Here is a 110136-nt window from a genome sequence, read left to right as displayed (position 1 = left end):
GGCCGATTTCCGGGCGCCGTGAGGTGCGCTTTCTCGCCCGGCCTGTTTCGGGATTGCGCGGTGGGACAGCCGCTAGCCGCGCGCGGTCTTCTGGCCCGAGCTGCCGACGACGTCGAAGTCGCGCGCCTTGCCGGTCGTGTTGAGGTGCGCGATGTCGGCCTGCTCGAAGTCGACGTCCAGGACCGGCGAATCCTTCTCGAGGTCGCGCCGGTGCTCGCTCGGGATGCCCCAGTCGTACCGCTTCTGGATTTCGACGTGGTAGTCGATCTGGTCGCCGTGCTTTTCGCCGACCAGCCGGTACTGGAAGTGGTTGAACGAGTAGTACCAGTCCTGGCCGCCCTTGCCGTCGCGGGCGAGGTCCGGCGCGGTCGTCGTCCAGCCGGTCGTGAACGGGCCGTCCGGGCCCTTTCCCGCCTCGGCGACGGACTTGTCGACCTGCTCCCGGAAGGACGGCATGTCGTCGAGCATGTCCTGCACCGGCGCTTCGACCGTCTTGCCGTCGCCGTCGAGGTAGTGCTGAAGCAGCCAGGCCGCGTGGTCGTTGCCCTGTTTCACCAAACCCAGCAGGACGACGTTGTGCAGCTGGTTCCAGACCCGGCGGTCGTGTTCGGTGGGCGGGAGGACGCCGTACCGGCGGTCCTCGGTCTCGAAGTTGTCCTGCGTGCCGAAGACGACCTTGAGGTTGCGGGCGAGCTCCTCGTCGATTTCCGTGGCCTGCTTCAAGTGCGCCTGGATCTGTTTTTCCAAGCCGTCGGCGATGGCGGCCTGCTCGCCGAGGGCGTCGAAGTACCCCGGCGACACGCCCGGCGTGTCGTCCCAGGTGACCTTGCCCGCGGCGGTGACCGTCATGCCCTGTTCGCGCGCCTGCCGCTGCAGGTCGAGGACGGCTCGCTGGTGGCCTTCGAGGCCCTTGAGCCCCGCGGTGCCCTCGCTGCCGTCGGCTTCGACGTCGATGTACTTCCGCAGTGCCTTGACTTCGGCGTCGACGGCGTCGAAGTCCCAGCGGATCCGGGCGCAGTACCGGGTCGCCGCGTCGCCGCCTTTACCGGCCCAGCCGCCGTCTTCCAGCGGGGTCACGACGGCGGATTCGTAGGCGTCGCGGATCCGGTGGAGCTTCTCGTGGACCTGCGCCCACTGCCCGGCGAACGTCTCCAGCCCGGCGACGTCGAGCTCCGTCAGCTGCTTGAAGTCAACCACCGATCCGCTCCCCGCCCGCCGCGTCGGTCTTGGTGTAGGCATCGGCGCTCAGCCGGAAGTTCTCCGCGCCGTCGGTGAGCCGGCGGTGCAGGAGGTCGTTGAGGCCGTCCCAGCGGGACTGCATGTCGTCGATGCTGCCGACGAAGTCCCAGCCCGGCGCGGCGTGCGCCAGCGGGCCGAAGGTGTCGTCGGCGGCGCCACGCAAGGCGTTCACGGCGACGGCGGTCTCGTCACAGGCATCGGCGCGCTGCCGCAGCCAGGACGGCGTCACGCCGATGTCCGGCTCTCCCCACGGCGGCGCGGGCTTCGGCGACGGTCCGGGGGAGGGCGACGGAGTGGGCTCGGGTTTCGCGTCGTGCTCACCCGGCGACGGCGGTGGCGGGGTCACCCCGGGGCTGGGTTCGGACACCACTCGCCATTCCGCCACCACAGGACTCCCTCCGAAGATCTTTCGCCACGTTACGAGATCCGACAATCCGATGGCCGCGGGCGTTCCCCGCCGCCTATCGTTTCGCCGTCAGCCGAAACGAGGAGGAAAGCGATGCGGCTCGCCGGGGTGCGGTGGCGCGCGACGGTCGGCACGGCCCGGCTCGACGGCGTCGGCTACCGGGTGGTCCGTCCGTTACGTCCGCTCCGGAACGCGGCCCTGGAGGAGCACCGCTTCGGGGCGGAACTGGCGATCGGCAAGGCCGAGGCCGTCGACCTCGCCGTCGCGTGGTGGCTGGCCGCGCGTTCGCCGCACAGCCTCATCCACCTCCCGCTGCGCGCGGGCGGGCCGCTCGACCTGGTCCTGCTGCACCACAGCCTCGGGTTCCGGGTGTCGAGCTGGAAGCGGCTCCGGTCACGGCTGTCCCTGCCGGCGATGAGCACCGTGACCCTGCCGCCCCGGCCGTTCCCCGCCTTCGGGCGTGCCGACCACGAGCGGTTCCACCACGAGGACTTCCGGGACCACCTGCGGTACGCCTTCGCCGCGGACACCCTGTTCCTCATCGGCAGCCGGCGCGCCTACGAACTCGCCGCCGAAGACGTGCGGGCCCTGGCCGAAGACGGCCCGGCACACCTGGTCGCGGGAACCCACCGCTGCGCGGAAATCGGGCTGGGGCCGTGGAAGCCGCACCACCGGCGGAACCCGTCCGCCATGCTGCACGTGTACCTCCGCGACGCCGTCACCGCCGGCGGTCCCGCAGCAGAGCCAGGGCGATCGGGGCCAGGCCGATGAGCGCCACCAGCGCGTTGGCGACCGTCAAGAACACCTTCTGCCCGGGGCTCGCCGCTTCCATGTTAAACAAGTGGAAGAAGAAGTGCGGCACGGACCACACCGAATACGCCAGCGACGCCGGCACGACGTAGTGCGTTTTCGGCTTCACCAAAGCGATGCCGAGCAGCAGGGCGATGCCGAGGGTCGCGCTGCCGAAGTCGTGGGCGAAGTGGTCGCTGAACGGCGGGTTCAGGTCCACCGTCGGGAAGTCGTCGTAGAAGCTGCGCGGGAACAGCTGGTTCCAGCCGCCCACCACCAGCTGCTCGCCGAACGGGATCACCAGGGCCAGGCGGATCGCGAGAGTGTTCATCGCGTCACCTGGCGGAGGTATTCGGCGAACGTGCGAGTGCCTTCGACGTGGTCGTCCGGCGGCAGCAACCCGCCGCCCGCCATCGCCTTGCCGACCGCGCCGGGCACCCGCACCGGGACGACGATCTTGCGCTCCCCGCGGGCCTTGACCAGCTGCCGCGCCATGTCCACCATCCGCAGCCGCTCGGGCCCGGCCAGCGGGGGCAGGTAGCCGGCCGGCGCCTGCCCGACCCGAGCCGTCAGTGCGCGGGCCACGTCGATCGCGGCTACCGGCTGGGACAGCTGGCGCGGCACCGCCACGAAGGGACCGCGCGCGCCGTCGAGCAGCGGCTCGGGGAACTCCTGGAACTGCGTCGCCCGCAGGATCGTCCACGGCGCCGGGCCTTCCCGGGCGACGCGCTCCTGCTCGCGTTTGCCGAGGTAGTACCCGAGGTCGATGTCGTCGATCCCGACGATCGACAGCGTGACGACCTGGCGCACGTCGGCGCCGGCGAGGTGGCGCGCCACCCGGCCGAAGAAGTCGATCGCCCGCTTCTTCCGGAGCGTGACGACGTTCGTCACGTCGATGATCTCCGCGCAGCCGGCCAGCGCGTCGGCCAGCCCTTCGCCGGTGCTGAGGTCGACCCCGCGCGAGCGCGCCAGGACGACCGGTTCGTGCCCGGCTCCGGCCAGCTCCCGGACCACCAGCCTGCCGATCATGCCGGTCCCGCCGGCGACGGCCACTCGCATCGTTGTCCCCTTCCGGTGTCAGTCACCCACCAGACCGGGTGGCCTCCCCGGAACGTGACACCGTGAGTCGCCCGTCACACTCACGGGCGGGCGGCCGCCCACAACGCCGCGAGCTTTTCGGGGTTGACCAGCAGGCTGACCTGGTCGATACCGTCGGCGGAGGCGTCCACCCAGCAGGCCGCGAGCGGCGTGTCCCCGCGGAAGATCAGCGCCACGGACTGCCCGTTCGCCTCGACGATCTCGGCTTCGGCGTCCTGGCCGTAGATCGCGACGGTGCGCAGCAGGAACTGAGCCACGCGCTCCCGGCCCACGACGGGCTTCCGCGCCGCCGTCACGACGCCGCCACCGTCCGAAGAGGACACCGCGTCGGCGGCCAGCATGGTCCGCAGGGCATCGAGGTCCCCGCGCCGGGCCGCGGCGAGGAACGCCGTGAGCAGCCGGTCACGCTCCGCCGGAGCGACGCGTCCCGCGCGCTCGCGGGCGACGTGCGTCCGCGCCCGGTGTCCCTTCTGGCGCGCGAGCTCCTCGCTGATGCCGAGGAAGCCGGCGATCTCGCGGTACGGGTAGTCGAAGGCCTCGCGCAGCACGTAGACGGCGCGCTCCGCCGGCTCGAGCCGTTCGAGCAGCAGGAGGATCGCCAGCTCGAGGGCTTCGCCCCGGTCGAGCGCGCCCGGGGTGTCGTCCCCGGACGGGACCGGCTCCGGCAGCCACGGGCCGGCGTAGAGCTCGCGGCGCGCCCGCGCTGTCCCGGCCGCGGTCAGCGCCAGGCGGCTCGCCGTGGTGACCAGGAACGCTTCGGGGTTCCGGACCTCGGAGCGATCGGTGCCCTGCCAGCGGATCCAGGTGTCCTGGACGACGTCTTCGGCGTCGGCGGCGGTGCCCAGCACCCGGTAGGCGATGCCGAACAGCTTGGGACGCGCCGCTTCGAAGGCCGCGACCGCCCCGTCGAGGTCGCCGGTCGTCACGTCGTGCTCCTCATCCCGGGCATGCTACGGCGGCGAACCGGTCCACCGCACCGGGCCGGAAGTGGACCAGCCGGCGGCGGCGCGCGCTGCCTAGCGTGGAACCATGACCGACGCACAACCGAGGACGAACTCCGTCCTCACGATGCTGGCTTCGCAGACTCCGTCCATTCCGGACGGTGCGCACGTCATGACGGCCACGATCGAACTCCCGCCGGGCGACGCGGGCACGCCGCCGCACCGGCACTCCGGGCCCGTCTTCGGGTACATGCTCGAGGGCGAGATGATCTTCGAGCTCGAAGGCGAACCCGAACGGGTGATCAAGGCCGGCGAGGCGTTCTGGGAGCCCGGCGGCGACGTGATCCACTACCAGGCGGCCAACAACCTGGCCGGAGCGTGGAGCCGGTTCGTCGTCGTGATGATCTGCGCGCCCGGGCAGGAGATGCTGACGTTCGTCGGCCCGGAAGAGCTGGCCGCGCGCGCCGGCCGCCGTGTCGGGAGGGAGTGACCATGCGGATCTTCCTCGCCGGCGCGTCCGGCGCCGTCGGCCGCCGGGTGGTCCCGGCGCTGGTGGCTCAAGGGCACGACGTGGTCGGCCTGACCCGGAGCCCGGCCTCGGCGGTCCGTATCGAGGAGCAGGGAGCGACAGCGGTGCTCGGTGACGTGTACGACGCCGCCGCGCTCGCGGAGGCGGTGTCGGCGGCGCGGCCGGACGTGGTCATGCACCAGCTCACCGACCTCGGCACCGGCGACCGGGCGGCCAACGCGAAGGTCCGCGTGGTGGGGACGCGCAACCTGGTCGACGCGGCGAAGGCGGCCGGGGTGCGCCGGATCGTCGCCCAGAGCATTGCGTGGGCGTACGAGCCGGGCGTCTCACCGGCGCGGGAGGACACCCCACTGGACCTGCACGGCGCGCCCGACCGGGTGGCGACGGTAGGGGGGATCGAGGCGCTGGAGACGGCGGTGGCGGAGCTGCCGGAGTGGGTGGTGCTGCGTTACGGAACGTTGTACGGCCCGGGGACGTGGTACGACCGCGACGCTTTGATGGCGCGGCTGGCCCAGGCGGGAAACCTGCCGGCGAACGCGGACGTGACGAGCTTCGTCCACGTCGATGATGCGGCCTCGGCGGCGGTTGGGGCGTTGGAGTGGCGGTCGGGAGCGGTCAATATCTGCGACGACGAGCCCGCGGCGGGGTACGAGTGGGTGCCGGAGTTTTGCACCGCGGTCGGGGTGCCGGGCCCGGCCCGGGTGGAGGGTGAGCGCACGGGCTGGGCCCGCGGCGCGGACAACAGCCTGGCGCGTGGGGAGTTGGGCTGGGTGCCGGGTTTCGTGTCGTGGCGGGAGGGTTTCGTGGGCTTGTGACGGCCGCCGCGCGCGGATGACGGTCGCGCGGGCGCGGACCCCGGCTGGGCGCGGGAGTTGGCTGGGCGTGTGGGGCGGACAGCGCCCGGGTGCGTGAGGAGCTGGGTCGGGTGCCGAGCCGGGGTCGTGGCGGGCGCGCTTCGCCGGGTCGCGCCGGCGCCCCGCGCGCGGATGACGGTCGCGCCGCGGGTGCGTGGGGAGTTGGGCTGGGTGCCGGGTTTCGTGTCGTGGCGGGAGGGTTTCGCGGGCTTGTGACGGCCGCCCCGCGCGGATGACGGTCGCGCCGAGGCACGGACCCGGCGGGGTGCGGGAAAGTTGCTGCGCCCGCGGCGCGGACAGCGCCCGGGTGCGCGAGGAGCCGGTGTCGTGGCGGGTGCGCTTCGTCGGGTCGCGCCGGGGTGGTTCCGCTGTCCGCGCCGCGGCGCGGATCCCCGCTGGGCGCGGGAAGTTGGCAGCGCGCAGCGTCACCAAGGCTCGATCGCCGCCCCGCGCAATACCTCGGCCAGCGCATCCAACGCCGGGTGCCAAGCGTGCTGCGGTGGCGTCCCATACCCGATGATCAGCCCCGCCTTCGCCGCCTCCGCGCCGTGCCAATACCCCGCCGCGTGCAGGCCCGCGAGCTGGAGGCCGGCCGCCAACCCCGTCTCGACGAGCCGGCGCTCCTCCTTCGCCGACGCCAACGGCAAGAGCGCGTGCAACCCGGCCGGGACGCCATCCAGAGGTACCTCGGTCAACGAAGCCAACCTGCCGGCCAGCTCGGTGCGTCGCCGACGGTAGATCTGCCGGGCTCGGCGGACGTGGCGGTCGTAGTCGCCTCGGTCGAGGAGGTCGGCCAGGGCCAGCTGGCCCGGCACACCCACCGTCGCGCCCGTTGCCGCCAGTGCGTCCAAGACCGGGATGCGCAACCGGGGCGGCAGGATCAGCCAGCCGAGACGCAGCCCGGGCGCCAGCGCCTTGCTCGTGCTGCCCGCGAAGACCACCCGGTCGGGGTCCAGGGCCTGCAGCGCGCCGACCGTGTGCCGGTCGTAGCGGAACTCGCCGTCGTAGTCGTCCTCGATGACGTACCCGTCGCGTTCGCGCGCCCACGCGACGAAACCGGCACGCGCCTCGCGGCTCAGCACGACGCCACGCGGGTGCTGGTGGGCGGGGGTCAGCAGCACCGCGTCCGCCCGCTCGGGGATGTCCGCCGGGTCGGCGCCGGCCGGGCCGACGCGCAACGGTGCCGTCGCCAGCCCGGCTCCGTGGATCAGCCGGCGGTGGTGCGCCAGCCCGGGGTCCTCCGTGGCGATCGCCTTCGCCCCCGGCAGCGCCCGGGCCAGCACCGCGAGGCCGTGGGTGAAGCCGCTCGTGATCACCACGGCCCCCGCTTCGGCACGCACGCCGCGCGCCCGGGAGACGTACGTCGCGACCGCCTCGCGCAGCGCCCGCGTGCCCGCCGGGTCGCCGTAGTCCATGCTCGCGGTGCCCGCCGCCGCCAGTGACCGCTTGACCGCGGCCGCCCACCGGCCGTGCGGGAACAGGCTCAGGTCCGGGCGGCCGGGGCGCAGGTCGATGACCCCGCGCACCGGGGCGTCGCGCGGGCCGCCGGCGGGCGGGAGCGTGACGTCGGCGACCCGCGTGCCCGACCCGGTCGCGCTGACCAGCCATCCCTCGGCGACCAGCTGGGCGTACGCCGCGACGACGGTGCCCCGGGCGATCCCGAGGTCGTCGGCGAGGCCGCGGGTGCCGGGCAGGCGGGTCCCGGCCGGCAGCCGGCCCGTCGTCACCGCCTCGCGCAACGCCGATTCGATCGCCCGCGCCCGCGGTTCGCCGACGTCGAGGTGCAGGTCGATGCCCAGCTTGTCCACGGGGTCCATTCTGCGGCATCCGGCCCTCCGCGGTGCGCGGTACCGGAAAGAAGCCGCTTTCCCCTCCGATGTGGACTGTCCGGAAAGGACTCTCCGAGGTGCGCGGCCCCGCGCGGACGGGTCTCGTGCACATTCCGCGAGGGAGTGGTGTACGCTGAGTGGTGTCCGAGAGCATTTCGAGCGCGAGTGATCAAAAGTCCGCGCCGTCCTCGGCCCCCATCCGGCTGGTCTTCACAGCCTGATCACGTACTCGTGACAAACCCGAAGCACGCCACACCACGTGGCGCCCACGAAAGGATCACCCGATCACTTCTTCCACAGTGGACAGTTCGCTGTTCAGTCACCCCGTCGCCGAAGAACCCCGCTCCGACGCGTTCACCGCGCCCCAGGACGACCGGTACGGGAACCTCTTCCGGCAGCCGGTGTACACCCCGGCGGCGCCCTCCGACGACGCGCCCGAACCCGCCCCGCGCCAGCGCGGCCGGGCGGCCCACGACCCGTCCGGACGCCGCGGCCGCCACTGAGGCCGGCCGCCGGGCTGTTGCGTCCTCCGCACCGGTCCGGACCATCCCCTAAGGACACCCCTAGGGTTGCGCGGAAGCGCCGGGCGGCGGAGGTACGATCTGCCGGTTCCCAGCTCCTCCGAAGGGTTTGTCCGTTGACCGAATCGACAGTGCAGCGGGTCAAGTCGATCCGCATCGTCAACGGCCTGCGCCATCCGCTGCTGGCGGTCGTGGCCCGGTATCCGGCGGAGTTCCTGGTCCGGCCGGGTGGTGAGCTCGAGATCCGCGAGACGGCTCCGCGCGGCGGATACGTCGAGCTCACGGTCGACAGCGAGGAACGCACGGGCCTGCGGATCGACACGGGCGAGTCCGGCAAGATGGAGGTCTTCCTCGACGGGGAGCCGCAGCCGCTGCCGTCCCTCGTCCTCGACGGCGGTCCCCGCCAGGCGACCTGGCCGGACCTCGAGGCGTCCTTCGGCAGCCTGCAGGTGTTCGACACCCGGACGGGCCCCCGCACGGTCCGGCTCGAAGAGAAGAACGGCACCACCACGCTCGTCGGCGCCGGTCGCGAGCCGATCCGGTTCGCGGGTGTCGGGGTCAACGGCTACCCGCCCGAGCTGATCATCGAGTCCGACGGGCTGCGCATCCGCGGCTCGCACGGTTCCGCTCGCTGAGAGCGCACTAGCCTGGGGTCATGAGCGAACTGCCGGTTCGGACCGAGCGGCTGGTCGTGCGGCGGTTCGCCGCGGGGGACGTGGCCGCGTTCGCCGCCTACCGCTCCGATCCCGAGGTGGCCCGCTACCAGGGGTGGGACGCGCCGGTGCCGGAAAAGGCCGCCCGGCGGCTCGTCACCGAGTTCGCGGCCGCCCGAGAGGGCACGCCCGGGTGGTTCCAGTACGCCGTCGAGTGCGACGGCGTCCTGATCGGTGACGTCGGGATCTGCCTCGACGGCAACCGGATGCAAGCCGAGGTGGGCTTCACGATCGCCCGGGCGCACCAGGGCAACGGCTACGCGGCCGAGGCCGTGCGGTGCGTCCTGGACCGGGTGTTCGCCGCCGGCGTGCGCCGGGTGTCCGCGGAGTGCGACGCGCGGAACACCGCGTCGGCGCGGCTGCTGGAGCGGCTGGGGTTCGGCCTGGAGGGCCATCGCCGCCGGCACACCTGGCTCAAGGGGGAGTGGACCGACGACCTCCTGTTCGGCCTGCTGGCGGAGCACCGGCCGGCCACCGCGCCGGCCATCTTCGCCTGCCGGCCCAACCTCCTGGTCAACGACCTCGCCGCGACGCTCGACTTCTACGCCGGCTCGCTGGGGTTCCGGATCGGCTGGCGCTGGTCCGACCGGCAAGGCCGGTTCCTGACCGACGACGAGCCGCACGAGCCCGGAACGGCGCTGGTCGGGCGCGACGCCGTCCAGCTCATGCTGACCCAGGTCCCCGGCCCGCACTCGACCCGCCTGCACCTCGACGTCCATTCGGCGGCGCAGGTCGACCGGCTGTTCCGGGAGTGGCGCGGGCGTGGGGTGGACTTCGCCGAGCCGCCGTTCGTCCGGCCGTGGGGGATGTACGAGATGCGCCTGCTCGATCCCGACGGCACCGTGCTGCGCGTGAGCTCGCCCGCTCCCTAGTCGGCGCCCGATCGGAGCCTTGACACTCGCGCCCACTCATTCATACATTCGTCGTCACTTTGTATGATTCGACGTGGGGAGTTGATCCGCATGCGGCTCGGCAAGACCGCCGTCGTCCTCGGGGGCAGCGCCGCCGGCCTGTGTTCCGCCGGTGCGCTCGCCCGGTACTTCGACCAGGTCGTCGTGCTGGAACGCGACGAGCTCCCCGCCGAGGCCGAGCACCGGCGGGGCGTTCCGCAGAGCAAGCACCCGCACTTCCTCCTCAACTCCGGCCGGCGCGCGATCGGGGCGCTGTTCGACGGCTTCGAGGACGACCTCCTCGCCGCCGGCGGGCTGCACCTGATGCCGTCCATGGACGCCGCCTACCTCGACGGCGAAGGCTGGTCGGCCCGCAAGCGCAGCGCGATGACGATGATCTACAGCTCGCGGATCCTCATCGAGCGCGTCCTGCGCGACAAGGTGCGCGAGCTGCCGAACGTCGTCATCCGTGAAGGCACCGCCGTCAGCGGCCTGACCACGCGGGACGGCGCGATCACCGGCGTCGACACCCAGGGCGGGCACGTCGACGCCGACCTCGTCGTGGACGCGATGGGCCGCGGCTCGTCCGTCGGCGGCTGGCTGGTGGCGGCGGGCTGGCCCGAGCCCGAGGTCAAGACGCTCGACGCCAAGGTCACCTACACCTCGCGCTGGTACGACCTTCCCGCGTCGCGGCCGGCGACCTGGTGGTGGCGGCACCTGGTGATCATGCCGACGCCGGACAAGGGCGAGCACCCCGACGAACACGACTACCTGGTCAACTTCTTCCCGGTCGAGGGCAACCGGGTCATCGCCTGCATGGGTTCGTGGGGCCTGGAGATGCCGCGCACGACCGACGCGTTCGTCGAGACGGCCCGCCGCGTCCGGACGCCGATGTTCGCGGCCGCGATGGACCACTGCGAACCCACCTCGGAAGTCCACCTGACCCGCTCGACCGGCAACAAGTGGCGCCGCTACGACCGCCTGCGCACCCCGCCGGAGCGGCTGGTCTTCGTCGGCGACGCGATCTGCGCGTTCAACCCGTTCTACGCCCAGGGCATCAGCTCCGCGGCCGGTTCGGCCCTGCTGCTGCGCGACCACCTCGCCCGCGCGAAGCAGCTCGACGCGCGGTTCTCCGCGAAGTTCCTTGCCGCGCAACGCAAGCTGCTCGCCGTGCCGTGGAGCCTGGCGATGGCCCGCGACCAGGGCTACGAGTGCGCGGAAGGCACCGAGAAGCCGCGCGAGTGGAAACGCCGGCTCCTCGCGGCCGTCTCCGCACCCGCGTTCAGCCTCATCGTCGGGGCCGCCCGGGAGGACGAGGTCGTCGACGAGCACTTCGCCAAGGTGTTCAACCTCGACGAGTCGCTGGGCGACATGCTGCGCAACCCCCGGGTCATCGCGGGGATCGTGCGCTACCGCGTCCGCGCGGCGCTCGGCCGGCACCGGGTGCCCTTCGGGTTCGACGCCCAGGCCGAACCGCCCGCCACGGACTATTCGACGGCGACCGCGCGATGAGCGTGGCGTGCGGGCCGGAGGCCGACGCTCTCACCCGCGGGCTCGGCTTCGACTGCCACGACGTCGCCCCGGTCGTCTCGGTGCGCTTCCCCTGGACGCTCGCGCACTGGACCATGCCGCTGCTCGAACTGCTCATCGTCGGCGGGGCCGTCTTCGCGCTGGTGCACGCCGTGAAGCGGTACCGCGCGGGCGATCCGGTCAACCTGGCGCTGTGGTGGGCGTCGCTGGTCTACCTCTTCGTCACCGAGCCGCCGCTGTACTTCCCGGAGTGGTTCGGGCTCGACCGCGTCTACGGGTTCATCTTCGCCCACAACCAGTTCACGGTGCAGTTCATGGCGGATCGGCTGCCGCTCTACATCGTGGCGTTCTACCCGGCGTTCAGCCAGCTCGCCTACGAGGTCGTGCGGTCGCTCGGGATCTTCCGGGGGAGGGGCCCGTTCGCCGGTTCGGTGGCCGTCGCCTTCGTCTGCCAGGTGTTCTACGAGGTCTTCGACCAGCTCGGCCCGCGGCTGACGTGGTGGGCGTGGAACCCGGGCAACCGGATCGTCAACCACCCGGCGCTGGCGTCGGTGCCGATGACGAGCATGCTGCTGTTCGCGTCCGTCTCGTTCGGGGCGCTGACCTACCTGGTGGTGCGGCTCGCGCACGGTCCGCGCCGCGGGTGGTCGCTGACCTGGCGGACGCTGGTCGCCGGGGTGCTCACCCCGCCGGCGATGGCGGTCGCCGGCATCCCGTCGAGCCTCTTCGACGGCAACACCGCCGTCCAAGCGTGGATCCTCGGCGTCGAACTGGCCCTGGTCTGGGTGGCGGGCGCGTGGATCATCGGGACGAACCGGGCGGACCGGCCGCCGCCGTCGGCCTTCGCGCGGATCTACCCGGCCGGCTACCTGGGGGCGCTGGCGGTGTTCTGGCTCGCCGCGGACGGCGACGGCCCGCCCGGGAGCGTGCCTTACACGCTCGCCTGCTTCGCCGCGGCCGGCCTGGTGCTCGTCGCGCTGTACCGGAAGGCGCGGGCACCTGCTCCGGTCTGAGCCGGCCCGGTCGGGGAAGATGGGGCGCATGGGGCACCACGGATGGCGGGGCAACCCGCCCGGCACGGAAGACGAGGCCCGCCGCCGGATCGTCGACGCGGCGACGGCGTGCCTCGACCGGGCCGGGCTCGCGAAGACCAGCCTGTCCGACGTCGCCGCCGAGGCCGGGGTGACGCGGCAGACCGTCTACCGCTACTTCCCGAGCCTGAACGACATCCTGCGCGCGGTCGCCCTGGCCGGCGTCGAAGAGTTCGCCGGGCGGATGGAACGCCACCTCGCGACGTTCGGCAGCGCCACCGAGGTCGCGGTGGAGTCCGTGGTGTTCGCGGCCCGGACGTTGCCCGGCGAACCGCACCTGGGCCTGCTCCTGCAGGCGGGCGAAGCCGACTTCTTCACGGTCGGCGTCATCTCGCCGCTGGCTTTCTCCTACGGCGCGAGGATTCTCCGCAACGTCCCGGTGGACTGGGCCGCCGTCGGCGTCACCACCGACGACGACCTCCAGGGCCTCGCGGAGCTCCTGATGCGCCTGTTCCTGTCCTTCCTGCAGTACCCCTCGACCCCACCGCTCACCGACGACGGGATCCGGGCCCTCGTCCGCCGCTGGATCGGGCCCGCCCTGCGCGGGTGATCACCCGACGAGGTGACCGAGGGCCCGCAGGGAGTTCGGGTGGTCCGCCGGGACGACGCCCGAGTACACCGCCGTCCAGCAGGACGGGCAGCAGTACTGCCGGAACACCACCGCCGCGTCCACGTAGTCGGCCGCCGTCGCGATGATCTGGGGGCCCGCCTCCGTGGGCGGTCCCTCGTACACCGCCACCGCCGGCTCGCCGTCCGCCGTGCGGAGGTGCTCGCCGCAGTGGCCGCAGGCGAGACCGCCGTCCGCGGGCTCGACCAGGTTGTCGTCGAGCCGGCGGGCGCCGGACAGGCTCGTCTTGCCGAGGGATGGCCCTGACAACGCCGAGCGTGAGTGCCGTACTGAACGCTGCCGCGCACGTTCGGCTTCGGTCGCGGCCGCGTCCACCACGCCGTCGCGGACGACGACGCCGTAGACGTCGGTGGCCGCCGACGGGGTGATCTTGGCTTCACGCAGGTCGCGGGCCACGGCGGCGGGGTCGCGCAGCAACGGGTCGCCGTAGCCGCCGCCACCCTGCCACGTCATCGCGAACACCTCCCCGGGCGCGAGGTAGCTCGACGCGTAGTTCTGCCCCGGCTCCAGCGCGTCGCCGAGCTCGTCCATAGTGGACGGAATCCGGCCGGACGCCAGCAGGGAAGCGACCGGGCTTTGCCTCGCCACGACGTCCAGGCCGCTGTTGCCCGGGTGCCCGCCGGCGAGCCCACCGTTCTGCGCGATCGCCTTGCCCGCCGACGCCAGCACGAGTCCCATCGGGACGCTCGTGCCGTGCGGGGTCATCGCGATCGACGCGCCGAGCCCGCCGCGGTGCCGTCCCGGCCCGCCGGAGTCGGGGACCTCGCGCCGCCACAACGTCAGTACGGGGTAGAGGAACTCGGTCATCTCGACGTCGGGAACGCGGCCCATCGGGATGCAGAACAGGCCGCCGGTGTCGATGCCGTCGGCGTCCGGGCGCGCGCCGTAGCCGCCGGCCATCGGCTCCATGATGATGCTGAGGAACGGCGCGGGCGCCTCGCCGCGTTCGTCCAGCCCCGCGATCACGGCCGTGTCCCAGGTGCCGCAGCACGTCGCCTGGACGCTCTTGCCGAGCTCGAGATCGCGGTCGAGCATCTGCGCGAGGCACTCGGCGATGAGGTTGCCGGTGAGCCAGGCCGGGCCGATCGGGCCGCGGCCGACCGCCGCCGGGAACGTCGCGTTGTTGAGCGTCCCTTCCTCGGTCACGAGGTCGAAGCAGCGCATCAGCCCGCCCGCCGACCACGGGATGTCGCCGGCCAGGATCGGCAGCAGCGCGAGCATCACACCGCCGCGCATGCCGGCGTACGTGCAGTTGATGACGCCGGCCTGCGGGTCGGTGCCGGTGAAGTCGAACGTGAGGTGGTCGCCGGTCTTGGTGGTCTTGACCGTGATCTTGTGCAGGCCGCGGTCGCCCTCGTGCGACTGGTCCTGGTAGCCGGTCGCCGACCAGCTGCCGTCCGGGAGCGCGGAAAGCTTGTCCCGCAACCGGCTTTCGGCGTCGGACATCATCCGCTTCATGACGGCCTTGACGGTGTCGGGGCCGTACTGCTCGATCAGCGCGTGCAGGCGTTCGGCGCCGACGTTGTTCGCGCCGATCTTCGCGCGCAGGTCGAGCCCGACGAGCATCGGGACGCGCGAGCGGCGCACCCACAGGTCGGCGACGTCGCGCTGCAGCCGGCCGTCGCGGACCACCTTCACCGGCGGCGTCGGCAGGGACTCGGAGAAGACGTCCTCGGCGGCGGGGGAGAAGGAGCCGAGCCCGACGCCGCCGAGGTCCGGCTGGTGGGCGATGGCGCTGGTCCAGGCGAACAGCTTGCCGTCGTGGAACACCGGCTGGTAGACGATGACGTCGTTCTGGTGCAGCCCGCCGCCGACCCACGGGTCGTTGCACAGGAACATGTCGCCGGCTTCGATGCCGGGGTTCGCGGCGCGGTTGCGCAGCGTCCAGTAGATGGCGAGGTCGACCGCGCCGACGAGCATCGTGTTGTAGAGGCCGACCTGCACCTCCTGGCCGAGCTCGTCGGAGATGGCGAAGTCGAAGTCGTTGGCGTCGGTGACGATCGGCGAGCCGGACATGCGCTTGAGTGCCTCGCCCATCTCGTCGGTGACCGACCACAGCCGGTGCCGGATGACCTCGTAGGTCAGCGGGTCGAGGGCGTCGACCTGGTCCTGGGTGACACTGTGGACGTCCAAAGAGGACGGCAGCGAGCGCCGCAGCTCGCCGAGGTCGACGGGACGGCTGGAGAACTGCTCCGAACCCGGGATGGGCATGCTCATGCGGCGCTCCTGATCGTGAGGTTGCCGAGGTGGTCGACGGTTCCGGTGGAGCCGGCGGGGACCACGACCGTCGTCGTCGGGACCTCGACGATGGCCGGGCCGGTCAGCACGTGGCCGCTGCGCAGCTCGCGGTAGTCGTAGACGGCGGTGTCGACGTAGCCCGAGGCGGCGTCGAGGCACACGGGCCGGGTGCCGGCCGGCGCGGCGGCCGAGTCCGCGGCCGGCACGTCGGGCAGCCGCGGGCTGAACGGCAGGACGCCGACCCCGCGGACCCGGAACGTGATGGCCTGGATCCCGGCTTCGCGGAACCCGGCGTCCTTGCCGTACAGCGTGGCGTACCGCTCTTCGAACCCGGTGGCGGCTTCCTCGATCGCCGCCATGTCCAGCGGTCCCTCGACGACGGGCGTCGTGACCTCGGCCAGCTGCATCGAGTACCGCATGTCGATTTCCCGGTACAGCTCGACCTTTTCGAACTTCAGGCCCTGCCGGTCGAGGCCTTCGCGGACCCGCTGTTCCAGTCGGGTGAAGTTGCGTTCGGCCCGCTGTGGGTCGAAGGGGACGTTCAGCGGGTCGGACAGCTCGGCCGCCAGCACGATGTCCGACGACGCGAGCCCGAACGCGGAGAACGCCGACGCGACCGGCCCGAGCGGGACGACGACCTCGGTGCACCCGACTTCGGCCGCGTAGCCCGCGCAGTGCGCCGGGCCGGCGCCGCCGAACGCGTAGAGCACGAACCCGCGCGGGTCGTGCCCGGCTTCGACGACGGTCTTGCGCAGCAGGTCGCCGGTCTGCGCGTTCTGCACGGTGTAGATCGCGGCCGCGGCCTCCTCGACGGTGAGGCCGAGCGGCTTGGCGATGTGCGTGTCGATCGCTTCGCGCGCCAGTTCCAGCGACAGCGGCTTGCGGCCGCCGAGCAGCCCGCGCTCGGGCAGGATGCCGAGCACCAGGTTGGCGTCGGTGTTGGTCGGCTCGGTGCCGCCGTTGCCGTAGCACGCGGGACCGGGCACGGCCTGGGCGCTGTGCGGGCCGATCCGCAGGTTGCCGCCGGCGTCGAGCCAGGCGATCGCGCCGCCGCCGGAGCCGATCGCGTCGACCCGCAGGGTGGGGACGTTGATCGGGTGGTGGTTGATGACGGTCGTGGTGTCGCGCACCGGTTCGCCGTCGACCACCAGGCCGGCCAGGAACGTCGTGCCGCCGACGTCGGTCGAGATGATGTTCCGGTGGCCGAGCTGGCGGCCCAGTGCGACCGAGCCGATCACGCCGCCGGTGAGGACGGACCCGACGGTGCTGATCGCCGCGGCCGGCGCCTCCTGGGCGGCCACCGCGCCGCCGTTGCTCTGCATCACCAGCAGCGGCCCGGAAAGCCGGTTCTCGCGCAGCGTGTCTTCGAGCGTGGTGAGGTAGTCGCGCAGGCCGGGGCCGATCTGCGTGCTCATGATCGTGGTGGCGTTGCGGGCGAACTCGCGGATGCGCGGGCTCACTTCGGACGACAGCGCGACGAAGACGTCCGGGTCCTCCTCGGCGATCAGCTCGCGGATCCGCTGTTCGTGCGCCGGGTTGCGGAACGACCACAGCAGCGAGACGGCGATCGCGCGGACGCCGGTGGCCAGCAGCTCGCGGATCTTCGCGCGGGTTTCGTCCTCGTCGAGCCGGACGACGACCGCGCCGTCGCGGTCGATCCGCTCGGTCACTTCGAGGGCGAGCCGCTTCGGCAGCAGGCCGTGGTCCTTCTTCTGCCGCAGCACGTTCTGCAGCTCGTGCGGCGAGCGTCCCAGGTAGCGGCCCTCGACGTTCATGATGAAGATCGAGTCGCGGTGGCCCTTCGTGGTGAGGAAGCCGACCGGCGGCACATTCCCGGTCACCAGCGCGTTGAGCGACGACGTCGTCCCGTGGGCGATGTGGTGGGTGTCGGCCAGCATCTCCGGCAGCGACCGGCCGAGCTGCTCGGCCAGCAGCCCGAGCACGTCGAGCACGCCCTGGGAGTAGTCGGGCGGGGTCGAGGGGGACTTCGCGGCGAGCACGGTCCCGGCGTCGTCGTCGAGAACGGCGTCGGTGAACGTGCCGCCCACGTCCACGCCGATGACATAGGCCATGACTCACGCTCCTTTGCGCGGAGAAGATCTGCTAACTGAGGCGTAGACTATTCAACGCATATGACAAGAGTCAACCCTCTTGACGAGCTATGGTCCTTGACGTCAAATAGTCGACGTAATCGTCAAACAAGGAGGTCGGGATGCAGCCACGTCGAGTCGCGGTGCTGGGTGGAGGGCCCGGGGGGCTCTACGCCGCGCGACTGCTCAAGCTCGCGTTTCCGTCCTGCGAAGTCGCCGTGCACGAGCAGGGGGAGCCGGACACGACCTTCGGGTTCGGCGTCGGGCTGGCCGCCGGCACCCAGCGCAAGCTGGCCGCCGCCGACCCCGACACGCTGCGCGACCTGGTCGCCGCGGGCTGCCGGCACGACATGACCCTGCGCGTCGGCGGCCGGGTCGCCCGGGTCCGCAACGACCGCCTGGTCGGCGTCGCCCGCACCGAGCTCCTGGCCATCCTGCAGCGCCACGCGGAGAAGGCCGGGGTCGAGCTGAACTTCGGGACCCGCCGGTCGGCCGCGGACCTCGACGCCGACCTGGTGGTCGCCGCCGACGGCGTCGGCAGCGTGACCCGCGAGCAGGGGGACTTCGGGGCGCGGATCGGCACCGGGCGGGGCCTGTACCTGTGGTGCGGAGCCGACTTCGCGCTGGACGACGCCCTGTTCGAGCCGGTGCGGACCGAGCACGGCGTCTTCGTCACGCACGCCTACCCGTACGGCACGGGTAACAGCACGTTCCTCATCGAGACCGACGAGGCCACCTGGCGGCGAGCCCGTTTTGACCACGTCGTCGACGACGGGGATTCCGACGAGGTCTCCCTGCGCTACCTGCAAGACGCGTTCGCCGAGCCGCTGCGGGGGCACCGGCTGATCGGCAACCGCACGCGCTGGCTGCGGTTCCGGACCGTCCACTGTGCCCGGTGGTCGGCGGGGAACACCGTCCTGCTGGGCGACGCCGCGCACACCGCGCACTTCTCCATCGGCTCCGGCACGAAACTGGCCATGGAGGACGCGATCGGCCTGGTCGACGCCCTTCGGGACGCGGACGACACCGCCGAAGCCTTCGCCCGGTACGAGGCGGACCGGCGGCCGGCCGTCGAACGGCTGCAGGAACTGGCCCGCCGGAGCCGCCTGTGGTGGGAGTCGTTCCCGTCCCGGCTGGACCTGCCGGTGGAACGGCTGATGGTCGCCTACATGACCCGCGCCGGGAACGTCCCCCTCGACCGCTTCGCGGCCACCAGCCCGGACCTCGTCGCCGCGGCGCTGACCCAGTACGCCGGGACGGCACCCCCGGCGGACGGGCTCGTCGACTGGGTGCTCGACCAGCCGCCGGCCCCGCCCGACGGTCTCGTCACGGTCGACGACGTCGTCACCGACCCGTGGGATCCCGCCGGTGACGCCGTGGTGGCGCGCGCTCGGGAAGCCCGGGAGCGCGGCGCGACGGGATTCCGGTTCACCGGACCGGGTGATCGCGGCGCCCTGCTCACCCGGCTGGACCTCGCCGAGCGCGTCCGGCTCGAAGCCGGTGGGATCGTGCTGGTGGAAGGACCGGCGGCGTTGCGGGACGACCTGGCCGCCGGCCTGGTCAGCGCCCGCACCGACCTGATCGAGGAGACGGTATGAGCTGGGGTGACAAGGTCGTCGCGTACCCGGCGGACGCCGTGCGCGTCTACCGCGACGGCGGCCTGTGGGGCACCCGCACGATCGCCGACCAGCTGCACCGGATCGCGCTGGCCCACCCGGACCGCGACGCCGTCGTCGCGCTCGACGGCCGCGTCACCTACCGCGAGCTGGACGAGCGCACCGACCTGCTGGCCGCGGGGCTCGCCGGGCTCGGCCTCGAACCCGGCGACCCCGTGCTCCTCCAGGTCGGCAACCGGCTGGCCACGGTGCTCGCCTGGTACGGCGTGCTGAAGGCGGGCCTGGTGCCGGTGTGCACCCTGGCGGCCCACCGCGGGCACGAGATCGGCGAGATCAGCCGCCGGGTGGGCGCGGTCGCGCACCTCGTCGAGACCGGCGGGTTCGACCTCGTCGGCTTCGCGCTCGAGCAAGGTCGCGACCACCCGACCCTGCGGCACGTCCTGGTGCTCGGCGATGATCCGCGCGGCACCGCCGTCTCCCGGCTCGGGCAGGACGTCGACGCGGGGGCCGCGCGCAAGACCGTCGAGGAGATCCAGGCGGGCATCGGCCCGGACGACGTCGCGGTGTTCCAGCTCTCCGGCGGCACCACCGGTGTGCCCAAGGTGATCCCGCGGCTGCACGCCGAGTACTGGTACAACGCCCTCGCCTACGCGCAATCCTGGGGCTGGACCCCGGAAACCCGCGTCGCCCACCTGATCCCGATCGTGCACAACGCCGGGATCGTCTGCGCGCTGCACGCCTCGCACAGCGTCGGCGCTTCGCTGATCCTCGGCACCGCCGACCTGGACGCGTCGCTTCCGTTGCTGGCGCGCGAGGCGGCCACGCACGTCTTGCTGGGGCACGGCCACTTCCGGGCCGTCGGGCACCCGGAGTTCGCCGCCGCGGCGGCCGCGCTGACCCAGGTCGTCCTGTCGGGCAGCAAGGTCCCGCCCGCGCTGTTCGACGACCTCGAGCGGCGCGGGCTGTGGTCGGCGCAGCTGTTCGGCATGGGGGAGGGCCTGTTCTTGACGACGCGGCCGGGCGCACCCCGGGCCGCGCGGGCCACGACCGTCGGTACGCCACTGTCCGAAATGGACGAAGTGCGCGTCCTCGAACCCGGGACGGACGAAGAAGTCCCGGACGGCGAGATCGGCGAACTCTGCTGCCGCGGCCCGTACACGCTGCGCGGCTACTTCGACGCCGAGGAGCACAACGCGCGCGCGTTCACCGCCGACGGCTTCTACCGCACCGGCGACCTCGCCGCGGTGCGCGTCTTCGACGGCGTGCGGTACGTCTCGATCGAGGGCCGGATCAAGGACGTCATCAACCGCGGCGGCGAGAAGATCAACGCCGAAGAGGTCGAGCTGCTCCTGCTGCGCCACCCGCTCGTCACCGCGGCCGCCGTGGTGGCCATGCCCGACCCGCGGCTGGGCGAGCGCACCTGCGCGTTCGTCACCGGCGGGCCGCTGGACCTGCCCGAAGTCCGGCGGCACTTCGCCGAGCAGGGCGTGGCGAAGTTCAAGTGGCCCGAACGCGTCGAAGTCGTCGCCGAAATCCCGCGCACCCTCGTCGGAAAACTGGACAAGAAGCGGCTGCAGGCGGAGATCGCCGCGAAGCTCGCCACCGAACAAGGAGAAACCCCGTGACCCCGCACCGCATCGGCTTGGTCGTCCCCAGCTCGAACGTCACCGTCGAGACGGAGATCCCGGCGCTGCTCGCGCGTCACCCCGCCGCGTTTTCCTTCCACAGCAGCCGGATGCGCATGCACCAGGTGTCGCCGGAGGAGCTGCGTGCGATGAACGCCCAGCGCGAACGCTGCGTCGACGAGCTGGCCGACGCGGGTGTCGACGCGCTGCTCTACGCGTGTCTCGTCGCGGTGATGGCACAAGGCCCGGGCGAGCACGAGCGCACCGAGAAGGCCGTCACCGGGCAGCTCGCGGCCCGTGACGCGCACCCGGCCGTGCTGTCGAGTGCCGGAGCGCTCGTCGAAGGGCTGCGCGCGCTCGGCGCCCGGCGCATCGCCCTCGTGACGCCGTACCTGCGGCCGCTGGCCGAAGAAGTGGTGGCCTATCTGCGAGCCGAAGGCTTCGACGTCGTGGACTGGGTCGCGCTCGAAGTCGCGGACAACGCCGAAGTCGGGTGCATCCCCGGCGACCGGGTCCTCGCCGCCGCGCGGGGGCTGGACCTGGCCGAGGCCGACGCGCTGGTCATCTCCGCCTGCGTCCAGATGCCCTCGCTGGACCTGGTCGAGCCCGCGGAAACCGAGTTCGGGCTGCCGGTGCTGTCGGCCGCCACCGCCGGCGCGTACGCGCTCCTGCGGGGCTTGAACCTCGCGCCGCGGCTGCCGGGAGCCGGTCGGCTGCTCGCGGGACCTCTACCATCACAGGGATGAGCGGCAGCACACCGCGGGGCGGGTCCCGCGAAAAGGGGACCACCGCGCGGCGGGAACTGGTGGAGAACGAGCTCTACGAGCACGCCACCCGGCTCTTCGCCGAGCGCGGCTTCGCCGGCACGAGCCTGCAGGACATCGCGGACGCTTTGGGGATCACGCGGCCGGCGCTCTACTACTACGTCAAAAGCAAGGAAGAGCTGCTGGCCAAGCTCGTCACCGAGGTCACCAACGGGCCTTTGGAGGAGCTGACCGAGCTGGTGGCGCGCGACCTCGACCCGGTGGCGAAGCTGCGCGGCATCGTGGAGATCATCGTCGGCCGCCGCGTCCGGCAGCCCGAGCGGTTCCGGCTGCTCATCCGGTCGGAGGCCGAGCTGCCCGCCGCGCTGACCGAGGCCTACGACGAGGGCCGCCGTGCGGTGCTCAAGACGATCGCCGGGGTCATCGACGAGGGCGTGCGCGCGGGCCGGTTCCGGCCGGTCGACGGCCGCGTCGCGGCGCTGGGCGTCCTCGGCATGTGCAACTGGGTGGCGTGGTGGTTCCACCCCGGCGGGCGGGATACGGCCGACGCGGTCGTCGAGCAGCTCGCGGACATGGCCGTGGGCGCCTTGCAGCGGGCTGACCAGCACGTTCTCGACGGCGAAGGCCCCGCTGCGGCGTTGAAGATGCTGCGTCAGGACCTCGACCACCTGGAGCGCATCCTCGACGTCTGACACCGTGCCGTTCTCGAACGGCTGCCGGGCCTGAGCGCGGGTCCGGTTCAGCGCTGGGTGGGATCGCCGTCGGGCCGGCCGAGGGCGTTCCGGGTAATCGGGATCATGCTCTTGAGCCTGGTCTCCACCTGCTGACAGGGCCTGTCGAAAGCTTGCCGGTCGCGGCCGTAGAAGGTTGCCACTGACCGGTCGGCGGAGATCACGCCAGAGATGTAGAAGGCTTTCACGTCGCCGTTCACGACTACGCCGAGGTCCTGGTGGCGGCCGAACTCCCGGACCTCGAAACCGGCGGCTTCGACGTTCTTGCGGACCACTTCCACTGAGCGTGCTTCCCCTTGAACAAGGCCGACGTCGTTCTTGCGGCCCTCGTTCGCCGACCAAATCTGAAGCTGGGCGCATCGGCGAAGCCGCTCGACTTTGTCCGGTGTCAGCGACCAGCTCGACAGCGCTGCGGCTTCCAGCAGAGACCGGGCTACGGGGAAGGTCGACAGGCCCGGCCATCCGTCCGGATCGAGGCCGGTGTCGGTCATCGCCTCGGGTGGATACGCCAGCGCCGGCAGCCGCAGGTGGTGCAGAACGGATTTGGCCGCGTTGCCCGCCTCGATCTCGGCGACGCGCAGAAGGCGGTGGGGAAGTCCAGCGTGGACGGTACGCGTTCGGCGGTCGTCATCCTGGCAGCGAACACGAGTAGGCATCGTGACGCCTGCACATCCTCGACGTCTGAGTGGTATTCAGCACAGGCGTCAGAATATTGACTCGACCGTTGACTCGCGCGTACCGTGAACTTCACGAGACCACGCGGGAGGCAGTCATGACCGAGCTGGACCACCGGGTGCGGGGCGTCGACCACGTCGCGTTCCCCACCTTCGACCCCGCCGCCACGGTGCGCTTCTACCGGGACGTGCTCGGGTTCCCGGTCGTGCACTCGATCTGCGCGGCGGGCTGGGGCCCGGAGGACCACCCCGACTTCATCCACTTCTTCTTCGACATCGGCAACGACGACCGGATCGCGTTCTTCTACTACTTCGGCACCGAGCCGGCGGTCGGCGGCGCCCCCGGCGTCCAAGGCGACGTCTACGCGCGGTTCGGGGCCGACGTCCCGGAGTACTTCGTGCGGTCGCGGCACCTGGCGATCCACGTGAACGACGAGGCGGACCTGCTGGAGTACCGGCGCCGGCTCGACGCGAGCGCGTGGCCGGTCGAGATGCAGATCCAGCACGAGACCATCGAGTCGATCTACACCCACGACCCGAACGGCTACATGTTCGAGATCACCCGCGCGATGCGGCCGGTGACGCCCCAGGAGGACCTGGACGCGAACCTGACCATCGACGCGCTGCTCGACGTCGTCGGCGAGCCGGAGCCGACGTTCGGGAAGCTGCTGGCGCGCAAGGCTGAGCTGATCGTCGAGCGGGCGGCGGACTGGGAGCCCGCGCGATGACGACGTTGTACGTCCTCGACGTCCCGGAGAACACGGCGGTGGCCAAGATCGCCGACGAGGACCCCGCCGTCACGGTCGGCCGGATCGGGCCGTACTTCGAGATCAGCGCACCGGGTCCGATCGTCGTCGACCGGCGCGCGACCGGCTGCCGCCACGCGGTCTGGTACTCGTGCATCGCCGGGGTGGCCCGCGACAGCCGGATCACCCAGCACGACAAGAACGCGCTGCGCGTGGAGCCGGTGTGAGCGAGCGGCTCGGCGCCGGCCGGTACCTCGCGGCGGGGGAGCGGCCGGCGTCCACGCTGCACGAACTGACCACCGCCGACGGCGCGACCGTGCGCGGCATACTGTCCACTGTGGCCGGTGCGCGGACGGTCGTGACCCTGATGCACCCGCGTCAGGACCTGACGCACCACCCGCTCGTCCCCCTGCTGCTGCGGGCCGGCGTCGCGGTGTGGACCCAGCACACCCGCTCGGTGAACAACGACCTCAACCTGGTCCACGAGCAGGCACTGCACGACGTCGCCGCCGGCCAGGTCTTCTTGCTGCAGCGGGGTTTCGACTCGCGGGTGCTGCTGGGTCATTCGGGCGGCGGCACGCTCTTCGCGTACTACTGCGAGCAGGCCGCCTCTTCCGATCGCGTCGCGACGACTCCGGGCGGACGGCCGACCCGGCTGGCCGAAGCGGAGATGCCGGTGCCGGACGGCGTCGTCTTCCTGGCGCCGCACCCCGGTCAGGGGAAGCTGCTGCTCGCCTGCATCGACCCGTCGGTGGCCGACGAGACGGACCCGCTGTCCGTCGTCCCGGAGCTCGACCCGTTCTCCCCGGCCAACGGCTTCGCCGAGCCGCCCGGAAAATCTTCCTACAGCACGGAATTCCTCGATCGCTACCGCGCGGCGCAACGCGACCGGGTCGCCCGCATCGACGCGGTCGCCCGCTCGTACCTTGCCGGCACCGCGGCCGCGCGCACGGCGTTCAAGGCCGGCGGCCGGGCCGAAGACCGCCGCCGTGCGCTGGCACCGCGGGTCATCACGGTGTTCCGCACCGACGCCGACCCGCGCACGGTCGACCTCACGCTGGACCCCAGCGAGCGCCCGTACGGCTCGTTGTTCGGCAAACGCCCCGACCTGATCGACTACGGCCTGGTCGGCTTCGGCCGGCTCGCCACGCCCGAAGCGTGGCTGTCGACGTGGTCCGGCCTGAGCTCCCGCGCCGACTTCGTCCGCTGCGCACCGGGTGTCACGGTCCCGACGCTGTTCATCGAGCTGGCCGGCGACCAGGCGGCGTTCCCGGCGGACTCCCGGCGCATGATCAACGCCCTCGGCGCTTCGGACCTGACGACGGCGACGGTCCGCGGCCTCCACTTCGGCGGCGCCATCGCCGAGGGCGAGCCCACGGGCAACGAGCTGGCCGCCGCCGAGATCACCGAGTGGCTGGGTAAGCGCTTCGGCTCACTTCCGCACTGAGGTCGTCTCGCTGGTCAGGGGTGAGCCGTCCGGGCCCGTGGGAACCACCGGCGGGACGACGGCGCCGTGCTCGTCGACCAGGACCGAATGCGGCTCGCCGTCGTCGAAGGCGTGCCGCTCACCCCATTGCCGCAGGGTGACGATCACGGCGAAGAGATCCTTGCCGGCCGCGGTGAGCGCGTACTGGAGGCGTTTCCCGGACGGTGCCTCGACTTGCTCGACGAGGCCGTGGGCGACCAGTTTGCGTAGCCGGTCGGCGAGGATGTTGCGGGCGATGCCCGTGCGCTGCTGGAAGTCGGTGAACGAGCGGGCGCCGTCCATCGCGTCCCGGACGATCAGCAGGCTCCACCGATCGCCGATCAGGTCCACCGTCCGCGCGACCGGGCAGGTCGGGTCCGTCCACATTGCTGCTCCACTGAGTTGCGTAATGAAACCATTCTGACCTACTCTCCGAAGAGTTGCAAATCGCAACCAATCGGGGAGGTGTGGTGGGACGCGGGACGAGACTGCTGCTGGCGGTCGTGTGCGGGGTCGCGGTCGCCGGTGTCTACGCTGGCCAGCCGGTCCTCGGCCCGATGGGCGACGAGCTGGGGGTTCCCCGCGAGTCCGTCGGGTGGTTCGTGGCAGTGGGCCAGCTGGGTTACCTGGCCGGGCTGGTGCTGCTGGTGCCGCTGGGCGACCGGCTCGACCGCCGCCGGCTGATCGCCGCGCACCTGGGTCTGGTGGCGGCGGGCCTGGCGGTGACGGCGGCCGCGCCGACCGCCGGGATCGCGTTCGGCGGCCTCGCGGTCGCGGGGGTGTTCGCTGTGGTGGTGCAGACGACGGTCGCGTACACGGCGTCGCTCTCGCCGCCTCCCGAAAGGGGACGCGACCTCGGCATCGTGACGTCCGGCGTGGTGATCGGCATCCTCGGCGCCCGGGCCGGCACGGGCGCGCTGTCGGACCTGTGGGGCTGGCGCGGCAGCTACTTCGCCTTGGCCGCGCTGGCTTCGGTGCTGTGCGTGCTGTGTCTCGTCGCGCTGCCGGCCGACGTCCGGACCGGCACCGAGCCGTACGGGCAGATCCTCCGGTCGTTCGCCGGGATGTTCGCCCGGCCGCTGGTGCTCGGCCGCGGCCTGATCACGTTCTTCCTGTTCGCGTCCTTTGGCACGCTGTGGAGCGGCCTGGCGCTCCCGCTGGGCGGCGAGCCGTGGCACCTGAGCGAGACGCAGATCGGGCTGTTCGGCATCGCCGGCCTCGCGGGCGCCCTGGGGGCGGCGGGATCCGGCCGCTGGGGCGACGCCGGTCATCAGCGGCGGGCCACCGGCATCGCGCTGGCACTGCTGCTCGGGTCGTGGGCGCTGATCGGGCAGCTGGGCTGGTCGCTGGTGTTCTTGGCTGCCGGCGTGCTGGTGCTGGACTTCGCGGTCCAGGTCGTGCACGTGGGCAACCAGCACATCCTGACGACCGCGTCCGCCCGCCGCACCAGTACGACGATCGGCGCGTACATGGTGTTCTACTCGCTGGGCTCGGCGTTCGGAGCCACGGCGACCACGACGGTGTTCGCCGCGGCGGGCTGGGCGGGCTCGGCGATCCTAGGCGCGGCGCTGGCTTTCGGCGCCCTGGCCGTCTGGTTCACGACGCGAACCCGCGTTCTCGGACCGGACGGCGTATCACCGTGCTCTCCCGCGGCTCTGAACGCCGAGGAGGTACCGCGATGACCTTGTTCCGCACCAGCAGTCTCGTCCTTGTCGCCGTGCTCGCCGCCGGCTGCGCCGACCCGGCCGTTCCCGGCGACACCGGCTCCACCACCACGGAGTCGTCGATGCCGGCTCCGGGCACCGAGCCGACCGGCCCGCAGACCGCGAGATCCGCCGACGACGGTGTCGCGATCTCGATCGCGCAGCTGCCGATCGGTGGTGGCTCCGACGATTCGACCGCCGAAGAGCAGTGCGTCACCGTCAGCTGGCTGCAGGCCGGCGACCTGCCCGGCCAGGGCGTGAAGGTGACCGGAATCCGGCTCTCGCCCGCGGGTGCGTTCAGCGTGGGCGGCGGCTGCGGCGGGACGGACGCCTGCTCGTCGTTCACCTTCCACGCGAACGGCGACAGCTGTTCGGTCGCGGTGAAAGCGCGCGGGACCGGCGGCAGCGCCCGGCTGACCATCGGCGGCAAGGCGACCTGCGCGTCGGCGAGCGCGTGCCGGGACCTGCGGGACCGGGTGCGCCCGGGCTCCATCGGCCTGACCCAGCCGGACGAGCTCCCCGGGCCGTCGACGCCCGAAACCACCGCCACGACCGGGTGACACCGGTGGCGGAGGAGGGGCCCGGCCGGTTCGAGCGCTTCGTCGAGGCGGGCAAGGCCGTCATCCCGCCGCTGACCCTGCTCAGCGCGCTGTTGTTCTACTTCGGTTACGTCTCCGCGCGGGCGCAGTACGAGTACTTCGGCGTCGACGTCGACACGATCGGGCTGGGGACGCAGGACTACATCATGCGCAGCCCGCAGCCGTTGCTCACGCCGCTGCTGGTGTTCGCCGCGGTCGGTGCCGGCTCGGTCGCGGTGCACGCCGTCGTCCGGCGGCGGACCCGTGCCGCGGCCCGGCTGGGCCGCTGCGGCCAGGTGCTGGGCCTGGCCGCACTGGCCGCCGGGCTCCTGCTGCTGTCCGGGTACGCGTTCCTGCGTGACTGGCGGCTGTACGGGCTCGTGACCCCGCTGCTGATCGCCGTCGGCGGCACGCTGTTCCGGTATGGCTCTTTCGTCCGGCGGCAGGCCCTCCCGTTGGAGGACCCGACGCCGCCGCGCCGGATCTCGGCGGTCCTCGGCTACGTCGCGATCGCCGTCAGCGCGTTCTGGCTGACCGCGACCGTGGCGCAGTGGTCCGGCCGCGGGCTCGCGATGTACGAGGCGAGCCGCCTGGACAAGCTGCCCAGCGTCATCCTCGACACCAAGGAAAGCCTGTTCCTCCGGAGCCCCGGCATCCAGGAGACCCTGCTGCCGCCGGCCTCCGACGGACAGGCCTTCCACTACCGCTACCGGAACCTGCGCCTGCTGATCCACGGCAAGGACCGGATGTTCCTGGTGGCCGACCGGTGGTCGGCGAGCGGCGCGACGGTCGTCGTCCCGCTCGACGGCTCGGTGCGCGTGCAGTTCCAGTTCCAGAACCAGCACCCGTGAACTCCGGTGTATCAAGCGGCCCGCTGCCCGCTCCGGAGACCATGACCACCGGAGTGCGGCTCGTCGGCCAGCAGCGCCGCGATCGCCGGCGTGCGCCGCACCCGGTCCAGGCACCGCGCCCGCGACGGGCCGATCGAGCCGACCGGGATGCCGAGCGTCGCGCTGATCTCCTGGTAGGACTTGGGCGGGTCGCAGAACAGCAGCGCGAGCAGCTCCCGGTCCCGCTCGGGCAGCCGGGCGCACGCGCGGCGGGCGGCGGCCCGGCGTTCGGCACCGATCAGCCCGGCGTCGAACGCCGGCTCGGTCAGCTCGCCGAGCAGCGGGTCGTCGGTCGGGATCTGCCGGTTGCGGTGGCGCAGCAGCCGGAGGCATTCGTGCCGGGTCGTGGTGCGCAGCCAGCCGGGCAGCGCTTCGGGTTCCCGGAGCTTCGGCAGGTTCACCAGCAGCCGCAGCCACACCGCGCCACTGATGTCCTGGGTGTCGGCATTGCCGATCCGGTACTGCGCGCACACCGACGAGATCAGCGAAGAATATCGTTCGACGATATCCCGCCAAGCCCATTCGGCACCTCGAGCGGCATTTTCCAGCAATGTCACCGGCGAGTCGTGCATGGCCCCTCCTCGGACTGGGATGTTCCCGGGTTCACGATTTCGCCACGCCCTGCTCGCCGACCTTGCAGAGACCTTGCGGGGCGAGCAGCATCGACGGGGCCGGTCGGGGCGCGTCGAGCACGGGGAGTCCGCCGCATGGAGTTCCTGCTGTTCGGGGAGGTGCAGCTCCGCGTCGCGGGAGAGCCGCTGGACGTCGGGACGCCGCGGCGGCAGGCCGTCCTGGCGGCGCTCGTGATCGACGCCGGACGCCCGGTGCCGATCGAGACGCTCATCGACCGCGTCTGGGGTGACGACCCGCCGGGTGAAGCGCGCAATGTGGTGTATTCCCACCTGAGCCGAATTCGGCAGCTGCTCACCGAGGTCACCGAGCTGACCGGGACAAAGACCGAGGTCGCCCGGCGCCACGCGGGATACGTGCTGGAAATCGATCCCGGCGCGGTTGACCTGAACCGGTTCGCACATTTGGTCGAACGCGGAAATGACGTCTCCGAAACCGAGGAGAACCGGGCCGCCGCGGTGCGCGAAGCGCTGCTCCTCTGGCGGGGCGCGCCGCTGGCCGGCCTGCGGGGCGACTGGGCCGACGGGGTCCGCGCGACGTGGCACCGGCGACGGCTCGACGCGGCCGTGCGCTGGGGCGAGCTCGAGCTCCGGCTGCACCGGCCCGACGCCGTGATCGCCGCGATGGCCGACCTCGCCGCGGAGTACCCGCTCACGGAGCCTCTCGAAGTCCTGCTCATGCGCGCCTTGCACGAGGCCGGGCGCGACGCCGAAGCCGTCGACCGCTACGCCGTCGTGCGGCAGCGGCTCGCCGAGGCGCTCGGCACCGACCCGGGCCCCGAGCTGCGCGCGCTGCACGAAGCGATCCTGCGGGGCGAGCTGCCGGCGGCGGCTCCAGCGGCTCCCGTGGCGCCGGTCGTGTCGCCGTCTTCGCCGGCCCAGCTGCCGCCGGACACCCCGGGGTTCGCGGGCCGCGAGAACGCGTTGCGCCGGCTCGGCGAGGTGACCGGCGGACCGGCGCCGGCCGCGCGGACCGTCGTCCTCTCGGGGACCGCCGGGGTCGGCAAGACCACGCTGGCCGTCCACTGGGCACACTCGGTCGCCGGTGACTTCCCCGGCGGCCAGCTGTACGTCAACCTGCGCGGCTTCGACCCCGCCGGGTCGCCGATGACGCCGGCCGCGGCGGTGCGCGGGTTCCTCGAAGCGCTCGAAGTGCCGGCGGAGCGGATCCCGTCCACGTTGGACGCGCAGGTCGGCCTGTACCGGACGCTGCTGGCGAACCGGCGGGTCCTGATCGTGCTGGACAACGCCCGCGACGCCGGGCAGGTGCGGCCGCTGCTGCCCGGCGCGCGGGCCTGCGTGGTCGTGGTGACCAGCCGCGACCAGCTCGCCGGCCTGGTCACGGAGGGAGCGCACCCGTTCGTCGTCGACCTCCTCGACGACGCCGAGGCGCACGCCGTGCTGCGCCGCCGGATCGGCGCCGAGCGGCTGGCGGCCGACGCGGGCGCGGCCGAGGAGATCATCGGCCTGTGCGCGCACCTCCCGCTGGCGCTGGCCGTGGTGGCGGCGCGCGCGGCGACGTACCCCGCGTTCAGCCTGGCCGCGCTGGCCGGCCAGCTGCGCGACGCGCGCGGCGGCCTCGACGAGTTCGCCGGCGCCGACCCGGCGACCGACCCCCGCGCGGTGTTCTCCTGGTCGTACCGGTGGCTGGACCCCGCGGCCGCCCGGCTGTTCCGGTTCCTGGGTCTCCACCGCGGCCCGGACATCGGCACCCGCGCGGCGGCGAGCCTGGCTGGCCTGCCCGCCGCCCGGGTGCGGCCGCTGCTGGCCGAGCTCGCGAACGCGCACCTGGTCGCGGAGCACGCACCCGGCCGCTACACGATGCACGACCTGCTGCGCGCGTACGCCGACGAGCTGGTCCAGGAGTCCGACACTTCCCTCGAGCGGACGTCGGCGGTCCACCGGCTGCTCGGCCACTACGCCCACACGGCTTACCACGCGGACGGGTTCCTCGACCCCCGCCTGGAGGTCCCGCCCGCGTTGACTCCGTTGCCGGAGGGGGCGGAGGCCGAGCGGATCGTCGACCACCGGCGGGCGCTGGCGTGGTTCGAGACGGAGCACCGGGTGCTGCTGCAGGCGGTCGACGTCGATGCCGCGTTCGACGCGCGGGTGTGGGAGCTGGCCTGGGCACTGCGCAGATTCCTCGCAATGCGCGGCCATTGGCACGACGAAAGTGATGTCCTGACCGCGGCCCTGGCCGCGGCACGACGGCTGGGTGACGAACGGAAGCAGGCGTTCGCGCACCTGCACCTGGGCTGCAACCACGTGTGGTTCGGCCGGTACGCCGACGCCCGAGCGGATCTCGAAGCGGCCTTGGGACTGTCCACGGCGGTCGGTGATGTCGTCGGCCAGGCGTATGCGCACCGCCAGTTCGCCTGGATGCTGGATCGGCAGGGCGCCGTCGCCGATGCGCTGGCCCACGCCGAGCAGGCCCTGGACATGTTCCGCACGGCGGAGCACCGCGCCGGCGAGGGCGCATCGCTCAACGCGGTCGGCTGGTTCCGCGCGCTGCTGGGCGAGCACTCGGTGGCCATCGGCTACTGCCGGCAGGCGATCGACCTGCAGCAACAGCTCGGCGACCACATGGGCGCGGCGCAGAGCTGGCACAGCCTCGGCTATGCCCACCACCAGCTCGGCGACCACGGCCAGGCGATCACCTGTTACGAAACCGCCGTGGATCTGCTGCACCGCAACGGATACCCCGTCACCGAGGCGAGAGTGCTCATCGAGCTCGCGAACCTGCATCGCGACCTCGGCGACCTCGACACGGCACGGTCCGGTTGGCAGCAGGCCCACGACATCCTGGCGGGGCTCGCCCATCCCGAAGCCAGCGAAGTCCGGGCCAGGTTGACCCAAGCCCACAGTGAAGAGCCGAACACCCAGGAGGAGTCCCATGTCTGAGATGGAGCCGAACGAACTCGAAGGTTTCCACACCGAGGTCGCCCGATTGCAAGGGTTGCCTGGAAAGCAGGGCGAACTGCTGCACCAGATCTTCAAACTCGCCTGGATGGCGACCAGCCCCGAAGAGGAACTCGAGAGCGGGTTCCAGGGCTGTTTCAGTCCGGACCAGGCCGACTTGCTACTCGCGTACAACCCTGCCGCCGCCGAGTCGGTGACCGACAGCGCGGCGTCCGTCGTGATCCCCCGGATGATCAAACAGAGTCTGATCAAGTGAGCCGACAGTGACCGCGCCGCCGGTGGTGCTCGTTTCCATGCCGTTCCTCGAAGCCGATCGGCCGTCCATTCAGCTCGGCCTGCTCAAGGCGATCGCGGGGCAGCACGGCTTCTCCGTGCGCACCCTGCACGCCAACCTCGACTTCGCCGTGCGGATCGGGCTCGACCACTACCGGCGGCTCGCCGATCACCGGGGCCGGCAGATCGGGGACTGGCTGTTCTCCGTCGAGGCGTTCGGCGACGCCGCGCCGGACCCGGACGGGAAGCTGCTCGACGAGCTCGGCGCCGAACTGTCCTACCTGGACGGTCCGGAGCGGCTGCTCGCGATCCGCGAGCAGGACGTTCCCGCGTACCTCGACGCCGTCGCCGACGAACTCGCCGGTGTTCCGGTGGTCTGCTTCAGCTCGACGTTCCAGCAGAACGCGGCGTCGTTCGCGCTCGCCCGGCGGCTCAAGGAGCGCGATCCGGACGTCGTCACCGTGTTCGGCGGGGCCAACTTCGAAGGGGAGATGGGCCGGGAACTGGTGCGGTCCGTGGGCTGCATCGACTTCGCCGTGCTCGGCGAGGGCGATGTCGCCTTCCCCCGGCTGCTCGACGCACTGGCGAACGGCGGCGATCCGGGTGCGATCCCCGGGGTCGCCCGGCGGGTCGGTGACGACGTCGTCGCCACCCCCGCCGAGCCGCCGCACGAGCGGCTCGACGAGCTGCCCGTGCCGGACTACGGCGAGTACTTCGAGCGGGCGGCTCGGCTCGGCCTGCCGACCGAGCACATCGCGCTCCCGTTCGAGTCGGCGCGCGGGTGCTGGTGGGGCGCCAAGCACCACTGCACCTTCTGCGGCCTCAACGGCACGACCATGCGCTTCCGGGCCAAGTCGGCGTCCCGGGTGCTCGACGAGCTGGACGAGCAGGCGCGCCGCTACCGCACCTTCCGGTTCGACGCCGTCGACAACATCCTCGAACCGGGCTACCTCAAAGAGCTGCTGCCTGCGCTCAGCGAGGCGGGCCGCGAGTACCAGATCTTCTACGAGGTCAAGGCGAACCTCACGCGCGCGCAGCTGAAGCTCCTCGCCGCGGCCGGCGTCACGCAGCTGCAGCCCGGCCTGGAATCGCTGAGCTCCGCGGTGCTCCGGCTGATGGACAAGGGCGTCCGCGCCGCGCAGAACGTCAACTTCCTGCGCTGGGCCCGCTACTACGGCATCGGGGTCGCCTGGAACATCCTGTGCGGGTTCCCGGGCGAGCCGGCCGAGGAGTACGCGGCACAGACGGCGGCCGTCCCGCACCTCGTCCACCTCCAGCCGCCGTCCGGGGCGAACCGGCTGTGGCTGGAGCGGTTCAGCCCGCTGTTCACCCAGCCGGACCGGTTCCCGCTGCGGGCGCGGGAGCCCGAGTCCAGCTACCGCCACGTCTATCCGTCCACTGTGGACGTCGTCCGGGTCGCCTACTTCTTCGACTACGCCCCGGAAGACGAGCTGCCACCCGAGGTCTACGCACCCCTGAAGGACGCGGTGTCGGCGTGGACCGCCGCCTGGGAAGCGAAGCAGCCGCCGGTGCTGGTGTACCGCTGCGCCCCTGGTTTCCTGCAGATCTACGACGGCCGGCACCCCGAGACCCACGGCACGTTCACCTTCCGCGACACGCTCGCCGACGTCTACCTGGCCTGTGTGGACCGGCCGCGGACCGCTCAAGCCGTGCAGCGCGAACTCGGCCTCACGATGCCGGTTTCGGCCGTGGAAAAGGCTTTCCGGAGTTTCGGCGAGCGCGGGCTGATGTTCCTCGACGGCACCCTCGCCCTGTCCCTCGCGTTGCCCGCGACACCCGGCCGCTGAGGCGTATCAGGGCCGTCGCCGGAGTCTCTGTCCTTCGCCAAGGCCGAGTTCGACGAGAGGCTGTGACATGGATCCGTCGGTCATCGTGGCGACGGCGAACGCCGCGGCGGAGCGGCTCGCCGGCTGGACGCCGTGGGCCTTCACCTGGGGCCCGCTCCGGCGGGGGTGCCGCACGGTCTTCGAGGGCGCCCGGTGGACGCTCTTCCCCGACGGGACCGCCGCCTTCGACGGCACCGTGGCCGGCGAACCCGGCCCCGCCTGGGTGATCTGGCACGTCGACCTGCTCGACGCGCGCGGCACCATCCTGGGCTCGCTGGCCACCGAGCACCCGGTCGAGGGCGACTGGCGCAAGTTCGTCGGGACCACGCCGAGCGGCGCGGACCACCGCCGGTTCCGCGCCTGGGCGAACTTCGACGCCGGCCTGTGGGACGACATCGCCTCCTTGCGGATGCACTGGAGCTGTTAGTCCGGAATGCCCTGGTAAGAGACGTGTCCGAGCGACGAAGATCACTCCGCGGCGGTCCCGTGCCGAGCGGTTCGCCGCCGTCGCGCATGATGGTCGGACATGGTCGAAGAGTTCCGCTTGCGCTCGGTCGCCGCGGCGGCGTACGGGCCGGCCGCCCTGTTCGGGGTGTCCGAGGGAGCCGTGCTGCCGGTCATCGCGCTGAGCGCGATCGACCGCGGGGCGACCACGTCGACGGCCGCGCTGATCGCCGCGTTGCTCGGGGTCGGCTCGCTGGCCGCGAACATCCCGGCCGGCATGCTCGCGACCCGGGTCGGTGAACGCAGGTCGATGCTGGTGGCGGCGGCCGTCATGGTCGTGGGCCTGCTGGTCTGCCTGGTCGACGCGGGGCACGGACCGTGGTCGCTGCTGCTCTACGGCAGCGGGGTCACGCTGATCGGAGCGGCCGCCGCGGTCTACAGCCTGGCCCGCCAGACGTACCTGACCGAGATCGTCCCGGCGCACATGCGGGCCCGGGCGCTGTCGACGCTGGGCGGGAGCATGCGGATCGGCGTGTTCCTCGGGCCGTTCGCCGGCGCCGCGGTGATGCAGTTCGCCGGACTGCCCGGCGCGTACTACGTGAGCCTGGCCGCGATCTTCGCGGCGGGTGCCCTGGTGCTGCGGGTGCCCGACCTGGAGGTCACGGCCGACGACCGGGCGGCCGCGTCCGCGGTCACGACCCGGGGCATGCTCAAGCAGCAGTGGCGGGTGTACGCGACGCTCGGCGTCGGAATCCTCCTGTTGTCGGCGATCCGCCAGACCCGCCAGACGGTGGTGCCGCTGTGGGCGGCGCACATCGGCCTGTCGCCGACGACCAGTTCGATCATCTACGGCATCGCCGGAGCCGTCGACGCGCTGACGTTCTACCCGGCCGGCAAGGTGATGGATCGCTACGGCCGGCGCTGGGTCGCGGTGCCGGCGACGCTCGTGCTGGGCGTGTCGTTCCTGGTGATGCCCCTCGCGAGCGGCGCGGCGCTGCTGACGGTGGTGGCGATGCTGATGGGCTTCGGCAACGGAATCGGCTCGGGCATCGTGATGACCCTCGGCGCCGACGTCTCCCCGAAGGTCGGCCGGCCGACGCACATCGGAATCTGGAACGAGCTGGCGGACATCGGCACGGGGGTGGGTCCGCTGATCCTGTCGGCGGTGACGGCACTGGCGGGCCTCGGCGCGGGAATCGTGGCGAGCGGCCTGGTCGGTTTCGCGGCGGCGGGGGCGCTGTGGAGATGGATCCCGAGACCCCACCGAGCCGACGCCGACTGCTCGGCTCGCTGATCCCGCCGATGCGGTGTGCGCCCGGGATCAGGTGATCGGCACCCGGACGACCGCCGGCGTCGTCGGCTGCGGCGACCCCGTCGCGGGCTCTGTCGTGATGCCGACGCGGTCGACGTCTGCCGGCAAGGCCGCGATGACCGTGCCGGATCCGGTGTGCAGCAGTCCGGCGGACTGCGCGCCGCGGCGCCCGATGAGCCAGACCTGATACGCGTGACCCGCGTCGAGCCCGGGCAGCGACTGCGCCGTGACGACAGCTTCGCCGTGTTGCCGCGAGAAGCTCACGGTCGCCGCGCCGCCCGCGGTGGCGCTCGCGCGGATCGTGATCGCGTCCGGGGCGGGCTCGGCGACCTGAGCCGTCGGGGACGACGACTGGAGCGCACCGATGCCGATCCCGCCGAGGAGGACCGCGGCCGCGGCGGCGACCGCGGCCAGCGCGACCGTCGCGCGCTTGCGCCTGGCGGGGACCGACGGCGGGACTTGCCGCGTCGTGGCGACCGCGGTCAGGACCCGGCTGCGCAGCCGGGACGTGGGGGACGCCGTCACCGCCAGTCCGAGCTTCGCGGCCGTCGCGCGGAACTCGGCCACCTCGCCCGCGCAGACCGGGCACTCGGCCAGGTGCCGGGTGAACGCGGCCCGCTCGACGTCGGTGACCGCGTCGAGGGCGTACGCGCCGGTCAGGGTGTGGACGTCGGCCGTGGTCATCGGGTCGCTCCCAACGCGTCCCGCAGGCGGATCATGCCGTCGCGCACGCGGGTCTTGACGGTGCCGAGCGCGACGCCGAGCTTTTCGGCGACCTCGCGGCACGTGAGTCCGTGGTAATAGGCGAGCAGCAGGGATTCCCGCTGCAGCTCGGTCAGCGCGGACAGGGCGTCGCGGACCTGCTGGTGTTCCTCTGTGGACAGTGCGGTCTCGACGACGTCGTCGTAGGGCTGGCGCACGTCGAGCAGTTCGACACGGTCCTCGCGGTCGCGCGCCGACTGCTCGGAGCGGACCCGGTCCACGGCCCGGCGGTGCGCGATGGTCAGCGCCCACGTTGTGACCTTCGCGCGAGCCGGGTCGAACCGCGCGGCCTTGTGCCAGATCTCGAGCAGCACCTCCTGCGTCACCTCCTCCGCGTACGGCCGGGAGCGCAGCACCTGCAGCACGGTCCCGAAGACCGGACCGGCGAGCCGGTCGTAGAGAACGGAGAACGCGTGCTCGTCACCGAGTGCCACGCGTCCGAGGAGTTCCTCGGACGTCGCCGGCGCGTCGGGTAGTGGGCGGAGAGCGGTCAACGTGGCGCGCGCGGCGGCCATGGCGAATCCTTCCCGGCCGGAGCCGAGCCGCGCCCACGGCGAACGGAGTGCGCCGTGGACGACCTGTCGCCGTTGATTCGTCGGTCGAGGCCCCGCGTATTGGTCCGGATATCCGGACCGGCCCGGCCGTCACCTGTTCGGGCGTGTTCCAGGTGTCGTCGCGGTCACAGACCCATACCGCGCCGCCTCAGGCCCGAACAACGGGTATGGCCGCTACCGAAGTGACTCACCCGCCGGACACCCCCGCTCCGCCGACGCCGACGCGGCTGCGCTTCTTCGCGGCGGCGTTCACCGGAGTCCTCGCGCTCGCCGCCGCGTTGGCGGCCGGGCACCTGGTGGCGGGCTTCATCAGCATCAACGCCTCGCCGTACCTCGCCGTGGGCAACGGCGCCATCGACCTCACCCCGGTCGAGCTGAAGGACTTCGCCGTCCGCACCTTCGGCACCTACGACAAGCTGGTGCTCCTGGGCAGCATGGCGCTGGTGATGCTGGGCGTCGCCGCGCTCGCGGGAGTCCTGTCGCGACGGTCGCCCGTCCCGGGCACCGTGCTCATCGCGCTGTTCGGCCTGGTCGGTGCCTTCGCCGTGTTCGAGCGTCCCGACCTGACCGCGGTGGCGCTGCTCGCGCCGATCGCGAGCCTGGTCGTGGGAATCGCGGTTTTTCTTCTCTTGCACCGGATCGCGCCTCGCGTGTGGCGGGAGTCCGGCTCCGACGAGAAGACCGGCACGTCACGGCGGGCGTTCCTGCTCGGCGGCGCGGGGGTCGTCGTCGGGGCCGGGGCGGCCGGGCTCGGTGGTCAGCTGATCAGCTCATCGAGGGATGCGACGGCGTCGCGGGAGGCGGTCGGCAAGCTGGTCCCGGCACGCACGGCGCCGGCCATCCCGGCCGACGCGGACTTCGCGAAGCTGGGCACGCCGCCGTTCTTGACCCCCAACGACAAGTTCTACCGCGTCGACACCGCGTTGTCGGTGCCGCAGGTGCGCACCGAGGACTGGAGCCTGCGCCTGCACGGCATGGTCGACCGCGAAGTCCGCTTCAGCTACAACGACATCCGCAACCGGCCCCTGGTCGAACGCACCGTCACGATGACCTGCGTGTCCAACGAGGTCGGCGGCGACTACGTGTCGACGTCGAACTTCATCGGCGTCGACCTGGCCGACCTGCTCGCCGAAGCCGGGGTGAAACCCGGCGCCGAGCAGCTGTTCTGCACCAGTGTCGACGGCTGGACGTCGGGCACGCCGGTCGCCGCGGGGCAGGACCGCGCCCGCGGCGCGATGCTCGCGATCGGGATGAACGGCGAGCCGCTGCCGCTGGAGCACGGGTTCCCGGCCCGGCTGGTCACGCCCGGCCTCTACGGCTACGTGTCGGCGACGAAGTGGGTCGTCGACATCGAGGTCACGACGTGGGACGCGCGCCAGGCGTACTGGCTCAAGCGCAGCTGGGCCCGCGAGGCGCCGATCAAGACGGAGTCGCGGATCGACTCCCACCGCGGCTTCGCGAACGTCCAAAAGGGAAAGGTGCGCGTCGCCGGGGTCGCGTGGGCGCAGCACACCGGGATCGAGAAGGTCGAAGTGCGCATGGACCAGGGTCCGTGGCAGGAGACGACGCTGTCGAAGGAGGTCAACCTGAACACCTGGCGGATGTGGTGGACCGAAATCGACATCCCCTCGGGTGTCCACCAGGTGTTCTGCCGCGCCACCGACAAGACCGGCTACACCCAGACCGACATGCGCGCGGGCACCGTGCCCGACGGCGCGACCGGCTGGCACAACGTCACGTTCACGGCCGCCTGAAATTTCTTTTCCGATCCACCAATCCGGTCGACTCGGAGCCACGAATACCCAGTAACAGAGGCGGATACCGAAACCGGTCGCCTCAGCCGCGTAATCAATTGGAGTGAATTCTCGTGCGTAACCTTCGTATTGCCGGCATCGGCCTGACCGCGGCCGCCGCGCTCACCCTCACCGCGTGCAGCGGCAGCGACACCGCTTCCTCGGGCAGCTCCAGCGCCCCGGCGCCGTCGTCGTCGATGGCCGCGCCGTCGTCTTCCGCCGACTCCGCCGCGTCCAACGGCGTGACCACCAACGCCGACGTCTTCGGTCCGGCCTGTTCGCAGCTGCCGCAGGGCTCCGCGCCCGGTTCGCTCGACTCGATGGGCCCGCAGCCGGTCGCGTCGGCGGCGTCGACGAACCCGCTGCTGACCAAGCTGGTCGCGGCGGTCAAGGCCACCAACCTGGTCGACACGCTCAACAGCGCCCCGGCGATCACCGTGTTCGCGCCGGCCGACCCGGCGTTCGCCGCGCTGGGTGACGCGAAGTTCGCAGAGCTGGCGGGCAAGCCGGCCGAGCTGTCGCCGATCCTGCAGTACCACGTCGTCGGCAAGCGTTACGACGCCAAGGGTCTCGAGTCGGCCGGCATGCTCGACTCGCTGAACGCCGCCGGTGGCCAGCTGAAGATCGAGGGCTCGGGCGAGAACATGACCGTCAACGGCGCGAAGATCCTGTGCGGCAACATCCCCACGAAGAACGCCACGGTCTTCGTGATCGACAAGGTGCTGACCCCCGGCACCAACAAGTAACACCGGCTCCCGGGCTGTCAGCCTTCCCTTGCGGGTGGCCCGGTGAACGAACGGCCGTCGCAGTTCCTCGATCCCGGGGAGCTGCGACGGCCGTGTTTCCGCTTCCCGGACGGGTCTCGGGAGGCGGTCCGGTCTGACGGCGGGGTGCAGGGGATCCGCCGTCGGGGGACGCCGAACAGCGGCGGCGTCCCGCCGGTCGCCGTCACCGCCGGATCACTCCAGGGTCGTGGCGGCGGCCGGCCCTTCGAGAGGCGCGGGGAAGAGCCTGATCGGCACGAGTGCCCAGACCACCTTGCCGTCGCCGTCGGCGCGTACGCCCCAGTCGAGGGAAAGCTGGCTCACCAGCCGCAGGCCGAACCGGCCCGATCCCGGGCCGAGAGCCCGCACCGAGGTGACGTCCCGATCGCGGTCGCTCACTTCGACCAGCAGGTTCCCGGAGGCGCGGGTGACGTGCAGTTCGCGCGCCGCGGTGGTGTGCCGGTAGGCGTTGCCGACCAGCTCGTCGATCACGAGCAGGACCCCGCCGAACCGGTCGCCGGGGCATGCACCGAACATCAGCGCGTCGGCGACGAGGTTCCGCACCTGACGCAGGTCCGGAAGCTCACCCAGCCCGACGGTGGTTTCGGCCGCCCCGGCGACCCGGCGGGTGAGCCGCGCCAGCTCGTTGTCGAAATCCATCGCTGAAACCGACCTTCCCTCGACACCGGCCCGGTTCATGGTTCGGGCCGGCCCGGCGATCGGATTGGTCGATCGCCGAGCCGGCCGGGTTCGAGCGCCGGGTCAGTTGGCGGCGCTGGTGTTCACTTCGCCGTTGACGCCCTTCGGGAAGAACCCGCCGGACTTGGCGGCCTTGTTCGTCAGGTACACGATGTTGAGGACCTGACCGGGGGAGCGGCTGTAGGCGATGCCGTTGGCGTCGGTGGGGACGATGTTGGCGTTGCCGTGGCTGTCGATGACGCCCTGGTCGTCGTCGCTCGAGCCGTCGAGGCTGTCGCGGGCGTTCGAGAGCTTGACGGTCGCCTTGCCGTCGCCACGCTGGTAGAGCGCGCTGCGGATGTTGGCCGCGTGGTACGCCTCCACCGCGAGGATGCCCGCCGCGGCTTCGAGGTAGGTCTTGTTGGTGATCAGCGGGGCGGCGCCCTTGTAGGCGGTGACGCCGACGTCTTCGAAGAGGAACGCGGCGAGCAGGAAGTTCTCCTCGCAGGAGAACGCGTCGAAGGTCTGGCCGGGTTTGACCAGGCCGGCGGCCTGGGCGGCGGCGGTGAAGCTGGACTGCAGGTCGATCGCGGGGCGGCTGACCGCGGCCGAGCCGAGGGCGGTGCGCAGGAACTGGACGTGGGCCTTCTCGTCCCCGGCGATCTCCTGCGCGTACTGGCGGGCGGCCTTGGTCTGGAACCGGACGGCGCGGCCGCCGGTGACGCCGCCGCGGGTGCCGGTGCCGGTGGTCATCGCGTCGGCCAAGCCCTTGCCGGTCGTGGCGTGCAGGTAGAACTCGGCTTCGAGGTACTCGAGGTTGAGGGCGAAGTTCAGGACGGCGCCGTCGCTCACCCCGCTCGGGGCGGCTGCCGCGGCGGCGGGCCGGGCGCCGGCGGACGCGGTCCCGGCGGTGAGGCCGCCGAGGGCGCCCGCTCCGACGACCCCGAGGCCGGTCATGCCGGCCGCCTTGAGGAAGCGGCGGCGGTCCTGGTCGTTTTCGGCACTGCGGTTGATCATCGACGCGGCATAGCGCTTGCCAAACACGGGTGATCTCCTAACCCGCCCGCACGGACGGCGGACGTTGCCCGCCGCCGGACCCCGGCGGCGGGACGGATCCTTCGTGGACAGTGCGCGTTCGGCGCCGGGCGCGCGGCGGATGGGTCGATTTCCCGAGTGGGTGAAGTGTCCGGACGGGACACCCGAAAACGGACGCAGTTACCCGCTACTCAGAGGTAGTAAACACGTTGGGGCGAAAGAAAAAATAGTGATTTAGACCCAATCCGGTGATCGGTGTCGCGCCGAAACACGACTGACGGTGAAGTCCAGACTCGAAAGGGGGTGAAATGGATGGATACTTCCCAGACGGACGACACGCTGGTCCGGCATCCGGTGCTGCTGCGGGTGCTCGTGGTGGCCGGTGCGTTGGTCGGGTTCACCCTGCTGGCCTTGGCCGTGTCGCAGGCCGCGGACGCTTCTCCGGGAGCGCCGCCGCCGGACCGGCCGAGCCTGCTCGATCGGGCCGGTGACGCCGCGCACGGCGTGGTGAAGCCGGTCGAGCCGGTGGTGGGCGGGGTGCATGTGGTGACGTCGCAGGTGGCTCCGGTGGTCGAGCCGATGGCGGGCGCGGTGCATTCGGTGACAACGAGCCTGGCTCCGGCGGTGAAGCCGGTGGCGGGCACGGTGCACGCGGTGGCATCGCGCGTGGCTCCAGTGGTCGAGCCGGTGGCGGGCACGCTGCACGCCGTGACGTCGCGCTTGGCTCCGGTGGTGAAGCCGGTGACGGATGGGCTCGAGCCCGTCGTCGCGCCGGTGTCGCGCGCGGTGGAGCCGGTGCTGCACGCGCTGTCGCCGGTGACCGAGCCGGTGCTGGCCGCGACGGCTCCGCTGACCGCACCCGTGGTGCGGCCGATCGGGACCGACCGTGTGCTGTCGCCGGTGACCGGGCAGCCAGTACCGTCGTCGGCGCCCGGTGAGACAGGTTCTCCGGCCCAGGTGACGGGCCTTCCGGCCGTTGCCGGGCACGGGCACGGGGACGCGCACCATCGCCACGTCACCCGGGAGACGATTTCCGGGGTGGCCGGTCCGTGGTCCGGTTCGGGCGGCGGGCTACCCGCCGATGTCTCCGGTACGAGCGGGGCGATGTCGGCGAGTCCGGGTGGTCAGCACGGCGGCGAGTACGCCGTGACCACGGCCGGGAGCGCCGTTCCCGGTACCGATCGCACGTGGCGGGCACCACCCGCCGGGGCGTGGTCGTTGCACTGGCTCGAGTACTACGGCAACGACCATCCGAGCTGACAAACCCTTTCCACCCTCAAAATCCACAATGGACAGAGAGTAGGAAAGGGAAGTCATGCACAAGTACGTGCGACGCGGCCTGACCGCCGCGTTCATCTCCGGCGGGTTCGTCCTGCTGGGGTCAGCGGTGGCCAGTGCGGACACCGGGAACCAGGGCCCGCTCGGCGGGCTCGGCACCACGCTGCACTCGGTCGTCTCCGGCACCGCGAACGGCGGTAACGGCGGCGACTCGGGCTCCGGCGGGAACGCGACCAGCGGCAACAACGCTGTCAGCGGGAACTCCGGCAACTCGGGCAACTCCGGTTCGACCGGCGGCAACAGCGCTTACGGCGTCTGCGTGCTGGCCCAGTGCAGCACCTCGGTGTCCTCGGGCGACTCCGGGAACACGGGCGCGACCGGGTCGACCGGGAACGCCTCGAACACCAGCACCACCACCGGCGGCAACTCCGGGACCGCCGGCCACGGCGGCTCCGGGACCGCGGCGGCGACCGGAAAGAACACCGCGGACTCGCGGGGCGCCCGCGGCGTCCTCGGCTCGGTGACCGGGACCGCGAAGGGCGGCAACGGTGGCGACTCCGGCGACGCCGGCAACGCCACCAGCGGCAACTCCGCGGTGTCGGGGAACTCGGGCGACTCCGGGAACTCCGGCTCCACCGGCGGCAACAGCGCCTACGGCCTGTGCGTGCTGGCGCAGTGCAGCACCACCGTGTCCTCGGGTGACTCCGGGAACACCGGCGCCACCGGCTCGACCGGCGACGCCGGGAACACCAGCACCACCACCGGCGGGAACTCCGGCACCGCGGGCAACGGTGGCGACGCCACCACGGCCGCGTCCGGGAAGAACTCCGGTGGCAGCAGCTGGAAGCGTCACGACCAGGGCGGCAAGACGGGCGTCCTGGGCTCGGTCACCGGCACCGCCACCGGCGGCAACGGTGGCAATTCCGGCGACGCCGGTAACGCGGACAGCCACAACAGCGCGGTGACCGGGAACTCCGGCGACTCGGGCGACTCCGGTTCCACCGGCGGCAACACCGCCGTCGTCTGGACTCTGGGTGGCCAGGGCAACCGCTGGCACCACGAGAGCGGCTCGAAGTCGGCCACCACGGTGACGTCGGGTAACTCGGGTGACACCGGCGCCACCGGTTCGACCGGTGACGCGGGCAACTGGAGCACCACGACCGGCGGGAACTCCGGCAACGCGGGCAACGGTGGCGACGCCACCACGGCCGCGTCCGGGACGAACGCCGGTGGTAGCAGCTGGAACCGGCACGAGCAGGGCGTCCTGGGTTTCGTGTCCGGCACCGCCAAGGGCGGCAACGGTGGCAACTCCGGCGACGCCGGGAACGCCACCAGCCACAACAACGCGGTGAGCGGCACGTCCGGCAACTCGGGTGACTCGGGCTCGACCGGCGGCAACACCGCCGTCACGTCGGCCCGCGGGCACGAGCAGCAGGGCCGCCACCACTGCGGTGGCTGGCACCAGGGTGGCACGAAGTCGCACACCGCGGTGACCTCGGGCGACTCGGGCACCACGGGTGCCACCGGCTGGACCGGTGACGCCGGGAACGACAGCACCACCACCGGCGGGAACTCCGGCTGGGCGGGCAACGGCGGCGACGCCGGCGTCCACGCCTCGGGCTGGAACACCGTCGCGCACAGCCCGCACACCGTTTGACGGTTCGCGGGAGACACGGGAGCGGGGGCACCGGAAATCCGGTGCCTCCGCTCTTCGTCGCGGGGTCCGGGCCCGGAAGGGACTGCTGCGCGCCGCACTGGCGCACGACCGCGCCGCCGAGCGCGACGAGCGAGCCGCCCGGCTCGGCGGCGCGTCCGGTCATCGGCAGCAGGCCGGAGCCCATCGAGGGCGAGGGACGGCCGTCGGCGCGCGGCGGAGATCGGGACGGCCCGTAGCTCGAGCGAGCCGGTGGGTAGGGTCGCCTGATGGGGTTCGGAGAGCGGGCGCGGAGGGTGCGTGACGGACGGCTCGCGCACGGTCGGCGGGTCGCGGCGCTGTGTTCGTGCGTGAGCCTGTACCACCCGATCGGCCACCGGGCGACGTTGAGCTTTCTCGAGGAGCTGGCCGGGCCGTACCAGCGGCACGAGCGGGCGCTGGTGCGTGCGCTGGAGGAGCTGGAGGCCAGCCGCGCGGTGTGGCGCGCGGAGGCGACTCAGTACACGAACGCGCGCGTGCGGCAGAAGCGGCTCGGCCGGCGTGTGCCGCCGACCGGCCACGCGCCGCAGAGCAGAATGGGCGGACACTGGTACGCGGAGACTCCGGACGTCTCGCGACGCGCGGCGCTGCACGCGCTGAAAATCTGGGAGCACGACCTTCAGCCGGGGTTCGCGAATGACGAGCTGCTTTCCCTGGTTCGAAACTGCCTCGCCACCGGCGGCCGGCTCGCCGGTTCGCACCGGAACGGGGTGTCGATTCTCCAGGAAACGACCGAAGATATCCGCTGGCCGATGACCCTCATCGCGTCCGCCACCGGGGCGACGACCGGCCGGTGACCGATTCGCCCCCGGTCGGGTGAATGCGCGGACACGATCGGACGCCGCGTATCCGGGGCGGCACCAGGTAATCTCATCGCTCGCTGTCGAAGCGCAGGAGTGGCACAGATGCGGTTCTCGGACGGTTTTCGCAGGGTGGTCATCGTCGGCGCGGGCTTGGGCGGCACCGCCACCGCGGTCAGGCTCCTCCAATTCGCGCGAGAACCCCTGCAGGTTCTGCTGATCGAGCGGCATCCCGAATACCGCAGCGCCGGCGTGGCCTACCACCGGGCGGGCAACCACTGGCACCACGTCTTCAACATCCAGGCCGGCCGGATGTCGATGTTCCGTGAGGACGTCGACGATTTCCTGTCCTGGGCGAACACCGAGGCCGACCGCACCGGCTGGCCCGCGCAGTGGAGCGGCTTCACGTTCACCGAGTCCGGGCCCGCGCCGCGCCGGATCTACGCCGACTACCTCGCGGACCGCCTCGCCGAAGCCGCGCGCGAAGCGGCGGACGGCGTGACCCTGGTCGAAGCCGACGGTGAAGTCGTCGACGTGGCGATCGGCGCAGGCGACGCGCACGTCGTCGTCGACCGGTTCTCCCTGCCGCACAACGGTACCGAGCCCGATCGCGTGACTCTCCGCGCCGACCACGTCGTCGTCGCGACGGGCCTCGAAGAACGGGACCTTCCGTTCGCGACCGACGTGACGAACCACCCGTCCTTCGTTCGGCACCCGTATTCCGAAGCGGGAACCGCGCGCATTCTCGGCATCCGGAAAGACGCCACGGTCGCCATCATCGGCACGCTGCTCACCGCGTACGACTCGGCCGCGCTGCTGCTGCGGCGTGGCCACACGGGAAAGATCGCGATGATCTCCCGGTCCGGCCGGATGCTGCGGACCTACCCGCCGGACCACCGGCACCGCGTTCTCGATCTGCCCGCGCCGCGGCTGCACAGCGACAGCTACGAGGGCCGCGAAGCCCTGCTTCGGCGCGTCACGGCCGAATGGGAACGGGCGTGCGCAAGCGTCGTCCGCGAACACCCGGAGGTGGCGCCGATGGTCGTGGCGGAACGGGTCTCGAAAGCGTGGGAACCCCACCTGCCCGCGGTGCTGGCCCGGATCCCCGCCGCCGACCTGCGGTCCCTGCTCGACCAGTACGGGACGCTGCTGGCCACGCTGCGGGTCGGCGCGGTCGCGTACACGACCGAGATCGTCGACGCGGCCATCGACGGCGGCGGGCCGATCACCCTCGTCACCGGCAAGGTGGACCGGATCGTCGGCGCCGAGGCGGGCACGCTGAGGGTGTCGGTGGCCGGATCGCCGGCGCGGACGCTCGAAGCGGACCTCGTGATCTCGAACTTCGGGCGGGAGCCGGACTACGGCCGGACCGGGTCGGCGCTCTGGGCGGCGCTCCTGCGCAAGGAGATCGCCGTGCGGCACCGGCGGACCGGGCGCGGTGTGGAGGTCGACGCGTCGGGTGCCCTCCTCGGACCGTCCGGGGCCGCGTCCGGCCCGATCTCCGTGATCGGCGGTCCGCGCGAGGGTGACGAGATCGTCCGGTACGGCCGGATCGGCGCGTTCACGTTCAACCTCGCCGCGATCAAGAACCATTCGGTCGGCGTCGCCGCGACCGTGCTGCGCCGGCTCGAATCGTGCTACGGCGAGCGTGCCGAGGATCTCGGCCTGGGGGAGGCGTTCTCCCGTTCGGTCATGCTCGAGGTGCGTCGGCTGACCGCGCGCCGCAAGAGCGACCGGGACGCACTGACGACCCGGCTCGAGGCGAGCCTCGGGGGCGACACCTCCGGCGGGACCGATCGCGCCCGGCGATCCGCCGTCAACACGGCCGCCATGACGAAGCTCAACGACCTGTCCGTCACCCCGCGCGAACTCCGTGGCCTGCTAGCGCTCGACGAGCCGGTGGAGTCGCTCGGCTGAGCGTCCACAGTGGACTACCGGGAGCCGCAAGGGGGAAGACGCGCCGGCGGCGGGAGGTCGGTCAGCCTGGTGTGATGCCTCGGCCGGGCTTGCGTGAGATACCGGGTTCCCTGCTCGTCGGCTCGCCACGAGCGAGCGTTCGCGGTGTCTGCAACCCCACCGGGAAACCGGTCGCGGGCGCCATTCTGGTGGTCGAGACGCTGAGCCCCGACTGCTACGACGCCATCGTCGTCTCGTCCGCCGTGATCTGCGCCCGAGGCGGCCGGACCGGCCACATGCAGTCGCTGTGCCGCTCGCGGGGAATCCCCGTTTTGCGCGTCGACGAGTTCGACGCGGCCGTGTTCGCCGGCGAGGTCACCATCCGGGTCGACCGCGAGTCGGTCGTCCTCGGCGGTGTCGACGTCGCGCCGCGGCCGGCGCGAGTCCCGGGTATCGGCGTCGACGACCTGGAGTCGATCTGCGTGGTCATCGCCGACGCCGCCGACATCCGGTCCACGAACGACCTCGTGCCGCGCGTCGAGCAGGCGAGCTGCTTCTTCGTCCGCGAGGAGTTCGTCTGCTTCGCCGCCGATCTGAGCCCGGTCGACGCGCTCCGGGCCGGGGATCGCGAGGCCGAGCGGTACGGCGAAGCGATCGCCTCGGAGCTGTGCTCGATGGTGAAGGAGCTCCTCCCCGGCCAGCGCCTGGTCATGAGGCTGCTCGACCTCCGTTCGGACGATGCCGCCCGGATCACGACCGGGGTGACGGTGGCGGAGGAACCCAACCCGGAGCTCGGCCTCCACGGCGCCCGGTGGCTACTGGCGGACGAGCGTTATCCGCGCGCGTTCCGGGCACTGCGCGCGTACCTGCAGGACCGCCTCGGCTGGGACGCGGATCGCGTCGGCTTCGCGTTGCCGTTCATCAACGACGAGGACGAGTTCCTGAGGCTGCGGCAGCACCTCGGCCTGACCGGCGACACACCTCTCGGCGTCTTCCTCGAAACACCGGCCGCCGTGCACTCGACGGCCGGGTTCCGCGCCGCGGGAGCCAGCGAGCTGTTCATCGGCACCAAGGACCTGATCCAGTTCTACCTTGCCGCGGACCGCGGCAACCACCTCGTCGCGTCGTCGTACCGGACCCGGCACCCGGCGGTGCTGGCCGCGGTGCGCCAGGCCGTCGAGTCGTGTCACGAAAGCGGGTTGCCGCTGCACGTGTTCGTGCTGGGTGCCGATGTGGACCACTACCTCCGGCACCTGCCGACCCGCATGCTCATGATGTGCACCGCCGAACTGGCGGACCTCACCCGGCGGTCAGGGTGAGCAGCTCGTCGAGCGTCGCCTCGGGACCGCCGTTCGTGAGGTGGGCGATGGCGAACATCGGCGCGATCACGCGGCTCCAGGCGAACAGCCGGTCCCCGTCGAGCCCGCATGCGGTCGCGACCCGCCGGCAACGCACCTCGACACCCTCGTGCCCGGCACCGGCGACGACGTAGTCGACGGCGTCGAAGCACGGATCACCCAGACACGCCTTCGGATCGATCGCGACCAGGCCCCGCGACGGGCCGCCGTCGAGGACGTTGCCGAGGTGCAGATCGCCGTGCAGCAGGACGATTCTGTGCTGAGTGTCCAGCAATGCGTCACAGCGTCGGATCGTCCGCTGCCAGTCGGCCCGGCTGATCCGCGCGCCGATGGCGGGTTCGGCCAGTCGCCGGCCGACCCGGGCGAAAGCCTCGTCGCACCGGCCCCGCAGATCCCACGGCCATCGCGCGGGCGGGGTGACCGTGTGCAGGTCCGCGAGCAGTTCGCCCCATAGCTGCGGCAGCGATGCCGGTGACAGGTCTTCGGCTTCGGTGCCGGGGAGGACCTCCTCCATGACCATCGCCCCGGCGTCCGCGTCGGCGCACAACACGGCCGGCACCCGCCCCGACGGCGCGAACAGGCGTGCCATTTCTTCTTGCCTGGCCAGCAATGTCCGGTCGGGACTGAGCTTGAGAACGGCCGGCGTGCCGTCCGGCCGCCGACAGCGGAAGACGACCGAGGACGCCCCACTGCCGAACATGTCACCGAGCATGAGTCCCCATCGGGAGGCCAGCCGCGCGGCGAGGGCCGGGACGTCGGCGAGCCAGGCTTCGGCCTCGGGACCGAATCGACGCACCAGCCGCGTGGTCAGGTCTTGCATGCGTCGGCTAGTGCCCGCGAGCGGGTTGGGTCGAGCGCAGCGGTCGCGCGAGTGCCTCGACGACGGCGGCGGGCAGTCGCAGCGTCGGCGACCGTTGCAGTTCCGCCTCGAGGTCGAAGTCGGGCTGGGCGCAGCCGCAGTCCAGGTACTCTTCCGCGGCGAAGCATCGGCTGGCCAGGTCCGAGGCGAAGTCCGGGGGCGCGAGCCGGGCCAGCGCGCGGATCATCGGTGCGGTGACCGCGGCCGGCCGGGCGCGGAGGTCGTCGGCCAGCAGGCGGGCCAGGAGAGCGGCCGCCTCGTCCGTGCCGAGGGGCGAGATCCCGCGCCGCTCGCAGATGGCGGCCACCAGCGGTTCGGTGTCCCACCCGTTCACCCGGCGGCTCAGGCCGGCCAGTTCGGCGATCTCCGGATCGTCGTTGCCTTCCAGCAGCAGGCTGACCGCGACGTCCGGCCAGTCGGCGGGCGCGAAGCAACCGCGGTGTTCGGCAGCTCTCGCGATCGAGAGCGCCATTCGCGTCGAAGCGTCGTCCACCCGTCGAGGGTAAAGGCCGCGGGCCGGGTAGTAGTTTTCATTTACGATCGAGGGGAGGTGACGCCGGTGGGACGTCTGCACGTCGGCTGCGCGATGTGGACCCACAAGGCGTGGCCCGGGCGGTTCCTGCCGCAGCCGCTGCCGGCCAAGGAACGGCTGCGGGCCTACGCCGGCTGGTGCAACGCAGTCGAGGGCAACACCACCTTCTACGCGACTCCCGCCCGGAACACCGTCGAGACGTGGGCGGAGCAGACCGACCCCGGCTTCCGGTTCGTGGTCAAGGTGCCCAAGGTCGTCACGCACGAGCGCCGGTTCGCCGGGGTCGAGACGGAGATGCGGGCGTTCCTGGACGCGATCGAACCGCTCGGCGAACGCGCGGTCCTGTGGACGCAGCTGCCCGGCTCGTTCGGCCCCGCGGACGTCGACGCCCTCGTCCGCTTCCTGCGTCGGCTCCCCGCCGACCGCCGGCGCGCCGTGGAGGTGCGTCACCCCGAGTTCTTCACCGACGCCGCCTCGACGTCGCTGCTGGAGGGGGCGCTCGCCGGCGCGGACGCCGAGTGGGTGCCGTTCGACACGACGGTCTTCTTCCGGACCCCGCCGACCAGCGAGGCCGAGCAGGAGGCGTGGGGCAAGAAACCGCGGCTCCCCCGGCGGACGCGGGCACTGACCGACCAGCCGATCGTCCGCTACCTGGGCCGGGATTCGGTCGAGGAGACGGTCGAGGGCTGGCGGCCGTGGACGGAGGAGGTGGCCGGCTGGCTGCGCGAGGGCCGATCGCCGACGGTGTTCGTCCACACCCCCGACAACAACGACGCCCCGGCGCTCGCCCGCCGCTTCCACGCGGACGTGCGAGCGCTGGTGCCGGGCCTCGATGCACTGCCCGAGCCGGAGCCGATCGAGCCGGCGACGCTGTTCTGAGCTGGTCAGAGGCCGAACATCGGCAGGCAGGCCGTCACGCCTTCCACCTTGGTCCCGGTTCGCGCCTGCCGGGTCCACGTTTCCCGCGTGAGCCGTAGCCGGTCGGAGACGAGGGCTTCGTCGCCGCGGGCGTCGACGGAGATGCCGTCGGGCTCGTAGCCGAGCCGGCGGGACACTCCCTGCGACGCGTGGTTGTCCTGGAACACCTCGGTGAGCGCGGCCCGCGCGCGGAGGTGGTCGAAGGCGAGCGTCAGCAGCCCGGCGCGGGCCTCGGTGCCGTAGCCCTTGCGCTGGTGGGCCACTCCGAGCCACGCGGAGGTCGTGACCTCCCGGACGACCGTGAAGTCACGCGCCCGCAGCGTGACGACGCCGAGCGGGTCGCCGTCGCGAAAGACGCCCAGGCCCAGTTGCCAGGCTTCGACGGTCCAGTTTGCGAGCCGGCTCCAGTGGCCCTGGAGCACGAACCGTGCGCGTTCGTCGGGGCCGCCGTCGGTCCAGGGCGTCAGGAACGGACGTTCACCCGGCGCGTGCACCCCGATGGCGGCGAGGTGGGCGAGGTCGGCCAGTTCTTCCTCGCGAGGGAGCCGAAGCTCGAGCCGCGGCGTGAGGATGGTGAGGCCGTACTGGGGCCACAGATCGGAGAGCACGGGGGTTGATCCTGCTCAATGGGGCTTTTCCGCGCTACTGGTTTGTCCGGCGTGAGTGATGTGCGGCACACCGCGACGCAGTACCGCGATGCAGTTCTTGCCGCCCGGCTGACTTGGACGTCGACGAAGCCTTCATCGCCTGCACCGTGCAAGCAGACCGCCGCGGGCGACGACGGGTGCATACCGAGTTGCCCACCCGACGAAGACCTGCAGCTGACGTTCTATCGCGGGCCGAGCGCTCACTTCTCGGTCGCAACGGCCGACGCGGACACCAGCGTCGCAGCGGCAAGACTTCCCCAGAGAACAACCGAACCCTGAGACGCAAGACCGGTGATCACCGCCGGCGACACAGCCAGACCAAAGCCCGTGGAAAGCTGAAACCGCGCCAGAGCGCGACCCAAAACCGGAGCCGGAACAAGAGAAGTGACAAGCGCAGTCGCACTGCCCGCGTAGACGATCTCGCCAAGAGTGCACACCACGGACACCGTCGCCACCGCCGCGGCACCCCACGACGTGGCCGCCAGAAAACCCAGATACGACGCAGCGATCACCACCCCGGCCAGCGACAGCACCGTCCGCCGGGCAAAGCGGGACAGCAGGACCGTGACCGGCACCTGCAGGGTCACCACCACCACCGTGTTCGCCACGAAGATCGCCGCCGCCCACACCGGGGACGCGTGCAGCTCGGTCAGCAGGACCAGCGGCAGTGCGATTTCGGGGACGTTGAGGCAGAACACGTAGATCACGTTGGCCGCCAGCAGCGCGCGCATCCGGGGTGCGGGTCCGGCGTCCTCGGGCCGGGTCGTGCTCGGGTGGGCCTGGAGGTGGACCGACCACGCCAACGTCGCCGCGGCCAGGTACGCCAGCCCGGTGCAGGCCGCCAGCACCTGCAACGCCGTGGTGCCGCCCGCCAGGCACGCCGTCGCGATCAGCGCGCCCACACCCAAGCCGGCGTTGCGCAGCGCTCGCCCGCCCGCGAGGGCCGCGTCGCGTTCGCGGCCGTGGGCGACCGTGGCCACCAGGGCCGCGTGGGCGGCCGGCCACGCCTGGTTGCCGATGCCCAGGAAGAGCGCCGCCGTCGTGAACAGCCAGACGTGCCCCGGCGGCGCGGCCAGCAGCAGCGCCACGCCGAGCACCCGCACCAGCATCGATGCCGCCACGACCGTGCTGCGCGCGCCCCGGTCCAGCCACCGGCCGACCGCCGGCATGCACACCAGGCCCGTCACGACGCCGGCCGTCATGGCGATGCCCGTCACCGATGGGGACAGCCTCAGCACCGTCACCCCGTAGAGCAGCAGGAACGGCCGCAGCATGCCGGTGCCGAGCGCGTCCACGACCAGCGCGACGGCATAGCGGGGACCGCCGGAGGCCCGGACCAGGGCACGAGGGCGGATCTTGGTGGGGGTTGCCATGGCGTCCACGGTGCGGCCGGCCGCCGTCCTGGCCGCGTCGATTGACGGACACCGTCAACCGGCGCGGTCATCGGCCGTCCGACCCGCGAGAATGACGGGGTGACGTTGAGGATCGACATCGGCGGCCTGCCGCCGGGGCGGCTGCGGTTCGCCGCCTCCCCGCTGGCCGAGCTGACCGCGATGCTGCACGTGCTGGCCGAACCCGGGCACCACCCGCAGCTCGCCGGCTGGGCCGGGGACGTCTGGGCCGGGCTGCGGCCGGAGCTGGCCGAGCGGCTCAAGGAGGCGGAGTTCCTCTGGCGTTCCTCGCGAGCCGACTTCCTGGTCCCCGCGCGTCCCCGGCCGACCCTCGTCGAGGAGCTGGACGACGTCGACCGGATCGACGACGAAACCTACGTGACCGCCGCGCTCATCACCACGTGCGGCAGCAACCGGGTCCACTTCGCCGGGCCGTCACCGCTCGCCGACGCGACGGTGCGCGAGCGAGCCCTGGACCTCGCCCAAGCCCGCGGCGTGCTCCAGGAGGCCTTCGCGGAACGGCTGCTCGCGGACCCTGCGGCCGTGCGGGCGCGGGTGCGCGACACCCTCGAACAGTGCGCCGAGGCCTTCTTCGACGCCGCTTGGACGGGCATCGCCGGGCAGCTCGCGACCGACCTGCGGCTCAAGAACGACCTGCTGAAGCGCCAGGGCATCGGGGCGGCCCTCGCGTCGGTCTCCGGCGCCGTGACCCTGGCGCCCGATGGCACCAGCATCGTCGTCGACAAGCTGCAGGACAACGCGACGGCCGGCCGCGGCGTCACCTTCGTGCCCAGCGTCTTCGGCCGCCCGCACCTGGTGGCGGTCCACGCACGCGGGTGGCAGCCGGTGCTGCAGTACCCCGTCGCCGAGGCGAGCCCGCCGAAGCCGGTTTCGCTGGAGACGGTCACGCTGCGGCTGGAGGCGCTCGCGCACCCGGTCCGGCTGCGGCTGCTGCGCACCCTGGCCCGCGGCTCGCACACCACCAGCGAACTGGCCCACGCCTGGGAACTCTCGCCGCCGGAGGTTTCCCGCCACCTGGCCGTCCTGCGCCGCGCGGGCCTGCTCACGACCCGCCGGCACGGCCGGTTCGTCCGCTACACCCTCAACGTGCCCGACGTGACGGCGCTGGGGGCCGACCTGCTGGCGGCCGTCCTGCGCTGAGACCCGCCGTCAGTCCTCCGAAGGGGTGTGCCGGGCTGTGAGCTCCGTTCGCGAGCGGACCGCTCCGAGCCGGGCCCGGGCCGAGACGTGGTCGCGTCTGGCGGCCAGTTTCTCGTGCGGGGCGAGGAAGTCGCCGGCTTCGTCGAGGCGGCCGAGCACGACGAGGGCCTGGGCGTACATGTCCGGCCACGGCCAGTGGCCGGGCTCGTCGGTGCCGGCACCCGGCGCCGGCCGGGCAGCGGGTACAGCGCGCGCAGCACGCCGGCGGAGTCGGCGCGGGCCTCGGCGACGTGGGCCCGTGCCAGCAGGCCCGGCACGCGCATCAGCGCGTAGTCGCCCGCGCCGATGGTGGTCCGCAGGAGCACTTCGGTGCGCCCGTCGAAGGTCGCGGGCTGAGCCCGGCGCGGCCGTCAGACCGTCGCGGCGTCGAGGGCGAGCAGGCTCTCCGCGGTCTCGGCGATGGTGTCTCCGATCGGCCGCGGTGACCAGCCCAGCATCCGCTGGGCCTTCTCCGAAGTGGCGTCGTAGTCGCGGCCGAGCTGAGGGCCGAGGATGCGCATTCCGGGGTTGATGCGCGCGAGCGCTCGTGCCGTCCACACCGGCAGTTCGCGCGTGGGTACCTTCGATGCCCGGTCGCCGAGGCGGTCGCGCAGGATCGCCGCGATCTCGCGCACCCACAGGCTGTGGCCGGAGATCGCGAGGAACCGCTCGCCCGCCGCGGCGGGGTCGGTCATCGCCCGCAGGTGCAGGTCCGCGACGTCGCGGACGTCCACGTACCCCATGCCGAACTTCGGCAGCGCGGGCATCTCCCCGGTCAGCATCCGCCGGATCAGGCCCAGCGACGGCGAGTAGTCGGAGCCCAGCACCGGCCCGAACACGCCGACGGGGTTCACGACGGCCAGCTCGATCCCGCCGTGCTCGGCGATGAACTGCCACGCGGCTTTCTCGGCCAGGGTCTTGGACTTCTGGTACGGCGGGATCCCGGCGTCCACATCGGACCAGTCGGCTTCGGTGAACACCCGTGACTTCTCGGGGTGCCCCATGCCGATCGCCCCGAACGCCGAGGTCAGCACGACCCGCTTCACCCCGGCCTCGCGCGCGGCCCGCAGCACGCGCAGGACGCCGTCGCGGGCGGGCACGACCATCTCGTCGTCGTTCTTGGGCACGCTGGTGAGCGTCGGGGATGCGACGTGCAGCACGTAGTCGCAGCCTTCCACCGCCTCGCGCCAGCCGGCGTCCTGCTGCAGGTCCGCCCGCAGGACGGTGAGCTTCGCGTCCTCGGGCGCCCCGCCGGCGCTCAGCATCGCCCGCACCTCGGGCTCCTTCTTCAGGTCGCGCACCGTGGTGCGGACCGTGTGCCCGTCGGCCAGCAGTGCGAGCACGCACCAGCTGCCGATGTAGCCCGAGCCGCCGGTGACCAGTACTTCAGCCATGGTTGAACCTCACAAGGATGGGAGTGGGAGTTGGCGTCGCGTGCGCCGCTCGTCTAAGCTTCCGGAGAGCTCTCCACATACGTTAGTGGAGACTTCTCCGGATAGCAAGGACGGCACATGGTTCGCTCGGACGCGCGGGAAAACCGGGCTCGCATCCTGGAGGTCGCGCGCGAGGCCTTCGCCGAGGGCAGCGACGTCTCGATGAACCGGATCGCGCAGCTCGCCGGCGTCGGGCCCGGCACGCTGTACCGCAACTTCCCGACCCGTGAGGCCCTCGTGCTGGCCATCTACCAGAACGAAGTCGACCGGCTCATCGCGTCCGTCCCGGACCTGCTCGCCGAGCTGGCCCCGCTGGAGGCGCTGCGGCAGTGGACGGTCGACCTGGTGGCCGCCATGCGGAAGAAGCACGGCCTCGGCGACGCGCTCAGCCCCGGCGCGCACCAGGCGATCAGCGAGCAGACCTACGGCCCGGTCATCGCCGCCATCACGCGGCTGCTCGACGCCGGCAAGGGCGACGGCACCATCCGCGCCGACGCCGACCCCCGCGACTTCCTGCAGCTCACCGGCGCGCTCTGGCGGGCCGCGTCGGGGCCGGAGGACCGGTCGCCGTCGATGCTGGCCCTCATCCTCGACGGCCTGAGCGCGCGCCGGTGAGCCCGCTCACTCGAAGAACTTGAGGCTCCAGCCGGTGTCGGTGTTCGCGCCGGGGACGTTGGCGCGGCGGTACGTCGTCGAACCCCACCAGCAGAACGTCCCCGTGTACCAGTAGCGGTTGGCCCACGAGTACGGCGTGCCCTTGGGGACGGCGTGGAACATCAGCGGGAACTTCGGCCCGGCGGGCGGGCTGGTCGCGATGTCGCCGTTCAGCAGGACGAAGCTGTGGCTGCCCGGCCCGTCGACGTACAGCGTCGGGTCCCAGCCGGCCATCATCGTCTCGCGGTGCGAGCCGAACAGGCAGCCGTTCGACTTGTACCAGTCCCAGACGTACGTCGGGTCGCCGCCGGCGCGCAGCCGGACCTCGGCGAGGCAGTACTGGTCGCTCCAGCTGCCGTTGGCCGAGTAGACGATGTGCAGCTGCCCGCCGGGGTCCTTGATCACCGAGGGAGCCTCGTTGATGAACGGGTTGCCCACCACGCGTTCCCAGCTCTCGCGCGGCTGGGAGATGACGTACCGCGCGCCGGTCGGGGTCGTCGGGCTGCTCATCCGCGCGAGGTAGAGGTTCTGCTCGACGTTGGTGTCGCCGGCCCAGCCCGACCAGACGAACCACCGCTGCCCGCCGAAGGTGAACAGCGTGCCGTCGATGGCCCACTTGCCGTCGGGCAGCGCGAGCTGGGTCTCGGCCGTGTAGCCGCTGTCGGCGACGGCGGAGCTGATCACGTACATCCGGTGCGCCGCACCGGTTCCGGCCGAGAAGTAGACGTAGAACCGGCCGCCGTCGGTGACGATCTCCGGCGCCCACACCTCGCCGCGGCCGCGGCTGTCCGACCAGATCCGCCGGGCGGGCGCACCGGCCAGGCCGTCGGGTGACGTGGCCTGCCGCGCCACGATCCCACCCCCGGACGACTGCACGGCGACGTAGGTGGAGCCGACCCGCAGCACGCTGGGATCGGCCGCACGCAACGCGGTCTGCCCCGCTTCGGCGGCCGGTGCGACGAGTGCGGTCAGGAGCGCGAAAACGGTGGCGAGGCAGAGGAACCGGGAGACCTTCATGGCCACATCCCTCGGTCGATCCGGGGCGGGGAACCGACAGGATCACCCGTGATCGGGTCGGTCCGGTAGCGCCGCGGGATCTTGCTCGATCAAGCTCGGGTGAAATTGGTCTGAACCGGTGAGGTCCCGGTCAGCGGGTCCGGTGGTTCGGCGGCGTGCGATCATCTCCGCGGCCGAGCACCCCTGGAGGACATCGATGACCACACCGGCTCGCGACGCGCTCGTGGCGGTGGCCACCCTGCTGGCGCCCGACGCCCCGCGGGTGCCCGCCCGTGCGGCGGCCGCCCACGACGACCCCGCCGCCTACCTGGTGGAGCACGCCGACCGGCTCGACGACCGCGGCATCGACGAGCCCTTCCCAGGGCTGCCGTGGATCGCGCTGGTGGACGCGCTCGCCGACCACGGCCTGCTGGCCGAAGTCGACTGGAAGGAAGCGCCCGACGAGATCGCGGGTCAGCTGCGGGCGTTGCGCTCCGCGCCGGGCGCGGACGAGCTGTGGGTGTCACTGGGGGAGAGCGACCTGCCGACGTACGAGTTCCTCGAGTTGGCGGGGGAGCGGCTGCGCGGCACCGGCACCGCGCTCGCCGTCCTCGACATCGAGTCCGACTGCTACCCGCTCGTGCTCCTGCCGGCCGCCCGGGCCGGCGACCTCGTCGCGCTCGCCGAGGCCGCCGGGTTCGCGGCCGCGGTGCTCGGTCGCCCGTGACCTATTGAAACGTAGAAATCAGCGCGTTGACTTGTCCGACGAGCACGTAGTAGCGTCGCCGCACGCAATGTTGAAACGTTTCGATCCGGAGGGCACGCATGAAGGTCGCCGTGCTCGTCACCTGCATCAACGACTCGCTCTTCCCGGACACGGGCAAGGCGGTGTTCCGGTTGCTGCGCCGCCTCGGCGTGGACGCGGACTTCCCCGAGGCGCAGACGTGCTGCGGCCAGCCGATGGTCAACACCGGCTACCTCGACGAGGCCGTGCCCGTGGCCGCGCCTTCGCGCGGGCGTTCGCCGGCTACGACTACATCGTCACGCCGTCCGGTTCCTGCGCGGGCTCGGCGCGTCACCAGCACGGCCTGGTCGCGCGCCGAGCCGGTGATCCCCGGCTGGCCGAGAGCGGGCCGAAGGTCTACGAGCTGAGCGAGTTCCTCGTCGACGTCCTCGGCGTGACCGACGTGGACGCCTACTTCCCGCACCGCGTCACCTACCACCCGACCTGCCATTCGCTGCGCATGCTCGGCGTCGGCGACAAGCCGTTGAAGCTGCTGCGCAAAGTGCGCGGGCTGGACCTGGTCGAGCTGCCCCGGGCCGACGAGTGCTGCGGCTTCGGCGGCACCTTCGCGCTCAAGAACGCCGAGACGTCGACCGCGATGGGCTCGGACAAGGCGCGGCACGTCCAGGACACCGGCGCCGAGGTGCTCGTCGCTGGCGACAACTCGTGCCTGCTGCACATCGGCGGCCTGCTGTCGCGGCAGCGCTCCGGCGTCCGCGTGCTGCACCTGGCCGACGTGCTGGCTTCGACCGAGGGGGACGCGTGAGCGCCACGTTCGTCGGCATGCCCGCGTTCCCATCGGCGGCCCGGGAAGCGCTTGCCGACACGCAGCTGCGTCGCAACCTCGCCCACGCCACCGGCACGATCCGCGCCAAGCGCGCGGCCGTCGTCGGCGAGGTGGCCGAGTGGGAAGAGCTGCGCCTGGCGGGCGCGGCGATCAAGGACAACACCCTGCGCCGCCTCGACGAGCACCTGCTGACGCTCGAAGCCGCCCTGCGGGCCGGGGGAGCGACCGTCCACTGGGCCCGCGACGCCCGGGAGGCCTGCGACATCGTCGCCCGCATCGCGCGCGACCACGGCGTCGACGAGGTCGTCAAGGTCAAGTCCATGGCGACGCAGGAGATCGGGCTCAACGAGGCCCTCGCCGAACACGGCGTCACCGCGTGGGAAACCGACCTCGCCGAGCTCATCGTGCAGCTGGGCGACGACCTGCCCAGCCACATCCTCGTGCCGGCGATCCACCGCAACCGCGCGGAGATCCGGGAGATCTTCCGCCGCGAGATGGCCGCGGCGGGCCGTCCGGCGCCCGACGGGCTCACCGACGACCCGGCCGAGCTCGCCGGCGCGGCCCGGCTGCACCTGCGGGAGAAGTTCCTGCGGGCGAAGATGGCCTTCTCCGGCGCGAACTTCGCCGTCGCCGAGAGCGGCACGCTCGTGGTCGTCGAGTCCGAGGGCAACGGCCGCATGTGCCTGACGCTGCCCGAGGTGCTCGTTTCGGTGGTGGGCATCGAAAAGGTCGTGCCCACGTGGTCCGACCTGGACGTGTTCCTCCAGCTCCTGCCGCGCTCCAGCACGGGGGAGCGGATGAACCCGTACACCTCGACGTGGTCGGGTGTCACGCCCGGCGACGGGCCGCGGGAGACGCACGTCGTGCTGCTCGACAACGGCCGCACGCGCGCGCTCGCCGACGAGGTCGGCCGGCAGGCGCTGCGCTGCATCCGCTGCTCGGCGTGCCTCAACGTCTGCCCGGTGTACGAGCGGACCGGCGGGCACGCCTACGGCTCGGTCTACCCCGGTCCGATCGGCGCGATCCTCAACCCGCTGCTCAAGGGCGTCGGCGTCGACGAACAGACCGACTCCCTGCCGTACGCGTCCAGCCTCTGCGGCGCCTGCTTCGAGGCGTGCCCGGTACGCATCGACATCCCCGAGGTCCTGGTGCACCTGCGGTCCCAGGTGGTCGACGCGCATCGCGGCGGAGCACCGAAACCCGAGGCGGTGGCGATGAAATCGGCGTCGTGGGTGCTGTCCGACGCCCGGCGGCTGGGGCTCGCCGAACGCGGCCTCGGCCTCGCGCACCGCTTCGGCCGCCGCGTGCTGCCGGGTGGCCGTCGCGGACTGTCCCGCCTGCCGTGGCCCGGTTCGCTGTGGACGACCGCCCGCGACCTCCCGGCCCCGCCGCGGGAGTCGTTCCGCGCCTGGTGGCGGCGGCGATGACGGCACGCGAGGACATCCTGGCGGCGGTCCGCGGCGCGCTGCGGGACGCGGACCGGACGGAAGCGGCGGTCCCGCGCGGCTACCGGTCCGGCGCCGCCGCGGACGTCGAGCTCTTCGCCGAGCGCGTGGTCGACTACCGCGCGGCGCTCACCCGCTGCACTTTCGCCGAGGTGCCGGACGCCATCCGCTCGGCCTTGGGGCCGGCGCGGGAAGTGCTGGTGCCGGAAGGCTTTCCGTTCGACATCGGCGTGGCCGCCTCGCCGGCCGGGCTGACCAAGGCCGACGCGGTTGTCACCACGGCCGCGCTGGGCATCGCGACGACCGGGACCATCGTGCTCGACCACGGCCCCGGCCAGGGCCGGCGGGCGCTGAGCCTGGTGCCGGACGTGCACGTCTGCGTGCTGCCGGAAGACCGGATCGTGGCCGGGGTGTCGGAAGCGGTGGCCGCGCTGGACCCGGCGCGGCCGCAGACGTGGATCAGCGGTCCGAGCGCGACCAGCGACATCGAGCTGACCCGGGTGGAGGGCGTGCACGGGCCGCGGACCCTGCACGTCATCGTGGTCGCGGGCAACCTCCCCGTCGGCTGAACCGTCCACCGTTCATGATCTTCACGAAGCGGCGTCTCGTTCTGGCCCTGCTGGTCGCCATCGGCGCCACGGCGGTGGCCGCGCCGGCGGACGCGGCCGGCGACCAGGTGGTGACTCGGGTGAGCGCGGCGGACCGCGCCGCCGCGCTGGCCCACTGGACGCCGGAGCGGATGCGGCAGTGGGTCGGCGCCGACTGGCTGCCGCCGGCCGAGAAGATCGGCCGGGAATGGCCGGGGGCGGTGCCGGCGGGCGTCGGGCGGCTGTTCTTCACCGCCGTACCCGGCGTCGACGAGTCCTGCACCGCGACCGTGGTTCCCAGCGCCACCAAGGACGTCGCGCTGACCGCCGGGCACTGCGTCAACGGCGGCCTGGACCGGTTCGACCACCCGATCAAGATCGTCAACGTCGTGTTCGTCCCGGGCTACGACCACGGGAAGGCGCCGCACGGGGTGTTCCCGGTCCGGGCTTTCGCCTGGTCGAGCACCTATTCGGGCCCGACGAGCGGGACCGACGACGACGCCGTGCTCGCCCTGGACCCGGTCGACGGGCACCACGCCGCCGACGTCGCGGGCACCCAGGACGTCTCGTTCGAGCGGCCACCGTCCCCTGTGGACACCACCATGCTCGGCTACCCGGTCTCGAAGGCGGCCGGCGGCGAGGCGTTGTTCTCCTGCGCCCGGCCCGCCACGCTCGAGTCCAACTCGGTCACGACGACGTGGAACACCGGCTGCGACCTCGCCGGCGGCTCCAGCGGCGGCCCGTGGCTGCGGGACTTCGACCCCGCCACGGGCCGGGGGACGATCTTCAGCGTCACGAGCCGGGGAACGATGACCGAGGACGGCGTGACCACGGACCTCAGCGGCGCCGCGTTCACCGACCCCGTGCGGGCGCTGTACGAGCGCGCGGGGGAGCTCTGAGCTAGGCGGTCGTGAGGTCTTCCGGCGGGACCCACAGCGGAGCGGTGTCCGCGTGCTCGGGGTGGAGCCAGCCGCGCTGCCCGGCGGTCTCCCGCGCGATCCGCAGGTAGGCCCGGACGGTCTCCGGTGGCTCGCCGTCCCGCCAGGCCAGCGACCACGGGTAGACCGGCTGCAGCTCGCGGGGCCGGTGGACCGGGAGGCCGCGGTCGGCGTAGCGGCGGGCGTAGCTGTCGAACTCGAGCAGGTAAGCGCTGTCCCGCGCGCGGCTGACGGCGGCGTGGCAGTTGTCGAACGTGCCGGGGTTGCCCAGCCAGCGCAGGGCGACGCCGGTGTGCTGCTCCCAGGAGCTCAGGTACCGGCCGTGCACGTTGTACAGCGCCGTGCCCGGGCCGTCCGCGAAGACCTCGAGGGACCGCTCGTGCAGCGACGCGGCCGGCCGGCTCGGGTCGCCGGGCCTGCCGACCAGCCAGAACGGCTCGAGCCGCAGCAGGGCGTGCCGCCACCCGGCCGGGTATTCGGCCTTGAGGCCGCTGGTGACGCGGATGATCGCGACGTCGAGGTGGTCCTCGAGCAGCGCGGTGAGCTGGCGGGCGCTGTCCATCTGGCTCTGCACGAGCCGGACCCCGGGGTGGGCGGCGAGGAAGGCGTCGGCGACCACCCGGCTGGTGTCCAGCTCGAAGATGTGGGCGACCCGCAGGTGGTCCGGCGCGGGTTCGCGCAGCATCTGGTCGGCGGTGGCCAGCAGCTGCCGGGCGAGCTGCAGGAACCGCTCGCCGCGCGGGGTCAGCGCGACGTGGCGGCTGTCGCGCACCAGCAGGGGCGCGCCGACGTCGGCTTCGAGCCGGCGGATCTGCTTGGACAGCGTCGGCTGGCTGATGAACAGCCTGGTGGCGGCCCGCCCGAAGTGCAGCTCGTCGGCGACGGTGACGAAGTACCGCACCAGCCTGAGGTCGAGGTCCATGCGGGCCTTCCGGCGCGAAGGGAGTGAGGCAGTGCGTCAACGATGCCACCACGGCTATCGATGCGGACCCGACAGGTCTTGGACGCGGGGGCCGCGGGTCGTGTTGGCTTGGGGGAAAGCCCCCGCGAACTGGAGGATCCGATGGCCGAGCCGGGCCGCACCCCTGTCGTGTTCATCCACGGACTGTGGCTGCACGCCACCTCGTGGACGCCCTGGATCGAGCACTTCCGGGCGGCCGGGTACGAGCCGGTCGCCCCGGGCTGGCCGCACGAGCCCGAAACCGTCGAACAGGCCAGGGACAACCCCGACGCCGTCGCGGACATCGGGATCGACGACGCCACCGGCCACTACGCCTCGATCATCGCCGGCCTCGGCCGGCCGCCGGTGATCATCGGCCACTCGTTCGGTGGCCTGATCACCGAGAAGCTGCTGGGCCGGGGCATCGGCCTGGCCGGCGTCGCCATCGACCCAGCCCAGATCAAGGGCGTCCTGCCGCTGCCGCTGGCGCAGCTGCGCGCCGGGCTGCCGGCGCTGGGCAACCCCGCCAACCTGCACCGGGCCGTTTCGCTGACCGAGAAGGAGTTCCGGTTCGGCTTCGGCAACGCGCTGTCGGACGAGGAGTCCTCGGAGCTCTTCCGGCGCTGGACGATCCCGTCGCCGGCCCGGCCGCTGTTCCAGGCCGCGGCCGCCAACTTCGTGATGCACTCCGAGGCGAAGGTCGACACCCACCGCGAGGACCGCGGCCCGCTCCTGCTGATCTCCGGCACCGCGGACCACACCGTCCCGGACGTCGTCACCCGCTCGACGCTCAAGCAGTACCGGGACTCCACCGCCGTCACCGAACTGAAGCAGTTCGAGGGCCGCGGCCACTCACTCACCATCGACAGCGGCTGGCGCGAGGTCGCCGACGCCGTGCTCGGCTGGCTGCGCGAGCACGGGATCTAGGCGGGTGGATCTCGGACTGGACGGCGCGGTCGCCGTCGTCACCGGCGCGAGCCGGGGGATCGGCCTGGCCGTCGCCGAAACCCTGGCCGCCGAGGGGGCCCACGTCGTCGCCGGCGCCCGCGACCCGGGGCCGGATCTGGAGGCCCTCGCCCGGGCCGGGAAGGCGCACACCCTGGCCGTCGACCTCGGCACCGCCGAGGGGCCGGGGCGGCTCGCGGAGCTGGCGCTGACGGAGTTCGGCCGGATCGACGTCCTGGTCAACAACGTCGGCGCGGTCACGCCGAGGCCGAACGGCTTCCTGCTGGTCACCGACGACGAGTGGACCCGGTCGCTGACGTTGAACCTCCTCAGCGCGATCCGGGCCACGCGGGCGGTGCTGCCGGCGATGGTGACGGCCGGCCGCGGCAGCGTCGTCACGATCGCCTCGATCAACGCGAGCCTGCCCGACCCCGGCGTCATCGACTACAGCGCGGCGAAGGCGGCGCTGGTCAACTTCACGAAGTCGGTGTCGAAGGAGTTCGGCCCGCACGGCATCCGCGCCAACGCGATCAACCCGGGCCCGGTGGCGACCCGGCTGTGGCTCGGCAGCGGCGGCGTCGCCGAAACGATCGCGGCGAGCACGGGCGCGAACCCCGAGGCGGTCGCGGAGGAAGCGGCCTCGCACGCGGTCACGGGCCGTTTCACGCAACCGTCGGAGGTCGCGAACCTGGCGGCGTTCCTGGCGAGCGACCGGGTGGCCGGCAACATCACGGGTGCGACGTTCGCGATCGACGGCGGGTATTCCACGGAGACGCACTAGGGTCGGACGCTGTGCGATCGGCGCCACGACGGGAGTTGGAGCGAATCCGCGCGGGCGGTGGTCCGGGCACGGAGGAGGCCGCCGTGGCGCTGACCGCGGGGAGCGCCGCGGACCGGCTGCGGGCGGCGGTGCTGGCCCTGGCCACGGGGCGCGGCGCGGAGAGCAGCACGTGCCCGTCGGACGCGGCGCGAGCGGTGGCTGAGGAGTGGCGTCCCCTGCTGCCGGAGGCGCGGGAGGTGGCTCGCGAGCTGGCCCGCGCGGGCCGGGTGCAGCTGACCCAGCGCGGCCGGCCACTCGACCCGGACGGCGAGTGGCGAGGTCCGATCAGAATCCGGCTGCCTCGCCCCGCGGAGAGCTAGTGGTGGCCCAGCGGTGGATCAGCCGTCAGGCTCGCCGAACCAGCGAGCCAGCTGGCCGTTCAGCCCCTCTTGATCCTCGCCGATCCAGGCGACGTAGCCGTCAGGGCGGACCAACACCGCCGGGACGTCCAACGCCGCCGTCGGGTCCGCGATGAGGTCCACCCGGTCCGACCAGCCCTTGACCGCCAGCCGCTCCGTACGGTCCAGCACCAGTCCGCGGCCCTCGCGCAGCTGGTCGTAGAGCCGACCCTGTTTCAGGTCGAGGTCGCGCAGGCGGCGGCCGAGCAGGTCGGGCCCCGGGCCGAAGTCGTAACGGATGCCCAGCGCGGTGATCTTCTCGATCAGGTGCCGGTTCACCTCGTCGATGTCCATCAGCTCGGTCAGGAGCCTGCGCACAGCCCGCGGGCCCGGCCCGGCAGCACTCAGCTCCACCTGGGCCCGCGTGTTGTTCAGGACGTCTTCGGCGACCGGATGACGTTCGGCGTGGTACGTGTCCAGCAAGTCTTCCGGTGCCCGGCCGCTGATGTGCGCGGCCAGCTTCCAGCCCAGGTTGACCGCGTCCTGGACGCCCAGGTTCAACCCCTGGCCGCCGGCGGGCGGGTGGATGTGGGCCGCGTCGCCGGCCAGCAGGACCCGCCCGGTCCGGTACCGCTCGGCCAGCCGGGTGGCGTCGCCGAAGCGGGACAGCCAGCGCGGGGAGTGCACGCCGAAGTCGGTGCCGGCAGTGGCGCGCAGCTGCTGCTTGAAGTCCTCGATCGTGGGCGGCTCCTTGCTGACTCCCTCGGCGCGGACGACCACGCGGTAGACCCTTTCGCCGAAAGGCCGGAGGCTGAACATCTTGTCGGTCTCGTGGACTTCGGCCGTCTTGGCCGCGATCTCCGCCGGCGACGCCCCCACTTCCAGCTCGCCCATCAGTGTGTCGGTCCGCGAAGGCTCACCGGGGAAGCCGACGCCGAGGAGCTTGCGCACCGCACTGCGCGCGCCGTCGCAGCCGACGAGGTACCGCGCGCGCAGCCGCTCGCCGTCGGCCAGCTCGACGGTCACTCCCTCGGCGTCCTGCTCGAACCCGGTCACCGCGCTGCCGCGCCGGATCTGCGCGCCCAGGTCGAGCGCGTGCTCACCGAGCAGACGGTCGACGACCGGCTGCGGGATGCCCAGCTGGTAGGCGGAATCCAAGCCCTCGGGCGCGGGTCTCGGGATGGCCGCGAAGACACCGCCGACCGGACGCTGTCTTCCGTGTGCGAGCAGGCGATCCAGCAGTCCGCGCATCGCCATCAGCTCGAGGCTGCGCACGTGCAGGCTCACCACGCGGACGAACGACGAAACCGGCTCGGGCTCCTTCTCCACGACGAGGACCCGCACGTCGTGCAGCCGCAGTTCCGCGGCCAGCATGGCACCGGTCGGTCCGCAACCGGCAATGATCACATCGAGCATGAACCACCACCCATTCGCTCAGCGGCCGCCCAGTCTGCGGTACCCCGGGTCCACCGGCAAGCGATATATGGTGCACGAAAGAGTACCGGCCGGGAAGAACGGAAACCCCGCTATGCCAGCGATCCACCACGTGGCGGTCGTCGTCGACGACCTCGACCAGGCCGTCGGCTTCTACACCCGCGCGCTGGGCTTCCGGCTCTCCACCGGCCGCCCCGGCAACCTCCGCCCCGGTGCCTGGCTGGACGTCGGGGGCCAGCAGGTCCACCTCGTCGTCGGGGAACCGGGTCCCGCGCGGGGGCAGCACTTCGCCGTGCTCGTCGACGACCTCGACGCGGAGGTCCGGCGGCTGCGGGGCGAGGGGTTCGACGTCAGCGATCCCGTCCCCGTCGGCGCCGCGCGCCAGTCCTTCCTCGCCGACCCCGCGGGGAACGCGATCGAGCTCCACGAGAAGTAGCGGTCACGGCAGGTCGAGGTGCTCCCGCAGGGTCGTGCCCTCGTACTCCGTCCGGTAGACGCCGCGGTCCTGCAGCTCCGGCACCAGCCGGTCGACGACGTCGTCCAGCGCGGCCGGCACCAGGTGCGGGCTGAGGTTGAACCCGTCCACCGCCCGGGTGCGCACGTACCGCGCCCATGCGTCGGCGACCTGCCCCGGCGTCCCGACGAAGCCGTGCTGACGGGGTTGCACCTCGAGGACGAGCTGGTGGATCGACAGGTTCTTCGCCTCGGCCAGCTCCCGCCACCGCCGGATCCGGTCGGACTTGCCCGTCCGGTCCTCGATCGAGACCGTCCCGCGTGACGGGTCGAGCTCCCCGTCGGCCGGCTCGACGTCCGGCAGCGGGCCGTGCGGGTCGTACGCCGAGAGGTCCTGGCCCCAGTACTGCTCGAGGAACGCCAGCGCGCGCTGGGGCGTGATCTGGCGGCGCCGGATGTCCTCGGCCCGCTCGGCCGCGTCGGCCGGGGTGTCGCCCAGGACGACGGTCGCGCCGGGCAGGATCCGCACCGCGTCGGCGGGCCGGCCGTGGCGCGCGAGCCGGGCGCGCAGGTCCTCGGCGTAGGCGACGGCCTTGTCGTAGGCGGTGTTCGCGGAGAAGACGACGTCCGCGTACTTCGCCGCCAGTTCGCGGCCGCCGGGGGAGTCCCCGGCCTGGAACAGCACCGGCCGGCCCTGGGGACTCGGCGGCACCGTCGGCGTCGCGCGCAGGTTCACCAGGTCGGTGTGCCGCGCGACCGGCCCGCGGTCGGACCACAGCGCCAGCGCGGCCTCGACGAACTGCTCGGCGCGCTCGTAGCGGCGTTCGTGCGCCAGCCAGCCGCCGCGCCGGAAGTTGGCGCCCGTCCAGGCGTTGTCGGTGGTGACGATGTTCCAGCCCGCCCGCCCGCCGGAAAGATAGTCCAAAGAGGACAGCCGGCGGGCGAGGTCGGCGGGGAAGTTGTACGTCGTGTTCTGCGTGGCGACCAGCCCGATCCGGGTCGTCGCGCCGGCCAGCGCGCTCAGCTGGGTGATCGCGTCCGGGCGGCCGGCGACGTCGAGGGCGTGCACGCGGCCGCGGTTCTCCCGCACCCGCAGCCCTTCGCCGAGGAAGAAGGCGTCGAACAGGCCGCGTTCGAGCGTCCGCGCGACGGAGACGTAGGTCTCGATCTCGGTGTGCGCCGCGTTCGACGGGTCGTCCCACAGGTAGTGCGGGCCGACGCCGGTGTAGAACACGCCCAGGTGCAGCCGCGCGCTCATGCGGCACCGCCGGTCGCGAACAGGCTCACCGGACGGGCGAGGCCGAGCGAAGCGCGCAAGGTGGCGCCCGGTTCCGGCGAGCCGAGCAGACCTTCGGTGCGCAGCGCGGGCAGCACCTCGCCGGTCAGCACCGGCAGGTCGGCGGCGAGATCCGCGGGGTGCAGCCGGACGCCGTCGACGCTGGTGGCCAGCCAGCCCAGCAGCTCGGTCAGGCCGGGTGCGGATCCGGTGTAGCGCAGGCGATCCCCGGGTGGCCGGCGCTCGGCGGCGCCGAGAACGACCTCGACCTCCGCGAAGACGAGCGGAGTGCCGGTCTCGCGGGCCTGCCGGGCGCGGGTGCGGACGTCGTCGAGGCCGGTGCCGCCGACGAGGACGATGTCCGGGCGGGCGGCTTCGGCCAGCGAGCCGTCGGCCAGCACGACGGGCCTGCCCTGCGGCGGCCGGGGCGTGATCAGCGGGCCCTTGACCGAGAACCGCGTGCCGGTGAAGTCGACGTGGTGCACCTTGTCCGGGTCGAGGTAGCGCCCGGTGGCGACGTCCTTGATGACGGCGTCGTCGTCCCAGGAGTCCCACAGCCGCCGCACGACCTCGACGACTTCGGCGACTTCGTGGTGCAGTGCGTCCGGGTCGAGCCGCGACCCGCCGACGGTGGCCAGCGCTTCGGCCGAGCTGTCGGCGCCGACGACCCAGGCGGCGCGCCCGTGCGAAGCGTGGTCGAGGCTCGCCAGCTGGGCGGCCAGGTGGAACGGCTCGGCGGTGGTGACGTTCGCGGCCGGCGCGAGCCCGATCCGGTCGGTCAGCGTCGAGACGTAGGCGGCGCGGGTGGTCGCCTCGGCCCGCCGGCCACCGGCGGGGGAGTCGTCGAAGGTGACGAACGTGAAGCCACCGCGTTCGGCGGCGGTGACGACGTCGGCGAGCGGGTCGGCGCCGTCGATCTCCACCGCGACGTGCAGGCTGCGAGAAGTCATGGCTCCACAGCTATCCGGTGCCCGGGCCGCCGCGCACCTGCTTTCAGGATGTGGACGCACTGGGCCGGCGGGCCCGCGGGGCCGACAATGTCCGGACGGCGGAAGGGGTGCACGATGAAGCGGATGATCGACGCGCTGACCCGGGCGTTCACCGGCTTCGGGTGGGTGCTGGTGCCGCCGGTCCCGCCGTTCGAGCCCGGCGTGGCCGTGCCGGTCCCGCGGCCGGCGGACGTGCCGAGAGTGCCGTTGTCGCGCCGGGAACGGGAAGCGTTCTGGCGGATCGTCGGCTGAGTCCACAAAGGACGGTCGGGTCGGCGTGACCGGCGCCGAACCTTCGAAGCGGTGAACGATCCCGTCGAGCGCGGCGTCGCGGGCCTCCGCCCGGCGGGTGGAACGGCTTGACGCGGTGCGCCGGGATTCCCGGGAACCGATGGCCGGGTCCAGCCGACCTTCTACTGGAGCGGTACGCCGCTCGAGGAGAAGGGAGCTCGATGTCGATCGACCAGAGCGACGAGCGCACGGCCGAGCCGGCGGCACCACCGCGGGTCACCTGGGCGGCGATCCGGCCGCTGGTGCTGCGCCTGCACTTCTACGCCGGGGTGTTCATCGGGCCGTTCCTGCTGGTCGCCGCCGTGACGGGGCTGGCCTACGTCTGGACGCCGCAGCTGGAGCAGTCCGTCTACGACCACGAACTGCACGTCCCGGCCGCGCCCGGCGTCGTTCCGCTGGAGCGGCAGGCCGCCGTCGCGCGGGCCGCCGTGCCCGACGGGACCGTGACCGGCATCCGGCCCGGGCCCACGCCGACCGACGCGACGCAGGTGATCTTCAGTCGGCCCGGGCTCGAGGCCAGCTACCACTGGACGGTCTTCGTCGACCCGCACACCGCGGAGGTGCGCGGACAGCTGGAAACCTACGGTTCGGGCCAGGCGATGCCGGTGCGCGGCTGGGTCGACACCCTGCACCGCAGCCTGCACCTGGGCGACGTCGGCCGGTGGTACAGCGAGCTCGCGGCCAGCTGGCTGTGGGTGGTCGTGCTGGCCGGGCTGGTGCTGTGGCTGGGGAAGCGCAAGTCGTCACGGAGTGCGCGAGGGCGGCTGCTGTCGTGGCATCGCACGACCGGCCTGGTGATCGCGGCCGGGCTCCTGGTCCTGTCGGCCACCGGGCTGACGTGGTCCGAGCACGCGGGCGCGAGCATCAGTGAGCTGCGCTCGCAGCTGGACTGGACGACGCCGTCGGTGTCCACGGCGCTTCCGGCGTCCCCGGGTCAGGACGTCGGCGTGGACGCGGTGCGCGCGGCGACGGTGCGGGCCGGGCTGGCGGACCCCGTGGAGATCCGCCCGCCGTCCGCGCCGGGCAAGGCTTATGTGGTGCAACAGGTCGGCCGGGACTGGCCGACGAAGGCGGACTCGATGGCCGTCGACCCGGCGACCGGGCGGATCACCGACACGCTGCCGTTCGCCGACTACTCGCCGGCGGCGAAGCTGGCGCGGTGGGGGATCGACGCGCACATGGGCCTGCTGTTCGGCGTCGCCAACCAGATCGTGCTGACGGCGCTGGCGCTCGGGCTGATCGCGGTGATCGTCTGGGGCTACCGGATGTGGTGGCTGCGCCGCCCGACCCGAGGCGACGCGCGCGCCGGGCGTCCGCCGTCGCGCGGGACCTGGCGGCGGATCCCGGGCCGGGTGCTCGCGCCCGTGCTGGTCGTGACCGCGGTCGTCGGCTACTACCTGCCGGTGTTCGGCTTGTCCCTGCTGGGTTTCCTCGTCGTGGACCTGATCGTCGCGGCTCGTCGTCAGGAGGTGGCGTCGTGATCGAAGCGACGGGGTTGCGGTGGATCCTGACGATTGTCTTTGTCGCGACGGGGTTTTTCTGCGTGTACCGGTGTTTCCGGCAGGGGCCGGCGACGAGCCGCTTCGGCGACGTGCTGCACGCGGCGATGTGCGCGGGCATGGTCGCGATGGTGTGGCCGGCCACGATGAGCTTCGCCCGGCTGCCGCAGCTGGCGTTGTTCGGCGTCGCCGCGGCGTGGTTCGCGGTGGCCGTCTTCCGGGGCACCGCCCACGGCGACCGGTGGCACCCGGGCTACCACGCGGTGATGATGGCGGCGATGGCGTGGATGGTGCTCGCGATGCCCCGCGCGATGGTGGGCAGCGGCGCGGCGACGACGATGGACATGCCGGGGATGGAAGGCATGGCGATGGCGCTGCCGTCGGCCGGGGGTGGGGTGCCGGTCGACGTCGTGGTGGTCGCGGTGGTGCTCGCGATCGCGTTCTGCGTGGCGGGAGTGGCGTTCCTGGCCCGGGCGATCGACGGGGTGCGCGTCGCGTTGCCGCCGGTCCGGACGGCCGGGTGGGGTGCCGACGCCCTGATGGGCCTCGGCACCACGGTGATGCTGCTGGCGATGGTGTAGGTCGTGAGTGAGAAACAGTGTTCTAACCCTGTTTCTCACTCACGACCGGCCGCGGCGGAAGCTGGCGGCGTCAGGCCGCGCGGTGGCGGCTCGCCGGCCTGCGGGGGAACCGGCTGCGGACCGGAGCGAGCGGCGCCGGCGCGTCCTGCGACGGAAGCCGCACCTCCTCCTCGGTCCCCAGCGCGTCGGCGTTCAACGGCGCGGGCGCCGGCTGCCGGCGGTGTTCGCGGTGGACCACGAACATCAGCACCAGCCCCACGACCAGCAAACTGTGCGTCAGCAGGCGCCCGGCACCGACCTGGCCGTCGGACACGTCGATCGCCGACGCCACCCCCAGCACCAGCGCGAAACCGGCGACCAGCGGCAACTGCGCCCCCGCGGTCCGGGGTCGCAGGGCCGCCCACAGCAGACCGATGCCCAGGGCCAGGTTCCACGCCGCGCTCTCGTTGCTCAGGTGGATCGCCCCCGCGTGTGCCGCGTGCGCGTCCGCGGGGACCAGGAACTCGGCGAACCCGAGGCCGGACTGGACGAGCCCGACCAGTCCCAGCGCGACCCGCGCCGCCCACTTCTCGCGGGACGGCAGCGGTGCTCGCTCGAGGATCGCGGCCGTCAGGTCCGGCACCGCGGGCGCCTGGCGCACCATCGAACGGCGCAACCGCTGGGCCTGGTCCCGCCAGGCCTGGCACGCGCCGCAGCTCCGCAGGTGGCGGTCGACTTCGGCCTCGGGCAGGGGGCCGGTCTCGCCGTCCATCGCGGCCGACAGCGATTCCCGGAAAAGTGCGCAGTCCACGCCTAGATAGTCGCTCATGAGCCCGGCCCGGTTCCCGCGGATCAGACGACGGCGCTGCGCCGGGAGGGCGCGTCGGCCATCGCGGCGAGGAGGTCGTCGCGGGCCCGGGCGACGCGCGAGCGGATCGTGCCGATCGGGCACCCGCACACCTGGGCGGCGTCCGCGTACGACAGCCCGAGGGCCTGGGTGAGCACGAACGCGTCCCGCCGCTCGGGGTCCAGCGCCCCGACCAGCTGGTCCAGGACCACCTGCTCCTCCAGCAGCGACCGCGTCGACGGCTCGTCGCGCTCGGACAGCGTCTGCCAGTCGGCCGCGGACGCCGAGCGCGGGCGGCAGCGAGCCGCGCGGATGTGGTCGGCGACCGCGCGGCGGGCGATCGACAGCAGCCACGTGCGGGCCGACGACTCGCCCTTGAAGCGGCTCAACGAGCCCAGCGCCCGCAGGTAGGTCTCCTGGACCAGGTCGTCCGCCGTCTGCGCGTCGCCCAGGCTCGCCACGAACCGCCGGACGTGCGGCTGGGTCGCGCGCACGAAGTGCTCCAGCGCGACCTGGTCGCCGCGGCCGGCGAGCCGGGCCCAGGACGTGATTTCGTCGTCATCCGCACGCAGTGGCCTCACACCCGCTGATACGGCTGCCGGGCCGGAACGGTTGAAGATGATCTTGGGCGAAATTCGCGGGAACCATCCGAGCCCACCGGCCGACCTTGTTACGGCAAGGCCACTGCCCGATCTCGGGAAGGCCACGGCCGGAAGGCGCGATGATGACTCAGAGTACGTACGCGGTGACGGGGATGACCTGCGGGCACTGCGCCGCTTCGGTCCGCGAAGAGCTCGGCGAGCTGCCCGGCGTCCGGGCGGTCGACGTCGACGTGCCGGCCGGCCGCGTCGTCGTCACCAGCGAATCGGCCCTGGTCCTCGAGCACGTCGAGAGCGCCGTCCGGGTCGCGGGCTACCAGCTCGTCCGATGACCAGCGGGTACCTGCGCGACCCGGTCACCGCGCCCATCGCCGCGCTGCGGCCGCCGCGCGACGTGGAGCTGGTGGTGGGCGGCATGACGTGCGGCTCGTGCGCCGCGCGGATCGAACGCAAGCTCAACCGCGTCGACGGCGTCCGCGCGACCGTCAACTACGCCACCGCGAAGGCCGTCGTCTCGGTTCCGGCGTCGCTCACGGTCGAGGACGTCGTCGCGACGATCGAGGCCGCCGGCTACACCGCCCACCCGCCGGAACCGGCGGCGGTTCCCATTCCGGCGCACGATCCCGTGCGGCGGCGGCTGCTCGTGTCGGCCGTCCTCGCGGTGCCGGTCATCGTGCTCGCGATGGTGCCCGTGCTGCAGTTCCCGGCCTGGCAATGGGTGTCGCTGGTGCTCGCGACGCCGGTCGTGGTCTGGGGCGCGGGGCCGCTGCACCGGGCGGCGTGGGCGAACCTGAAGCACCGGACGGCGACGATGGACACCCTGGTCTCGATCGGGGTCGCCGCGGCCTACCTCTGGTCGCTGTACGCGCTGCTGCTCGGCGGCGCGGGCGAAATCGGGATGCGCCACGCGTTCGACTTCACCCTCGCCGCCGACCACGACGTCGACGGGATCTACCTCGAGGTCGCCACCGGCGTCACGCTGTTCATCCTGGCCGGCCGGTTCTTCGAAGCCCGCTCACGCCGGCGCGCCGGAGCCGCGTTGCGGGCGTTGCTCGACCTCGGCACGAAGTCCGTCTGCGTGCTGCGCGACGGCCGCGAAGAGCGGATCCCGATCGACGAGCTGCGCGTCGGCGATCGGTTCGTCGTGCGCCCGGGTGAGAAGATCGCCACCGACGGCGTCATCGAAGACGGGACGTCGGCGGTCGACCTGAGCCTGGTGACCGGGGAAGCGGTGCCCGTCGAAGTCGCGGCGGGCGCCGAGGTCGTCGGCGCGACGGTGAACATGAGCGGACGGCTGGTCGTGCGCGCCACCCGCGTCGGCGGCGACACGCGGCTGGCGCGGATCGCCGCCATGGTGGAGCGGGCCCAGAGCGGCAAGGCGGACGTGCAGCGGCTCGCCGACCGCGTGTCGGCGGTGTTCGTGCCGGTGGTGATGGCGCTTTCGCTGGCCACGCTGGTGTTCTGGCTCGTTTCCGGCGCGGAGACCGCGGCCGCGTTCACCGCCGCCGTCGCCGTGCTGATCATCGCGTGCCCGTGCGCACTGGGGCTGGCGACGCCGACCGCGCTGCTCGTGGGCACCGGCCGCGGCGCCCAGCTCGGCGTGCTGGTGAAGGGCCCGGAGATGCTCGAGTCGACGCGGCGGGTCGACACCGTCGTGCTCGACAAGACGGGCACGGTCACCACCGGCAAGATGAGCCTCGCCGCCGTCCGGACCGACGACGGCACGCCGCGCGACCTCGCGCTCCAGCTGGCCGGAGCGCTGGAAAACGCGTCCGAGCACCCGATCGCGGTCGCCGTCACGGCCGCGGCGGTCAAGCGGTTCGGCTGGGTGGGCCAAGTGCGGGAGTTCCGCACGGTGGCCGGGTTCGGCGTGCTGGGCCGGGTCGAGGGCCACCGCGTCGTCATCGGCCGGCCGGAGTTGTTGCGGCGGTTGAACGTCCGGCTGCCGCAGTCGCTGCTGCGCGCGAAGGAACGGGCCGAGCAGGAGGGGAACACCGCGGTGATCCTCGCCTGGGACGGGCTGGCGCACGCGGTGCTGGTGGTGGCGGACAGCGTCAAGCCGACGTCGGCGCCCGCGGTGTTCCAGCTGCGCCGGCTCGGCCTGAACCCGGTGCTGCTGACCGGCGACAACGAGACGGTCGCCCGCGCGATCGGCCGCGAAGCCGGGATCACCGACGTGATCGCGGGCGTGTCCCCGGAGCAGAAGGTCGAAGTGATCCAGGGGATGCAGGCCGAGGGCCGGGTGGTCGCGATGATCGGCGACGGCGTCAACGACGCGGCGGCGCTCGCGACGGCGGACCTGGGCCTGGCGATCGGCACGGGCACGGACGCGGCGATCGAGGCGAGCGACCTGACCCTGGTCCGCGGCGACCTCCTGGCGGCGGTGGACGCGATCCGCCTGAGCCGCCGCACGCTGGCGACGATCAAGGCGAACCTGTTCTGGGCACTGGCGTACAACGTGGCGGCGCTGCCACTGGCCGCGGCGGGCTTGCTCAACCCGATGATCGCGGGCGCGGCGATGGCGATGTCGAGCTGTCTGGTGGTGTCGAACAGCCTGCGGTTGACCCGGTTCCGGGGGAGCGCGTCCGGTCGGCCGGAAGTCTCCGCGTGATCTGGCGCCCGCCGGTTCAGCACCGACGTGGCGACCGGGTACCGGTTCGCCGGTCCGGGCCGGCACTCGAGCGGTGCCCGGACTCCCCGTCGCCACTGCCGGCGCTGACCTCGTACGCGGAGTGCGTCCGCATCCTGACCGAAAACCGGGGCGAACAAGACAAAACCTCACACCCGTGAGGGACTTGCCGTCCACATGGTGAGACGGTGGATCGATCACGGAAAAACTCCTTAAGGTCCCGATCGTCACTCGATCGGCTGAACTTGAGGTGCTGTGTCCGCCCCCTCCCTCCCGCCACTCGCGGCGCGCTCGCTGCCCGCTGCCGTGTGGCGTGCCGTCCGGTCCGGGCGGTGGACGTCCGCCTGTGCGGTGCTGGCCGTCCTGATCGTGCTCGTCGCCGCCGGTGCCGACCTGTTCGTCCTGGTCGAAGGCCAGAGCCTCACCCCGGACATCGCCACGCTCGGCCCCACCGGGCTGCCCGCCGGCACGCTCGGCGGGGTCAGCGGCGCGCACTGGTTCGGCGTCGAGCCGCTCACCGGCGTCGACCTCTTCGCGCTCGTCGCCCACGGTGCCCGGACGTCGCTGCTGGTCGGGCTCGGCGCGACCGTGCTGGCCACCGCGCTCGGCGTCGTGGTCGGGGTGAGCGCCGGCTACCTCGGCGGCTGGTGGGACCGGGCGGTCACCTGGACCGCCGACGTCATCCTCGGCTTCCCCTACCTGATCTTCATGATCGCGCTCGGGGCGGTCCTGCCGGTGGACTTCCCGCGCCAGATCACGCTCGTCGTGGTCCTCGGGCTCTTCGGCTGGCCGCGCATCGCCCGCATCGTGCGGGCCCAGGCCCTGACGCTGGCCAAGCGCGACTTCGTCGCCGCCGCACGAGCCGTCGGCGGCGGTCCGTGGCACGTGCTCACGAAGGAGCTGCTGCCCAACCTCTGGGCGCCGATCATCGTCGTCGCCAGCCTGTCCATCCCGTCGATGATCGGCAGCGAGGCGGCTCTCTCGTTCCTCGGCGTCGGTGTCCTGCCGCCCACCCCGAGCTGGGGCCGCACGATCAGCGCGGCCATCGACTTCTTCGAGACGGACCCGATGTACCTCGTCTTCCCCGGGCTGATGCTGTTCCTCGTCACCCTGGCCTTCAACGTCGTCGGCGACGCGATCCGCGACACCCTCGACCCGCGGTCGGGGGGTACCGCCTGATGCGCACCGCCCGCTTCGTCGCGACCCGCTTCGCCGGGATGCTGCTGGTCCTGCTCGTCGTCGCCTTCGTGACGTTCGTGGTCTTCTACGTCCTGCCCGCCGACCCGGCACGGATGGCCTGCGGCCGCCCGTGCTCGCCGGAGAGCCTCGCCATGGCGCGGGAGTTCATGGGCTACAACAGCCCGTGGTACCAGCAGTTCTTCGACTTCCTCGGCGGCATCTTCGGCGGCCGCGCGTTCGGCACCGGCGCCGCCGCGATCCACTGCGCCGCGCCGTGCTTCGGCTACGACTTCCAGAACAACGTCGACGTCCTCGGCGAGATCGGCAGCCGGGTCGGGGTCAGCTTCTCGGTCGCGCTGGGCGCGGCCGTGATCTGGGTCGTCCTCGGGGTCGGGCTCGGCGTGCTTTCCGCGCTGCGCCGGGGATCCGCCGTCGACCGGGTCACCATGGCCGCCGCGATGGCCGGCGTGTCGATGCCCGCCTACCTGGCCGGGATGATCGGGATCACGATCTTCGCGTTCGCCCTCGACGTCGTCCCGAAGAACGGGTACGTGCCGCTGACCGAGGATCCCGTGCAGTGGGCGTGGCACCTCGTGCTGCCGTGGTTCGTGCTGGCCTTCCTGCACGCGGCGATCTACGCGCGGCTCACGCGCGGCCAGATGCTCGAAACCCTCGGCGAAGACTACATCCGCACCGCGCGGGCCAAGGGGCTCACCGAGCGGAAGGTGGTGGGGCGCCACGCCTTGCGCAACGTCCTGCTGCCGGTGATCACCGTGTTCGGCGTCGACCTCGGCGCGCTGCTGGCCGGCACCGTGATCACCGAGCGGATCTTCGGCATGGCCGGGGTCGGGCGGCTGCTCGTCGACGCGATCTCGTCGCTCAACCTGCCGGTGCTGCTGGGCGTGACCCTGTTCTCCGCGCTGCTGGTCACGCTCCTGAACTTCCTGGTCGATCTCTGCTACGGCGCGCTCGATCCGCGAGCCCGCCTCGTCTGAAGGGGACACGATGAAACAGCTGCGGTTCGCCGCGGGGGTGCTGGCCGCCGTCACGCTGCTGACGGCGTGCGGGGCCAACGACACGCCGGCCGCCCAGGGCGGTGCCGTCAAGCCGGGTGGGAACCTCGTCCTGCTCAACGACGCGCCGTCGATCACCTGGGACCCGGCGAAGAGCTCCAACCTCGTCGTCACCACGCTCGGGCTGATCCACCGGCGCCTGACGTCGTGGGACGTCGCGCCGGGCAAGGACACCACGATCGTGCCCGACCTGGCCACCGACACCGGGAAGCCGAGCGACGGCGGCAAGACCTGGACGTTCACCCTGAAGGACAACCTCAAGTACGCCGACGGCACGCCGATCAAGAGCGAAGACGTCAAGTGGGGCCTGGAGCGCTCGTTCGCGCCTGCCTTCTCCGGCGGTCTGGCCTACCACAAGGACCTGCTCTCGCCGGGCCTCGCCTACAAGGGCCCGTTCGACGGCGGCAAGGAGCTCGACACCATCCAGACGCCGGACGCGAAGACGATCGTCTTCCACCTCGCCCGCGCGTACGGCGACTTCAACTGGGTCGCCAGCACGCCGGCGTTCTCGCCGGTGCCGAAGGGCAAGGGCGCCGAAGCGAACTACAACGACCACCCGGTCGCGTCGGGGCCGTACCAGCTGCAGAGCTACGAGCGCGGCAAGGCGGCGAAGCTGGTCCGCAACCCGAACTGGAGCCGGGACGAGGACACCACGCGCAAGGCGTACCCGGACACCATCGACTTCGAGCTCGGCCAGGACACCAGCGTCATCTCGAAGCGGCTCATCGACGACACCGGCAAGGACCGGAACGCCTTCGGGATGTCGTTCGCCTCGCCCGCCCAGCTGGCCCAGATCCAGGGCAACGCATCGGCGAAGTCCCGGCTCGTGACGTCGGAATCCGGTGCGCTGGCCTACCTTTCGCTCAACACCCAGCGCGGGAACCTGACCAACCCGAAGGTGCGCGAGGCGTTCCAGTACGCGGTGGACAAGGCCGCCTACCAGGTCGCGAGCGCGGGCAGCGCGCAGCTGGCCGGCGACGTCGCCACGACGCTGATCACGCCCGGCCTGCAGGGCCGCGAGCAGTACGACCTCTTCCCGGCGCCGCCGTCCGGTGACCCGGCGAAGGCGAAGCAGCTGCTCGCCGAGGCGGGCTTCCCGAACGGGATCGACGGCCTGGTCCTGGCCACGCACAACGAAAACGGCTACCCGGAGAAGGCCGCGGCGATCCAGGCGTCCCTGGCGCGGGCGAACATCAAGGTGACGATCAAGCCGCTCGACACGGACACCTACACGTCCGAAGTGGACACCAAGGGCCTGTCGGACTACGACCTGACGCTCACCTCGTGGCAGCCCGACATCCCGTCGGCCAACGCGAACATCCAGCCGCTGTTCCAGTCGACCGAGATCGGCAACGGCGGGTACAACGAGTCCCGCTACAGCAACCCCGAGGTCGACAAGCTGATCGCCGAAGCACAGGCCACCGTCGACCCGGCCGAGGCCGGCAAGAAGTGGGCGGCGTTGGACAAGAAGATCCTGGCCGACTCGCCGGTCGTACCGCTGATCTACACCCGCAACTCGTTCCTGCACGGGTCGCAGGTGGGGGACGTCCAGATCGGGCGCTTCCCGGCCTACGTCGACTACCGCAAGTTCGGGATCGCCCAGTGACCGGAGCCGGGCTCCTGCGGCTGCACGACGTGGCGGTCTCGTTCGGGGACGTCGAAGCCGTCCGCGGGGTCGGCTACGAGGTCCACGCGGGCGAGGTCGTCGCGGTGGTCGGGGAGTCCGGCTCCGGCAAGACGGTCACCGCGATGTCCCTGCTCGGCCTGCTCCCGCCCACGGCCCGCGTGACGGGCCGCGCGGAGCTGGCCGGGCGGGACCTCTACGCCATGACCCCGGCCGAGCTGCGCGCGGTCCGCGGCGGCGACGTCGGCATGGTGTTCCAGGAGCCGATGAGCGCGCTGAACCCGGTGTTCACGGTCGGCGACCAGCTCGTCGAGGCGATCCGGACGCACCGGGAGCTGACCGCCGCCGCGGCCCGGGACCGCGCCATCGAGCTGCTCGGCCTGGTCGGGCTGCCGGACCCGCGCGAGCGCTTCCGGTCGTACCCGCACGAGCTGTCGGGCGGGCAGCTGCAGCGGGTCGTGATCGCGATGGCGGTGGCGAACGAGCCGAAGCTGCTGATCGCCGACGAGCCGACCACCGCGCTGGACGTCACGGTGCAGGCGGAGATCCTCGAGCTGCTGCGGGACCTGCGCTCGCGGCTGGGCACGGCGATCCTGCTCATCACGCACGACATGGGCGTCGTCGCCGACCTGGCCGACCGCGTGGTGGTGATGCACGACGGCCGGGTCGTCGAGCAGGGCACCGCCGCCGCGATCTTCTCGGCGCCCACCGAGGACTACACGCGGCAGCTGCTCGGCTCGGTCGTCTCGCTGTCGAGCACGGCGACGACCGGGCTCGAACGCGCGCTGTCCGCGGACATCGAGGTGGGGCCGGGCCACGTCGCGGCGGCCGAACACCCGGCCACGGCGTCGGTCCCGGACGTCCCCGCCGAGACTCCGTTGCTGCGCGTGGCGGACCTGTCGGTGACCTACCGCGGCCGGTTCCGCGCGATCGCCGTCCGCGCCGCCGAAGGCGTGAGCCTGCACGTCGGCGCGGGGGAGGTGCTCGGGCTCGTCGGGGAGTCCGGGTCGGGCAAGAGCACCGTCGCGCGGGCCGTCACGGGGCTGCTCGCCCCCACCGCGGGGTCCGTCCACATCGGAGACACGGACATCACCCGGGTGCGCGGCCGGGCGGCGAAGGCGCTGCGGCGCCGGATCGGCGTGGTGTTCCAGGACCCGCTGTCCTCGCTCAACCCGCGGACGACGGTGGGGGAGAGCGTCGCGACCCCGCTGCGGCTGCACAAGGCCGTGCGCTCGTCCGAAGTGGACGGACGGGTGGCGGAGCTGCTGTCGGCGGTCCAGCTCTCGCCGTCGCTGGCCGGGCGGTACCCGCACGAGCTGTCGGGCGGCCAGCGCCAGCGCGCGTGCATCGCGCGGGCCCTGTCGCTGCGCCCGGACCTGCTGGTGGCCGACGAGCCGACGAGCGCGCTCGACGTCACCATCCAGGCGAAGGTCCTCGACCTGCTCCGCGACCTGCGGCGCGAGTTCGGGTTCGCGTGCCTGTTCATCAGCCACGACCTGGCGGTGATCGAGCAGCTGGCCGACCGGGTCGCGGTGATGCACCGGGGGCACGTCGTCGAGCAGGGCCCGACGAAGGAGGTGCTGACGGCACCGGCGCACCCGTACACGCGGCGGCTGCTGTCGGCGGCACCGGTGGCGCACCCGGAGGCCCAGCGCCGGCGCCGCGAAGCCTGGCGGCGGCTGCGCTGACCCGCGTGCTTACCTCCGAGGGAATTGTTTCCATGACCCGGCTGGGCCAAGCTTCCGGCATGACCAGTTATCCGATGCACACCGTGGACACCGCCCCGACCGAGGCGAAGACGCCGCTCACCGTCCTGCGGGAGACGTTCGGGTTCGTGCCCGGCGCCGCGGCCGTCATGGCCGGCTCGCCGCCGCTGCTGAACTCGTTCTTCTCCGCCTTCGGCCACTTCCGCGGCGGCGGCACGTTCACCCCGGCGGAGCGGCAGGTCCTGCTGCTGTCCAACGCCGTCGCGAACGCCAGTGAATGGGCGGTCGCGTTCCACACCCTGGAGGCGCTGGCCGACGGCGTCGCTCCGGAGGCCGTCGACGCCGTGCGCAAGGGTGAGCTGCCCGCCGACCCGCGGATGGCGGCGCTGTCCGCATTGACGACCGCGTACATCGAAAAGCGCGGTCACCTCGGCGAGGTGGACGTCAAAGCCTTCACCGCGGCCGGGTTCACCGAGGCGCAGCTGTTCGAGGTGATCACCGGGGTGGGCATCTCGGCGATGACGAACTACGCCGCGAACGTCGCCCGGCCGCCGCTCGAACCCGTCGTCGAACCGCACGCGTGGAGCGCGGGTGGCTGACGTCGGGCCGCTGCTGAAGCACTGGCGCGCCGCCCGGCGGCTGAGCCAGGTGGCGCTGGCCGCCGAGGCGGCCGTCTCCCTGCGCCACCTGAGCTTTCTCGAGACCGGGCGGGCGAAACCCAGCCGGGCCATGGTGCTCAAGCTCGCCGGCGTGCTCGACGTGCCGCTGCGGGACCGCAACGCCCTATTGCTCAGCGCCGGGTTCTCGCCCGAGTACGCGGAGTCCGCATTGGACGCTCCGGCCCTGGCCACGGTGCGTGACGCGCTCGACGCCATCCTCGCGCAGCAGGAGCCGTACCCGGCGCTCGTGATGGACCGGAGCTGGGACATCCGGCACGCCAACGGCGCCGCGCGGCGGTTCTTCGCCTTCCTCCACAATGGACACAACGGAGAGCCGCCCGGGCCGCCCAACGTGCTCCGGCGGATGTTCCACCCGGACGGCGTGCGGCCGCACGTGACGAACTGGCCGGAGGTGGCCGGCGCCCTCGTCGGCCGCGTGCGCCGGGAAGCGCTCGGCGGCGTGACCGACGAACGCGCCCAGCGGATCCTCGACGAGGTGCTGCACTACCCCGGGGTGCCGGCCTCGCTGCGGACCCTCGACGCGACCGGCCCGCTGCTGCCGATCGTCCCGATCCGCTACGCCCGCGACGGCCTGCGGTTCGGCTTCTTCTCGACGGTGACCACGCTGGGCACGCCGCAGGACGTGACGCTGCAGGAGCTGCGCATCGAGTGCTTCCACCCGATGGACGACGAAACCCGGGCGAACGTCCGGGATCAGCTCGCCCAGGGGGCGCCGGCGGTGGCGCGTTCCAGCTCGGTGACCCCGGCCTCCCGGCGCTCGCGCACGAGCTCGCCCGCGATCGAATAGCGCGGTGCCGCCGCCCCGTCCGCGCGGCCCGCGTGCTCGACGATGGCGTCGACGAGGGAAGCGACCATGGACAGGCGGGGGTGCTCCTCGTGGATCCGCTCGTGCCGGTCGGCGACGACGTGGGCGTTGCGGCCGAAGTCGATGCCCACGCCTTCGCGCGTCAGGTAAGCGAGCAGGCCGCGGCGTTCGGCGATGCCCGGCGAGGTGTGCAGGGCGATCGCCTCCCAGACCCGGTCGACGTCGGGACGGCCGACGCCGTGGCTCGTCAGCAGTTCGGCGGCGAGGTCGGCGCCCTCGACCTCGAAGCGCGTCCGGCCCGGCGCCAGCGTGCCCAGGCCGAGGTCGTGCAGGACGGTCGCGGCGAAGAGCAGCCCGTCGTCGTAGGCCGCGTCGTCCAGGCAGCCTTCGTGCTCGGCGAGCAGCCGGGCGAACAGGAAGCTGCGGATGCTGTGGTTGGCCACCGAAGGGCTCTCCGAACCCCGCACGGTGGCGAGGATCGTGGCGGCGAGCGGTCCGGCCGGCAGTGCGAGGAAGTCGGTCACGACGTCGACGCTAGGAGTCGGCGGACCCGCGGGACAGTGGCCCGAGGGTCGTTCACCGCTAGGATCGTGCCATGAAGAGCGTCACGGTGCTGGCTCTCCCGGGCGTGCTCGCCCTGGACGTCGGGATCCCGGTGCAGGTCTTCGGCTCGGACCCGCACTACGAGCTGACGGTGTGCGCGCGGCGGGGCCCGGTGCCGGTGTCGGGCGGCGGCCTGACCATCACGGCGGAGGCCGGGCTCGAGGCCCTCGAAGGGGCAGGCACCGTGATCGTCCCGGGCTACGACGACGTCGACACACCACCGCCCGCCGAGGTCCTGGCGGCGCTGCGGGCCGCCCACGACGGCGGCGCGAGGATCGTCTCGATCTGCACGGGCGCGTTCGCGCTCGCCGCCGCCGGCCTGCTCGACGGACGGCCCGCGACCACGCACTGGCAGCGCACCGCCGCCCTGCGCGCCCGCTACCCACGCGTGCGCGTGCTGCCCAACCGGCTCTACGTCGACGACGGCGACATCCTGACCTCGGCCGGTGTGACGGCGGGGCTCGACCTTTGCCTGCACCTGATCCGCACCGACGAAGGAGCCGCCGCGGCCAACTCCCGCGCGCGGGACCTCGTCGCCCCGCCGCGGCGCGCGGGCGGCCAGGCGCAGTACATCGAGCGGCTTCGCCCGGACGCGACGGGCGACGAGCTCGGCCCGCTGCGCGAATGGATGCTCGGCGACCTCACGCGGCAGCTCGACGTCGACACGCTCGCCGCCCGCGTCCACCTGTCGCGCCGCACGTTCCTGCGGCGGTTCCGGGAGGAGACGGGGACGTCCCCGATGGCCTGGCTCACGAGTGCGCGCCTGGACCGGGCCCGGGAGCTGCTGGAGACGTCCGACATCCCGGTGGAACACCTCGGCCGGCACACGGGACTGGGCGGCACGGCCACCGTGCGGGCGGCGTTCCACCGGCACCTCGGCACCTCACCGCGGGACTACCGGGCGTTGTTCCGCCACCGGAGCGCTTCGGACGTCACGACCGGATGATCCCCGTCAGCCGGCGTTCCAGACGGCTTCCGCGCGGTTCACGAAGTCGGCGCGGCTGCCCGCGGCGATCGCCCCGAACCGGGTGCGGTAGCAGTCGAGGACCGCTTCGAAACCGGTCGCGTGCAGGAAGTCGCGCACGAGGGGGCGTTCGCCGGTCACCACGCGCAGGCGGTCGGCGCCGCTGCGGTCGTGGGCGGCGCGGACCTCCCGGATCCCGGCGACGGAGAGGAACGCCAGCTCGGACAGGTCCAGGACCAGCACCTCCGGCCGCGGTTCGCCGGCCAGGACCAGGGCCGTCGCCTGCGCGAGCTTGGGGGTCGTGCCGGCGTCGAGCTCACCGGAAAGCGCGAGGACGACGACGCCGGGGGCACCGAGCGTCCGGACCACCTGGAGACGTTCCGGCTGGAAGGAATCGGCCACGGCCACCACGCTCCGCTCAGCCTTCGGACGGCTCCGGCGTGGAGCCGTTCCGAAGTCGGCTACCCGGTACCGGGCGCGGCCAATCGTCCGGACGCGGAAGGCTTCGGGTGGATACCCTGGAACCGGGCCGGGCGGACTCCGCCGGGTACTCGCGTCGCAGCCCGGCCCGGGCGAGAGGAGGACGGTCGTGTCCTCGAATCCGGGCCCGCGCCAGACGGCGGCGAAGATCCTTTCGGTCGCCCGGCACGACGTGCGTCCCGGCCTGCTGGTCATCAGCGCGGCCGGGGAGATCGACGCTCTTTCCGTCGGGCTGCTGCGGCGGGCGCTGTGGCAGGACCTGGCCGCGGTCACGGTGGTGGACCTGTCCCGGGTGACCTTCCTCGGCGCGGCCGGCCTGCGGGCGCTGGGCCAGGCGGCGCGGCGCGGCCACGCCGGGCGGCGGTTGTGCCTCGTCACGCCGGCCCACCCCGTGTCGATCGTGCTGCTGACGTTCTGGAACGACGACCGCGTGTTCCTGTACCCGACGCTGGCCGAGGCGCTGCGGGCGAACCCGGCCGAGCCGGGGTGAACGGACCCGGCGCCGCCGGAGCACACTGGTCCCATGAAGTCCCCGGAAACGGGCGAGCGGCTCGTGTTCACGATCGAGCGGGGCCCGCTCCCGCCGCTCAGCGCACTTCGGCGGTGGATCGCCGGCGCGCTGCCGCGGCTCGACGCCGATCACCTGTGGGCGGTGCAGCTGGTCGTCACCGAACTGGCCACGAACGCCTGCGAACACGGCGCCGGCCCGGTGACGGTCACCGCGTCGGCCACGCTCGTGCCGTGCTCGGTGCTGCTGGAGGTCCACGACGACGGCGAAGGTCGTCCGCAGGTCGTCGCCCCGGGTCCGGCGGCCGGCCGGGGCCGCGGGCTGGTGCTGGTCGGGGACCTCTCCCGGGAGTGGGGTGTGCGGTCCGAGGAGGCCGGGAAGACGGTGTGGGCGCGCATCGACTGCGCTACCGGGACGCTCGCCGCGTGCGCGGTGCGCGCCGAGCCGATCGCGATGGACCCGGAACCGTGCTGAACCGGCTCAGCCCGGGTCGCCGCTGTGCCGCTCGCTGGTGAGGACGGCCCAGACGACCTTGCCGCCGGACCACCGCGAGCTGCAGCCCCACGCCTCCGCCGACCGCGCCACGATGTGCAGTCCCAGCCCGGCGGCGCCCGGCCGCGGCCGGGGAAGAAGGACGGCCGGGTGGGGATCGTCGTCGAGCACGGCGATGGTCAGCCGCCCGCGCCGCAGGTCCAGCCGCAGGGTGGCCGGGGAGCTGGTGTGCTGGGCGGCGTTGGCCGCGAGCTCGCCGGCGACGAGGATGCCGTCGTAGACGAACTGCGGGGCTTCCCACTGCGCGCAGGCCTCGCGCACGGCGGCCCGCGCCATCGCCGACGCTTCGAGGCCGCGGGGGAGGACCAGTTCGGTCTGCTGGCGCGAAGGTTTGCACAACGCGCGTTCGGCACTGCCGACGTCCTCGCCGATGGCGACCTGACGGTGGATGCCGTGCTCCCGCAGCGCCCGGGTCCGGCTCGCGGCACCGGCCAGCGCGAACGGGATCCCGGGCCAGGTCCCGAGCCGCCGCGCGACCACCCCGAACACCCCGACCGGCGCGACGGCGCCGACGTCGAGACCGTCGATGCCGGCGATCACGGCTTCCGGCTCGTCCGCGGCGACCTCCAGGAGGCCGTCGCGCAGGCGCCGGTAGCTGCCGAGGTGCAGGCCGCCGGTCACGGTGACCAGCGTGTACAGCGGCTGTGACGCCACCTCGAGGTCGAGCGTGCCCAGCATCGTCTCTCCTCAGGCGATCCGCGGTGCCGTGCGGCACGGTCCACGCTAGGACGAAGGCGCCGGATCCGGTAGGCCCGCCACCCGCGTGCGTACTCGGCTGGGCCGTCATCCGATCGTGGCGCACCGGCCGTTCGCGCTGTGAGCGGCGGGCGGCCTGACCCGGGCGGAGGTGGTCAGCTGTCTTCGGAGAGCAGGATCGTGGTGAAGACCTCCGGCCGGTTGAGGTCAGCGCTTGGTCTTGTCCCAGAGCAGCACCGGGGGCGCGTCCGGGTAGTCGGCGTCGTGGGCCCAGACCTTGTCGACCTTCGGGTTGTGGCGCAGGATCGGGAACTCGTCCATGTCGAACACGTTGTTGGGCCGCCGCGACCCCAGCTCGTCACCCATGTTCGGCCAGCCGCTCGACTTGCCCGGGGTGTTCGGCAGGGCGATGTGGACGTCGCCTTCCGCGTTGTGCGCCAGTGCCTTCGACGCGTCCTTCCAGACCTTCTCGCCGTTCGGGTGCTTGTCGGCGAACTTGGGCATCTCGACACCGTTGTCCTTCAGGATGCCTTCGAGGGTGTTGCCACCCTTCTTCTTCGCCATGTCGATCGCCGGGTCCTCGAGCGAGCCGTGGTACTTCTGCTCCGTGATGTTCTTGCCGGTGACGGGGTCGTAGAGGTGCGAGTTCGGCTTCGACGAGTCCACGTCCTTGCCCCAGTGGGGGACGCTGGAGAACTCCGAGTCCTTGATGTGGCCGCCCGACCAGAACCACGACTTGTCCTTGCCCGGCGCCATCATCTCGTCCCACTTCTTCGAGAACTTGGCGTACTGCTCGTCGGTCATGTTGTGGGGCCGGATCTTGCCGTCGGGGTCGCGGAACTCGCCCAGCCCGTCCGGCTTCTTGGCGCCCGGCGGCAGTTTCGCCGCGTCGCCGCCGCCCGCCGGGTTGTCCGGGGCCTTCGACCCGCCCGTCTTGCCGCACGGGCTGCCGACCAGGCCGAGCGGGTCGCTCTGCAGGTGCGGCTGCGCCACGTACCCCACCGGGTCGGGCGCCGCGGCCAGGCCGAGCGGGTCCTGGCTCAGGTACCGCCCCGTCCGCGGGTCGTAGTAGCGGTAGACGTTGTAGTGCAGCCCGGTCTCGGCGTCGCGGTACTGGCCGGGGAAGGCCAGCGGCATCGGCGCGGTGCCCGTCGTCGACGGCAGCAGCTCGCCCCAGAAGCTCGTGCGCGCCTGCCAGCCGACGGTCCCGTCCGCGCCGATCAGCTCGGTCGGGGTGCCGGCGGGTGACGTGACCACCGTGTGGAACCGCACCTCCGGGCCCCGCTGCTCGACCTGGACCACGGGCCGGCCGTCGTCGGGACGACGTTCCCACGTGAGCACGCGCGACTTCCCGTCGTCGGTCAGCTCGATCTCCTCGACGAGCTCGGCGCCGCTCCAGACGAACCACGTCTCGGCGGTCTGCCGCGGTGAGCCGTCGTCGCCGAGCACCCAGCGCCGCTTGGCGAACCGCCGCCCGAGCGGGTCGTAGAGGTAGGTCCAGAACGACTCGTCCGGGGCGATGACGGCGATCAGCCGGTCCAGCTCGTCCCAGACGAAACGCCATTCCTCCGGCCCGGTGGGAGTCGCGCGCACCCGGCCGGTCACCCGGCCCTGCGGGTCGTGGCCGTACCGCGTCCCGGCCGGCGGCAGGAGCCTGCCGGCCGCGTCGTAGGTGAAGCGTTCGACGCCTTCGGGCGCGTGTGCCTCGGTGACCCGCCCGGCCGCGTCGAACCCGAACCGGACCGGCCGCGCGTCGTCGAGCGCGGCGAGCCTGCCGTCCGGCGTGTACGTGTAGGCGCGCCGGCCGAGGCCGGTGATCACCTGCTCGGCGAGCCGATCGGCAGCGTCGAAGGCTTGACGCAGAACCTCCGTGCCGTCGACCGTCCGGCGGACCTCCCGGCCGGCTTCGTCGTACTCGAACGCGATTTCGTGACCCGCGATGCGAAGCGACGTCCCGAGTTCGCCGTCGTACCGCCACTCACTGTCCACACCGGACACGGTGGTGCGGTGGACGCCCGCGGCGTCGTAGGTCCACCGGACGCCGACCCCGTTGAGCGTCTCCTCGCGCACGCGTCCCCGCTCGTCGCGCACGATCTGCAGGACCGAGTCGTTGTCGACCGCGTACTCGAGCTGTCCCAGCGCGTCGTAGGCGTATCCGGTGACCCCGGTGGCCGTGCGGCGCTCGACGACGTTGCCGAGCGCGTCGTAGGCGTACTCGGTGACTTCGCCGAGCCCGTTGGTCATCCGGCGCAGCTGCCCGGCCTCGTCGTAGGCGTAGGTCAGCCGGCGCCCGTCGAAGTCGGTTTCCTCCACCAGCCTGCCGGCCGGGTCGTAGGTGTAGCGCCAGGTCAGGCCGCGCGGGTTGGTCACCGCGACCAGCCGCAGCTCGGCGTCGTAGCCGTACACCGTGCGCGCGCCGGTGGCGTCGGACTCCTCGATCGGCAGGCCGAACGGGCCGTAGGTGCGCCGGATCGTCCGCCCGCCGGCGTCCCGGTGCTCGACGACGCGTCCTTCGGCGTCGTGGCGCCAGCTCTCCCGCTCGCCGTGCGGGCCGATCCGCCAGGAGCGTTGCCCTTCGGCCGTCCAGCCCAGCCGGGCCGGGCCGCCGGACGCGGTGTGCACCAGCCGGGGCCGGCCGAACGGGTCGCGGTCGCCCGGCCGCGCCGCCGCGGTGATCTCCGGTTCGTCGCCGAGTGCGCCCGCCGCGCGGTCGACGCGCAACCGGGTGGAGACACCCGGGAGGGCGGCGTAGGGGTCGGCCGCCGCGGTCACGGTCCGCGCGTCGCCCGCTCGCAGCTCCACCTCGCCCGTCGGGGTCGACGTCAGCCGTACGACGGAACCGTCGGGCCGCGTCACCGTCGCCAGCACGTCGTTCTCGTAGCCGTAGAACGTGATCCGGCCCAGTTCGTCGGACTGCGACAGCAGGTCGTCGTAGCGGGTCCACGAGTACCGGCGCGTGTGCCCGAGCGGGTCGGTGCGCTCGACGAGCTGGCCCGCCTCGTTCATCCGGTAGGTCCAGGTGTGGCCCAGCGCGTCGGTGTGCCGGGTGGTCCGGGTGCCGGTGTCGTAGGCGAACGTGCCGTTGAGGTAGCGCTCGGCGCCGACACTGCGGACGCAGCGACCCTGGGCGTCGTAGACGTACCGGTACCAGGTGCCCGCCCGGTCCTGCCAGCCGACGATCCGGTCGTCGACGTCGTAGTCGAGGTTCACCGGGCGCCCGGTGAAGCCTGCGATCTGGGTGAGCTGGCCGAGCCGGTTGTAGCCGTACCGCACGACCGGCGCGCCGCCGGGCACGCCGAGCGCGGCGATCCGGCCGGACGTCGACTCGATGGTGATCTCGGTGCCGTCGTCGCGGCGCAGCAGCCGCGGGACGCCGGTTCCGTCGTGGTCGATCGTGGTGCGGGAGCCGCCCTGCTCGATCTGCGTCAGCGGCAGCACCCCGCCGCGCCCGTCGGCGAACACGAGGTCGCGGACGCCCGTCGACAGCCGGTAGCCCCCGGCGGTCCGGCGCAGCGGGTGGCGCGGTCCGTCGATCGGCAGCACGGGCCGGTCGCCGCCGGGCAGCGGGTACACGAGCACCATGCCGTCCTCGGCGAAGAACCGGACGCCGTCGCGGCCGACCTCCAGCCGCTGGTCCAAAGTGGACGCCCACGACCGGCCGAACCACCGGCCCGCGCGGTAGGACGACAGGTGCGTGCGGGACAGCACCAGCTCGCCCGCGTCGCCCGGCAGGGTCAGGTCGACCTGGGTCAGCACGACCTCGCCGGTGGCGACGTCGACCGGGTCGGAGACGCAGACCTTCTTGTCGTCCGGCACCGCGCGGTCACGCGGGCCGTCGCCCTTGGGGTCGCCCTTGGGCTTTCCTCCGCCGCCGTCGGGACCGCCCTTCGGGGTGCCCCCGGGCGGTGGGCCGTCGGCCGGCGGGTCGCTCTTCGGTGGCGGATCGGTCTTGGGCGGTGGGTCGCTCTTCGGCGGCGGGTCGCCCTTCGCGCCCGACGCGGTGGTGCTGTCGCCGTCTTTGGGCGGCGGGTCGGTCTTGGGTGGCGGCGCGTCGGGATCGCCCTTGCCCTTGGGCCCGTCGAGGCCCTTGGGGTTGCCCTTGATGTCGGCGTGCTTCGGCGGCGGCGCGGCCTTGCCCGGCTTGATGTTCTTCAACGCCTTGGCCGCGTCACCGAACAGGTCACCGGCCCGCTTGAGCAGCGGCACCAGCGCCTTGAGCGCCGTGACGAGTCGCTTGACCAGGTCCGCGATCTTCGACGCGGTCTTCGCGACGGCGCCGATGACCTGCGGGACCACCCAGGTCATACCGATGCCGAGGGTGAAGATCACCTGGAGTGCCCAGCTGATCAGGTGCCCGACGAGTTCGGCGATGATGTCGCGGACCAGCGCCCGCACCGCCGCGACGACCTCACCAGCGGTTTTGACGCCGCTGGAGGCCCCTTCGCAGCCCTTTTGGGCGGTTTCCAGCAGCACGACGGTGTCTTGGGCGCGCTGTCGGTAGGTGTCGCCGGCGGTGCCGGTCCAGGAGGAGATGTCGGTTTTGACCATCCCGGTCAGGTCCTGGCCGATGCTGCCGAGCTCGTTGGCGACGTTCTTCCAGGTCTCGGACTGCGCCGCGATCTCATCGGCGTTGCCGGTGAGTCCGTTGAGAGCTTCCTTGAGCGGCCCGACGTGTTCGATCAGCCAGCCCACCCCGGCGGCGAGGATCGCGCCGAACGGGTCCATGGCCATCGAGAGTGCGTCGAGGGCGGTGCCGACGGCGCCCATCGCGACCGACGCCCAGTCGCCGCTTTCGATCGCGGACTTCAGGTCGTTCGCCGACTCCAGCAGCGAAATCCCCGAGTACGCCTTGGTGGAGTCCTTCGTTTCCGCGACCAACGGATTGCTCACCCGCGCGAAAGTAGCAGCGCGAGAACGCCGGGTGTCGGGGAGGTGAACCGGAGATGCCCGAAAATCCGGCGATCACTGTGCCGGGCGGGCAACTCAGCCCTGAACAGGCCGGCCGTCGAGGAAGAAACCGCCGGTGGGGCCGTCCGCGGGCAGGGTCGCCGCCCAGACGACGCCGAGTGCGGCCTCGGCGGGCGAGCGGTCGTCGGCGTCGTCGCCGCGCTCGGGGTGCGTGGCCACCGAGCCGGGGTCGACGGCGTTGACCAGGATCCCCGTATCGCGCAGCTCCGCGGCCAGTGACGAGGTCAGCGCGTTGAGCGCGTACTTGGCCAGGGAATAGCCGGGCGATCGGACGCCCGCGGTCCCGGCGAGCTGCGTGACGGCGGCGCTGGAGATGTTGACGATCCGCGCCGCCGGAGCGGCCCGGAGCAGCGGCAGGCACGCCTGGACCAGGCCCCAGGCACCGAGGACGTCGACGGTGTAGGCGGTGCGGGCCTCGCTCAGGTCCACGTCGAGCACGGACAGCGTCGTGAAGTCGGGCATGGCGGCGGCGTTGTTGACCAGCGCGTCGAGCCGGCCGGTGGCCGAGCGGACGAACTCGGCGCAGGCCGCGGCGTCGGCCGGGTCCGTGACGTCGAGGCGCACCGCGTCCGCGGAGAGCCCTTCGGCGACGAGCTTCCCGGCCAGCGCGCGCGTGCGGTCGAGGTCCCGGCTGGCGAGGACGGCGTGGTAGCCGCGGGTGGCGAGCTCACGGGCGACGGCGAAACCGAGGCCCTGCGGGCGGCTCGCGCCGGTGACGAGGGCGACCTTGTTTTCGTTCATGAGACCTACTGTAGGGAATTCCTACAATTGTGCCAACCCGCTTTTTCCGCGTAGGATCGTGACCATGACGGACCGTCCCCGAGCGCTGCTGCGCTGGCCCACGTACGTGATGGGGAACCTGCACCGCAGCGGCGTCGCCCGGATCGATGAGGCGCTGGCCGGCTCCGGGGTGGCCCTGCGCGACTACTACGTCCTGGTCTGCGTCGGCGAGTTCGGGCCGCTGGCCCAGCAGCGCGTCGCCGACCGGCTGGGCCTGGACCGCAGTGACCTGGTGAAGGTCCTCGACCGGCTCGAGGCCGCGGGCTGGGTGCTCCGGGAACGCGACACCGAGGACCGGCGGCGGCACCTCCTCACCCTGACCGAGGCCGGCCGGGCCGCGGTCGCGAAGGTCGAGCACGTCTCGGCCGCCGTCACCGGCGAGCTGCTCTCCGCGCTGAGCCCGGGGGAGCGGGAAACCCTGCACCGCCTGCTGCTCAAGGCCTTCGGAGAGCCGCCCGCCTGAAGACCGTCAGCCGTTCTTGAGCTTGGCGCGGCGGGCCTCGGCGGCGTCACGGCGTTCCTCGAAGCGAGCCGCCTGGGCGTCGAGCGTCTTGAGGAAGGTCGCCAGCTCGTCGCGGGCGCGTTCGCCCTCCGGACCGAGGTTGGCCAGGTCGAACACCTTCCAGTAGCGCAGCAGCGGCAGGACGACGTCGTCGTGGTGGATGCGCAGGTCGTAGATGCCCGCCTTGGCGATCAGCGCCGCCTTCCGGGCGAAACTCGGGATCACCGCGCCCGGCATCGCGAACGACACGACCTCGTCGGTGATCGCGCGCATCATGGCGTCGGGGGAGATCTCCAGCGAGGCCTTGACCAGGTTCCGGTAGAACACCATGTGCAGGTTCTCGTCCGTGGACACCCGGGCCAGCAGCCGCTCGGCCAGCGGGTCCTGGGTGTAGCGGCCGGTGTTGCGGTGCGAGATCCGGGTGGCCAGCTCCTGGAACGAGACGTACGCGCAGACGTGCAGCAGCGGCTTGTCACCGGTCTCGTAACCGGCCTGCATCGTCTCCATCCGCATGCGCTCCAGCTCGACCGGGTCGACGGCGCGGGTGACCAGCAGGTAGTCGCGGATGCAGATGCCGTGGCGGCCCTCTTCGGCCGTCCAGCGGTGCACCCAGGTGCCCCACGCGCCGTCGCGGCCGAACGCGCGCTCGATCTCGCGGTGGTAGCTGGGCAGGTTGTCCTCGGTGAGGAGGTTGACCTCCAGCGCCGTCCGCGCGATCGGGCTGACCCGGGACTGCTCGGGGTCCCAGGCCTCCCCGCCGAGCTCGGCGAAGTCGCGCCCCTGGCTCCAGGGGACGTACTCGTGCGGCATCCACTCCTGGGCGGCGGCGAGGTGCCGGTTGAGGTTCTCTTCGACCGTCCCTTCCAGCTCGTACAACAGGCGCGTGCTTTCCGGAACCGGCATGGGGACGTCCTTCCGTACCTACGCGACCGTAACTTACGGTGCCGTAGGTAAGGGTAAACGGACAGTGGCCCCCAGAGGTTCCCGTGGTGGTGCCGGTCACGAAATTCCGGCCGGCACCACCGGCGGTCAGACGCGCAGCAAGCGGGTCAGCTCCGACAGGTCGCCCAGCTCGGCGAGGCCGTACGTCAGCTCCGTGATCCGGGCGCTGACCTCGGCCGGGAGGACCCGGGCCGCGTTCAGGCGGAACTTCGTCGCCAGCTCGTCCGCCGAGAGCGGGTTGTCCGGTCCGCCCCGGTTCACGTCGACGCGTTCCTCCAGTTCGGTGCCGTCGGTCAGCCGCACGCGCAGGACCGCCGGGAACTGGTGGGGGAAGATCTCGTCGCACCGGGCGTCCGGCACGCAGTGCACCTTCGCCGCCAGCGCCAGGCGCGCGGGGTCCGCGGCGGCTTCGTCGGTGAAGTCGTCGTGGAAGACGCCGAGCCCGCCGCCGCCCAGCAGCCCGGCCGCCACCGTGTAGGGGCCGGAGAACGCCGCGTGGTAGCCCGACTTCGGCCGGGTCTTGTCCTCGCGCGGCTCGCCGATCGTGCGCAAGACCGCCGTCGGCGCGCCCAGTTCCAGGTGCTCGATCTCGGCCGGGTCGACGCCGCGTTCGCGGAGCCGCCGGGCCGCGTCGATGCCCGCGTGGGTGAAGTGGTTGCAGGGATAGGGCTTGAAGAAGATCCCCGGCAGCTCCCAGCGCTCGCCGAGGCCGTCGACGATCGCGTCCACATCGGACTGGTCGCCGCAGAACGCCTGCAGCAGACCGAACCGGCCCTCCAGGACCGTCGGCGGGCCGGTGATGCCGTGCCGCGCCATGCCCGCCGCCGTCACCGCGGCGTGGGCCGCCCAGCCGCAGTGGATGCGCTTCACCGTGCCGCCGGTGCGGTTGGCTTCCAGGAGCCCCGAACCCATACTGGCCGCGATGCCGATCGCGTCGGCGATGCCCTCGGCGTCCACATCGGACAGCATCGCGGCGGCCGCCGCGGCGCCCAGGGCACCGCAGATCGCCGTCGCGTGCAGGCCGCGTTCGAAGAACACCGAGTTGCCCAGTTCTTCGTCGTACCCGGCCATGCCGAGCCGCACGGTGATCTCGACGCCGACCCCGATCGCGTCGAGCAGCTGGGCCCCGGTCGCGCCCCGGGACTCCGCGACGGCCAGCGCGGCCGGCACCACGGACGCCGACGGGTGCAGTACCGACGGCAGGTGCGTGTCGTCGAAGTCGAGCGAGTGCGCGAGGGTCCCGTTCAGCAGGGCCGCGCTCGGTTCGGGCAGGCGGTCGCCGGTGCCGATCGCCGTCGCCCGGCCGGTGCCGCCCCACTCCTGGACCAGCGCGCCGACGGCCGCGGCGGGTCGTTCGGCGGTCGCGGCCAGGCTGTTGCCCAGCACGTCGAGCACCCGCCGCGCGGCGTCGTCGCGCAGCTCCGGCGGCAGACCCTTGGCCCGCGCCGACGTCGCGAACGCGGCCAGCTGCTGGACGATCGTCGCGGTCATGCGCTCACCGCCGCGAGGGGCCGCACGGGGGAGCCGGTGCCGCCGACGATCCGCAGCGGTGCCAGCACGAACGCGAACTCGTGGATGCCTTCGGTCGCCACCGCCTCGAGGTTCAGGTGTTCCATGATGAAGATGCCCGACTCCACCAGCAGGATCCGGTGCACCGGCAGCACGGCGTGCCCGGCCCCGGCGGGGATCTGCTCGTAGGCGGTGGTGTCCGCGCCGGTCGCGACGACACGACGCTCCGCCAGCCACTCCGCGGCCGACGTCGTGGCGCCGGGGACGCCGGTTTCCTTGCCCATGTACGTCGTGGCGTCGTCGAAGTTGCGGGCCCAGCCGGTGCGGATCAGCGCGACGTCGCCGTCGCCGGGCTCGGTGCCGGCCCGCTTCGCGGCCGCGTCGAGGTCGTCGGCCGTGACGCCGTACCCCGGCTCCAGCGTCGGGACGCCGTGCACGGCCGCCACGTCCAGCAGGACCGCGCGCCGCAGGAGGCCGGGCAGGTTCTCGGCGCCGTGCGTGCGGAACACGCCGCCCTGCTGGGCCTCGGCGGCATCGACGTCGCCGTGCAGCTTGCCGTCGTGGCTGACGTGCGAGAGCGCGTCGATGTGGGTGCCGACGTGCCCGCCGGTCACGATGATCTCGTTGGCGGCCGACCCGCCGTCCGGGCGGCGCATGTCGCCGTGGCGGCGGATCAGGGTCATCCGGAACCCGGGGTGGTTCGGCGAGCAGGGCATGCCGGTGAAGAACGGCTGCCCGAGCTCGATCAGCCGGACCCCGCCGGCGATCGCCGACAGCAGCGGATCCTGGGGACGTGTCATGAGTGCTGGCCTTCCTTTTCTGCCGGCGCCGCGAGCGCGAGCACCCACCGGGCGCGCGCCACGATCGCGGCGTCGACGAACTGTCCGTGGTGGTCGATCCAGGCCGCCGACCCGTCCGTGGCGAGCCGGTCGAGCAGGTCGCTCGCCCAGGCCGTTTCGGCCGGGTCGGGGGCGCAGACCTCGTGCACCACGGGAATCTGGGCGGGGTGGATCACCGACCGGCCGAAGAACCCGGCCGCCCGCCCGGCTTCGGTGCTCGTGCGCAGGCCATCGAGGTCGCGCACGGCGGTCCACACGCTCTGCACCGGGCTCGGCAGCCCGGCCGCCCGTGCGGCGACGACGACCCGGGACCGCGGCCAGGTCAGCGCGTCCCCACCGGCGACACGCAGGTCGGCGGCGAGGTCGGCCTCGCCCAGGGAGATCCCGGCGACGAGCGGGTGCGCGGTGGCGATCGCGAGGGCGTTTTCCACGCCCAGCGCGGATTCCAGCACCGGGTACACCGGCACGCCGAGCGCGTCGGCGACCCGGCGCAGCTCGCCCGGGTCCTCGCACTTCGGTACGCGGACGCCCGCGGCCCCGCGCAGGGCCTTGATGTCGGCCTCGCCGGCGTCGGTGCCCGGCGCGTTGATCCGGACGAAGGTCTGCGCGCCATCGTCCAAAGCGGACTGCGCGTTCCGCCGTGCCTCGTCCTTCGCCGCCGCGGCGACGGCGTCCTCGAGGTCGATGATCACGGCGTCCGCTTCGCCGTCGAGTGCCTTCTTGATCCGGTCCGGCCGGTCGCCGGGCACGTAGAGCCAGCTGCGCCGAACCTCGCTCACTTGATCACGCCTTTTTCGCGCAGCGAAGCCAGTTCCGGCTCGCCGAGGCCGAGGCGGCCGAGCACCTCGGCGGTGTGCGCGCCGAGCGGTGCCCCGGCCGACGTGAGCTGCCCGGGCGTCTCGGACAGCCGGAACAGCACGTTCTGCATTTTCACCGGCCCCAGTTCCTCGTCGTCGAGCGTGGCGATCGTGCCCAGCGCTTCGAACTGCGGGTCGGTCATGACGTCGGCGGCGGTGTAGATCGGCGCGACGGCGGCCTGGGCCTCCTCGAACGCCTTGACGACGTCGTCGCGGTCGCGATCGGCGATCCACGACCCGACGGCGTCGTCGAGCAGGTCGGCGTGCTGCGCGCGCTCGGCGCCGCTGGCGAACCACGGCTCGTCGATCAGCTCCGGGCGCCCGACCAGCCGCATCACGCGCTCGGCGATGGACTGGGCGCTGGTGGAGATGGCGACCCAGCTGCCGTCGCGGGTGCGGTAGGTGTTGCGCGGCGCGTTGTTCGTGGACCGGTTGCCGGTGCGCGGCTGCAGCGTGCCGAGCTGGTCGTAGGCGATGATCTGCGGCCCGAGCAGTGTCAGGATCGGCTCGATGATGGCGAGGTCGACGACCTGCCCGCGGCCGGTCTGCTCCCGCGCCCGCAGCGCGGTCATCACGGCGTACGCGGTGGTCAGCGCGGCGATCCCGTCGGCGAGCCCGAACGGCGGCAGCGTCGGCGGGCCGTCCGGTTCGCCGGTGATCGCGGCGAACCCGCTCATCGCCTCGGCGAGCGTGCCGAAGCCGGGTCGCTTGGCGTACGGGCCGATCTGCCCGAACCCGGTGACGCGCGTGAGCACCAGGCCGGGGTTGATCTCGCGCAGGACGTCGTAGCCGAGACCCCAGCGCTCCAGCGTGCCGGGGCGGAAGTTCTCGACGACGACGTCCGCGTCGGCCACCAGGTTCTTGAAGATCTCCTGGCCCTCGGGGGAGCCGAGGTAGAGGGTGATCGCCTTCTTGCCGCGGCCGAGCATCTTCCACCAGAGGCCGACGCCGTCGCGCTGCGCGCCGTGGCTGCGGACGGGGTCGCCGTTCGGGTGCTCGATCTTGATCACCTCGGCGCCGAAGTCGCCCAGCAGCGTCGCGGCCAGCGGGCCGGCGAACAGGGTGGCCGTGTCGAGCACCCGGATCCCGGACAAAGCGCCCGTCATGGGGCTTACCTGCCTTTCTCGTCCGGCGAGCGGGGTTCGAGCACCGTTTCGCCGGGGGGAACACTTGTGAACGCCGAGTTTCGTAGTGGCGTCTCTCGGTGTTTTCCAAGTTCGCACTGATCGCACGTGTCCGTCAAGTTATGCGCAGATGTTGACCTGAAGTCGGGGCGGGTGTCACGATGACCGGCAACAAACCTGGCGTTTCGCTAAGCGGAACGCTAGTCCTTCTAGGGTGCACAGCCTTCCAGTGGGAAGAGGTGACATGTCCGCACGAATGCTCGTCGCGGGACTCGGGGCGCTGGCCCTGCTCGCGACCGGGTGCGGGGGATCGGCTCCGATGGGGGCCGGGGGCGCCGCCGCGGGGCGGGACGAGGGCTCGGTCAAGATCGGGGCACTGCACCCGGTCAGCGGCTCGAACGCGGTCGACGGCCTGCAGATGCGCCGCGGCGCGCAGCTGGCGGTCGACGCCATCAACGCGGCCGGCGGCATCAAGTCGCTCGGCGGCCGCAAGGTCGAGCTGGTCACGGGGGACACGCAGGGCAAGGCCGACATCGGGCAGAGCGAGGCCCAGCGGCTGATCTCGGCCGGCGCGGTCAGCCTGGTCGGCACCTACCAGAGCGCGGTGAGCACCAACGTCGCCGTCGTGGCCGAACGCAACCGGGTCCCGTTCGTGATGGACGTGACCGCCTCCGACGCGATCTTCTCCCACGGCTACAAGTACTCCTTCCGCGTGCAGCCCGGCAGCAAGGCGATCGCGACGGCCGCCGCCCAGTACCTCAAGGCGGTGTCCGAGCAGGCGGGCAAGCCCGTCCGCAAGGTCGCGTTCCTGCACGAGCAGAGCGACTTCGGCAGCGGCGCGGCCGACGCCTTCACCGCGGCGGCCAAGCAGCTCGGCATCGAGGTCGGCCCGAACATCAGCTACGACGCCACCACCGTCAGCGACCTGACCGCCCAGATCACCCAGGTCAAGGCGGCCGGCGCGGACGTGCTGGCGGTCGCCGGCTACTACCGCGACAGCCTGCTGGCGGCCAAGGCGATCGCCTCGGTGAAGCCGGACCTCAACGCGGTCTGGGGCGTCTCGAACGGCGCGTACGACCAGCCGAAGTTCGTCACCGACGCGGCCGCCGTCGGCAACCTGTACTTCAGCACCAACTACCACTACGACGCGACCAACCCCGAGACCGTCGCACTGCGCGAGAAGTACCAGAAGCGCTACGGCGACCCGATGCGCACCGGCGCGGTCCTGTCCTACGACGCGGTCCAGGTGATCGCGCACGGCGTCGAGAAGGCCGCGAGCACCGACCCGGAGAAGGTCCGGGACGCGATCGCCGCCGCGCAGGTTTCGCCGTTGACCGTCGGGCGCGGGCAGATCCAGTTCGCCCCCAACGGCGACAACCGCAACGCCTTCCCGGTGCTGATGCAGGTCCGGGACGGGCGGGTCCAGCAGGTGTATCCCCCCGAAAAAGCCGAATCCCGGCCCGACTACAGGGTGGCGTGGCGACCATGACCGAACTCGACACCGGGGCGCCCGTCGTCCCCGAAACCGCACCACCCGACCGGAAGACCAGAGCGGACCGGGGTTTCCTCGGCCGCGCCGGCATCGTGGCCGCCGTCCTCGTCGTCGCGATCGTGCTCGCGCTGGTGCAGTCCGGCAGCGGCCTGGTGGTCTGGCAGTCGGTGGTCACCGGCATCCTGACCGGCGGGCTCTACGGCCTCATCGCGATGGGCCTGACGCTGATCTTCGGCGTGCTCGACATCGTCAACTTCGCCCACGGCGCGTTCCTCGCGGTGGCCATGTTCCTGTCGTTCGGCATGGTCCAGGCGACCGGGCTCCACCCGTACCTGACGCTCGTCGTGGCCGTTCCGGCGCTGTTCCTGCTGGGCGCGGCCGTGCACCGCGGGCTGCTGTCCGGGGCCGGCGGCCGGTCGCTGGAGAACCAGCTGCTCATCACGCTCGGCCTCTCCCTCCTGCTGGAGAACGGGCTGCTGATGTTCTTCGGTGCCGAACCGAAGACGATCGCGCTGCCCGGCGACTTCCAGTTCCCGCTGCTGGGCGCGGTCGTCGCGGGTTCGCGGCTCTACGCGTTCCTCGGTGCGATCGTGCTCGGAGGCCTCTTGTACTGGCTGCTGCGCCGCACCCGGTTGGGCACGGCGATCCGCGCGGTCGCCGCGAACGCGTCCGGTGCGTCGCTGGTCGGCATCAACGTCCGGCGGATGCACACGCTGACCTTCGCCATCGGCACGGCGTGCGCGGGTGCGGCGGCGGTGCTCGCCGGCCCGCTCGTCACGGTGACCCCGACGCTGGGGGAGCAGTTCAACATCACGGCGTTCGTGGTCGTGGTGCTCGGCGGGATGGGCAACGTCGTGGGCGCGCTCGTCGGCGGCCTGCTGATCGGGCTGGTCGAGCAGCTCACGACCATCTACCTCGGCGGCCAGAGCTCCCTGCTCGGCGTGTTCGTGGTGTTCGTGCTGGTGCTGTTCCTGCGTCCGCAGGGCCTGTTCGGGAGGCGCGCATGAGCATCACGATCGAGGCGCCGGCCGGATCCTCGGAAGCCGTCAAGGCACCGCCGCTGCGGCCGCAGAACAAGCAGCTGGCCATCCTCGCGATCCTCGTGCTGGTCGCCATCCCGCTGCCGCTGATCCTCCCGGCGGCCCAGGGTGCGGTCGCCGTCCGGATCCTGATCTTCCTGCTGATGGCCGTCGGCTGGAACATCATGAGCGGCTTCGGCGGGATGTTCAGCTTCGGCCACGCCGCCTACTTCGGCCTCGGCGCGTACACCTGCGCGTACCTGCTGGTGAAGCACAACGTGTCGCCGTGGATCGGGATGCTGGCCGGGATGGCGGTGGCCGCCGCGGTCGCCGTCGTCATCGGCTACTTCTCCTTCCGCTACAAGCTCCAGGGCGCGTACTTCGCGCTGGCGACCTTCGCGTTCGCGGAGATGCTGCGGCTGATCGTCACGAGCAGCGCGTTCGCCAACAAGTCCGTCGGGTTCAGCGTGCCGCTGATCCAGGACTCGTCGCTGTGGCTGATCCAGTTCCCGGCCGACTCGCCCGCGTACTTCTGGGTGGCCCTGGTCCTGGCCGGGGCGGCGGTCGCGATCAGCATCGTCTTCCTGCACTCCCGCGCCGGCCGCTACGTCACCGCGATCCGCGACGACGAGCTGGCGGCGGCGTCACTGGGCGCTCCGGTGTTGCGGCACAAGCTGCTGACGGTCGCGCTGTCGGCGGCGATCACCGCCGTGGCGGGCGCTTTCTACACGCAGTACTACCTGTTCGTGAACCCCGATCTCGGGTTCGGCTCGGCCATCTCGATCCAGGCGATCGTGCCCGTCGTGATCGGCGGCATCGGCACGGTGTGGGGCCCCGTGGTCGGCGCGATCATCATCGGCTCGCTCACCGACGTCACCGCGACGCTGCTGCGCACGCCACCGGAGTTCCTGGGCTTCCTGCAGGGCCGCAGCGGACTGGACGTCGTGCTGTACGCGGTGCTGGTCATCCTGATCGTGCGGCTGTTGCCCAAGGGGATCGTCGGAACTCTCGCTGCGAGGTGGCGTCGATGAGCATCGTGGAAGTCACCGGCGTCGGCAAGGCGTTCCGCGGCGTGCACGCACTGTCCGATGTGGACCTGGCGGTCGCCGAGGGCGAGATCCTCGGTGTCATCGGGCCCAACGGCGCGGGCAAGACCACGCTGTTCAACGTCATCTCCGGAGCGCTGTCCCCGGACACCGGCCGGGTGCGGCTGGCGGGCGACGATGTCACCGGCCGCGCGCCCGACCGGATCGCGCGGGCCGGGATGGTCCGCACGTTCCAGCTGATGCGGCCGTTCGCGAGTATGACGGTGGCGCAGAACGTCGGCCTCGCCGCGCAGCACCACCGGCTGAGCGCGAAAGCCCTGCGGGAGCACGCACTAGACGTCGTCGACCGCGTCGGGCTCGGACCGTGGGCGCACCGCAACGCGACCGACCTGCCGACCGCCGGGCTCAAGCGCCTCGAGCTGGCGCGGGCGCTGGCGACGCGGCCGAAGGTGCTGCTGCTCGACGAGGTGCTGGCCGGGCTGGTGCCGGCCGAGCGCGAACCGGTGCTCGACCTGCTCGCCACGCTGCGCGAGCAGGAAGGCGTCACGCTCGTGTTCATCGAGCACATCATGGCCGCCGTGATGCGGCTGGCCGACCGCGTCCTCGTGCTCGACCAGGGCCGCGTCCTGGCCTTCGGGTCGCCCGCCGAGGTCACCAGCGATCCGCGCGTCATCGACGCCTACCTCGGTGAGGAGCCGACCCATGCTGACGCTTGAGAAGGTGTGCGCCGGGTACGGGCGGATGCGGATCCTGCACGACGTCGACCTGCGGCTCGACGCCGGCGAGATCGTCGCGCTGGTCGGTGCGAACGGCGCGGGCAAGACCACGACGTTGCGCAGCATCTGCGGGCAGCTCAAACCGCTGTCGGGCCGGGTGACCTTGGATGGTGCGTCGACCGCCGGCCGGCGTCCGGACCAGCTGGTGCGCGACGGCCTGGTGCACGTGCCCGAGGACCGGGCGCTGTTCGGCACGCTCACCGTCGAGGAGAACCTGCGGATGGGCGCGTGGACCCGCACGTCAGAGCAGGCCGCTTCTTCGCTGGACGAGGTGTACGAGCTGTTCCCGGTGCTCGCCGAGCGCCGGACGCAGCTCGCCCAGACGTTCAGCGGCGGCCAGCAGCAGATGCTCGCGATCGGCCGCGCGCTGATGGCCGGGCCGCGGCTGCTGATGCTCGACGAGCCGTCGACCGGCTTGTCGCCGAAACTGACCTGGACGGTGCTGGAAGCGGTCCAGCGCATCCGGGACAACGGGGTGGCGGTACTGCTGGTCGAGCAGAACGCGAAGCAGGCGCTGGCCATCGCCGACCGGGCGTACGTGCTGGAAAGCGGGTCGACGGTACTGCAGGGCACCGGCGCCGAGCTGGCCGGCGATCAGCGCGTCAGGAAGGCGTACTTGGGACTGTGAAACGCGAACGAGCGGCTTCCGCCACCGCTTCGCTGGGTGCGTGGGTGTCCGAACTGGACGTCACGGGGGTCCCGGCCGCGGTGCTGGACCGGCTTTCCCTCGTCCTGCTCGACGTCGTCGGCGTCACCGCGTTGGGTGCTTCGCTGCCGGAGCAGCGTTCCTTGGCCGACGCGTGGCGCGCGCCCGCGGGCCCGGCGCCGCTGATCGGCGGCGGGAGGCTGGTGACGACCGACGCGGCGGCGTGGCTCAACGGGGTCGCTTTGGTGTCGCTGGAGCTGGACGAAGGGCACAAGTACGCCAAGGGTCACCCCGCGGCGCACGGGTTCCCCGCGGTGCTGGCGCTGGCGGCCGAGCTGGACAGCACGGGCGCGGACACGGCGGCGGCGCTGCTGGCCGCGTACGAGGTCGCGGCGCGGTTCGGCCGCGCGACCACCTTGCGCGCGGGCGCGCACCCGCACGGCAGCTGGGGCGTCCCCGGCGCGGCGGCGGGCTGCGCGCGGCTGCTCGGCCTCCCACCCGGCGCGGCCGCGGCGGCCATCGACACCGCGGCCGGCCTGGTGATCGCCGGGCACTTCGGCTCGGCGACCCAGGGCAACCCGGTGCGCAACGCATGGCTGGGCGCCTCGGCGACGTCGGGACTGGCCGCGGCCCGGATGGCGGCGGCCGGGATGGCCCGCACGACCGGAACGGCCGCACTTTCGCTCGGCACGCTCCTCGGCTCGTTGGACGCGGCGGAGCTGGCCGCGGAGCTGGGCACCCGCTGGGACATCACGCGCGGCTACTTCAAGCGGCACGCGTCGTGCTCGTTCACCCACCCGGCGGCGGACGCGGTGCTCGAACTGCGGTCCCGCCCGGAGTTCCGCGCTGCCGGGATCACGCACGTCCTGGTGGAGAGCCACGTCCTGGGCGCCGGGCTGTCCTCGCTGGACTGGTCGAACCGGCTCTCGGCGATGTTCTCGACGCCGTTCGTGGTGGCGACCGCGGCGTTGAGCGGCGAGGTCGGGCCGGAGAGCCCACTCTGCGACGCGGACGTGCGTTCTCTGGCGAGCCGCGTGCGCGTGGTCGAGGCCGCGGACCTCACCGCGCGTCTCCCGGACGAGCGCGCGGCGCGAGTGACGGTCGCGTTCGACGACGGAACGTCGCTCACCTGTGAAGTGCCCAACCCGGTCGGGGACGCCGACCACCACCCGCTGGCCGAGCCCGACCTGGTCGGCCTGCTCGCGAACTGGCTGCCCGCGGACGTCGTCGCTCGCGCGGCGGCGCTGGGCCGCGACTTGCCCGGCTTGCCCCGCGTCGGCGCGGCGCTGCGCGGGCTGGCCGGAACCGAAGAGAAGGAGCCGAACTGATGCGTGCCCTCGCGGTGACGCCCATCCACCTGCCGCCCGAGGAGATCCGGCGGCGGCAGGAGCGCTACGACCGGCTCGCCCCGCCCGGCCTGACGATCGAGCTGCGTGACGTCGGCCCGGCGGCGCCGAAGACCCTGGACACCGACGAGTCGATGCGGGTTTCGGAGAACGCCGTCGCCGCGGTGCTCGCGGATGCCGGTGAAGGCTGGGACCTGGCCTTCCCCGACTGCGTTCTGGACCCGGCCGTTCCCGACGCCGTCGCCGAACCGCCGTTGCCGGTGCACGGCCTGCTCAAGCTGTCCGCGAGCCACCTCGCCGCGAAGGGTGTCCGGTTCGGCGCGGTCGTGCGCAACGACGCCATCGCCGAGGAGTTCGCCAAGCGCATCGCTGCCTACCGGCTGACCGAGTACTTCGTCGGCGTTCGCGTGCTGGACCTGCCGTTCTCCGCCATCGCCGAGACCGAGACGTGGAACGCCGCCCTCGGCACAGCCGTCGGCGAACTCGCCGCAGCGGGCGCGAGCGCGGTCATCAACGGCTGTTCGGCCGTCGACGTCGAGCCCGCCGACCTGCCCGCGCGCATCGTCGACCCGACGGAACTCGCGATGCGGCTGCTTGCCGTGGAGGAGCGGTGACCGACGGACCGGACCTCGTCGTCGCCGGCGCGGGCGGCGGGCTCGCCGGGGCCTTGCGCGCGGCCGAGCTGGGCCTCAGCGTCCTGGTCGTCGAGGCGAGCGAGCACTTCCGGCGGGGCAACAACACCTCGATGTCCACGGCGATGTTCCCCGGCGCCGGCTCCCGCTGGCAGGCCGAGCAGGGCGTCGACGACTCGCCCGAGAAGTTCGTCGCCGACATCATGGCCAAGACGCACGGCCAGGCCGACCCGCGCCTGGCCCGGACCCTCGCCGAGGTCAGCGCGCCGCTGGTCGAGTGGCTCGCCGACTCCGCCGGGCTGCCGTTGTCGCTGGTCACGGACTTCAACTACCCGGGTCACGCCGTGCCCCGCTGCCACACGATCCCGGGCCGCCACGGCTCCGGCGTCGTCGACCACCTCGCCCGGCGCGTGACCGAGCACGAGAACATCGAGCTGCTCGCCCCGGCGCGCCTGGTCGACGTCCTGTCCGATGTGGACGGTGTGCGCGCGGCCGTCGTCCGATACCCCGACGGGACCGAAGAAGAGATCCCGACCCGGGCGGTCCTGCTGGCCACCAACGGCTTCGGCGCCGACGCCGACCTCGTCGCGAAGCACCTGCCGGAGATCTCGGGCTCGCTCTACCAGGGCAGCGACCAGTCGCTCGGCGACGCCCTGCGCATCGGCGAGAAGCGCGGCGCCGCCACCGGGTTCCTCGACGCCTACCAGGGCCACGGCGCGGTGTCCGCGAGCGCGGGCACGCTCGTCGGCTGGGCGACGATCATCCACGGCGCGATCCTCGTCGACCTCGAAGGCCGCCGCTTCGGCAACGAGACCCGCGGCTACTCCGAGTACGCCGCCGAGCTGGCCGCGCGGCCCGGCTCGACCGGCTGGATCGTGCTCGACGAGACGATCTTCGAGCAGTGCCAGCCGTTCCAGGACTTCCGGGACGTCGTGTCCGCCGGCGCGCTGGTCTGGGCCGACGACGCCGCCGGGCTCGCGAGGGCGACCGGCCTGCCGCCGGACGCCCTGGAAGCGGAACTCGCCACCACACAGGCGATCGCGCGCGGCTCACAGGCCGACGAGCACGGCCGCACCCACTGGGAGCGTCCGCTGACCGGCCGGCTCGCCGCCGTGCGCGTGGTGCCCGCGCTGTTCCACACCCAGGGCGGGCTGCTGGTCGACGAGCACGCCGCCGTCGTCGACACCGAGGACCGCCCGATCCCCGGGCTCTACGCCGCGGGTGGCGCCGCGGCGAGCATCTCCGGGCACGGCGCCGCCGGCTACCTGCCCGGCAACGGACTCCTGCCCGCCTTCGGGCTGGCCTACCTGGCCGCCGGCGACGTCGCCCGGCGCCGCACCCCCGACCCCGCAAGCTGAGGAGAGAAATGGCAACAACGGAACTGCTCGTGAAGAACGTCCGGGTCGTCCGCCCCGACGACGCCGACGGATCCGAGCCCGAGCTGCTGGACATCGCCGTCAACGACGGCACGATCACCCGCGTCGCGAAGGACCTGCCGACCGACGACGTCGCGCAGGTCGTCGACGGCCGCGGCCTGCTGGCCTTCCCCGGAGTCGTCGACGCGCACCAGCACTGGGGCATCTACAACGAGCTGGCCACCGACACCCGCACCGAGAGCCGCGCGAGCGCGCAGGGCGGCGTCACGACGTCGCTGACGTACATGCGGACCGGCCAGTACTACCTGAACAAGGGCGGCAGCTACCGCGACTTCTTCCCCGAGGTGCTGAGCGCCTCGGAAGGCAACGCCTACGTCGACTACGCCTTCCACCTCGCGCCGATGAGCTCGCAGCACATCTCCGAAATCCCGTACCTGGTCGAGGAATTCGGCGTCACGTCGTTCAAGATCTTCATGTTCTACGGCAGCCACGGCCTGCACGGGCGCTCGACCAGCCAGAGCGACTTCCTGATGATCCCGCCGGACGAGCGCTACGACATCGCGCACTTCGAGTTCGTCATGCGCGGGGTCCAGCACGCGCGGGAGATCCTGACCGAGTACGCGCCGCACCTGTCGCTCTCGCTGCACTGCGAGACGGCGGAAATCATGACGGCGTACACGAAACTGGTCGAGCGGGACGGCTCGCTGTCGGGCCTGCGGGCCTACAGCGCGTCGCGGCCACCGCACTCCGAAGGCTTGGCCGTCACCATCGCGTCCTACCTGGCGCACGAGACCGGGCTGCCGAACATCAACCTGCTGCACCTGTCGTCGGAGAAGGCGCTCTCGGCCGCGCTGACGATGGGGAAGGCTTTCCCGCACATCGACTTCCGACGCGAGGTGACCATCGGGCACCTGCTGGCCGACGTCGACACGGCGTCGGGCATCGGCGGCAAGGTCAACCCGCCGCTGCGCGAGCGCGAGGACGTCGAGGCGCTGTGGCGGCACGTGCTCGCCGGCGACGTCGACTGGGTGGTCAGCGACCACGCGTGCTGCCGCGACGAGCTGAAGTTCGGCTCGGACCGCGACGACGTCTTCCTGGCGAAGTCCGGCTTCGGCGGTGCCGAGTACCTGCTGCCCGGGCTGGTCGGTGAAGGCACGAAGCGGGGCTTGTCCTTGCAGCGGATCGCGCAGCTGACGTCGCAGAACCCGGCGCGTCGCTACGGCCTGCTGAAGAAGGGCACGATCGCCGAGGGCTTCGACGCCGACTTCGCGCTGGTCGACCCGGACGTCCGGTGGACCGTGCGCGCGGCGGAGTCCGAGTCCACTCAGGAGTACACGCCGTTCGAGGGCTTCGCCATGACGGCGAAGGTGACCGACACGTTCGTGCGCGGGAACCACGTGTTCGCCGACGGCAAGATCACCGGCGACCCGGTGGGCCGCTACCTCGAGCGCGGCCGCTGAACGCCGGTCGTGAGTGGGAAACAGTGTTCTAACCCTGTTTCTCACTCACGACCTATCGGCCGCCTTGCTCCTGCAGCCAGGCCCAGCTCTGCCGGATCTCGGCCGCGGCGTCGCGCACGAGGTCGCGGTAGCGGGCCACGGCGTCGGGCGTGAAGCGGTACTGCGGTCCGCAGATGCTGACCGAGCCGTGGACCTCGCCGTCCGGGCCGAACAGGGGAGCGGCGACCGATCCCGCGCCGGGCTGGCGTTCGCCGAGCGAGACGGCGACGCCGTCACGGGCCACTTCGGCGAGGGCCTCGCGCAGCTGCTCGGCGGTGGTGATCGTGTGCTCGGTCAGCGCGGGGAGCTCCCGGTGCAGCAAGGCTTCCCGGTGGTCTTCGGTCAGCGACGCGAGGATCACCTTGCCGGAAGAACCGGCGTGCAGCGGGAACCGGCGGCCGAGCTCCACGGTCATCTTGATCTCGCGCGGGCTCTCGAACTGGTCGAGGTACACGCGTTCGTCGCCGACCAGGCCGGAGAGGGTGGTCGTCTCGCCGGTCTCGTCCCGCAGCCGCCGCAGGACGGGAAGCGCCGCGACCCGGGCGTCGAACCGGCGCAGGGCGCTCGCCCCGAGCGCGACGGCCGCGGGGCCGAGCCGGTAGCCGGCGACACCGGCGTCGGTGGCCAGCACCTCGCGCGAGACGAGCGACTGCAGGATCCGGTAGACGACCGCCTTGGACAGGTCGAGCTCCCGGCTGATCGTGCTGACGCCCAGGTACCGGGGGCCGCCGGTGAAGAGCAGCAGCACGTCGGCCACCCGGGCGGCGGCCTCGGTGCCGGCGTTGTCCGACGGGGCGGCGGGCTTGCGCCCGGCGGTACTGTTGACGGCCACGCTCGTGGTCCTCGACTTCGTTTCGCTGACAGGAACGGTTCGGTCCGAATCATAGCACTTTGGTGCCGTGCTTCAGGTAAACCGTTCCGGCCAGCGATACGTCACCCGACGGCGGTGCCCTCGAGCTCGACCAGCTGGCCGGGGATGGCCAGCCGCGTCACCCCGAGCATCGTGGTCGGCGGGGCCACCCCGGCGGCGCCCAGCCGGGCCGCCAGCACGCCGTAGTGCGGGAACAGCCCGTCCACGTCGGTCGTGTAGACGTTGAGGCGGACCAGGTTCGTCAGCGTCATGCCGGCTTCGGCGAGCACGGCCTCGAGGTTGTCGAGGCTCAGCGTCAGCTGTGCGGCCATGTCGCCGTCGTGCTCGGGCTTGCCCTCGGCGTTCGTCGCGGTCTGCCCGGAGCAGTACAGGGTCCGGGTGTGCCCGGCGACGAGCTCCCCCTGGTTGAACCCCAGCTCCGCGGACCACGTCGTCGGGTTGACCGCCGTTCGTTCCACATGCGCGCCGACCGGCTGGTCTCGCTGGTACTGCTGCTGCGGCAACGCGGCCGGCTGACCGCGGACGCGCTCGCCCGCGAACTGGACGTGTCGACGCGGACCGTGCTGCGCGACATCGAGGCGCTGTCGACGTCCGGTGTCCCGGTCTACGCCGAACGCGGCCGGCACGGCGGGTTCGCGCTGCTGCCCGGGTTCCGGACCGAGCTGACCGGGCTGAACCACGACGAGGCGCTGGCGCTGCTCGCCACCGGATCGGGTCTCGGCCTCGGTCCGGCGCTCGCGTCGGCCCGCCGCAAGGTGCTCGACGCGCTGCCGGAAAGCCACCGCGCCACCGCGAGCGACGCGGCCGGCCGGTTCCTCGTCGAGCCGGAGACCGACCTGCTTCCCCGCCGTCCGGCCGCCGAGGAGGCGCCCGCCCCGGCCCTGCTCGAGATCCGGCGCGCGGTCCTAGCCGGACGCCGGCTGCGCCTCCACTACACGGCCGCCGGGTACGAGCCGGAGTGGCGCACGGTGGACCCGATCGGCCTGGTCACCGTGCGCGAGCGGGGTTACCTGCTGGCCATTCGATCGGGCGAGGACCGCACCTACCGGCTGTCGCGAGTGCTGGCCGCGGAAGGACTTCCCGAACCGGCGCGGCGACCGGCCCGTGTCGACCTGGACCGGGTCTGGCGGGAGCGCTGCGCGCAGTTCCTCGCGGGCGGGCACACAGCGGTGCAGCTCCGGGTGGACCCGGCGCGGCGGGAGGACGTGCTGCGCACCGCGGTGGCGGTCCGCGCGGCCGAGCCCGACGCCACCGGCCGGCTGCGCCTGGAGGCGACGTACCAGGACGCGTGGCACGCCGAGTGGGCGCTGTGGCAGCTCGGCGCCCACGTGGAAGCGCTGGCGCCGCAGTCTTTGCGCGCCGCCTTGCGTGACCGTGCTGCCGCGATCGTCGCCCGTTACGAGGACTGAGGAGGCCTTCTGCGGCCCACCCTCGCTGCGGCGACTAGCTGCCCAGCCCGACCGCGCGGCGCAGGTCGTGGACGTAGGCTTCGGGCTGCTCCCACGCCGCGAAGTGGCCGCCGGCCGGGTGTTCCTCGTACTCGACGACGTTCAGGAACGCTTCGGCGTAGCTTCGCGGCTCCGGCTTGATGTCCCGCGGGAACACCGACAGCACGGTCGGCGTGTCGATCCGGGCGGGGAGGGTGACCGGTTCTGTGTAGGTGGTGAACGAGGTGCCGATCGTGCCGGTGGTCCAGTAGGCGGTGACCCAGGTGAGCAGGTCGTCGTCGGTGAAGGCCGCTTCGTCCGACCAGGACTCGAGCTTCTCGACGATCCACGCCGCGAGGCCGGCGGGGGAGTCGCCGAGGGCGACGGACAGGGTGTTCGGCCGCGTCGACTGCTCGGCGATGTAGCCGCCTTCGGCCCGGAACCACCGCGCCGTCCGGCCGAGGTAGGCGGCCGCGTCGGGGGCGAGCGTCGCCGGGTCCGCCGTGAGTGCGCGCTGTGGGGCGACGTTCGTCAGGTGCAGGGCCGTCACCCGGTCCGGGTGGTGCCCCGCCAGGACTTCCGCGACGGTGCCGCCGATGTCGCCGCCCGAC

General features: G+C 72.3%; 108 protein-coding genes and 1 pseudogene (1 of these 109 running past the window's edge). 68 read left to right on the top strand and 41 right to left on the bottom strand.

Annotated elements, in window-relative coordinates:
• Positions 1 to 72: 72 nt before the first annotated feature.
• Entirely contained in the window at positions 73 to 1197 is a 1125-nt protein-coding gene (locus tag ACZ7PG_RS02960) for a hypothetical protein (RefSeq protein ID WP_470237399.1), read from the bottom strand.
• Positions 1190 to 1624 carry a type VII secretion target gene (locus tag ACZ7PG_RS02955; protein ID WP_470237398.1) on the bottom strand — a complete coding sequence of 145 codons (435 nt, stop codon included), beginning with the start codon at positions 1622 to 1624 and terminating at the stop codon, positions 1190 to 1192. Before ACZ7PG_RS02955 ends, ACZ7PG_RS02960 begins: the two co-directional genes overlap by 8 nt.
• A 114-nt stretch (positions 1625 to 1738) precedes the next feature.
• On the opposite strand from ACZ7PG_RS02955, the gene ACZ7PG_RS02950 reads away from it, so the two are divergent.
• Positions 1739 to 2416, top strand: a complete 678-nt coding sequence (locus ACZ7PG_RS02950) for a hypothetical protein (protein WP_470237397.1) — start codon at positions 1739 to 1741, stop codon at positions 2414 to 2416.
• Here ACZ7PG_RS02950 and ACZ7PG_RS02945 read toward each other — a convergent pair.
• The 3 genes from ACZ7PG_RS02945 to ACZ7PG_RS02935 all read right to left on the bottom strand — a co-directional run bounded on the left by ACZ7PG_RS02945 (position 2364) and on the right by ACZ7PG_RS02935 (position 4458).
• A complete protein-coding gene (locus tag ACZ7PG_RS02945; protein ID WP_470237396.1) occupies positions 2364 to 2765 on the bottom strand; it encodes a hypothetical protein in 402 nt (133 codons plus the stop codon). The two genes, ACZ7PG_RS02950 and ACZ7PG_RS02945, sit on opposite strands and share 53 nt — an antisense overlap.
• The gene (locus ACZ7PG_RS02940; RefSeq protein ID WP_470237395.1) at positions 2762 to 3493 is read right to left on the bottom strand and encodes an SDR family oxidoreductase; all 732 of its coding nucleotides are present in this window, start codon (positions 3491 to 3493) and stop codon (positions 2762 to 2764) included. The genes ACZ7PG_RS02945 and ACZ7PG_RS02940 overlap by 4 nt, the downstream gene beginning before the upstream one ends.
• A gap of 80 nt (positions 3494 to 3573) precedes the next feature.
• Positions 3574 to 4458: a sigma factor gene (locus ACZ7PG_RS02935; protein WP_470237394.1), complete on the bottom strand. Its 885-nt coding sequence runs from the start codon at positions 4456 to 4458 to the stop codon at positions 3574 to 3576.
• A gap of 103 nt (positions 4459 to 4561) precedes the next feature.
• Here ACZ7PG_RS02935 and ACZ7PG_RS02930 point away from each other — a divergent pair, with 103 nt between their 5' ends.
• Together ACZ7PG_RS02930 and ACZ7PG_RS02925 are read left to right on the top strand one after the other, a co-directional pair.
• Entirely contained in the window at positions 4562 to 4963 is a 402-nt protein-coding gene (locus ACZ7PG_RS02930; RefSeq protein WP_470237393.1) for a cupin domain-containing protein, read from the top strand.
• Between the two features lie 2 nt (positions 4964 to 4965).
• Positions 4966 to 5817, top strand: coding sequence for an NAD-dependent epimerase/dehydratase family protein (locus ACZ7PG_RS02925; protein WP_470237392.1), 852 nt, complete (start codon positions 4966 to 4968; stop codon positions 5815 to 5817).
• Positions 5818 to 6281: 464 nt separating this feature from the next.
• On the opposite strand, the gene pdxR is transcribed toward ACZ7PG_RS02925, so the two are convergent.
• Positions 6282 to 7664 carry a MocR-like pyridoxine biosynthesis transcription factor PdxR gene (pdxR, locus tag ACZ7PG_RS02920; protein ID WP_470237391.1) on the bottom strand — a complete coding sequence of 461 codons (1383 nt, stop codon included), beginning with the start codon at positions 7662 to 7664 and terminating at the stop codon, positions 6282 to 6284.
• Positions 7665 to 7984: 320 nt separating this feature from the next.
• Here pdxR and ACZ7PG_RS02915 point away from each other — a divergent pair, with 320 nt between their 5' ends.
• The 6 genes from ACZ7PG_RS02915 (at position 7985) to ACZ7PG_RS02890 (ending at position 12980) form a co-directional block, all read left to right on the top strand.
• Complete coding sequence (locus ACZ7PG_RS02915) at positions 7985 to 8188, top strand: hypothetical protein (protein WP_470237390.1); 204 nt, start codon at positions 7985 to 7987, stop codon at positions 8186 to 8188.
• A 134-nt stretch (positions 8189 to 8322) separates the two neighbouring features.
• Positions 8323 to 8841 (top strand): hypothetical protein, encoded by a 519-nt coding sequence (locus ACZ7PG_RS02910; protein WP_470237389.1) that lies wholly within the window; start codon positions 8323 to 8325, stop codon positions 8839 to 8841.
• Positions 8842 to 8861: 20 nt separating this feature from the next.
• On the top strand, positions 8862 to 9791 hold the full coding sequence (locus ACZ7PG_RS02905; RefSeq protein WP_470237388.1) for a GNAT family N-acetyltransferase: 930 nt from the start codon (positions 8862 to 8864) through the stop codon (positions 9789 to 9791).
• A gap of 90 nt (positions 9792 to 9881) precedes the next feature.
• On the top strand, positions 9882 to 11321 hold the full coding sequence (locus ACZ7PG_RS02900) for an FAD-dependent oxidoreductase (protein ID WP_470237387.1): 1440 nt from the start codon (positions 9882 to 9884) through the stop codon (positions 11319 to 11321).
• On the top strand, positions 11318 to 12352 hold the full coding sequence (locus tag ACZ7PG_RS02895; RefSeq protein WP_470237386.1) for a hypothetical protein: 1035 nt from the start codon (positions 11318 to 11320) through the stop codon (positions 12350 to 12352). The genes ACZ7PG_RS02900 and ACZ7PG_RS02895 overlap by 4 nt, the downstream gene beginning before the upstream one ends.
• 28 nt (positions 12353 to 12380) lie before the next feature.
• The gene (locus ACZ7PG_RS02890; RefSeq protein ID WP_470237385.1) at positions 12381 to 12980 is read left to right on the top strand and encodes a TetR/AcrR family transcriptional regulator; all 600 of its coding nucleotides are present in this window, start codon (positions 12381 to 12383) and stop codon (positions 12978 to 12980) included.
• Here the strand turns inward: ACZ7PG_RS02890 and ACZ7PG_RS02885 are convergent, their stop codons facing one another.
• On the bottom strand, positions 12981 to 15275 hold the full coding sequence (locus ACZ7PG_RS02885) for a hydantoinase B/oxoprolinase family protein (RefSeq protein ID WP_470237384.1): 2295 nt from the start codon (positions 15273 to 15275) through the stop codon (positions 12981 to 12983).
• On the bottom strand, positions 15272 to 17368 hold the full coding sequence (locus tag ACZ7PG_RS02880) for a hydantoinase/oxoprolinase family protein (RefSeq protein WP_470237383.1): 2097 nt from the start codon (positions 17366 to 17368) through the stop codon (positions 15272 to 15274). The genes ACZ7PG_RS02885 and ACZ7PG_RS02880 overlap by 4 nt, the downstream gene beginning before the upstream one ends.
• A 140-nt stretch (positions 17369 to 17508) precedes the next feature.
• On the opposite strand from ACZ7PG_RS02880, the gene ACZ7PG_RS02875 reads away from it, so the two are divergent.
• Genes ACZ7PG_RS02875 through ACZ7PG_RS02860 form a run of 4 tightly spaced genes read left to right on the top strand, consistent with a single transcriptional unit; the run spans position 17509 to position 22083 of the window.
• Complete coding sequence (locus ACZ7PG_RS02875) at positions 17509 to 18984, top strand: FAD-dependent monooxygenase (protein WP_470237382.1); 1476 nt, start codon at positions 17509 to 17511, stop codon at positions 18982 to 18984.
• Positions 18981 to 20627: a (2,3-dihydroxybenzoyl)adenylate synthase gene (locus ACZ7PG_RS02870; RefSeq protein WP_470237381.1), complete on the top strand. Its 1647-nt coding sequence runs from the start codon at positions 18981 to 18983 to the stop codon at positions 20625 to 20627. The genes ACZ7PG_RS02875 and ACZ7PG_RS02870 overlap by 4 nt, the downstream gene beginning before the upstream one ends.
• Complete coding sequence (locus ACZ7PG_RS02865; protein WP_470237380.1) at positions 20624 to 21373, top strand: maleate cis-trans isomerase family protein; 750 nt, start codon at positions 20624 to 20626, stop codon at positions 21371 to 21373. The genes ACZ7PG_RS02870 and ACZ7PG_RS02865 overlap by 4 nt, the downstream gene beginning before the upstream one ends.
• A complete protein-coding gene (locus ACZ7PG_RS02860) occupies positions 21370 to 22083 on the top strand; it encodes a TetR/AcrR family transcriptional regulator (protein WP_470237379.1) in 714 nt (237 codons plus the stop codon). Before ACZ7PG_RS02865 ends, ACZ7PG_RS02860 begins: the two co-directional genes overlap by 4 nt.
• Positions 22084 to 22130: 47 nt before the next feature.
• Here ACZ7PG_RS02860 and ACZ7PG_RS02855 read toward each other — a convergent pair whose 3' ends face one another.
• On the bottom strand, positions 22131 to 22778 hold the full coding sequence (locus ACZ7PG_RS02855; protein ID WP_470237378.1) for a hypothetical protein: 648 nt from the start codon (positions 22776 to 22778) through the stop codon (positions 22131 to 22133).
• 116 nt (positions 22779 to 22894) lie between these two features.
• Here ACZ7PG_RS02855 and ACZ7PG_RS02850 point away from each other — a divergent pair, with 116 nt between their 5' ends.
• Genes ACZ7PG_RS02850 through ACZ7PG_RS02840 form a run of 3 tightly spaced genes read left to right on the top strand, consistent with a single transcriptional unit; the run spans position 22895 to position 24989 of the window.
• Positions 22895 to 23524: a VOC family protein gene (locus tag ACZ7PG_RS02850; RefSeq protein ID WP_470237377.1), complete on the top strand. Its 630-nt coding sequence runs from the start codon at positions 22895 to 22897 to the stop codon at positions 23522 to 23524.
• Positions 23521 to 23769, top strand: a complete 249-nt coding sequence (locus ACZ7PG_RS02845; RefSeq protein ID WP_470237376.1) for a hypothetical protein — start codon at positions 23521 to 23523, stop codon at positions 23767 to 23769. Before ACZ7PG_RS02850 ends, ACZ7PG_RS02845 begins: the two co-directional genes overlap by 4 nt.
• Positions 23766 to 24989: an alpha/beta hydrolase gene (locus ACZ7PG_RS02840; RefSeq protein WP_470237375.1), complete on the top strand. Its 1224-nt coding sequence runs from the start codon at positions 23766 to 23768 to the stop codon at positions 24987 to 24989. Before ACZ7PG_RS02845 ends, ACZ7PG_RS02840 begins: the two co-directional genes overlap by 4 nt.
• On the opposite strand, the gene ACZ7PG_RS02835 is transcribed toward ACZ7PG_RS02840, so the two are convergent.
• The gene (locus ACZ7PG_RS02835) at positions 24975 to 25394 is read right to left on the bottom strand and encodes a winged helix-turn-helix transcriptional regulator (RefSeq protein WP_470237374.1); all 420 of its coding nucleotides are present in this window, start codon (positions 25392 to 25394) and stop codon (positions 24975 to 24977) included. The genes ACZ7PG_RS02840 and ACZ7PG_RS02835 overlap by 15 nt on opposite strands.
• 83 nt (positions 25395 to 25477) lie before the next feature.
• Between ACZ7PG_RS02835 and ACZ7PG_RS02830 the strand changes: the two genes are divergently transcribed.
• The 3 genes from ACZ7PG_RS02830 to ACZ7PG_RS02820 are packed head-to-tail and all read left to right on the top strand — an operon-like array spanning position 25478 to position 28139.
• Positions 25478 to 26689 (top strand): MFS transporter, encoded by a 1212-nt coding sequence (locus tag ACZ7PG_RS02830; RefSeq protein WP_470237373.1) that lies wholly within the window; start codon positions 25478 to 25480, stop codon positions 26687 to 26689.
• Entirely contained in the window at positions 26686 to 27270 is a 585-nt protein-coding gene (locus ACZ7PG_RS02825) for a hypothetical protein (RefSeq protein ID WP_470237372.1), read from the top strand. Before ACZ7PG_RS02830 ends, ACZ7PG_RS02825 begins: the two co-directional genes overlap by 4 nt.
• Before the next feature lie 5 nt (positions 27271 to 27275).
• Positions 27276 to 28139: a hypothetical protein gene (locus ACZ7PG_RS02820; RefSeq protein ID WP_470237371.1), complete on the top strand. Its 864-nt coding sequence runs from the start codon at positions 27276 to 27278 to the stop codon at positions 28137 to 28139.
• Positions 28140 to 28150: 11 nt separating this feature from the next.
• Here ACZ7PG_RS02820 and ACZ7PG_RS02815 read toward each other — a convergent pair whose 3' ends face one another.
• The gene (locus ACZ7PG_RS02815; RefSeq protein ID WP_470237370.1) at positions 28151 to 28750 is read right to left on the bottom strand and encodes an RNA polymerase sigma factor; all 600 of its coding nucleotides are present in this window, start codon (positions 28748 to 28750) and stop codon (positions 28151 to 28153) included.
• A gap of 135 nt (positions 28751 to 28885) precedes the next feature.
• Here ACZ7PG_RS02815 and ACZ7PG_RS02810 point away from each other — a divergent pair, with 135 nt between their 5' ends.
• The 5 genes from ACZ7PG_RS02810 to ACZ7PG_RS02790 all read left to right on the top strand — a co-directional run bounded on the left by ACZ7PG_RS02810 (position 28886) and on the right by ACZ7PG_RS02790 (position 35584).
• Complete coding sequence (locus tag ACZ7PG_RS02810) at positions 28886 to 31708, top strand: AfsR/SARP family transcriptional regulator (protein WP_470237369.1); 2823 nt, start codon at positions 28886 to 28888, stop codon at positions 31706 to 31708.
• Positions 31701 to 31982, top strand: coding sequence for a hypothetical protein (locus ACZ7PG_RS02805; RefSeq protein ID WP_470237368.1), 282 nt, complete (start codon positions 31701 to 31703; stop codon positions 31980 to 31982). Before ACZ7PG_RS02810 ends, ACZ7PG_RS02805 begins: the two co-directional genes overlap by 8 nt.
• A 7-nt stretch (positions 31983 to 31989) precedes the next feature.
• Positions 31990 to 33807 (top strand): RiPP maturation radical SAM C-methyltransferase, encoded by a 1818-nt coding sequence (locus tag ACZ7PG_RS02800; protein ID WP_470237367.1) that lies wholly within the window; start codon positions 31990 to 31992, stop codon positions 33805 to 33807.
• Between the two features lie 67 nt (positions 33808 to 33874).
• A complete protein-coding gene (locus ACZ7PG_RS02795) occupies positions 33875 to 34273 on the top strand; it encodes a DUF6294 family protein (protein WP_470237366.1) in 399 nt (132 codons plus the stop codon).
• Between the two features lie 99 nt (positions 34274 to 34372).
• The gene (locus ACZ7PG_RS02790) at positions 34373 to 35584 is read left to right on the top strand and encodes an MFS transporter (protein ID WP_470237365.1); all 1212 of its coding nucleotides are present in this window, start codon (positions 34373 to 34375) and stop codon (positions 35582 to 35584) included.
• Between the two features lie 27 nt (positions 35585 to 35611).
• On the opposite strand, the gene ACZ7PG_RS02785 is transcribed toward ACZ7PG_RS02790, so the two are convergent.
• Both ACZ7PG_RS02785 and sigK read right to left on the bottom strand, forming a co-directional pair.
• A complete protein-coding gene (locus ACZ7PG_RS02785; RefSeq protein ID WP_470237364.1) occupies positions 35612 to 36286 on the bottom strand; it encodes an anti-sigma factor in 675 nt (224 codons plus the stop codon).
• Entirely contained in the window at positions 36283 to 36879 is a 597-nt protein-coding gene (sigK, locus tag ACZ7PG_RS02780; RefSeq protein WP_470237363.1) for an ECF RNA polymerase sigma factor SigK, read from the bottom strand. Before sigK ends, ACZ7PG_RS02785 begins: the two co-directional genes overlap by 4 nt.
• A gap of 206 nt (positions 36880 to 37085) precedes the next feature.
• Between sigK and ACZ7PG_RS02775 the strand changes: the two genes are divergently transcribed.
• Positions 37086 to 38672 carry a molybdopterin-dependent oxidoreductase gene (locus ACZ7PG_RS02775; RefSeq protein WP_470237362.1) on the top strand — a complete coding sequence of 529 codons (1587 nt, stop codon included), beginning with the start codon at positions 37086 to 37088 and terminating at the stop codon, positions 38670 to 38672.
• A 113-nt stretch (positions 38673 to 38785) separates the two neighbouring features.
• Entirely contained in the window at positions 38786 to 39457 is a 672-nt protein-coding gene (locus ACZ7PG_RS02770; protein WP_470237361.1) for a fasciclin domain-containing protein, read from the top strand.
• Positions 39458 to 39670: 213 nt separating this feature from the next.
• On the opposite strand, the gene ACZ7PG_RS02765 is transcribed toward ACZ7PG_RS02770, so the two are convergent.
• Entirely contained in the window at positions 39671 to 40135 is a 465-nt protein-coding gene (locus ACZ7PG_RS02765; RefSeq protein ID WP_470237360.1) for an ATP-binding protein, read from the bottom strand.
• 102 nt (positions 40136 to 40237) lie between these two features.
• The gene (locus tag ACZ7PG_RS02760; protein WP_470237359.1) at positions 40238 to 41197 is read right to left on the bottom strand and encodes a ferritin-like domain-containing protein; all 960 of its coding nucleotides are present in this window, start codon (positions 41195 to 41197) and stop codon (positions 40238 to 40240) included.
• A 303-nt stretch (positions 41198 to 41500) separates the two neighbouring features.
• Here ACZ7PG_RS02760 and ACZ7PG_RS02755 point away from each other — a divergent pair, with 303 nt between their 5' ends.
• The 5 genes from ACZ7PG_RS02755 to ACZ7PG_RS02735 all read left to right on the top strand — a co-directional run bounded on the left by ACZ7PG_RS02755 (position 41501) and on the right by ACZ7PG_RS02735 (position 48174).
• Positions 41501 to 42448, top strand: coding sequence for a hypothetical protein (locus tag ACZ7PG_RS02755; protein WP_470237358.1), 948 nt, complete (start codon positions 41501 to 41503; stop codon positions 42446 to 42448).
• 55 nt (positions 42449 to 42503) lie between these two features.
• Positions 42504 to 44123 carry an autotransporter outer membrane beta-barrel domain-containing protein gene (locus tag ACZ7PG_RS02750; RefSeq protein WP_470237357.1) on the top strand — a complete coding sequence of 540 codons (1620 nt, stop codon included), beginning with the start codon at positions 42504 to 42506 and terminating at the stop codon, positions 44121 to 44123.
• 266 nt (positions 44124 to 44389) lie between these two features.
• Entirely contained in the window at positions 44390 to 44956 is a 567-nt protein-coding gene (locus ACZ7PG_RS02745) for a hypothetical protein (RefSeq protein ID WP_470237356.1), read from the top strand.
• Between the two features lie 108 nt (positions 44957 to 45064).
• Positions 45065 to 46876 carry an FAD/NAD(P)-binding protein gene (locus ACZ7PG_RS02740; protein ID WP_470237355.1) on the top strand — a complete coding sequence of 604 codons (1812 nt, stop codon included), beginning with the start codon at positions 45065 to 45067 and terminating at the stop codon, positions 46874 to 46876.
• A 74-nt stretch (positions 46877 to 46950) separates the two neighbouring features.
• Positions 46951 to 48174: a putative PEP-binding protein gene (locus ACZ7PG_RS02735; protein ID WP_470237354.1), complete on the top strand. Its 1224-nt coding sequence runs from the start codon at positions 46951 to 46953 to the stop codon at positions 48172 to 48174.
• On the opposite strand, the gene ACZ7PG_RS02730 is transcribed toward ACZ7PG_RS02735, so the two are convergent.
• Together ACZ7PG_RS02730 and ACZ7PG_RS02725 are read right to left on the bottom strand one after the other, a co-directional pair.
• On the bottom strand, positions 48155 to 49033 hold the full coding sequence (locus ACZ7PG_RS02730) for an aminoglycoside phosphotransferase family protein (protein WP_470237353.1): 879 nt from the start codon (positions 49031 to 49033) through the stop codon (positions 48155 to 48157). The two genes, ACZ7PG_RS02735 and ACZ7PG_RS02730, sit on opposite strands and share 20 nt — an antisense overlap.
• 7 nt (positions 49034 to 49040) lie before the next feature.
• Positions 49041 to 49565: a hypothetical protein gene (locus tag ACZ7PG_RS02725; protein ID WP_470237352.1), complete on the bottom strand. Its 525-nt coding sequence runs from the start codon at positions 49563 to 49565 to the stop codon at positions 49041 to 49043.
• A gap of 93 nt (positions 49566 to 49658) precedes the next feature.
• Between ACZ7PG_RS02725 and ACZ7PG_RS02720 the strand changes: the two genes are divergently transcribed.
• Positions 49659 to 50483, top strand: coding sequence for a DUF72 domain-containing protein (locus tag ACZ7PG_RS02720; protein ID WP_470238986.1), 825 nt, complete (start codon positions 49659 to 49661; stop codon positions 50481 to 50483).
• Between the two features lie 5 nt (positions 50484 to 50488).
• Here the strand turns inward: ACZ7PG_RS02720 and ACZ7PG_RS02715 are convergent, their stop codons facing one another.
• Together ACZ7PG_RS02715 and ACZ7PG_RS02710 are read right to left on the bottom strand one after the other, a co-directional pair.
• Positions 50489 to 51130 (bottom strand): GNAT family N-acetyltransferase, encoded by a 642-nt coding sequence (locus ACZ7PG_RS02715; RefSeq protein WP_470237351.1) that lies wholly within the window; start codon positions 51128 to 51130, stop codon positions 50489 to 50491.
• Between the two features lie 239 nt (positions 51131 to 51369).
• The gene (locus ACZ7PG_RS02710) at positions 51370 to 52542 is read right to left on the bottom strand and encodes an MFS transporter (protein WP_470237350.1); all 1173 of its coding nucleotides are present in this window, start codon (positions 52540 to 52542) and stop codon (positions 51370 to 51372) included.
• 99 nt (positions 52543 to 52641) lie between these two features.
• On the opposite strand from ACZ7PG_RS02710, the gene ACZ7PG_RS02705 reads away from it, so the two are divergent.
• The gene (locus tag ACZ7PG_RS02705) at positions 52642 to 53721 is read left to right on the top strand and encodes a DUF5937 family protein (protein WP_470237349.1); all 1080 of its coding nucleotides are present in this window, start codon (positions 52642 to 52644) and stop codon (positions 53719 to 53721) included.
• A gap of 9 nt (positions 53722 to 53730) precedes the next feature.
• Here ACZ7PG_RS02705 and ACZ7PG_RS02700 read toward each other — a convergent pair whose 3' ends face one another.
• A complete protein-coding gene (locus ACZ7PG_RS02700; protein WP_470237348.1) occupies positions 53731 to 53901 on the bottom strand; it encodes a hypothetical protein in 171 nt (56 codons plus the stop codon).
• Between the two features lie 230 nt (positions 53902 to 54131).
• The gene (locus ACZ7PG_RS02695; RefSeq protein WP_470237347.1) at positions 54132 to 55154 is read right to left on the bottom strand and encodes an SDR family oxidoreductase; all 1023 of its coding nucleotides are present in this window, start codon (positions 55152 to 55154) and stop codon (positions 54132 to 54134) included.
• A gap of 117 nt (positions 55155 to 55271) precedes the next feature.
• Between ACZ7PG_RS02695 and ACZ7PG_RS02690 the strand changes: the two genes are divergently transcribed.
• Positions 55272 to 55808: a TetR/AcrR family transcriptional regulator gene (locus tag ACZ7PG_RS02690; protein ID WP_470237346.1), complete on the top strand. Its 537-nt coding sequence runs from the start codon at positions 55272 to 55274 to the stop codon at positions 55806 to 55808.
• Positions 55809 to 55814: 6 nt separating this feature from the next.
• Here ACZ7PG_RS02690 and ACZ7PG_RS02685 read toward each other — a convergent pair whose 3' ends face one another.
• Positions 55815 to 56864 carry a glycoside hydrolase family 43 protein gene (locus ACZ7PG_RS02685; RefSeq protein ID WP_470237345.1) on the bottom strand — a complete coding sequence of 350 codons (1050 nt, stop codon included), beginning with the start codon at positions 56862 to 56864 and terminating at the stop codon, positions 55815 to 55817.
• 196 nt (positions 56865 to 57060) lie between these two features.
• Here ACZ7PG_RS02685 and ACZ7PG_RS02680 point away from each other — a divergent pair, with 196 nt between their 5' ends.
• The 5 genes and pseudogenes from ACZ7PG_RS02680 (at position 57061) to ACZ7PG_RS02660 (ending at position 61345) form a co-directional block, all read left to right on the top strand.
• Complete coding sequence (locus ACZ7PG_RS02680) at positions 57061 to 57570, top strand: DUF6630 family protein (protein ID WP_470237344.1); 510 nt, start codon at positions 57061 to 57063, stop codon at positions 57568 to 57570.
• 98 nt (positions 57571 to 57668) lie between these two features.
• Positions 57669 to 58393 (top strand): annotated as a pseudogene (locus ACZ7PG_RS02675) ((Fe-S)-binding protein).
• A gap of 17 nt (positions 58394 to 58410) precedes the next feature.
• Positions 58411 to 59841, top strand: a complete 1431-nt coding sequence (locus ACZ7PG_RS02670; RefSeq protein ID WP_470238985.1) for a lactate utilization protein B — start codon at positions 58411 to 58413, stop codon at positions 59839 to 59841.
• Complete coding sequence (locus ACZ7PG_RS02665) at positions 59838 to 60428, top strand: LutC/YkgG family protein (RefSeq protein ID WP_470237343.1); 591 nt, start codon at positions 59838 to 59840, stop codon at positions 60426 to 60428. Before ACZ7PG_RS02670 ends, ACZ7PG_RS02665 begins: the two co-directional genes overlap by 4 nt.
• 14 nt (positions 60429 to 60442) lie before the next feature.
• The gene (locus ACZ7PG_RS02660) at positions 60443 to 61345 is read left to right on the top strand and encodes a trypsin-like serine peptidase (protein WP_470237342.1); all 903 of its coding nucleotides are present in this window, start codon (positions 60443 to 60445) and stop codon (positions 61343 to 61345) included.
• A gap of 1 nt (position 61346) precedes the next feature.
• Here ACZ7PG_RS02660 and ACZ7PG_RS02655 read toward each other — a convergent pair whose 3' ends face one another.
• Positions 61347 to 62306: a LysR family transcriptional regulator gene (locus ACZ7PG_RS02655; RefSeq protein WP_470237341.1), complete on the bottom strand. Its 960-nt coding sequence runs from the start codon at positions 62304 to 62306 to the stop codon at positions 61347 to 61349.
• Positions 62307 to 62447: 141 nt separating this feature from the next.
• Between ACZ7PG_RS02655 and ACZ7PG_RS02650 the strand changes: the two genes are divergently transcribed.
• From ACZ7PG_RS02650 to ACZ7PG_RS02640, 3 genes are all read left to right on the top strand, one after another.
• Positions 62448 to 63251 carry an alpha/beta hydrolase gene (locus ACZ7PG_RS02650; protein ID WP_470237340.1) on the top strand — a complete coding sequence of 268 codons (804 nt, stop codon included), beginning with the start codon at positions 62448 to 62450 and terminating at the stop codon, positions 63249 to 63251.
• Between the two features lie 4 nt (positions 63252 to 63255).
• A complete protein-coding gene (locus ACZ7PG_RS02645) occupies positions 63256 to 64050 on the top strand; it encodes an SDR family NAD(P)-dependent oxidoreductase (protein WP_470237339.1) in 795 nt (264 codons plus the stop codon).
• Positions 64051 to 64133: 83 nt separating this feature from the next.
• On the top strand, positions 64134 to 64409 hold the full coding sequence (locus tag ACZ7PG_RS02640; protein ID WP_470237338.1) for a DUF3253 domain-containing protein: 276 nt from the start codon (positions 64134 to 64136) through the stop codon (positions 64407 to 64409).
• A gap of 18 nt (positions 64410 to 64427) precedes the next feature.
• Here ACZ7PG_RS02640 and ACZ7PG_RS02635 read toward each other — a convergent pair whose 3' ends face one another.
• Positions 64428 to 65843, bottom strand: coding sequence for an FAD-dependent monooxygenase (locus ACZ7PG_RS02635; protein WP_470237337.1), 1416 nt, complete (start codon positions 65841 to 65843; stop codon positions 64428 to 64430).
• Positions 65844 to 65955: 112 nt separating this feature from the next.
• Here ACZ7PG_RS02635 and ACZ7PG_RS02630 point away from each other — a divergent pair, with 112 nt between their 5' ends.
• A complete protein-coding gene (locus tag ACZ7PG_RS02630; protein ID WP_470237336.1) occupies positions 65956 to 66297 on the top strand; it encodes a VOC family protein in 342 nt (113 codons plus the stop codon).
• Between the two features lie 3 nt (positions 66298 to 66300).
• Here ACZ7PG_RS02630 and ACZ7PG_RS02625 read toward each other — a convergent pair whose 3' ends face one another.
• Complete coding sequence (locus ACZ7PG_RS02625) at positions 66301 to 67572, bottom strand: LLM class flavin-dependent oxidoreductase (protein ID WP_470237335.1); 1272 nt, start codon at positions 67570 to 67572, stop codon at positions 66301 to 66303.
• The gene (locus ACZ7PG_RS02620) at positions 67569 to 68540 is read right to left on the bottom strand and encodes an LLM class flavin-dependent oxidoreductase (RefSeq protein WP_470237334.1); all 972 of its coding nucleotides are present in this window, start codon (positions 68538 to 68540) and stop codon (positions 67569 to 67571) included. The genes ACZ7PG_RS02625 and ACZ7PG_RS02620 overlap by 4 nt, the downstream gene beginning before the upstream one ends.
• A gap of 114 nt (positions 68541 to 68654) precedes the next feature.
• Here ACZ7PG_RS02620 and ACZ7PG_RS02615 point away from each other — a divergent pair, with 114 nt between their 5' ends.
• The 3 genes from ACZ7PG_RS02615 (at position 68655) to ACZ7PG_RS02605 (ending at position 70950) form a co-directional block, all read left to right on the top strand.
• Positions 68655 to 68831 (top strand): hypothetical protein, encoded by a 177-nt coding sequence (locus tag ACZ7PG_RS02615; RefSeq protein WP_470237333.1) that lies wholly within the window; start codon positions 68655 to 68657, stop codon positions 68829 to 68831.
• Between the two features lie 200 nt (positions 68832 to 69031).
• Complete coding sequence (locus ACZ7PG_RS02610; RefSeq protein ID WP_470237332.1) at positions 69032 to 70351, top strand: PepSY-associated TM helix domain-containing protein; 1320 nt, start codon at positions 69032 to 69034, stop codon at positions 70349 to 70351.
• Positions 70348 to 70950, top strand: a complete 603-nt coding sequence (locus ACZ7PG_RS02605) for a DUF5134 domain-containing protein (RefSeq protein ID WP_470237331.1) — start codon at positions 70348 to 70350, stop codon at positions 70948 to 70950. The genes ACZ7PG_RS02610 and ACZ7PG_RS02605 overlap by 4 nt, the downstream gene beginning before the upstream one ends.
• Before the next feature lie 70 nt (positions 70951 to 71020).
• Here ACZ7PG_RS02605 and ACZ7PG_RS02600 read toward each other — a convergent pair whose 3' ends face one another.
• Positions 71021 to 71740, bottom strand: coding sequence for a zf-HC2 domain-containing protein (locus ACZ7PG_RS02600; RefSeq protein WP_470237330.1), 720 nt, complete (start codon positions 71738 to 71740; stop codon positions 71021 to 71023).
• Positions 71741 to 71781: 41 nt separating this feature from the next.
• Complete coding sequence (locus ACZ7PG_RS02595) at positions 71782 to 72357, bottom strand: sigma-70 family RNA polymerase sigma factor (RefSeq protein ID WP_470237329.1); 576 nt, start codon at positions 72355 to 72357, stop codon at positions 71782 to 71784.
• 143 nt (positions 72358 to 72500) lie between these two features.
• On the opposite strand from ACZ7PG_RS02595, the gene ACZ7PG_RS02590 reads away from it, so the two are divergent.
• From ACZ7PG_RS02590 to ACZ7PG_RS02555, 8 genes are all read left to right on the top strand, one after another.
• On the top strand, positions 72501 to 72707 hold the full coding sequence (locus ACZ7PG_RS02590) for a heavy-metal-associated domain-containing protein (protein WP_470237328.1): 207 nt from the start codon (positions 72501 to 72503) through the stop codon (positions 72705 to 72707).
• Between the two features lie 83 nt (positions 72708 to 72790).
• Positions 72791 to 74986: a heavy metal translocating P-type ATPase gene (locus tag ACZ7PG_RS02585; RefSeq protein ID WP_470238984.1), complete on the top strand. Its 2196-nt coding sequence runs from the start codon at positions 72791 to 72793 to the stop codon at positions 74984 to 74986.
• Positions 74987 to 75259: 273 nt separating this feature from the next.
• Positions 75260 to 76183: an ABC transporter permease gene (locus ACZ7PG_RS02580; protein ID WP_470237327.1), complete on the top strand. Its 924-nt coding sequence runs from the start codon at positions 75260 to 75262 to the stop codon at positions 76181 to 76183.
• Positions 76183 to 77178, top strand: coding sequence for an ABC transporter permease (locus tag ACZ7PG_RS02575; protein ID WP_470237326.1), 996 nt, complete (start codon positions 76183 to 76185; stop codon positions 77176 to 77178). Before ACZ7PG_RS02580 ends, ACZ7PG_RS02575 begins: the two co-directional genes overlap by 1 nt.
• Positions 77179 to 77188: 10 nt before the next feature.
• Entirely contained in the window at positions 77189 to 78862 is a 1674-nt protein-coding gene (locus ACZ7PG_RS02570) for an ABC transporter substrate-binding protein (RefSeq protein ID WP_470237325.1), read from the top strand.
• Positions 78859 to 80568, top strand: coding sequence for an ABC transporter ATP-binding protein (locus ACZ7PG_RS02565; protein ID WP_470237324.1), 1710 nt, complete (start codon positions 78859 to 78861; stop codon positions 80566 to 80568). Before ACZ7PG_RS02570 ends, ACZ7PG_RS02565 begins: the two co-directional genes overlap by 4 nt.
• 59 nt (positions 80569 to 80627) lie before the next feature.
• Positions 80628 to 81185, top strand: coding sequence for a carboxymuconolactone decarboxylase family protein (locus ACZ7PG_RS02560; protein ID WP_470237323.1), 558 nt, complete (start codon positions 80628 to 80630; stop codon positions 81183 to 81185).
• Positions 81178 to 82053, top strand: coding sequence for a helix-turn-helix domain-containing protein (locus tag ACZ7PG_RS02555; RefSeq protein ID WP_470237322.1), 876 nt, complete (start codon positions 81178 to 81180; stop codon positions 82051 to 82053). The genes ACZ7PG_RS02560 and ACZ7PG_RS02555 overlap by 8 nt, the downstream gene beginning before the upstream one ends.
• On the opposite strand, the gene ACZ7PG_RS02550 is transcribed toward ACZ7PG_RS02555, so the two are convergent.
• Positions 81960 to 82595, bottom strand: a complete 636-nt coding sequence (locus tag ACZ7PG_RS02550) for an HD domain-containing protein (RefSeq protein WP_470237321.1) — start codon at positions 82593 to 82595, stop codon at positions 81960 to 81962. The two genes, ACZ7PG_RS02555 and ACZ7PG_RS02550, sit on opposite strands and share 94 nt — an antisense overlap.
• A 71-nt stretch (positions 82596 to 82666) precedes the next feature.
• On the opposite strand from ACZ7PG_RS02550, the gene ACZ7PG_RS02545 reads away from it, so the two are divergent.
• Positions 82667 to 83620 (top strand): GlxA family transcriptional regulator, encoded by a 954-nt coding sequence (locus ACZ7PG_RS02545; protein WP_470237320.1) that lies wholly within the window; start codon positions 82667 to 82669, stop codon positions 83618 to 83620.
• A gap of 6 nt (positions 83621 to 83626) precedes the next feature.
• Here ACZ7PG_RS02545 and ACZ7PG_RS02540 read toward each other — a convergent pair whose 3' ends face one another.
• Complete coding sequence (locus ACZ7PG_RS02540) at positions 83627 to 84040, bottom strand: STAS domain-containing protein (RefSeq protein WP_470237319.1); 414 nt, start codon at positions 84038 to 84040, stop codon at positions 83627 to 83629.
• 187 nt (positions 84041 to 84227) lie between these two features.
• Between ACZ7PG_RS02540 and ACZ7PG_RS02535 the strand changes: the two genes are divergently transcribed.
• Together ACZ7PG_RS02535 and ACZ7PG_RS02530 are read left to right on the top strand one after the other, a co-directional pair.
• Positions 84228 to 84608: an STAS domain-containing protein gene (locus ACZ7PG_RS02535; RefSeq protein ID WP_470237318.1), complete on the top strand. Its 381-nt coding sequence runs from the start codon at positions 84228 to 84230 to the stop codon at positions 84606 to 84608.
• 33 nt (positions 84609 to 84641) lie between these two features.
• Positions 84642 to 85100, top strand: coding sequence for an ATP-binding protein (locus tag ACZ7PG_RS02530; protein WP_470237317.1), 459 nt, complete (start codon positions 84642 to 84644; stop codon positions 85098 to 85100).
• Positions 85101 to 85106: 6 nt separating this feature from the next.
• Here the strand turns inward: ACZ7PG_RS02530 and ACZ7PG_RS02525 are convergent, their stop codons facing one another.
• The 3 genes from ACZ7PG_RS02525 to ACZ7PG_RS02515 form a co-directional block, all read right to left on the bottom strand.
• Positions 85107 to 85856, bottom strand: coding sequence for an ATP-binding protein (locus ACZ7PG_RS02525; protein ID WP_470237316.1), 750 nt, complete (start codon positions 85854 to 85856; stop codon positions 85107 to 85109).
• 225 nt (positions 85857 to 86081) lie between these two features.
• Positions 86082 to 90764, bottom strand: a complete 4683-nt coding sequence (locus ACZ7PG_RS02520; RefSeq protein WP_470237315.1) for a DUF6531 domain-containing protein — start codon at positions 90762 to 90764, stop codon at positions 86082 to 86084.
• 93 nt (positions 90765 to 90857) lie between these two features.
• Entirely contained in the window at positions 90858 to 91583 is a 726-nt protein-coding gene (locus ACZ7PG_RS02515; protein WP_470237314.1) for an SDR family NAD(P)-dependent oxidoreductase, read from the bottom strand.
• A 64-nt stretch (positions 91584 to 91647) separates the two neighbouring features.
• On the opposite strand from ACZ7PG_RS02515, the gene ACZ7PG_RS02510 reads away from it, so the two are divergent.
• On the top strand, positions 91648 to 92085 hold the full coding sequence (locus ACZ7PG_RS02510; RefSeq protein WP_470237313.1) for a MarR family winged helix-turn-helix transcriptional regulator: 438 nt from the start codon (positions 91648 to 91650) through the stop codon (positions 92083 to 92085).
• A 6-nt stretch (positions 92086 to 92091) separates the two neighbouring features.
• Here ACZ7PG_RS02510 and ACZ7PG_RS02505 read toward each other — a convergent pair whose 3' ends face one another.
• From ACZ7PG_RS02505 to ACZ7PG_RS02485, 5 genes are all read right to left on the bottom strand, one after another.
• Positions 92092 to 93027, bottom strand: coding sequence for an acyl-ACP desaturase (locus ACZ7PG_RS02505; protein ID WP_470237312.1), 936 nt, complete (start codon positions 93025 to 93027; stop codon positions 92092 to 92094).
• Positions 93028 to 93153: 126 nt separating this feature from the next.
• A complete protein-coding gene (locus tag ACZ7PG_RS02500; RefSeq protein WP_470237311.1) occupies positions 93154 to 94557 on the bottom strand; it encodes an MmgE/PrpD family protein in 1404 nt (467 codons plus the stop codon).
• Positions 94554 to 95375 (bottom strand): cyclase family protein, encoded by an 822-nt coding sequence (locus tag ACZ7PG_RS02495; RefSeq protein ID WP_470237310.1) that lies wholly within the window; start codon positions 95373 to 95375, stop codon positions 94554 to 94556. Before ACZ7PG_RS02495 ends, ACZ7PG_RS02500 begins: the two co-directional genes overlap by 4 nt.
• Positions 95372 to 96193, bottom strand: a complete 822-nt coding sequence (locus ACZ7PG_RS02490; protein ID WP_470237309.1) for an HpcH/HpaI aldolase/citrate lyase family protein — start codon at positions 96191 to 96193, stop codon at positions 95372 to 95374. The genes ACZ7PG_RS02495 and ACZ7PG_RS02490 overlap by 4 nt, the downstream gene beginning before the upstream one ends.
• Entirely contained in the window at positions 96190 to 97377 is a 1188-nt protein-coding gene (locus ACZ7PG_RS02485; RefSeq protein ID WP_470237308.1) for a CaiB/BaiF CoA transferase family protein, read from the bottom strand. The genes ACZ7PG_RS02490 and ACZ7PG_RS02485 overlap by 4 nt, the downstream gene beginning before the upstream one ends.
• 262 nt (positions 97378 to 97639) lie before the next feature.
• On the opposite strand from ACZ7PG_RS02485, the gene ACZ7PG_RS02480 reads away from it, so the two are divergent.
• From ACZ7PG_RS02480 to ACZ7PG_RS02440, 9 genes are read left to right on the top strand one after another with little or no spacing between them, the layout of a single operon-like run.
• Positions 97640 to 98884 carry an ABC transporter substrate-binding protein gene (locus ACZ7PG_RS02480; protein ID WP_470237307.1) on the top strand — a complete coding sequence of 415 codons (1245 nt, stop codon included), beginning with the start codon at positions 97640 to 97642 and terminating at the stop codon, positions 98882 to 98884.
• Entirely contained in the window at positions 98881 to 99894 is a 1014-nt protein-coding gene (locus ACZ7PG_RS02475) for a branched-chain amino acid ABC transporter permease (protein ID WP_470237306.1), read from the top strand. Before ACZ7PG_RS02480 ends, ACZ7PG_RS02475 begins: the two co-directional genes overlap by 4 nt.
• Positions 99891 to 100937, top strand: coding sequence for a branched-chain amino acid ABC transporter permease (locus tag ACZ7PG_RS02470; RefSeq protein ID WP_470237305.1), 1047 nt, complete (start codon positions 99891 to 99893; stop codon positions 100935 to 100937). The genes ACZ7PG_RS02475 and ACZ7PG_RS02470 overlap by 4 nt, the downstream gene beginning before the upstream one ends.
• Positions 100934 to 101668, top strand: a complete 735-nt coding sequence (locus tag ACZ7PG_RS02465; protein WP_470237304.1) for an ABC transporter ATP-binding protein — start codon at positions 100934 to 100936, stop codon at positions 101666 to 101668. Before ACZ7PG_RS02470 ends, ACZ7PG_RS02465 begins: the two co-directional genes overlap by 4 nt.
• Positions 101655 to 102356: an ABC transporter ATP-binding protein gene (locus ACZ7PG_RS02460; RefSeq protein WP_470237303.1), complete on the top strand. Its 702-nt coding sequence runs from the start codon at positions 101655 to 101657 to the stop codon at positions 102354 to 102356. The genes ACZ7PG_RS02465 and ACZ7PG_RS02460 overlap by 14 nt, the downstream gene beginning before the upstream one ends.
• Positions 102353 to 103702 carry an MmgE/PrpD family protein gene (locus ACZ7PG_RS02455; RefSeq protein ID WP_470237302.1) on the top strand — a complete coding sequence of 450 codons (1350 nt, stop codon included), beginning with the start codon at positions 102353 to 102355 and terminating at the stop codon, positions 103700 to 103702. The genes ACZ7PG_RS02460 and ACZ7PG_RS02455 overlap by 4 nt, the downstream gene beginning before the upstream one ends.
• Positions 103702 to 104334 (top strand): aspartate/glutamate racemase family protein, encoded by a 633-nt coding sequence (locus tag ACZ7PG_RS02450; RefSeq protein ID WP_470237301.1) that lies wholly within the window; start codon positions 103702 to 103704, stop codon positions 104332 to 104334. Before ACZ7PG_RS02455 ends, ACZ7PG_RS02450 begins: the two co-directional genes overlap by 1 nt.
• Positions 104331 to 105710 carry an FAD-dependent oxidoreductase gene (locus ACZ7PG_RS02445; RefSeq protein WP_470237300.1) on the top strand — a complete coding sequence of 460 codons (1380 nt, stop codon included), beginning with the start codon at positions 104331 to 104333 and terminating at the stop codon, positions 105708 to 105710. Before ACZ7PG_RS02450 ends, ACZ7PG_RS02445 begins: the two co-directional genes overlap by 4 nt.
• Positions 105711 to 105718: 8 nt before the next feature.
• Positions 105719 to 107188 carry a dihydroorotase gene (locus ACZ7PG_RS02440; RefSeq protein ID WP_470237299.1) on the top strand — a complete coding sequence of 490 codons (1470 nt, stop codon included), beginning with the start codon at positions 105719 to 105721 and terminating at the stop codon, positions 107186 to 107188.
• Positions 107189 to 107240: 52 nt separating this feature from the next.
• Here ACZ7PG_RS02440 and ACZ7PG_RS02435 read toward each other — a convergent pair whose 3' ends face one another.
• Positions 107241 to 108059 (bottom strand): IclR family transcriptional regulator, encoded by an 819-nt coding sequence (locus ACZ7PG_RS02435; RefSeq protein ID WP_470237298.1) that lies wholly within the window; start codon positions 108057 to 108059, stop codon positions 107241 to 107243.
• A gap of 101 nt (positions 108060 to 108160) precedes the next feature.
• Positions 108161 to 108556, bottom strand: a complete 396-nt coding sequence (locus ACZ7PG_RS02430) for a RidA family protein (RefSeq protein ID WP_470237297.1) — start codon at positions 108554 to 108556, stop codon at positions 108161 to 108163.
• Here ACZ7PG_RS02430 and ACZ7PG_RS02425 point away from each other — a divergent pair, their 5' ends adjacent.
• Positions 108557 to 109507 carry a helix-turn-helix transcriptional regulator gene (locus tag ACZ7PG_RS02425; protein ID WP_470237296.1) on the top strand — a complete coding sequence of 317 codons (951 nt, stop codon included), beginning with the start codon at positions 108557 to 108559 and terminating at the stop codon, positions 109505 to 109507. It abuts the gene before it with no gap.
• 34 nt (positions 109508 to 109541) lie between these two features.
• Here ACZ7PG_RS02425 and ACZ7PG_RS02420 read toward each other — a convergent pair whose 3' ends face one another.
• Positions 109542 to 110136 carry the 3' portion of an epoxide hydrolase family protein gene (locus ACZ7PG_RS02420; protein WP_470237295.1) on the bottom strand. It continues 434 nt past the right edge of the window, so the window shows 595 of its 1029 coding nt (coding positions 435–1029); its start codon lies off the right edge, out of view; the stop codon is at positions 109542 to 109544.

The organism is Amycolatopsis sp. NPDC114504 (assembly GCF_055633595.1).
Note: the sequence above shows the minus strand (reverse complement) of the source record. Positions and strands in the feature narration are given on the sequence as shown.

What these genes read in the sequence shown, in the direction of transcription:
- ACZ7PG_RS02845 (WP_470237376.1), top strand. Translation starts at nt 23,521, where the DNA reads ATGACGACGTTGTACGTCCTCGACGTCCCGGAGAACACGGCGGTGGCC.
- ACZ7PG_RS02740 (WP_470237355.1), top strand. Translation starts at nt 45,065, where the DNA reads ATGCGGTTCTCGGACGGTTTTCGCAGGGTGGTCATCGTCGGCGCGGGC.
- ACZ7PG_RS02670 (WP_470238985.1), top strand. Translation starts at nt 58,411, where the DNA reads ATGCCCGCGTTCCCATCGGCGGCCCGGGAAGCGCTTGCCGACACGCAG.
- ACZ7PG_RS02585 (WP_470238984.1), top strand. Translation starts at nt 72,791, where the DNA reads ATGACGTGCGGCTCGTGCGCCGCGCGGATCGAACGCAAGCTCAACCGC.
- ACZ7PG_RS02560 (WP_470237323.1), top strand. Translation starts at nt 80,628, where the DNA reads ATGACCAGTTATCCGATGCACACCGTGGACACCGCCCCGACCGAGGCG.
- ACZ7PG_RS02875 (WP_470237382.1), top strand. Translation starts at nt 17,509, where the DNA reads ATGCAGCCACGTCGAGTCGCGGTGCTGGGTGGAGGGCCCGGGGGGCTC.
- ACZ7PG_RS02625 (WP_470237335.1), bottom strand. Translation starts at nt 67,572, where the DNA reads ATGAGCGCGCGGCTGCACCTGGGCGTGTTCTACACCGGCGTCGGCCCG.
- ACZ7PG_RS02615 (WP_470237333.1), top strand. Translation starts at nt 68,655, where the DNA reads ATGAAGCGGATGATCGACGCGCTGACCCGGGCGTTCACCGGCTTCGGG.
- ACZ7PG_RS02855 (WP_470237378.1), bottom strand. Translation starts at nt 22,778, where the DNA reads ATGCCTACTCGTGTTCGCTGCCAGGATGACGACCGCCGAACGCGTACC.
- ACZ7PG_RS02505 (WP_470237312.1), bottom strand. Translation starts at nt 93,027, where the DNA reads ATGCCGGTTCCGGAAAGCACGCGCCTGTTGTACGAGCTGGAAGGGACG.
- ACZ7PG_RS02515 (WP_470237314.1), bottom strand. Translation starts at nt 91,583, where the DNA reads ATGAACGAAAACAAGGTCGCCCTCGTCACCGGCGCGAGCCGCCCGCAG.
- ACZ7PG_RS02480 (WP_470237307.1), top strand. Translation starts at nt 97,640, where the DNA reads ATGTCCGCACGAATGCTCGTCGCGGGACTCGGGGCGCTGGCCCTGCTC.
- ACZ7PG_RS02530 (WP_470237317.1), top strand. Translation starts at nt 84,642, where the DNA reads ATGAAGTCCCCGGAAACGGGCGAGCGGCTCGTGTTCACGATCGAGCGG.
- ACZ7PG_RS02785 (WP_470237364.1), bottom strand. Translation starts at nt 36,286, where the DNA reads ATGACCACGGCCGACGTCCACACCCTGACCGGCGCGTACGCCCTCGAC.
- ACZ7PG_RS02495 (WP_470237310.1), bottom strand. Translation starts at nt 95,375, where the DNA reads ATGACACGTCCCCAGGATCCGCTGCTGTCGGCGATCGCCGGCGGGGTC.
- ACZ7PG_RS02570 (WP_470237325.1), top strand. Translation starts at nt 77,189, where the DNA reads ATGAAACAGCTGCGGTTCGCCGCGGGGGTGCTGGCCGCCGTCACGCTG.
- ACZ7PG_RS02695 (WP_470237347.1), bottom strand. Translation starts at nt 55,154, where the DNA reads ATGGCTGAAGTACTGGTCACCGGCGGCTCGGGCTACATCGGCAGCTGG.
- ACZ7PG_RS02900 (WP_470237387.1), top strand. Translation starts at nt 9,882, where the DNA reads ATGCGGCTCGGCAAGACCGCCGTCGTCCTCGGGGGCAGCGCCGCCGGC.
- ACZ7PG_RS02825 (WP_470237372.1), top strand. Translation starts at nt 26,686, where the DNA reads ATGACCTTGTTCCGCACCAGCAGTCTCGTCCTTGTCGCCGTGCTCGCC.
- ACZ7PG_RS02815 (WP_470237370.1), bottom strand. Translation starts at nt 28,750, where the DNA reads ATGCACGACTCGCCGGTGACATTGCTGGAAAATGCCGCTCGAGGTGCC.
- ACZ7PG_RS02885 (WP_470237384.1), bottom strand. Translation starts at nt 15,275, where the DNA reads ATGAGCATGCCCATCCCGGGTTCGGAGCAGTTCTCCAGCCGTCCCGTC.
- ACZ7PG_RS02775 (WP_470237362.1), top strand. Translation starts at nt 37,086, where the DNA reads ATGGCCGCTACCGAAGTGACTCACCCGCCGGACACCCCCGCTCCGCCG.
- ACZ7PG_RS02485 (WP_470237308.1), bottom strand. Translation starts at nt 97,377, where the DNA reads ATGACGGGCGCTTTGTCCGGGATCCGGGTGCTCGACACGGCCACCCTG.
- ACZ7PG_RS02475 (WP_470237306.1), top strand. Translation starts at nt 98,881, where the DNA reads ATGACCGAACTCGACACCGGGGCGCCCGTCGTCCCCGAAACCGCACCA.
- ACZ7PG_RS02510 (WP_470237313.1), top strand. Translation starts at nt 91,648, where the DNA reads ATGACGGACCGTCCCCGAGCGCTGCTGCGCTGGCCCACGTACGTGATG.
- ACZ7PG_RS02905 (WP_470237388.1), top strand. Translation starts at nt 8,862, where the DNA reads ATGAGCGAACTGCCGGTTCGGACCGAGCGGCTGGTCGTGCGGCGGTTC.
- ACZ7PG_RS02860 (WP_470237379.1), top strand. Translation starts at nt 21,370, where the DNA reads ATGAGCGGCAGCACACCGCGGGGCGGGTCCCGCGAAAAGGGGACCACC.
- ACZ7PG_RS02895 (WP_470237386.1), top strand. Translation starts at nt 11,318, where the DNA reads ATGAGCGTGGCGTGCGGGCCGGAGGCCGACGCTCTCACCCGCGGGCTC.
- ACZ7PG_RS02750 (WP_470237357.1), top strand. Translation starts at nt 42,504, where the DNA reads ATGCACAAGTACGTGCGACGCGGCCTGACCGCCGCGTTCATCTCCGGC.
- ACZ7PG_RS02850 (WP_470237377.1), top strand. Translation starts at nt 22,895, where the DNA reads ATGACCGAGCTGGACCACCGGGTGCGGGGCGTCGACCACGTCGCGTTC.
- ACZ7PG_RS02805 (WP_470237368.1), top strand. Translation starts at nt 31,701, where the DNA reads ATGTCTGAGATGGAGCCGAACGAACTCGAAGGTTTCCACACCGAGGTC.
- ACZ7PG_RS02590 (WP_470237328.1), top strand. Translation starts at nt 72,501, where the DNA reads ATGACTCAGAGTACGTACGCGGTGACGGGGATGACCTGCGGGCACTGC.
- ACZ7PG_RS02710 (WP_470237350.1), bottom strand. Translation starts at nt 52,542, where the DNA reads ATGGCAACCCCCACCAAGATCCGCCCTCGTGCCCTGGTCCGGGCCTCC.
- ACZ7PG_RS02730 (WP_470237353.1), bottom strand. Translation starts at nt 49,033, where the DNA reads ATGCAAGACCTGACCACGCGGCTGGTGCGTCGATTCGGTCCCGAGGCC.
- ACZ7PG_RS02450 (WP_470237301.1), top strand. Translation starts at nt 103,702, where the DNA reads ATGCGTGCCCTCGCGGTGACGCCCATCCACCTGCCGCCCGAGGAGATC.
- ACZ7PG_RS02685 (WP_470237345.1), bottom strand. Translation starts at nt 56,864, where the DNA reads ATGAAGGTCTCCCGGTTCCTCTGCCTCGCCACCGTTTTCGCGCTCCTG.
- ACZ7PG_RS02735 (WP_470237354.1), top strand. Translation starts at nt 46,951, where the DNA reads ATGCCTCGGCCGGGCTTGCGTGAGATACCGGGTTCCCTGCTCGTCGGC.
- ACZ7PG_RS02835 (WP_470237374.1), bottom strand. Translation starts at nt 25,394, where the DNA reads ATGTGGACGGACCCGACCTGCCCGGTCGCGCGGACGGTGGACCTGATC.
- ACZ7PG_RS02940 (WP_470237395.1), bottom strand. Translation starts at nt 3,493, where the DNA reads ATGCGAGTGGCCGTCGCCGGCGGGACCGGCATGATCGGCAGGCTGGTG.
- ACZ7PG_RS02755 (WP_470237358.1), top strand. Translation starts at nt 41,501, where the DNA reads ATGGATACTTCCCAGACGGACGACACGCTGGTCCGGCATCCGGTGCTG.
- ACZ7PG_RS02890 (WP_470237385.1), top strand. Translation starts at nt 12,381, where the DNA reads ATGGGGCACCACGGATGGCGGGGCAACCCGCCCGGCACGGAAGACGAG.
- ACZ7PG_RS02880 (WP_470237383.1), bottom strand. Translation starts at nt 17,368, where the DNA reads ATGGCCTATGTCATCGGCGTGGACGTGGGCGGCACGTTCACCGACGCC.
- ACZ7PG_RS02470 (WP_470237305.1), top strand. Translation starts at nt 99,891, where the DNA reads ATGAGCATCACGATCGAGGCGCCGGCCGGATCCTCGGAAGCCGTCAAG.
- ACZ7PG_RS02545 (WP_470237320.1), top strand. Translation starts at nt 82,667, where the DNA reads ATGAAGAGCGTCACGGTGCTGGCTCTCCCGGGCGTGCTCGCCCTGGAC.
- sigK (WP_470237363.1), bottom strand. Translation starts at nt 36,879, where the DNA reads ATGGCCGCCGCGCGCGCCACGTTGACCGCTCTCCGCCCACTACCCGAC.
- ACZ7PG_RS02700 (WP_470237348.1), bottom strand. Translation starts at nt 53,901, where the DNA reads ATGTACGCCCAGGCCCTCGTCGTGCTCGGCCGCCTCGACGAAGCCGGC.
- ACZ7PG_RS02635 (WP_470237337.1), bottom strand. Translation starts at nt 65,843, where the DNA reads ATGCTCGATGTGATCATTGCCGGTTGCGGACCGACCGGTGCCATGCTG.
- ACZ7PG_RS02765 (WP_470237360.1), bottom strand. Translation starts at nt 40,135, where the DNA reads ATGGATTTCGACAACGAGCTGGCGCGGCTCACCCGCCGGGTCGCCGGG.
- ACZ7PG_RS02465 (WP_470237304.1), top strand. Translation starts at nt 100,934, where the DNA reads ATGAGCATCGTGGAAGTCACCGGCGTCGGCAAGGCGTTCCGCGGCGTG.
- ACZ7PG_RS02690 (WP_470237346.1), top strand. Translation starts at nt 55,272, where the DNA reads ATGGTTCGCTCGGACGCGCGGGAAAACCGGGCTCGCATCCTGGAGGTC.
- ACZ7PG_RS02870 (WP_470237381.1), top strand. Translation starts at nt 18,981, where the DNA reads ATGAGCTGGGGTGACAAGGTCGTCGCGTACCCGGCGGACGCCGTGCGC.
- ACZ7PG_RS02930 (WP_470237393.1), top strand. Translation starts at nt 4,562, where the DNA reads ATGACCGACGCACAACCGAGGACGAACTCCGTCCTCACGATGCTGGCT.
- ACZ7PG_RS02665 (WP_470237343.1), top strand. Translation starts at nt 59,838, where the DNA reads ATGACGGCACGCGAGGACATCCTGGCGGCGGTCCGCGGCGCGCTGCGG.
- ACZ7PG_RS02660 (WP_470237342.1), top strand. Translation starts at nt 60,443, where the DNA reads ATGATCTTCACGAAGCGGCGTCTCGTTCTGGCCCTGCTGGTCGCCATC.
- ACZ7PG_RS02810 (WP_470237369.1), top strand. Translation starts at nt 28,886, where the DNA reads ATGGAGTTCCTGCTGTTCGGGGAGGTGCAGCTCCGCGTCGCGGGAGAG.
- ACZ7PG_RS02500 (WP_470237311.1), bottom strand. Translation starts at nt 94,557, where the DNA reads ATGACCGCGACGATCGTCCAGCAGCTGGCCGCGTTCGCGACGTCGGCG.
- ACZ7PG_RS02925 (WP_470237392.1), top strand. Translation starts at nt 4,966, where the DNA reads ATGCGGATCTTCCTCGCCGGCGCGTCCGGCGCCGTCGGCCGCCGGGTG.
- ACZ7PG_RS02790 (WP_470237365.1), top strand. Translation starts at nt 34,373, where the DNA reads ATGGTCGAAGAGTTCCGCTTGCGCTCGGTCGCCGCGGCGGCGTACGGG.
- ACZ7PG_RS02620 (WP_470237334.1), bottom strand. Translation starts at nt 68,540, where the DNA reads ATGACTTCTCGCAGCCTGCACGTCGCGGTGGAGATCGACGGCGCCGAC.
- ACZ7PG_RS02610 (WP_470237332.1), top strand. Translation starts at nt 69,032, where the DNA reads ATGTCGATCGACCAGAGCGACGAGCGCACGGCCGAGCCGGCGGCACCA.
- ACZ7PG_RS02720 (WP_470238986.1), top strand. Translation starts at nt 49,659, where the DNA reads ATGTGGACCCACAAGGCGTGGCCCGGGCGGTTCCTGCCGCAGCCGCTG.
- ACZ7PG_RS02745 (WP_470237356.1), top strand. Translation starts at nt 44,390, where the DNA reads ATGGGGTTCGGAGAGCGGGCGCGGAGGGTGCGTGACGGACGGCTCGCG.
- ACZ7PG_RS02630 (WP_470237336.1), top strand. Translation starts at nt 65,956, where the DNA reads ATGCCAGCGATCCACCACGTGGCGGTCGTCGTCGACGACCTCGACCAG.
- ACZ7PG_RS02575 (WP_470237326.1), top strand. Translation starts at nt 76,183, where the DNA reads ATGCGCACCGCCCGCTTCGTCGCGACCCGCTTCGCCGGGATGCTGCTG.
- ACZ7PG_RS02440 (WP_470237299.1), top strand. Translation starts at nt 105,719, where the DNA reads ATGGCAACAACGGAACTGCTCGTGAAGAACGTCCGGGTCGTCCGCCCC.
- ACZ7PG_RS02680 (WP_470237344.1), top strand. Translation starts at nt 57,061, where the DNA reads ATGACCACACCGGCTCGCGACGCGCTCGTGGCGGTGGCCACCCTGCTG.
- ACZ7PG_RS02525 (WP_470237316.1), bottom strand. Translation starts at nt 85,856, where the DNA reads ATGCTGGGCACGCTCGACCTCGAGGTGGCGTCACAGCCGCTGTACACG.
- ACZ7PG_RS02655 (WP_470237341.1), bottom strand. Translation starts at nt 62,306, where the DNA reads ATGGACCTCGACCTCAGGCTGGTGCGGTACTTCGTCACCGTCGCCGAC.
- ACZ7PG_RS02650 (WP_470237340.1), top strand. Translation starts at nt 62,448, where the DNA reads ATGGCCGAGCCGGGCCGCACCCCTGTCGTGTTCATCCACGGACTGTGG.
- ACZ7PG_RS02425 (WP_470237296.1), top strand. Translation starts at nt 108,557, where the DNA reads ATGCGCGCCGACCGGCTGGTCTCGCTGGTACTGCTGCTGCGGCAACGC.
- ACZ7PG_RS02795 (WP_470237366.1), top strand. Translation starts at nt 33,875, where the DNA reads ATGGATCCGTCGGTCATCGTGGCGACGGCGAACGCCGCGGCGGAGCGG.
- ACZ7PG_RS02950 (WP_470237397.1), top strand. Translation starts at nt 1,739, where the DNA reads ATGCGGCTCGCCGGGGTGCGGTGGCGCGCGACGGTCGGCACGGCCCGG.
- ACZ7PG_RS02945 (WP_470237396.1), bottom strand. Translation starts at nt 2,765, where the DNA reads ATGAACACTCTCGCGATCCGCCTGGCCCTGGTGATCCCGTTCGGCGAG.
- ACZ7PG_RS02460 (WP_470237303.1), top strand. Translation starts at nt 101,655, where the DNA reads ATGCTGACGCTTGAGAAGGTGTGCGCCGGGTACGGGCGGATGCGGATC.